This window comes from Phocaeicola sp. GP0067, assembly GCF_031119655.1.
GTDB lineage: Bacteria > Bacteroidota > Bacteroidia > Bacteroidales > Bacteroidaceae > Phocaeicola > Phocaeicola vulgatus.
Window position 1 is genome coordinate 1 of record NZ_JAVHZY010000003.1, and the last position, 115,343, is coordinate 115,343.

The 115,343-nt window shown below is 47.1% G+C and carries 96 protein-coding genes, 1 pseudogene and 1 riboswitch (1 of these 98 running past the window's edge); of the genes and pseudogenes, 27 read left to right on the forward strand and 70 right to left on the reverse strand.

Translation table 11 applies throughout. The features are described from left to right. The 11 genes from RE317_RS03165 to RE317_RS03215 form a co-directional block, all read right to left on the reverse strand. The coding region (locus RE317_RS03165; protein ID WP_303266139.1) for a DUF3575 domain-containing protein at positions 1 to 206 on the reverse strand (206 nt) is incomplete at its 3' end. A gap of 250 nt (positions 207 to 456) precedes the next feature. Then, positions 457 to 1,320, reverse strand: coding sequence for a glycine betaine ABC transporter substrate-binding protein (locus tag RE317_RS03170; protein WP_151849457.1), 864 nt, complete (start codon positions 1,318 to 1,320; stop codon positions 457 to 459). A gap of 34 nt (positions 1,321 to 1,354) precedes the next feature. Next, complete coding sequence (locus RE317_RS03175) at positions 1,355 to 2,170, reverse strand: proline/glycine betaine ABC transporter permease (RefSeq protein ID WP_151849456.1); 816 nt, start codon at positions 2,168 to 2,170, stop codon at positions 1,355 to 1,357. After that, positions 2,167 to 3,399 carry a glycine betaine/L-proline ABC transporter ATP-binding protein gene (locus RE317_RS03180; RefSeq protein ID WP_151849455.1) on the reverse strand — a complete coding sequence of 411 codons (1,233 nt, stop codon included), beginning with the start codon at positions 3,397 to 3,399 and terminating at the stop codon, positions 2,167 to 2,169. The genes RE317_RS03175 and RE317_RS03180 overlap by 4 nt, the downstream gene beginning before the upstream one ends. A gap of 6 nt (positions 3,400 to 3,405) precedes the next feature. After that, positions 3,406 to 4,536 carry a hypothetical protein gene (locus tag RE317_RS03185; protein WP_195588836.1) on the reverse strand — a complete coding sequence of 377 codons (1,131 nt, stop codon included), beginning with the start codon at positions 4,534 to 4,536 and terminating at the stop codon, positions 3,406 to 3,408. Positions 4,537 to 5,107: 571 nt separating this feature from the next. Further along, positions 5,108 to 8,047 carry a fimbrial protein gene (locus tag RE317_RS03190; RefSeq protein WP_303266140.1) on the reverse strand — a complete coding sequence of 980 codons (2,940 nt, stop codon included), beginning with the start codon at positions 8,045 to 8,047 and terminating at the stop codon, positions 5,108 to 5,110. A gap of 15 nt (positions 8,048 to 8,062) precedes the next feature. Further along, the gene (locus RE317_RS03195; RefSeq protein WP_303266141.1) at positions 8,063 to 9,454 is read right to left on the reverse strand and encodes a DUF5042 domain-containing protein; all 1,392 of its coding nucleotides are present in this window, start codon (positions 9,452 to 9,454) and stop codon (positions 8,063 to 8,065) included. Between the two features lie 5 nt (positions 9,455 to 9,459). Continuing rightward, a complete protein-coding gene (locus RE317_RS03200) occupies positions 9,460 to 10,377 on the reverse strand; it encodes a FimB/Mfa2 family fimbrial subunit (protein ID WP_149926491.1) in 918 nt (305 codons plus the stop codon). A gap of 182 nt (positions 10,378 to 10,559) precedes the next feature. Continuing rightward, positions 10,560 to 11,954, reverse strand: coding sequence for a hypothetical protein (locus RE317_RS03205; RefSeq protein ID WP_151849451.1), 1,395 nt, complete (start codon positions 11,952 to 11,954; stop codon positions 10,560 to 10,562). A gap of 55 nt (positions 11,955 to 12,009) precedes the next feature. Continuing rightward, positions 12,010 to 13,488: a DUF3868 domain-containing protein gene (locus RE317_RS03210; RefSeq protein WP_303266142.1), complete on the reverse strand. Its 1,479-nt coding sequence runs from the start codon at positions 13,486 to 13,488 to the stop codon at positions 12,010 to 12,012. Between the two features lie 52 nt (positions 13,489 to 13,540). Beyond that, the gene (locus RE317_RS03215) at positions 13,541 to 14,137 is read right to left on the reverse strand and encodes a DUF3575 domain-containing protein (RefSeq protein ID WP_151849449.1); all 597 of its coding nucleotides are present in this window, start codon (positions 14,135 to 14,137) and stop codon (positions 13,541 to 13,543) included. Between the two features lie 291 nt (positions 14,138 to 14,428). Between RE317_RS03215 and RE317_RS03220 the strand changes: the two genes are divergently transcribed. After that, complete coding sequence (locus RE317_RS03220) at positions 14,429 to 15,304, forward strand: AraC family transcriptional regulator (protein WP_151849448.1); 876 nt, start codon at positions 14,429 to 14,431, stop codon at positions 15,302 to 15,304. Between the two features lie 217 nt (positions 15,305 to 15,521). On the opposite strand, the gene RE317_RS03225 is transcribed toward RE317_RS03220, so the two are convergent. After that, entirely contained in the window at positions 15,522 to 16,724 is a 1,203-nt protein-coding gene (locus tag RE317_RS03225; protein ID WP_195588852.1) for a tyrosine-type recombinase/integrase, read from the reverse strand. A 752-nt stretch (positions 16,725 to 17,476) separates the two neighbouring features. Between RE317_RS03225 and RE317_RS03230 the strand changes: the two genes are divergently transcribed. The 5 genes from RE317_RS03230 to RE317_RS03250 are packed head-to-tail and all read left to right on the forward strand — an operon-like array spanning position 17,477 to position 25,850. Next, the gene (locus RE317_RS03230; RefSeq protein ID WP_151849446.1) at positions 17,477 to 20,815 is read left to right on the forward strand and encodes a SusC/RagA family TonB-linked outer membrane protein; all 3,339 of its coding nucleotides are present in this window, start codon (positions 17,477 to 17,479) and stop codon (positions 20,813 to 20,815) included. Positions 20,816 to 20,857: 42 nt separating this feature from the next. Next, positions 20,858 to 22,399 (forward strand): RagB/SusD family nutrient uptake outer membrane protein, encoded by a 1,542-nt coding sequence (locus tag RE317_RS03235; RefSeq protein ID WP_234168298.1) that lies wholly within the window; start codon positions 20,858 to 20,860, stop codon positions 22,397 to 22,399. Between the two features lie 36 nt (positions 22,400 to 22,435). Then, positions 22,436 to 23,485, forward strand: coding sequence for a putative zinc-binding metallopeptidase (locus RE317_RS03240; RefSeq protein ID WP_151849445.1), 1,050 nt, complete (start codon positions 22,436 to 22,438; stop codon positions 23,483 to 23,485). A gap of 4 nt (positions 23,486 to 23,489) precedes the next feature. Then, positions 23,490 to 24,761, forward strand: coding sequence for a DUF4302 domain-containing protein (locus tag RE317_RS03245; protein ID WP_303266144.1), 1,272 nt, complete (start codon positions 23,490 to 23,492; stop codon positions 24,759 to 24,761). Positions 24,762 to 24,773: 12 nt separating this feature from the next. Beyond that, complete coding sequence (locus RE317_RS03250; protein WP_303266145.1) at positions 24,774 to 25,850, forward strand: BACON domain-containing protein; 1,077 nt, start codon at positions 24,774 to 24,776, stop codon at positions 25,848 to 25,850. A 1,271-nt stretch (positions 25,851 to 27,121) separates the two neighbouring features. Here the strand turns inward: RE317_RS03250 and RE317_RS03255 are convergent. From RE317_RS03255 to RE317_RS03285, 7 genes are all read right to left on the reverse strand, one after another. Next, positions 27,122 to 27,574 (reverse strand): copper resistance protein NlpE, encoded by a 453-nt coding sequence (locus RE317_RS03255; protein ID WP_151849442.1) that lies wholly within the window; start codon positions 27,572 to 27,574, stop codon positions 27,122 to 27,124. Positions 27,575 to 27,650: 76 nt separating this feature from the next. After that, on the reverse strand, positions 27,651 to 28,667 hold the full coding sequence (locus RE317_RS03260; protein ID WP_008781907.1) for a hypothetical protein: 1,017 nt from the start codon (positions 28,665 to 28,667) through the stop codon (positions 27,651 to 27,653). A 45-nt stretch (positions 28,668 to 28,712) separates the two neighbouring features. Continuing rightward, on the reverse strand, positions 28,713 to 31,049 hold the full coding sequence (locus RE317_RS03265) for a TonB-dependent receptor domain-containing protein (RefSeq protein ID WP_303266146.1): 2,337 nt from the start codon (positions 31,047 to 31,049) through the stop codon (positions 28,713 to 28,715). A 92-nt stretch (positions 31,050 to 31,141) separates the two neighbouring features. Continuing rightward, positions 31,142 to 31,450 (reverse strand): hypothetical protein, encoded by a 309-nt coding sequence (locus tag RE317_RS03270; RefSeq protein WP_195399624.1) that lies wholly within the window; start codon positions 31,448 to 31,450, stop codon positions 31,142 to 31,144. Positions 31,451 to 31,635: 185 nt separating this feature from the next. After that, complete coding sequence (locus RE317_RS03275) at positions 31,636 to 32,499, reverse strand: pirin family protein (RefSeq protein ID WP_060386379.1); 864 nt, start codon at positions 32,497 to 32,499, stop codon at positions 31,636 to 31,638. Positions 32,500 to 32,645: 146 nt separating this feature from the next. Continuing rightward, entirely contained in the window at positions 32,646 to 33,236 is a 591-nt protein-coding gene (locus RE317_RS03280; RefSeq protein WP_060386378.1) for a YceI family protein, read from the reverse strand. A 98-nt stretch (positions 33,237 to 33,334) separates the two neighbouring features. Continuing rightward, positions 33,335 to 33,970 (reverse strand): hydrolase, encoded by a 636-nt coding sequence (locus RE317_RS03285; RefSeq protein ID WP_060386377.1) that lies wholly within the window; start codon positions 33,968 to 33,970, stop codon positions 33,335 to 33,337. Between the two features lie 352 nt (positions 33,971 to 34,322). Between RE317_RS03285 and RE317_RS03290 the strand changes: the two genes are divergently transcribed. The 6 genes from RE317_RS03290 (at position 34,323) to RE317_RS03315 (ending at position 41,110) form a co-directional block, all read left to right on the forward strand. Continuing rightward, positions 34,323 to 35,210, forward strand: coding sequence for an AraC family transcriptional regulator (locus RE317_RS03290; protein ID WP_151849439.1), 888 nt, complete (start codon positions 34,323 to 34,325; stop codon positions 35,208 to 35,210). Between the two features lie 537 nt (positions 35,211 to 35,747). Then, complete coding sequence (locus tag RE317_RS03295) at positions 35,748 to 36,665, forward strand: DMT family transporter (RefSeq protein ID WP_303266200.1); 918 nt, start codon at positions 35,748 to 35,750, stop codon at positions 36,663 to 36,665. Positions 36,666 to 37,018: 353 nt separating this feature from the next. Next, the gene (locus RE317_RS03300; RefSeq protein ID WP_151849437.1) at positions 37,019 to 37,582 is read left to right on the forward strand and encodes a 6-carboxytetrahydropterin synthase; all 564 of its coding nucleotides are present in this window, start codon (positions 37,019 to 37,021) and stop codon (positions 37,580 to 37,582) included. 244 nt (positions 37,583 to 37,826) lie between these two features. After that, positions 37,827 to 38,561 carry a YitT family protein gene (locus tag RE317_RS03305; protein ID WP_151849436.1) on the forward strand — a complete coding sequence of 245 codons (735 nt, stop codon included), beginning with the start codon at positions 37,827 to 37,829 and terminating at the stop codon, positions 38,559 to 38,561. A 516-nt stretch (positions 38,562 to 39,077) separates the two neighbouring features. Then, a complete protein-coding gene (locus RE317_RS03310) occupies positions 39,078 to 39,371 on the forward strand; it encodes a hypothetical protein (protein WP_151849435.1) in 294 nt (97 codons plus the stop codon). 899 nt (positions 39,372 to 40,270) lie between these two features. Continuing rightward, the gene (locus RE317_RS03315) at positions 40,271 to 41,110 is read left to right on the forward strand and encodes a hypothetical protein (protein WP_151849434.1); all 840 of its coding nucleotides are present in this window, start codon (positions 40,271 to 40,273) and stop codon (positions 41,108 to 41,110) included. Positions 41,111 to 41,232: 122 nt separating this feature from the next. On the opposite strand, the gene RE317_RS03320 is transcribed toward RE317_RS03315, so the two are convergent. Then, the gene (locus RE317_RS03320) at positions 41,233 to 41,466 is read right to left on the reverse strand and encodes a hypothetical protein (protein ID WP_303266147.1); all 234 of its coding nucleotides are present in this window, start codon (positions 41,464 to 41,466) and stop codon (positions 41,233 to 41,235) included. Between the two features lie 232 nt (positions 41,467 to 41,698). Between RE317_RS03320 and RE317_RS03325 the strand changes: the two genes are divergently transcribed. After that, positions 41,699 to 42,478 (forward strand): hypothetical protein, encoded by a 780-nt coding sequence (locus RE317_RS03325; RefSeq protein ID WP_303266148.1) that lies wholly within the window; start codon positions 41,699 to 41,701, stop codon positions 42,476 to 42,478. Positions 42,479 to 42,715: 237 nt separating this feature from the next. Next, positions 42,716 to 42,979 (forward strand): DUF4848 domain-containing protein, encoded by a 264-nt coding sequence (locus RE317_RS03330; protein ID WP_303266149.1) that lies wholly within the window; start codon positions 42,716 to 42,718, stop codon positions 42,977 to 42,979. Here RE317_RS03330 and RE317_RS03335 read toward each other — a convergent pair. The 14 genes and pseudogenes from RE317_RS03335 to RE317_RS03400 all read right to left on the reverse strand — a co-directional run bounded on the left by RE317_RS03335 (position 42,976) and on the right by RE317_RS03400 (position 54,282). Beyond that, positions 42,976 to 43,943 (reverse strand): annotated as a pseudogene (locus RE317_RS03335) (IS982 family transposase). The gene RE317_RS03330 and the pseudogene RE317_RS03335 overlap by 4 nt on opposite strands. A 57-nt stretch (positions 43,944 to 44,000) precedes the next feature. Continuing rightward, positions 44,001 to 44,858 carry an AraC family transcriptional regulator gene (locus RE317_RS03340; protein ID WP_303266150.1) on the reverse strand — a complete coding sequence of 286 codons (858 nt, stop codon included), beginning with the start codon at positions 44,856 to 44,858 and terminating at the stop codon, positions 44,001 to 44,003. 312 nt (positions 44,859 to 45,170) lie between these two features. Then, positions 45,171 to 45,770, reverse strand: a complete 600-nt coding sequence (locus RE317_RS03345; RefSeq protein WP_303266151.1) for a DUF6549 family protein — start codon at positions 45,768 to 45,770, stop codon at positions 45,171 to 45,173. Beyond that, complete coding sequence (locus tag RE317_RS03350; RefSeq protein WP_195588897.1) at positions 45,763 to 45,969, reverse strand: hypothetical protein; 207 nt, start codon at positions 45,967 to 45,969, stop codon at positions 45,763 to 45,765. The genes RE317_RS03345 and RE317_RS03350 overlap by 8 nt, the downstream gene beginning before the upstream one ends. Before the next feature lie 22 nt (positions 45,970 to 45,991). After that, a complete protein-coding gene (locus tag RE317_RS03355) occupies positions 45,992 to 46,291 on the reverse strand; it encodes a hypothetical protein (RefSeq protein WP_151849367.1) in 300 nt (99 codons plus the stop codon). Between the two features lie 4 nt (positions 46,292 to 46,295). After that, entirely contained in the window at positions 46,296 to 46,454 is a 159-nt protein-coding gene (locus tag RE317_RS03360) for a hypothetical protein (RefSeq protein WP_195588899.1), read from the reverse strand. Beyond that, positions 46,435 to 46,959, reverse strand: coding sequence for a hypothetical protein (locus tag RE317_RS03365; RefSeq protein WP_195588903.1), 525 nt, complete (start codon positions 46,957 to 46,959; stop codon positions 46,435 to 46,437). Before RE317_RS03365 ends, RE317_RS03360 begins: the two co-directional genes overlap by 20 nt. After that, a complete protein-coding gene (locus RE317_RS03370; RefSeq protein ID WP_229101754.1) occupies positions 46,925 to 47,284 on the reverse strand; it encodes a hypothetical protein in 360 nt (119 codons plus the stop codon). Before RE317_RS03370 ends, RE317_RS03365 begins: the two co-directional genes overlap by 35 nt. After that, on the reverse strand, positions 47,281 to 48,048 hold the full coding sequence (locus RE317_RS03375; protein WP_195588906.1) for a PolC-type DNA polymerase III: 768 nt from the start codon (positions 48,046 to 48,048) through the stop codon (positions 47,281 to 47,283). Before RE317_RS03375 ends, RE317_RS03370 begins: the two co-directional genes overlap by 4 nt. Positions 48,049 to 48,051: 3 nt before the next feature. After that, positions 48,052 to 50,229 carry a DNA polymerase III subunit alpha gene (locus RE317_RS03380; protein ID WP_234168280.1) on the reverse strand — a complete coding sequence of 726 codons (2,178 nt, stop codon included), beginning with the start codon at positions 50,227 to 50,229 and terminating at the stop codon, positions 48,052 to 48,054. Then, positions 50,226 to 50,768: an NUMOD4 domain-containing protein gene (locus RE317_RS03385; protein ID WP_234168279.1), complete on the reverse strand. Its 543-nt coding sequence runs from the start codon at positions 50,766 to 50,768 to the stop codon at positions 50,226 to 50,228. The genes RE317_RS03380 and RE317_RS03385 overlap by 4 nt, the downstream gene beginning before the upstream one ends. Next, positions 50,761 to 51,459, reverse strand: a complete 699-nt coding sequence (locus RE317_RS03390) for a site-specific DNA-methyltransferase (protein WP_303266152.1) — start codon at positions 51,457 to 51,459, stop codon at positions 50,761 to 50,763. The genes RE317_RS03385 and RE317_RS03390 overlap by 8 nt, the downstream gene beginning before the upstream one ends. Positions 51,460 to 51,493: 34 nt before the next feature. Further along, complete coding sequence (locus RE317_RS03395; RefSeq protein WP_303266153.1) at positions 51,494 to 53,245, reverse strand: PHP domain-containing protein; 1,752 nt, start codon at positions 53,243 to 53,245, stop codon at positions 51,494 to 51,496. Next, the gene (locus tag RE317_RS03400; RefSeq protein ID WP_303266154.1) at positions 53,242 to 54,282 is read right to left on the reverse strand and encodes a toprim domain-containing protein; all 1,041 of its coding nucleotides are present in this window, start codon (positions 54,280 to 54,282) and stop codon (positions 53,242 to 53,244) included. The genes RE317_RS03395 and RE317_RS03400 overlap by 4 nt, the downstream gene beginning before the upstream one ends. A gap of 684 nt (positions 54,283 to 54,966) precedes the next feature. On the opposite strand from RE317_RS03400, the gene RE317_RS03405 reads away from it, so the two are divergent. Beyond that, positions 54,967 to 55,494, forward strand: coding sequence for a hypothetical protein (locus RE317_RS03405; protein ID WP_303266155.1), 528 nt, complete (start codon positions 54,967 to 54,969; stop codon positions 55,492 to 55,494). A 196-nt stretch (positions 55,495 to 55,690) separates the two neighbouring features. Here RE317_RS03405 and RE317_RS03410 read toward each other — a convergent pair whose 3' ends face one another. From RE317_RS03410 to RE317_RS03505, 20 genes are all read right to left on the reverse strand, one after another. Further along, positions 55,691 to 57,046: a DnaB-like helicase C-terminal domain-containing protein gene (locus tag RE317_RS03410; protein WP_048698842.1), complete on the reverse strand. Its 1,356-nt coding sequence runs from the start codon at positions 57,044 to 57,046 to the stop codon at positions 55,691 to 55,693. After that, the gene (locus RE317_RS03415) at positions 57,043 to 57,660 is read right to left on the reverse strand and encodes a hypothetical protein (protein ID WP_217723405.1); all 618 of its coding nucleotides are present in this window, start codon (positions 57,658 to 57,660) and stop codon (positions 57,043 to 57,045) included. Before RE317_RS03415 ends, RE317_RS03410 begins: the two co-directional genes overlap by 4 nt. Then, on the reverse strand, positions 57,638 to 58,294 hold the full coding sequence (locus RE317_RS03420) for an RNA polymerase sigma factor (protein ID WP_230297049.1): 657 nt from the start codon (positions 58,292 to 58,294) through the stop codon (positions 57,638 to 57,640). The genes RE317_RS03415 and RE317_RS03420 overlap by 23 nt, the downstream gene beginning before the upstream one ends. Before the next feature lie 142 nt (positions 58,295 to 58,436). Continuing rightward, positions 58,437 to 58,577 carry a hypothetical protein gene (locus RE317_RS03425; protein WP_303266156.1) on the reverse strand — a complete coding sequence of 47 codons (141 nt, stop codon included), beginning with the start codon at positions 58,575 to 58,577 and terminating at the stop codon, positions 58,437 to 58,439. Positions 58,578 to 58,838: 261 nt separating this feature from the next. After that, complete coding sequence (locus RE317_RS03430; protein ID WP_303266157.1) at positions 58,839 to 61,163, reverse strand: AAA family ATPase; 2,325 nt, start codon at positions 61,161 to 61,163, stop codon at positions 58,839 to 58,841. Continuing rightward, a complete protein-coding gene (locus RE317_RS03435) occupies positions 61,151 to 62,218 on the reverse strand; it encodes a metallophosphoesterase (RefSeq protein WP_303266158.1) in 1,068 nt (355 codons plus the stop codon). The genes RE317_RS03430 and RE317_RS03435 overlap by 13 nt, the downstream gene beginning before the upstream one ends. Positions 62,219 to 62,290: 72 nt before the next feature. Beyond that, on the reverse strand, positions 62,291 to 63,550 hold the full coding sequence (locus tag RE317_RS03440) for a hypothetical protein (protein WP_303266159.1): 1,260 nt from the start codon (positions 63,548 to 63,550) through the stop codon (positions 62,291 to 62,293). Between the two features lie 278 nt (positions 63,551 to 63,828). Next, on the reverse strand, positions 63,829 to 64,323 hold the full coding sequence (locus RE317_RS03445) for a hypothetical protein (RefSeq protein WP_303266160.1): 495 nt from the start codon (positions 64,321 to 64,323) through the stop codon (positions 63,829 to 63,831). 114 nt (positions 64,324 to 64,437) lie between these two features. Next, positions 64,438 to 67,020, reverse strand: coding sequence for a hypothetical protein (locus tag RE317_RS03450; protein ID WP_303266161.1), 2,583 nt, complete (start codon positions 67,018 to 67,020; stop codon positions 64,438 to 64,440). Further along, positions 67,017 to 67,583 carry a hypothetical protein gene (locus RE317_RS03455; protein WP_101602752.1) on the reverse strand — a complete coding sequence of 189 codons (567 nt, stop codon included), beginning with the start codon at positions 67,581 to 67,583 and terminating at the stop codon, positions 67,017 to 67,019. Before RE317_RS03455 ends, RE317_RS03450 begins: the two co-directional genes overlap by 4 nt. Further along, on the reverse strand, positions 67,573 to 68,466 hold the full coding sequence (locus RE317_RS03460; RefSeq protein WP_303266162.1) for a hypothetical protein: 894 nt from the start codon (positions 68,464 to 68,466) through the stop codon (positions 67,573 to 67,575). The genes RE317_RS03455 and RE317_RS03460 overlap by 11 nt, the downstream gene beginning before the upstream one ends. After that, entirely contained in the window at positions 68,466 to 69,395 is a 930-nt protein-coding gene (locus RE317_RS03465) for a hypothetical protein (protein WP_303266163.1), read from the reverse strand. Before RE317_RS03465 ends, RE317_RS03460 begins: the two co-directional genes overlap by 1 nt. Further along, complete coding sequence (locus tag RE317_RS03470; protein WP_254887638.1) at positions 69,388 to 70,089, reverse strand: hypothetical protein; 702 nt, start codon at positions 70,087 to 70,089, stop codon at positions 69,388 to 69,390. Before RE317_RS03470 ends, RE317_RS03465 begins: the two co-directional genes overlap by 8 nt. An 87-nt stretch (positions 70,090 to 70,176) precedes the next feature. After that, on the reverse strand, positions 70,177 to 70,503 hold the full coding sequence (locus RE317_RS03475) for an RNA-binding protein (protein ID WP_303266164.1): 327 nt from the start codon (positions 70,501 to 70,503) through the stop codon (positions 70,177 to 70,179). A gap of 9 nt (positions 70,504 to 70,512) precedes the next feature. Next, complete coding sequence (locus RE317_RS03480; protein ID WP_303266165.1) at positions 70,513 to 70,797, reverse strand: hypothetical protein; 285 nt, start codon at positions 70,795 to 70,797, stop codon at positions 70,513 to 70,515. Positions 70,798 to 70,846: 49 nt separating this feature from the next. Further along, positions 70,847 to 75,613, reverse strand: a complete 4,767-nt coding sequence (locus RE317_RS03485; RefSeq protein WP_303266166.1) for a hypothetical protein — start codon at positions 75,611 to 75,613, stop codon at positions 70,847 to 70,849. 137 nt (positions 75,614 to 75,750) lie between these two features. Further along, a complete protein-coding gene (locus tag RE317_RS03490) occupies positions 75,751 to 77,061 on the reverse strand; it encodes a hypothetical protein (RefSeq protein WP_303266167.1) in 1,311 nt (436 codons plus the stop codon). A gap of 4 nt (positions 77,062 to 77,065) precedes the next feature. Beyond that, positions 77,066 to 79,336 (reverse strand): hypothetical protein, encoded by a 2,271-nt coding sequence (locus RE317_RS03495; RefSeq protein ID WP_303266168.1) that lies wholly within the window; start codon positions 79,334 to 79,336, stop codon positions 77,066 to 77,068. Positions 79,337 to 79,339: 3 nt separating this feature from the next. Continuing rightward, positions 79,340 to 81,028 carry a hypothetical protein gene (locus RE317_RS03500; protein WP_303266169.1) on the reverse strand — a complete coding sequence of 563 codons (1,689 nt, stop codon included), beginning with the start codon at positions 81,026 to 81,028 and terminating at the stop codon, positions 79,340 to 79,342. After that, positions 81,025 to 81,915: a hypothetical protein gene (locus RE317_RS03505; RefSeq protein WP_303266170.1), complete on the reverse strand. Its 891-nt coding sequence runs from the start codon at positions 81,913 to 81,915 to the stop codon at positions 81,025 to 81,027. Before RE317_RS03505 ends, RE317_RS03500 begins: the two co-directional genes overlap by 4 nt. 120 nt (positions 81,916 to 82,035) lie before the next feature. Between RE317_RS03505 and RE317_RS03510 the strand changes: the two genes are divergently transcribed. Beyond that, complete coding sequence (locus tag RE317_RS03510; protein WP_032534340.1) at positions 82,036 to 83,778, forward strand: DUF262 domain-containing protein; 1,743 nt, start codon at positions 82,036 to 82,038, stop codon at positions 83,776 to 83,778. Positions 83,779 to 83,985: 207 nt separating this feature from the next. On the opposite strand, the gene RE317_RS03515 is transcribed toward RE317_RS03510, so the two are convergent. The 5 genes from RE317_RS03515 to RE317_RS03535 all read right to left on the reverse strand — a co-directional run bounded on the left by RE317_RS03515 (position 83,986) and on the right by RE317_RS03535 (position 90,784). Then, positions 83,986 to 85,311 carry a hypothetical protein gene (locus RE317_RS03515; protein ID WP_303266171.1) on the reverse strand — a complete coding sequence of 442 codons (1,326 nt, stop codon included), beginning with the start codon at positions 85,309 to 85,311 and terminating at the stop codon, positions 83,986 to 83,988. After that, positions 85,302 to 86,279, reverse strand: coding sequence for a DUF6046 domain-containing protein (locus RE317_RS03520; RefSeq protein ID WP_151849369.1), 978 nt, complete (start codon positions 86,277 to 86,279; stop codon positions 85,302 to 85,304). The genes RE317_RS03515 and RE317_RS03520 overlap by 10 nt, the downstream gene beginning before the upstream one ends. Before the next feature lie 14 nt (positions 86,280 to 86,293). After that, on the reverse strand, positions 86,294 to 90,136 hold the full coding sequence (locus tag RE317_RS03525; protein ID WP_303266172.1) for a phage tail tape measure protein: 3,843 nt from the start codon (positions 90,134 to 90,136) through the stop codon (positions 86,294 to 86,296). Between the two features lie 94 nt (positions 90,137 to 90,230). Beyond that, the gene (locus RE317_RS03530; RefSeq protein WP_151849371.1) at positions 90,231 to 90,416 is read right to left on the reverse strand and encodes a hypothetical protein; all 186 of its coding nucleotides are present in this window, start codon (positions 90,414 to 90,416) and stop codon (positions 90,231 to 90,233) included. 11 nt (positions 90,417 to 90,427) lie between these two features. Next, entirely contained in the window at positions 90,428 to 90,784 is a 357-nt protein-coding gene (locus tag RE317_RS03535; protein ID WP_032534345.1) for a hypothetical protein, read from the reverse strand. Positions 90,785 to 91,130: 346 nt separating this feature from the next. Then, positions 91,131 to 91,327: riboswitch (cobalamin riboswitch) on the forward strand. A 167-nt stretch (positions 91,328 to 91,494) separates the two neighbouring features. Between RE317_RS03535 and RE317_RS03540 the strand changes: the two genes are divergently transcribed. The 7 genes from RE317_RS03540 (at position 91,495) to RE317_RS03570 (ending at position 103,801) form a co-directional block, all read left to right on the forward strand. Beyond that, the gene (locus tag RE317_RS03540; RefSeq protein WP_151849372.1) at positions 91,495 to 92,412 is read left to right on the forward strand and encodes a DUF4465 domain-containing protein; all 918 of its coding nucleotides are present in this window, start codon (positions 91,495 to 91,497) and stop codon (positions 92,410 to 92,412) included. Positions 92,413 to 92,468: 56 nt separating this feature from the next. After that, positions 92,469 to 94,256, forward strand: a complete 1,788-nt coding sequence (locus RE317_RS03545) for a PKD-like domain-containing protein (RefSeq protein ID WP_217723691.1) — start codon at positions 92,469 to 92,471, stop codon at positions 94,254 to 94,256. Positions 94,257 to 94,261: 5 nt separating this feature from the next. Then, the gene (locus tag RE317_RS03550) at positions 94,262 to 96,361 is read left to right on the forward strand and encodes an epidermal growth-factor receptor (EGFR) L domain protein (RefSeq protein WP_303266173.1); all 2,100 of its coding nucleotides are present in this window, start codon (positions 94,262 to 94,264) and stop codon (positions 96,359 to 96,361) included. Positions 96,362 to 96,422: 61 nt separating this feature from the next. After that, positions 96,423 to 97,493, forward strand: coding sequence for a YncE family protein (locus RE317_RS03555; RefSeq protein ID WP_151849375.1), 1,071 nt, complete (start codon positions 96,423 to 96,425; stop codon positions 97,491 to 97,493). 21 nt (positions 97,494 to 97,514) lie between these two features. Further along, on the forward strand, positions 97,515 to 99,572 hold the full coding sequence (locus tag RE317_RS03560) for a TonB-dependent receptor (RefSeq protein ID WP_151849376.1): 2,058 nt from the start codon (positions 97,515 to 97,517) through the stop codon (positions 99,570 to 99,572). A gap of 790 nt (positions 99,573 to 100,362) precedes the next feature. Beyond that, positions 100,363 to 101,457: an AAA family ATPase gene (locus tag RE317_RS03565; RefSeq protein ID WP_151849377.1), complete on the forward strand. Its 1,095-nt coding sequence runs from the start codon at positions 100,363 to 100,365 to the stop codon at positions 101,455 to 101,457. Positions 101,458 to 101,467: 10 nt separating this feature from the next. Then, complete coding sequence (locus RE317_RS03570; protein WP_303266174.1) at positions 101,468 to 103,801, forward strand: S8 family peptidase; 2,334 nt, start codon at positions 101,468 to 101,470, stop codon at positions 103,799 to 103,801. Positions 103,802 to 104,142: 341 nt separating this feature from the next. On the opposite strand, the gene RE317_RS03575 is transcribed toward RE317_RS03570, so the two are convergent. The 11 genes from RE317_RS03575 to RE317_RS03625 all read right to left on the reverse strand — a co-directional run bounded on the left by RE317_RS03575 (position 104,143) and on the right by RE317_RS03625 (position 112,995). After that, positions 104,143 to 104,634, reverse strand: a complete 492-nt coding sequence (locus tag RE317_RS03575; protein ID WP_303266175.1) for a DNA N-6-adenine-methyltransferase — start codon at positions 104,632 to 104,634, stop codon at positions 104,143 to 104,145. A 6-nt stretch (positions 104,635 to 104,640) separates the two neighbouring features. Continuing rightward, the gene (locus RE317_RS03580; RefSeq protein WP_032534349.1) at positions 104,641 to 105,096 is read right to left on the reverse strand and encodes a hypothetical protein; all 456 of its coding nucleotides are present in this window, start codon (positions 105,094 to 105,096) and stop codon (positions 104,641 to 104,643) included. A gap of 3 nt (positions 105,097 to 105,099) precedes the next feature. Next, the gene (locus tag RE317_RS03585; protein WP_151849379.1) at positions 105,100 to 106,452 is read right to left on the reverse strand and encodes a DUF2586 family protein; all 1,353 of its coding nucleotides are present in this window, start codon (positions 106,450 to 106,452) and stop codon (positions 105,100 to 105,102) included. Beyond that, entirely contained in the window at positions 106,452 to 106,787 is a 336-nt protein-coding gene (locus tag RE317_RS03590) for a hypothetical protein (protein ID WP_151849380.1), read from the reverse strand. Before RE317_RS03590 ends, RE317_RS03585 begins: the two co-directional genes overlap by 1 nt. A gap of 77 nt (positions 106,788 to 106,864) precedes the next feature. After that, positions 106,865 to 107,914, reverse strand: coding sequence for a hypothetical protein (locus RE317_RS03595; RefSeq protein WP_151849381.1), 1,050 nt, complete (start codon positions 107,912 to 107,914; stop codon positions 106,865 to 106,867). A 115-nt stretch (positions 107,915 to 108,029) separates the two neighbouring features. Further along, on the reverse strand, positions 108,030 to 109,268 hold the full coding sequence (locus RE317_RS03600) for an ATP-dependent Clp protease proteolytic subunit (RefSeq protein WP_151849382.1): 1,239 nt from the start codon (positions 109,266 to 109,268) through the stop codon (positions 108,030 to 108,032). Positions 109,269 to 109,305: 37 nt separating this feature from the next. After that, positions 109,306 to 109,533, reverse strand: a complete 228-nt coding sequence (locus RE317_RS03605; RefSeq protein WP_151849383.1) for a hypothetical protein — start codon at positions 109,531 to 109,533, stop codon at positions 109,306 to 109,308. Further along, on the reverse strand, positions 109,514 to 110,254 hold the full coding sequence (locus RE317_RS03610) for a hypothetical protein (protein ID WP_151849384.1): 741 nt from the start codon (positions 110,252 to 110,254) through the stop codon (positions 109,514 to 109,516). Before RE317_RS03610 ends, RE317_RS03605 begins: the two co-directional genes overlap by 20 nt. Then, on the reverse strand, positions 110,251 to 110,835 hold the full coding sequence (locus tag RE317_RS03615) for a hypothetical protein (RefSeq protein WP_303266176.1): 585 nt from the start codon (positions 110,833 to 110,835) through the stop codon (positions 110,251 to 110,253). Before RE317_RS03615 ends, RE317_RS03610 begins: the two co-directional genes overlap by 4 nt. After that, positions 110,813 to 111,448: a hypothetical protein gene (locus tag RE317_RS03620; protein WP_308821639.1), complete on the reverse strand. Its 636-nt coding sequence runs from the start codon at positions 111,446 to 111,448 to the stop codon at positions 110,813 to 110,815. The genes RE317_RS03615 and RE317_RS03620 overlap by 23 nt, the downstream gene beginning before the upstream one ends. A gap of 224 nt (positions 111,449 to 111,672) precedes the next feature. Then, a complete protein-coding gene (locus RE317_RS03625; protein ID WP_303266178.1) occupies positions 111,673 to 112,995 on the reverse strand; it encodes a DUF935 family protein in 1,323 nt (440 codons plus the stop codon). Positions 112,996 to 113,280: 285 nt separating this feature from the next. Here RE317_RS03625 and RE317_RS03630 point away from each other — a divergent pair, with 285 nt between their 5' ends. The 4 genes in view from RE317_RS03630 to RE317_RS03645 are tightly spaced (at most 19 nt apart) and all read left to right on the forward strand, a layout consistent with a single transcriptional unit that may run on beyond the window. Next, positions 113,281 to 113,724, forward strand: a complete 444-nt coding sequence (locus tag RE317_RS03630; protein ID WP_178285200.1) for a hypothetical protein — start codon at positions 113,281 to 113,283, stop codon at positions 113,722 to 113,724. Positions 113,725 to 113,743: 19 nt separating this feature from the next. Continuing rightward, positions 113,744 to 114,082, forward strand: coding sequence for a hypothetical protein (locus RE317_RS03635; protein ID WP_258897418.1), 339 nt, complete (start codon positions 113,744 to 113,746; stop codon positions 114,080 to 114,082). Next, on the forward strand, positions 114,069 to 115,205 hold the full coding sequence (locus tag RE317_RS03640; protein ID WP_374990601.1) for a phage antirepressor KilAC domain-containing protein: 1,137 nt from the start codon (positions 114,069 to 114,071) through the stop codon (positions 115,203 to 115,205). The genes RE317_RS03635 and RE317_RS03640 overlap by 14 nt, the downstream gene beginning before the upstream one ends. A 2-nt stretch (positions 115,206 to 115,207) precedes the next feature. Next, positions 115,208 to 115,343: the 5' portion of a hypothetical protein gene (locus RE317_RS03645; protein WP_303266180.1), read on the forward strand. It continues 302 nt past the right edge of the window; 136 of the gene's 438 nt are visible here — the first part of the coding sequence; it begins with the start codon at positions 115,208 to 115,210; its stop codon lies off the right edge, out of view.

Below are 115,343 nucleotides of genomic sequence, written 5' to 3' on the forward strand. Positions count from 1 at the left end.
TAACCGCCTGCGGTAGCATCACTTTCATAAAAGAAGAAATTCATACCCACTTGGGTATCCAAAGTCCATTTCTTCCCCAGGGAAAACTCTACAGAAAGATTGGGTGTCAGCAGGGCGTCATAGACAAGGTTGTTTTTTAGCACAACCTTCTGTGAGAAAGACTGCAAGCTGAACAGCAGAAAGAAAAAAAAGCATATTTTTTTCATATTGTCGCTGATTGTTTTTATTAAAGAAAATACTTATTTTATGATGTTAACTATAATAGTACAAAGTTAAAAATATGTATTTGTATTTTTATTACGTGTATTGGACAGAGAATTACGTAAAACAGTCTTTTTGTTTATACAAGATAGCCAGGCAGATGTTCCTTTTTAATATTATCATCAATTCGAAAGGAAGTTGTCATTCCACCTTGCGAAGAAAGAAACTTGAGAGTCATCCATTCCAGCGTGATGTTCATCGGCTGTATTTCTCCTTGTCCGGAATCCAGCTGTCTATCAAATCCCTATGCCCATCCATCCACTGGCGTACAGCTCTTGTCTCGGTTCCACGGGTTTCCTCTATGCCCCGCATCAGGGAGCTGATCTCGCTGTCGGAAAGATGGATGTTTCCCAAAAGGGCGGCAGCGAACGGATGTTCCTTACTGAACCCCTTCCTGGCAATAGAATGGATTTGCTCGGCCTCTCCATAAACGTTTTTCGAATCTTCCAGCACCCTCAGGCGAAAGCGGTCAAACATCCAGTGCGGGGTCCATCCGGTCACCACGATCCATTCCTTCTTGTCGATAGCCTTCTTCAGCAATGCCGTCATGGCGGGACCACTGGAGATCATGAGCCTGTAGTCCAGACCGTATTCAGGGATGGCTTTCTCCGTGCATTTCATGATACCGGTACCCGCATCAATTCCCACGATCTCTCCGGAAAACCGTCCGGTATGACCGTCCAGTTCCTCTATTGTATGGACTGGGACATATTCGGGCACCACAAGCCCGATACGGGCACTGTCGTATATCTGCCCGAGGATTTCCAGTTCATCATTGTATTTCCGGAAATAATCGGCATGGGTCACCGGCAGCCAGCTGTCCATGAACACGTCTGTCTTGCCTCTTGCCAACGAAGTGAATATGGGAGCTATGTCCGCATTCAAAAGTTCTATTCTGTATCCTTGCTCCGAGAGAATCTCCTTGGCCAGATAGGTGACCGCTATCCCTTCGGCCCAGTTCGCATAGGCTATACGGATTTTCTTGTCAGAAATGTTTCCGCATGAGAAGAATATCGTGACAGCCAATAAGACTGTAAAAAAAATCGTTCTGTTTCTCATAATCATTCTGTCTTTTATATGTTTTTTACTCCTTTTATTTTCTTCGTGCTATTCCCTGCGTGATCCGGTCAAGCACGATAGCCAGTATCACGACAGCGATCCCCCCTTCGAATCCCATGCCAATCTTCATTTGGGTAATGCCTTTCAATACTATTTCCCCCAAACCTCCGGCTGATATCATGGCGGCTACCACTACCATGGAGAGCGACATCATGATGGTCTGGTTGACACCGGCAAGAATAGTTGGCAACGCCAGCGGTAATTGTACCTTGTAGAGCAGCTGCCAAGAAGTGGCTCCAAAAGACCGGGCGGCCTCCACCACATTTTTCGGCACCTGACGGATACCCAATGCGGTGAGCCTTGCTACCGGAGGCATGGCGAAAATGATCGTGGCAAAGGCTCCCGGCACTGTCCCCAGCCCGAAAAAGAGCACTGCCGGTATCAGATAGACAAAGGCCGGCATAGTCTGCATACAATCAAGTACCGGCAGCATGACTTTGTTGCAACGTCTGCTGCCCGCCATCCAGATCCCCAGAGGGATTCCCAGCAGCAGCGCCATGCCGGTGGAGGAAAGTACCAGAGCCAGGGTCTGCATGGTCTCCTCCCAGAGTCCCATCCCGTAAACGAGTGACAGACCCAAGAGGGTAAACAGGCCTGTACCCCGGCCACTTTTATACCATGCCATAAAGGAGAGGATTGCAATGGGTATATAAAAGGGCATTCCAAGCAGGACATGCAGGATCCAGTCAATGATTCCTTCCACTGCCAGACCCAGCAAGTCAAAAAAAGCCGCTCCGTGTTCAGTCAGCCATTCCACGGCCGATTCGATATATTTTCCTATTTCTATCATAATTCTATTGCATTTTGAATGATTTCATTAATTTCTTTTCTGTCTTTGCCCGTCACCTCAATAATGAGTGACGCGAGCGGTACCATCCCTTCGAACTCCCGTTTCTCATTGACCACCCAAATGGGTGAGTTGGTCTTCGTCATCAGGGGAAGTATGTCCTCCACCACAGTGTCACTTAATACGGAATGTACCTCTTTCTTGATCACAGGGTCTATATGCAGGATATGCTCCTTGCGCAGTCTGAGAAGATCTTCCAGGCGGACCTCGCCTACCAGTATACCATCCGGGTCCACTACAGGCAACACAGTTGTCTTCCGTTCTCTCATCTTCCGGGTCAACACCTCCGGTCCTTCTTTTCCCAACCTTGCCACCATAGGCTTGTCCACCATGATGGCGGCGGCAGTGACAATCCTGCTGCGGTCCACATTTTCCACAAAACACCTCACATACTCATTGGCGGGGGCGGTCAGTATCTCCTCGGAGGTGCCGGTTTGCTGTATCTCCCCATCGCGCATGATAGCGATACGGTCACCCAGCTTGACAGCCTCCTCCAGGTCGTGTGTGATAAATACGATGGTTTTTTTCATTTTTGACTGCAAGGCCAGCAGCTCGTCCTGCATCTGTACCCGTATCAGCGGGTCCAGAGCGGAGAAGGCCTCGTCCATCAGCAGGACTTCCGGATCGTTGGCCAGGGCACGTGCCAATCCTACCCGTTGTTGCATGCCCCCGGACAGTTCGCTGACCTTCAAGTCAGCGTATCCGTCCAGCCCGACCAGACGCATGCTTTCCGCCGCCTTTAGTTCACGTTCCCTCTTCTCCACTCCCTGCAGTTCAAGCCCGAAAGCGATATTCTGCAATACGGTATAATGGGGCAGCAGCCCGAAATGCTGGAATACCATCGCCAGTTCCTTCCGACGCAGGGACCGCAACCGTTCCACTGGCATTCCGGCGATATCCTCACCGTTGATCAGAATCTCACCGGAGGTAGGCCTGTTCAGCCGGTTGATGCATCTGAGCAGGCTTGACTTTCCGCTTCCCGAGAGTCCCATGATCACAAATATCTCACCCTCCCGGACAGAGAGGCTGGCATTGTTCACGGCAATCGTGCATCCGGTTTCCTTCAATATCTCATTTTTACTCTTTCCTTTTTTCAGCATTCTGAAAGCCTTGCTTCTTTCAGAGCCGAAAATCAAATACAAATCCCTGATTTCAATTTTGTTCTTATCCATAATCCTTTAAAAATAATATCCTATATTTATATTGAATCTGACATTCCAGTTGTCTTCCGTCCCTCGGGCGAAAGCTTCATCCCATATATCCCCCAGCCATGCGTGGTTCCTTCCCACGGCATAGTCGATGTAGGCGAAGACCTTTCCCATCGCCAAAGAACACCCCGTCACGTTCTCCAGGCTGTCATTAAACCCGGCAACGCGTTTGTTGAGTAGGCTGAAATCATTGTACAGGCAGATATCGTCCAGAAACAACCTGTTCACGGGAATCCGGTAGGACAATGACACCGTATATATATCCGCCCTGGAAGCGATTCGGTAAGACGATCCGTAAGCCGCCATTGTCACCACATGTCTGTCTTCCCCTGGAGCCCGTACGGGTCTGAGATTATAGTTGGTATACTGCATTTTAAGGTTCCACCGTCGATAGTCGGCTACATAGTGCAGGGCAAAAGCGGTACGGAGTCCCGTCTTCCGTGTGTCCATATTATATAGCCCACCCACCAGTACCGAACCTCCGAGCCGCTGTCTCCACAAGTTTCCGAAATGATATACCACCCGGAAATTGCCCTGATGCGCCTCCTTGTCACGTCCGGCGATGTCATAGGCATAACGGCTGGCGGACAGTTCTGAGTCGCCGCCAGTCCCGGAAAGATCGGCATTCTGGAAATAGGCGAACGACAATTCCCAGCGATCTTTATAGAAGAGGTATTTTATCCCCATGTCCGCATCGTCCTCGAGACCGGCATAATAGTTCAGATTGAAGAAATAATTGTTACCCGTATAAGGCAGGATACCGAAAGGGACCGTTGTCAGGCCTATTTGTAACCGATGTGAATCACTGAAACGATAGCCTATCCAGCCCTCTCTGAGCATCCCGCCTCCCGAGGAGGAAGGATAGAAACGGTAATCCGCCGCTAAATCAAATTTCTTGTAAGAAGCGTTCACGTTCAGACGGAACACGTCGAAGTCGAATTCTCCGCCACGATTCCGGTTTTCAGGTTTCCAGTCCGAGTAATTGTAGTTGAAACGGAGTGCGCCTCCTATCTTCAACATTGGTTTTTCCTGCGCCGCCAAAGGTGAAACGGCGATTATTGCCCCAAAGAATGGCAACAGCAAACTTTCTTTATATCGCATAAAGTCACGTTTTGACAGGGGTATTTGTCCAACACCCCACAATGGTTTATAAAATGATTTTTCTTTAAGCAGGACCTGTGTGATTTTTAAGAGGAGGATGAAAAATATCCGATGCGCAAAAAAGAATTTATGTGCTAAAAAACAGTAAATTAGAGCCTGCTATTTTTGCAAATATATGAAAAACAAATGGATATACCAAATTTTATTCAAATGGAAATTTGGAAAGTTTGTGATAACATAAGCGGAACAGCTGCATTTTTGTTAATATCATTTTACACGAAACAGCTTTAGATATTATATTCTACAGCATTACGGATATTGCTCTGCCTAATAAATGCAGCATATCCTAAAATTTTATTCAAATTAAAAAGTCTTTCTCTAAAATATCTCCTATTTAGATAAATAACCACTAGATTGTTCCTTCAGAGAGAACTATTATAATATGAAGGTATGTCAAATTAAACTGCCCCCCAAAAGTTTTATGTCTAACTTTTGGAGGGCAGCTCATCCATTGTGACACACCTTCATATTAAAAGATAGCGATTCTACAAAAGTATGTAATTCTACCATATCATTCTTTGTCTTTCACGCACCTTATGTATCCTGTGGCATTGTCATCACTTTCATTGTAAACATGAAATTTTCGGACTCCACCTATTTTCTCAAAAGCTTTCAAATACTTTCCATCTTCCGTCCATGTCGAGACAAAGAACCTATTGACACCATCCGCCAAAGTTTTTGTATCGTAAGTGTCAGCTATCAATTGCATTTCCCGCACTGTAGGCATCCTCCAATGTTTTACTCCTTTCTCTGTATAATTCTCACACGGACTTGTACCTTGCTGCAGCATCTTTTTAAGTTCACCCATCGTGTAGGGGCCCAGGTTCTTTTCTGAGACATAAAAACTCCAGTAGGGTAATGAAACATCATCCTTAAAATAATGCTTTGGGATTTCTCCATGCTCGACAAATTGTCCCGGCAAACGCATGGTCTTATTGTTCAGATTATTGTTGTATACATATGCAGGTGAGGAAGCTGTGGCTGGTATATTATTGGAAATTGTGTGCATCCCCTGATCATCGTAATGCGCACCGGGAATCTGTCCCAACGAGCGTACGCACCGCAAATTATAGCCATTTTTCTTATCTCCTCCTGAAGCAGGATTCCAGTCAGCCCCGATACTGAACCCTTCCTCGCTCCATAAGAAATAGGGAAACCTCCCATTGTTTATGTTTCCCGGTGAGGAACTGACATACCACCGGTGCTGCCTTATTCCCGAATGATCATCTTCCTGATACAGACGGACGCTTTCCGGCAGCCCCTTGTCCCCCAAGGCAAGGTCTATCAACTGTATGGCACTGGGAACATACCAGCGCACCTCATCCAGGTCGATTTTGCCATTACGGTTTAGATCCCTGTTGCGATAAAGGCAGGCATAGAAAGGGTTCCTTTTTTTATCATTGGGGGCATACAGCTGGTCGTTCCAGTTTCCCCCGTGTAGGTCTGCCCAATTGCCAAAATTTCCGTTATTATGATAACTGAAACAGTTGCTCCATCCGGCAAAGTATCTCCATTCTTCATTGGAAATATTGAATTCCGGTAAAAGAGCATTTCCTGTCTCGTTGACAGATTCCGTACCGAATGCGTAATAGGGCTCGGCCTCTCTGGAATCATAGACGGTATATATGGGATTCTGCCGAACCGAGAATAATGGTTGGTCATAATAGACAGACTGGCCGTCAACACTTGTTCTTTTCTGAAGAGCGATTGTCAGTTCTCGGGGGAATGTGTTAACGAATTTGCTCCAATGAACAGGTGAACCAGTCAAAGGGTCAGTTTCATAAAAATATTCATCAAAATATACCGTAATATATGCTTCGTGCCTGTCGTATGAGAATATTGTCTCGGATTCACTGTAACGGTTTGGGTAGTTTTGTAGAAGCCATAACCAGTTCTTTTGCAGGATATCCAATATTTCTTTCAGGGACTTTATCGGATTTCCGACACCATTCGCCGGATACCTGTTCAGTTGGTCTTGTGTTCCCGCATAATAATATTTCTTTCCAAACCAGGTGGCCATAGAATTGCACCTGAATGTAACCCAGGAACACAATTTTTCATATTTAGGGTTTTGTTTCAAATCCTCCAATGAAAACCTCTCAGTCCCGAACGGTGTCTTCACTATGCAAGTGATACCTTGGAGATTCATTTCTCCGAATTCCTGCTCAGTCAATTTCAGCAGACGTTGCTCATAGTGTGCATCGATCTCCCATTGGTTCTGCACTTCCGTAACAGCACCCTCCGTTCCCGGATGCCTTTCCGAGTCCGGATTACCTTCAGGATCCTTCCTTACTGCTTCCACATAGATGTCATTCACCCCTCTCACCCTGATATTATAGATATAGTGCGTGTTGCGTTCTATCTTATAATCATTGACGGGATCTGTATTGTCAGTATATCCCAATGGGATAGTATATTTGACATTTCCTGCAACCATCGTTGGCTCTCCCTCTTTTCGAGGCCCGTTGTATTCCCCCTCAATGACCACATAGGTTACCTGTTCCGGAGCATTCATGAATTCCCCGTTAGTCTTTTGGTAATCATTTCCAGTTTTCTTATGTAATGCACGCTTCCTGTATCCACGGTCCCCCGATTCCGTTATTTTAGATTGGGGCTCCAAAAGGCTTTCCAGTTGATAGAAAGTAAACCTGTCACCATATCCGGTACCTGCGAATTTCTGATCTTTTTCCATAAAGTAATCCCTTTGCTCCAAAGAAGACGTACTTGCCGGTCTGAGTAGATAGGTTTTGGATGGTATATTGATCACGTGCCAGACAGTGGGAATAAAACCGGGACTGTCAATTATTCTAAACTCCACTTTTGCCATCAGCCTGTGCAGGGGAATGGTGACGGCATTGGCTCCACCTGTGTTGTTCAATGTGATATCCGTCACATCTGTACACATGAGAAAAAGCTCGTCTTCCGATAATGTTCCGGTCTCTTTGTCCGATGCCAGAAATGCGGTCCACTGCTGCAAGTCCTCTAGAGTATTGATGGCATCAAGCTCTTCCTTGGTAATTCTTATTCGCTGTTTTACATCTGAGACATCAGCCCTTATATTGGCGAGAGCCACCACTTTCTTATTTCCGGCCGTCATGTCTGACAACCTTACCTTATATCCTTCATCAGTCTTAACCAATTGGTCTCCGGTACAATATACGCTTGCCTCTTTATTGCCATTTTCCGCATTAAAGAGAAACATGTACAAGTTCTCCACTTTCTGTTCCTGAGCTGGAGTCGCCCCTGAACGTGTCTGAATGACAGTATGTCCAGATACTGAAAAGGTCAGATATCCGGTATCTCCCTTCACAAAATCACCCGTATTTTCGTCCTCACAACCGGAAAGGACGGAAACCACCCCGAGCATCCCCGGAATTGAGAGACATATGATGAAAATATGCAGGAGTGAGAACTTATATTGCTTGATAGATTTCATTGTCATCGTTTTCATAAGCCATAAATAACTTTATTGAAAGTCGGGAATATTCGTTTCTCTCGTCTTCCAAGGTTCGATTCTATAAATAAGATCCTGCTCAATGCTTGCAGGAAGGATGAGGAAAACGCGGTAATCCCTATTAGGGTAGATGGCACCGTCATATTTCAGGCCATTGCCTTTCTCTCCTATGTCAATGAGATACTCCCGAATTTTTACTGGTTGCGCTTCCCCCTCGTAATAACCTATTTTAAGAAGCAGTTTTGGATGGGGCAGTTTCGCCTGCCATGCGTTCTCCCGTGGCAGATAAGGAGCAAGGTACTGTGGAAATACCAGTTCATAACCTTCCTGCCTTAAAATGGCATCATAATCAATACCGCCTGAAGGACCGCTTTTCACAGGTGCCTGCCGGATGGCTCTTTCAGAGGAAGGATAAGCATAGTTATACCCGTAAGAATACGAGCCCGCCTTTTCTGCCAAAACACCTTTTAAAGCACTTTGTCCCAAGCCTGCTTCTGCATCGTCCTCACGGAAGGAAGGTGATGTAACAACGGGAAAATACAGGAATGCGACCGCCTCCAGGCAGGCTTTCCCCTTGTGGTCGGAAGTGGACGCGATGAAAAACTTGAATCTTGGAAAGTCCCTGTATAATGGAATGGCAAGCGATTGGGACGGAATATCTTTAGAGACGGGAATCACCGTAGCGGTCAGTTTCCCTGAGACTGTAAACAGGGGGGCCTTGTTACCGATACCCAAAATAGGATTGGTCCACGGGTTGCTGTTCAGGTTATACCAGAACACATCCTTTCCGGAGTTTCCGGTACCGGAAGCGCCGTTGTAGTATGCTTCTGAAGGGATTGTATAAGTATCGCCTGATTTTTCAAAGAAAACCGGAAAACCGGCATTCCGGAAATCATCCATTTGTACATCCTGCTGGAAAATAGAGTGAAAGTCCCACGGCATTCGGGGGTGCAAGGTGCCGGCAGAGGTATAATAAGGAATCTCGGGAGAGCCGGGAAACTGGTTGGAGACATACAGGGCATAAAAGTCTGTTTCACCTGCCGGAATGCGGACTTTGGTCCTGTAAGTTCCGTTTCCTTCCGGAATGAACGGAGTCAGCTTGCTGTAAACATATCTTTGCTGCTCCCGACTGTATATCATCAGCGCCACGCTCGGAGTAGATCCTTCTTGCGGGAACAACTCGCCGTTGATAAACCACTTGTCCGAACTGTCATGCAAGAATCCCCCGGCAGAAATAGCACGTGTATCCAGACTCAAGCTGACGGTTGCCATGCCGTCATCAGACATGACCGGATTCTCAGCAGACCGTTCGCATGAACAAAACAAAGACAGGATAAGAACCGGTACAACCGCACGGCGGTACGTCTGTCTTGTTAATTTCTTATATAAGTTATACATTTTCATTCTATTCAATAGGTTATCGGAACAACATCGACAGACTCCCAAGGTTTCACGCTTATGCTTAGAGAATACGGATTTTGTCGGAAAAACAACGGCAGCACAGCCTCCTGTCGTCCTGTTATGCATATCCGGTCATGATACTGCGCGATATATTGCGCCACGTCCACGGTACAAAGAGTGTCTTCTCCTTTCATTAACCGGATTGCTATCGGATCACCATCATCGAAACGCAAGGTATTGAAGTCCAGAATAAAACAGCCTTTCTCTTTCACAGCAATAAAGGGAATGTCAAAAGAAGTGATACCACTCCTTTTCCCGGAAAAAGAAAGGCGGGAAGTCAGAGGTTCCATAACCAGATGAAAGCCTTTCCCGTTGTTCTGTCCAAACCAAAGTCCGGCATCCTCCTCTGTATCAGGAAGTACCACCGCATGAATTTGTACATGCTGAGAATAAAGTTTTAACACATCGTGGGAATCATGCATGGCTTTCGAGGTTATGATGGTCTCACCCAGGTACAGTTTGTCGAATGTTCCTACAGCATGCCCGTCCTTTTCTGACAGTTCGGGACGGGATATGGACGCTGTCTGATAATTGCTGTCTTTATTTATGAGAGTTTCCTCCAAAGCATTGCCCACAGCCACCACCTTGTAACTCCCCTCGGGAAGCCTGACTTCTAAATTGGAAAATATCCGTTCTCTCTCCAAATGATGCTTTTCTACAAGTGCTCCACTTCCAGCATCAAAAATAAAGACCTCGATACCATCCACATATTCCTGTAGATGTTCCCTGTTGTCATCTGCCTGATAGGAGAAAGTTACTGTATTGCCAAAGCACCCGTCCAAATTATCATAGACTCTGTTGCAGGCCATCAGAAGATATAACGTGCCCATCAGCCCCAACCACGTGGATATGTATCTTATGTTCATAATTTATGGTAATGGTTATAAAACGAAACAACAACCTTCCACATGTGGAGATCATATGCTTCCTGTATTCTGATAAAAAATGGAGGGGACAGGCTACCCCCTCCCGAAAAATGCCGGGGATTCCGCTTTTATTAGAAAAGACAAAAATCCTGTCTGGCAAACTGTCTGCAAATATCTACCTGTTAGTCAAGGATAGGGAAAACATTTACTGCTGTCCACGGTTCAACCTCTACACGTACGATAACATTCACATTTTCATCAACAAAATCATCTCCACCTTGAGGATCAGGAGCTACACCTTCAGGGATGGTGGGATCTACATCTACCAGAATACCATTATTATTATTCACTTTGGACAAATCAATATTCAATAATTTTCCAGCCTTGTTCTTAGTGGCGTCCAATGCGGTTGCCTGGCCTTCAGTGCCCGTATAGGCATTGATGTTAAGGAAACGACGATTAGCGCTTACTTTCCCGCCTTCTTTAAAGATAAAGTGCAAAGTCGGTGCATTCCCATTTTTACCATAATCGGTTACCTTGTCTGTAAAAAAGTTGAAAGCGGCTGCTTTTTGCCCTTTAAAATCAAAACCGTTTGTATTGTAATAGGATGCAGCTGAAGACAAATCTGTTTTTCCATCCGGCATGAATGTTCCATCTGCAAATTTATATCTATTACCGGCATAAGTTTTGGCGTACATTAACGTATTTGAGGTTTGATCCAAAACATGAAATTTGTCATAGAAGCGGTTCATCACTATACCGGTGTTCTCTGCGGTAACGTCTACAACTTGAAAATATTTGTCCCACTCTGTCTTTTGGGGAGATTTTCCGGTTTTCTGATCGTATTTGCCAACAGCTGCTACAAAAGCTGCCAATGCGTCACCGGGTTGCTTTCCGGTGTTTTTTTGCAACCAATCCTTTTGCCATTGTTCTGCTGCCTGCTGGCCATCCTGCTTCCATTCAATTTTACTAAATTTCGTACCGAGTACCTGAAAACGGTTCATGTTACCTTTTAAAATAAACTCGGCGACTTTAACCGTTCTTTGATCATCCTGAGGATCTACCCCATACGGTTCTTGACCTGCCGGAGACAGAGGTTTTGTTTCTGCATAAATGACGTCACCAATTAGTGATTTAAGCTCATAATCTGCAACTTGAGCAACCGGTGTCTTTTCAGTTGCGATGTGACCTTGTGGGTTGCAGATAACCAAAGCTCTCTGTGTCTTTTTATCTACATTTTTAAATTTGTATCCACCCGGATTTGCTTGAGAAGAAACAGCTGTTGTATTAACCAGCTTGGACCAGTTTGCGTCATTCTTTACAAACTCTTCAGCTACGGTTATATTTCCCTCATGGTCTATCAGATAGACATGTACCTTTTCCAAACTGGCGGCAGCCTGGTCCTCCACTTTATCCTGCAAATCCCCCATGGCTGCACGGGTGCCCACCTGAATGGTGTTAAGTGACACTATTACATCTACGGGTTGGTTGCCCGTCTCCAATGTGGGATTGTCTTCATTGTTACATGCTGCAAACAACATCAGGGAGGCTGCAGCGAAATACTTCATTACTTTCATAATTGCATTTAATTTTAATTAATACTAATTTTAAGTTATGACTAAAATCGTCCTTTCATTTTTGTATTGAACCAGACAGACGTTTTGCATGGATATTGCCCTTTTCAAGGGCTTCCTTAAGGATTTGTTCCGCTTGCTGCCAGTCACCCTTCATGTTATGGGCTATTGCCATAGGAAAGAGAGCACGGCTGTCATATCTTATCGGTTCAAGTACCCGTAATGCCCCATCCGCGTCCCTGTTATATTTCAGTAGCGCATTGGCATAGTTCAAAGCTGCCACGACATCCCCGGGAAACTGCTCATATGCTTTTTTATACACAGGGACAGGGACCTTTCCCTTGGAAGCGTACATTTCAGCAAGCAGGAACATTTCATGCAGACTCATACAGTCTGGTTTCATTTCAAAGATATCGGGAAGTTCCTCCATAGTATAGGGCCTTATATCAAAGCTCAGGCTGAAAGTGGTCCGTCTCAGTCCGGGGTAGAAATCCTTTAACAGTGTATCGTAAATTTTTCCATCATCCAATTTTCGGATAGCAGACTCACGTTCGACATCGTTCCGATAGCGGTCAATAATGGACAGTAGTTCTTCCTTATAAGGCAAGGAAGAGGACATTATGATATTTCTCAGTCCTTCCCAATCTTCCCCGACACCCTCCGGGATATAAACCGGCACTTTCTTCAGTGAAGGATACCTGCAGTAAACATACTCTGAGAGGGTCCGGGTCCGTCTTTGTGCCAAGGCTCTATTATAGTCGAATTCTCCTTCAGGAGATGCATAACCTTTTATGTGCACTGTTTTCAGGATCGCACCTTTGATGTTCAGGTTTTCCGAGATGAATTTTTCCAGCCTGATGAGTTCCTGACTATTATCTGCAAACTGTTTTTGCAGGTCATGGCGTGCCACGGGGAAAGTCACCTTACAGTCGAAGGAATCCTCGTAGCACTTAACCAATACTTTTTCCGGTTCTATAAAATTGTAGACATAGTCTTTCTCTGTAAAAAGTGGAATGTTGGCTCTCAATGCCAAAACCTCATGCTTTCTGACACCACACTCGGCACACCCATATGACCGCTCCCTTACAACGAGCCGTCCGTCTGCCATCCATCTCTCAAAAGGAATGTTCTTTTTGAATAATAAGGGGATTTCTCCCAGTTTTTCGAAAGAGATCACTTTCCCACAAGCTGCCTCGTCCCCGGTCAGGTTATGCAATGCCTTTCGGCGATTGATTACCTTGTATCTTTTCTTTCCGGCTATACAGATAGGATCCAAAAGTACACTGTCTTTGCCATCCGCAGACACATAAACCGGAGAGATGCAAATGATTTCCTGCTTTTTCTGTTTAACCAAAGGAACAATGCTGAGAATTATATCTATCTTATTTCCGCTTGTGCTACGCTCTACACGACTTTTGGAGTAATCCCAGCCCGACCTATTAACAGCCGGAAAGGCCTCCTGTGCCTGATTCAAGGCAGGGAACCAAATCAGGCACCCCATAATAAATTGTTTTTTATAATATTGTAATAATTTCATTGATATAGTTTTTATATTTTGAAATACAGGAAAGGGAACGATATGTGAACAGCTACTTTAACAGGTAGATAATGGAAATAGCAGCCTTGGTGGGGCCAATGTAATCCGAGCTACCCATGCCCAGCTTCTTACCACAGGTGGTACACTTGTACTTGTCATAGCGGGCGTGTATATAACCGACACCTAACGAGGCCTCCATATTGAAACGGCTGGAGATTATCCATTGGTAGCCAGCACTCAACCCGCCCCCCAGAAAATATCCCTCGTAACGATGCTTGCTCATCTTTCCATCCCCATTCTGCAGGACAAATGGGATATTAACACCTCCAACGTTCATTTGCCCCCCATGCATGTGAACTCCGAAGAACCAGCCGTTGAAGACATCGCATGTCCAGTAGCGAAGCTCGGGCTGAACCAGCCAATGACTGATTTTTTTCGTCCTGTAATGGGAGGAGGTAGCATCCTGAGTGTAGAAAAAGAAGTTCATCCCGACCTGGGTGTCCAATGTCCATTTCCGGCCTATTGAGAGCTCAAGGGAGAGATTGGGAGTTTTCAAGGCGTCATAAGCCAAATTGTTCTTAAGGGCCACTTTCTGAGAAAAGCCCTCCACTGAACAACATAAAAAAACAAGAAGAAAAAAATACTTCATAATACCATTACTTTTACTTTATTAGTCAACATTATCCGGCATAAAAATGAATGCGGGAACCCTCCCGTCCGCAATTGTCTTTTTCATGACCTCAACTTTATCTCTTTAATTATACATTCTCACTATTTCCACTCTCTCCCATAGAGAGTGGAAAATATGAAGCAACAAGCAAACGGGATACGTATATAGGTACCTAAGGGTGTCCGGAGTGAAAGCGAAAATGATTATTTACTATATAACTATTTGAATGTTAATGCATAGTCTTTACATTCGAGTTTAAAAGCAGAAACAATGAAGCTATTTTACTTGACGGAACACACATCGTGTTATAATTACTTCAAATTTATAGAGGAAGGATTCCGGTACTATAAATTTGACACAGGGTTGAATCATGAGGAAAAACTGACAAAAGATTGTATCCTGTTTGTTGTGAAAGGAAGTTTATGTATTTCGTATAGAGGACACGAAATGCTTGTCCGAGAAGGAAAAATGATCTTTTTTTGTCGTGACAGTCTCTTTAACACATATTCATTGGAACCGTGTGAAGTCGTGGCGGCTATATTTGAGGGCGGGATATGGCCATGCCAAAAGGCTTCTTTCTCTGAGTTGTATCACCTGAAAGATATAGTTGAATATAGCATGGAACCTCTTGAAATAAGAGACCGGCTACATAAATTTCTTGGACTTCTGATATGCTATTTGGAAGACGGAGCGAACTGTATTCATTTCCATGAAACTAAACTCAGGGAACTTTTTTGGAATATTCGTTTTTATTATTCCAGGCAGGAACTGGCTCTTTTTTTCTATACTATTATAGGCCGGTCGCAGGATTTCAAGAATAAAGTTTTAAACAGTTGTGGAAAATGTAGGACAGTGAAAGATATGGCGTCAACCTGCAGTATGTCTTTGTCCGCCTTTAAAAGACAGTTCATGTTGGAATTTGGGGAAGCCCCGACTGCATGGATGCAGAAACAGCTGTTGGGGGAAATAAAGTACAAACTTTCAGTTACAGATCTACCGTTGGGGACCATCGCCAATGAACTGGAGTTCTCCTCCCTTGCGTATTTCTCCAAATATTGTAAAAGATGTCTCGGATATTCTCCCACAGAGTTAAGACAGAGGATGAAAAGCGGACAAAAAAACGCTAGAAAAGAACGGGAAGAATGAATTTGCAAAATATAGAGCCAAAAAGGAAACAACAGTCTGAAGCTACTTACCTAACTTTGCAACGCTTTCATGAAAGGTAAAAAATGCACCATTTTTATGTATGCCATAAGTGTTGCTTCATATTTTCCACTCTCTATGGGAGAGAGTGAAGATGTGAAAGCAAATATATGGATTTTTTCATAAATAATGCATCATAAATAAAATAAATATAAACTTGTCATACAATAATCTCAGCTATTTGATTATTGACCTCATCAAGTACGGAACGGTCCAGATCCTTCAGATAGATACGGGTCGTCTCCTCCGACATATGCCCCAGGCATTCTCCTATAATATGGACTGGAATACCGTGTTCTTTGGCTATAGTGGCCCATGAGTGGCGCGCGGCATGGAGTCGTAATGGAGTTGACAGTCCAAGAGAGCAGGAGATTTTCTTTAAGGCATAACGGATCTTGTGATAGGCATTTTTATATCCTGCATATGGCTCTTGCTCTTCTGTAAATAAAGGAAAGACATATTCTCCCACGACATGTTCGTATCTGGTCAGAATCCGAATGATTTGCCGGTTCATCCCAACTCGCATCAACTGTCCGGTTTTATGGCGTCGATAACAAATTTCGTCTGGAAAAAGATCTGCTTTTTTCAGTAGTGCAATATCAACGAATGACATTCCGCGAGTATAAAAACTGAACATGAAGATATCCCGTGCAAGAGATGCCGTACTTCCCTCCTCCAGTTCCAGTCTGGATACTTTTTTAATTACCTCCGTTTCCAGACACCGTTTGATGGTTTTCTCAGTTTTAAAATGTACCTCACGAAACGGGGAAGGCAGTTCCAACCCCATCTCCCGGCAACCTTTCCGGTAGAGAGCCTTGATGTTATGCAGGTAAAAACAGATCGTATTCTCACATACTCCCGAAGCGAGCAATTGTTTGTGATACCTGGTGATCACCTGGGATGAGAGTTTGTTGAATGGAAAATCTCTGCTGCCTAAAATTTTTTTCATCGAGCTCAGGCTGGAATTGTATGCGCGTGCCGTTCCCTCATGCCCACTTTGGCGAAGCTCCCTTATTTTATCGGAAGTATAGGAATAAAAGCCAGTGTCATGTGTCAGCAAGCCATAAGTCTTGAATACATCCTCTATCTCGTAAATACGTAATTTCTTTTCTGTCATAGAAACAGACTTTAACAATGTTCTTGAGATCCCCTCACATTTACTATTGATTCTTCTGATAAGTTCCGGGTCGCTTTTTCCATCGTTAATGACGCGTCCCATGGTCGGGTCAAACAGGCTTTCCGCAATGCTGAAGCCTGTATAAACAACTTTTTTCTTTCTTTTGTGAAGCACCTGTACGACCAACGGGAATCTGCCGTTTTGAGTTCTTCTTCCTTTTACTAACACTGTTTTAACTGTTGCCATAAGTCTTAAAATATTAAATGTTATCTTCTTGTCTCACCTGTTTTCAGCAAGGAGGCTACAAATTTATATACATCAATGATATTAAACTAGGAAAGTTTATTCATCCTGTCGGAATCATTGGAAAGATGACAAGTTACAGTCTGTGAAAGGTTCTGTTGTCTTCTCCTGAAAAGAGGCATATGCTGAACAGTACCCCATAACTTACCAATCAGACATGACATATCCGAATCCACATTTTGGGGTGTTCAGAAACAGTTTCTGTTTCCTCTGCGGGGAAACTCTTGCTTGACTTTGCAAATATGGTTTATATCTTCTATACTTTAATGGATAATGCTCCGAATATCATATAGAATGCCGAAACGTTTTCAGGTATACCGGGGAATAGCCATTGGTGGATATTATGGACAATAAACTTACGGTTAAAGATTCCCGATAATCAATAGCACCATGTATGCCATTTTACCGAGATAATTATCAAAAGAATATACCGTCTATATATGATAACAGACAATATGTTTTATATTTAAGACAAAATACATATAATCTTGTTTTTACTATATGTTTTTTAGAATTATTTAATTATGTTCGTACCAGTTATTAAATTTTAAAGCAACAGTCCTTAAAAATATGAAAACTCTCGATTTTTATTAAAAGCCGGTTTGTATGCCGGGCTGTATCACTAATCCTCTGTTGACATTTACAGTTCCGATACATTTATCTGTATCACAGTACTCACTTAAATATTAATACTTATGAAACAAAAACTAATCTTGTTTGTTTCCTTCCTTTTTTGGGGAATAGGAGTGGCATTCTCCCAAATAAAGGTGACGGGAATTGTTGTTGACGAACAGGATGAGCCCGTTATCGGTGCGACCATCCAAATCAAGGGAGACAAATCAAAAGGGACCATTACTGACATTGATGGGAAGTTTAAAATCTCGGCACCACAAAATGCACAGCTGGTAGTTTCTTTTGTCGGCATGCAAAGTGAGGAGGTAAAGGTTGCCCCAACAATGAAGATTACCTTGCATGCCAGTTCCGAGATGCTTGAGGAAGTGGTGGTCACCGGTATGGTTGCTACAGACAAACGGTTATTTACCGGTGCGGCAGATAAACTCTCCGCTTCAGATGTCAAAATCGACGGCATGGCCGACATTAGCAGGGGGCTGGAGGGGCGTTCTGCCGGTGTGTCCATCCAGAATATTTCGGGCACCTTTGGTACAGCACCCAAAATCCGTGTGCGTGGAGCTACTTCCATTTATGGGAATTCCAAACCGTTATGGGTGGTAGATGGTGTCATTCAGGATAATGTGGTTGATGTCGGTGCGGATGATCTTTCTTCCGGTGATGCCGTTACCCTGATCAGTTCGGCCATAGCAGGGCTGAATCCCGACGACATAGAAAGCTTCCAGATTCTGAAAGACGGATCCGCCACATCCATTTATGGGGCTAAAGCCATGGCTGGAGTAATTGTGATCACAACCAAGAAAGGCAGGCAGGGAAACAGTAGCTTTTCCTACACCGGAGAATTCACGACCCGGTTGAAACCCAATTACCGGACTTTCAATATCATGAACTCTCAGGACCAGATGGGCATCTATCAGGAACTTCAGGAGAAAGGATGGCTGAATTTTGCATCCGTATACAGGGCCAGCAGCAGCGGTGTCTATGGAAAGATGTACCAGCTTACCCACTTTTACAATCCTGTGACGGGACAGTTCGGGCTTTCCAATACTCCGGAAGCGAGAGCTGCCTATTTGCGGCAGGCTGAGTTCAGAAATACGGACTGGTTTGATCTGCTTTTCAGCAATTCACTGATGATGAACCATTCCGTCAGCATGGCCACAGGAAGTGAGAAGTCCTCATCCTACATCTCATTGAGTGTGATGAATGATCCGGGCTGGATGAAACAGAGCAAGGTGTCACGGTATACAGCAAATTTGAACAATACATATAACATAACAAAGCAACTCTCATTCACGGGAATCGCCAATGCCTCTTACCGCAGGCAGCAGGCCCCGGGAACATTGGGGCAAAGCAGTGATGCCGTTTCTGGTGAGGTGTCCCGTTCTTTTGACATCAATCCTTATTCATATGCCCTGAATACTTCCCGCACGCTGGATCCAAAACTTAATTATATGCGCAATTATGCGGACTTTAATATCTTTAATGAACTGGAAAATAATAATATTTCCTTGAATATCGTTGATTTAAAATTCCAGGGAGAATTCAAATGGAAGCACAAGACAGGAATCCAAGTCAGTTTTCTCGGTGCATTGAAGTATTCCTCCGTATCGCAGAACCACCAGATAAAGGATATGTCCAATCAGGCTCTTGCATACCGTGCCATGGGGGATGCCACTATTATAAATGCCAACTCATGGCTTTACAAAGATCCGGAGAAACCGAATACTTTGCCACAGAGTGTTCTTCCCAAGGGAGGCTTTTACAATAAGAACGAGTATAAAATGCTCAGTTATGACTTCCGTCTGGCGGCTACCTATAACCGGGAGTTTAATGAAACCCATATTCTGAATTCCTATGCGGGAGCTGAAGTGAATTCTCAGGAACGCAGCAGTGACTGGTCCGAAGGCTGGGGAATGCAGTATGACAACGGTGAACTTCCATTTTTTGATTATCTGGCCTTCAAAAGAATGCGGGAACGTAACACGAATTATTATGGTGTGAGCAATACGGTCAACCGTCAGATCGCATTTTTTGCTACAGGAACCTATTCATACAAGAGAAGATACACGTTGACCGGTACGTTGCGTTATGAAGGCAGCAACCGTCTGGGTAAGGCCCGTTCCGCACGCTGGTTGCCTACATGGAATGTGGCGGCAGCCTGGAACATGCACGAGGAAGAGTTTTTTAAGAAACTGCAACCTGCTTTCTCGTACCTGACCCTGAAAGCCTCTTATTCGCTTACTGCCGATGCCGGTCCTACTTGGGTGACAAACTCACGCGTTGTCATCAACAGTTACAATCCATGGCGTCCTTCTGCCGGTGTGGCAGAGTCCGGCTTGAGAATATCCGATTTGGAAAACTCATCCCTTACCTATGAGAAAAAACACGAATTGAATATAGGCGTGGATATGGGATTCTTGGATAACCGTATAAATCTGGCAGCCGACTGGTATAAGAGAAACAATTTTGACCTTATAGGGTGGACCAGTACACAAGGCGCAGGAGGACAGGTCAACCGTATGGGGAATGTGGCTTCCATGAAATCACACGGTTTTGAATTTACCCTTTCTACCAAGAATATAAAAAACAAGGGGTTCGAGTGGAGTACCGATCTGATTTTCGGCTTGAGCAAGACGGAGGTGACGGAACTCAACACCCGCTCCTTCATGTTTGCTCTCATCTCAGGAAGCGGGTTCACACGGGAAGGGTATCCGCACAGGGGGCTGTTTTCCATTCCGTTTGTAGGGCTGGATGAACAAGGCTTCCCTATATTTGAAATTTCCGATAAGAACAATCGGAAGGTGTTGGTGGATAAGAACAATTATGGCACGTTGAATTTCCAGGAGATGGAACATTTGGATTTCCTCAAGTATGAAGGCCCCACCGATCCTACTATTACGGGAAGCTTTGGAAATATATTTTCAATTAAAAATTGGAAATTGAATGTGTTCGTTACTTACTCTGCAGGAAACAAAGTGAGGTTGGATCCTGTCTTTAGGAGTACATACAATGATCTTGATGCGACTCCAAAGGATTTTAAAAACCGTTGGAGGGTTCCAGGTGATGAGAAGAGGACAAATGTTCCTGTCATCTCTGCCCGCAGGCATCACCAGTTGTACTCCAACCTGAACTTAGGGTACAATGCCTACAACTACTCGACAGTCCGTGTTGCCGACGGTGGATTTGTCAGAATGAAGGAAATCTCTCTGACCTACTCCCTGCCGGGTTCTCTGCTTGAAGGAAAATTGTTGAAGTCCGCTTCCATAAAGGTTCAGGCTACCAATCTGTTCCTGATTTATTCTGACAAGAAGCTTAACGGCCAGGATCCTGAATTTTTCCGTTCGGGAGGAGTGTCGGCTCCCGTTCCCAAGCAGTTTACCTGTACGCTGCGTTTGGGATTCTAAAACATAAGAAAAACAAGTATTGATTTAAAAATCGATTTTCAAATGAGAAAAGTATATTATATGGTTTGTATGCTCGCCGCATTGTCTGTCATAATTTCCTGTGACGATTTTTTGGACAAGATGCCTGATAAGCGGGCCGAGATCAACAGCAATCAGAAGATCAGTGAACTTTTGGTATCGGCCTATCCCAATGTCGATCCGATGATGATTTATGAACATCGTACAGATAATGTGATGGATAACGGCCGCAGGTTTGGAGAACCGGAACGTATGATTGTCGAGAATTATTTTTGGGAAGACATCAGTGAGACGGATTGGGATGCCCCCGAAGCGTTGTGGAACAGTTGTTACGGTGCGATTGCAGCAGCCAACCAGGCCTTGGATGCTATCAGGAAACTCGGACCTGACCTAGGGAATGGCCCGCAAAGGGGAGAGGCTCTTTTATGCAGGGCTTATGCTCACTTCTTGTTGGTCAACACATTCTGTCAGCCGTATTGTAAAAGTTCTGCAAGTTCTGATATGGGAATTCCTTATGTGGAAGAGCCTGAGACAGTTATCGGAAAACAGTATGACAGAGGAACGGTCGCTTCCGTATATGAAAAGATTGCCCGTGATATAGAAGAAGGCTTTCCTTTGATTAATGACAACTCTTATGCGGTTCCTCTCTATCATTTCAACAAAAGGGCCGCAGCGGCTTTTGCATGTCGTTTTTATCTGTTTTATGGCAAACATGAACAGGCTTTGTCATATGCTGGAGCTGCTATTGATGAGGATCCTTCCTCTTCTCTGCGAAACTTGAAAAGTTATACAATACTGACACAATCGGGTGAATGGCGCGACAGGTTTATCAGCAAGGATGAGCCGGCCAACCTGCTTTTGGTAGCATTGCGGTCCAGATGGGGACGAAACTATACAACCCAACGGTACGGAAACTCCGACAATATAGTGAATCTGTTGATTTACCGTTCGAGTGGTCCGTGGGGAAAAGCCTTGGCGGATTTTGACTTGCTTTTCCACATTTCGGGATATCCTGTCAAGTCACAACCGAAATACAATGAGATATTCGAGGTGACGAACGAGACCGCACAGACCGGACAGCCCCACGTAGTGCAGATGGCGTTTACAACAGATGAAACGCTGTTATGCCGAGCCGAGGCCAATGTCATGTTGAAGCAGTACGATGATGCGGCAAGGGACCTCTCTTTCTGGTATGTCAAGAAAGGGGGGAAAGAGGCTTCAGTTTCTGACATTGTTGATTATTATACGACCAGAGAAACGGCCGACAAGCAGGCTCTTGCCAAAGGGGAACTGAGTCCGTGGCTCTTGCTGGTAAAACCATTCAATGCAACATTCCCCGTTGAAGATGGAGTGCAAGAAAAAATGCTCCAAGCTGTATTGCACGCACGGCGTATTGAAACAGTATTCAGCGGTTTGAGATGGTTGGACGTACGACGCTTCGGCATAGAAGTGGTACATAATGTGGAGGAGAAAGAGCCGGTTGTATTACCTGCCGGAGATCTTAGGAGAGTGATACAGTTACCACAAGCGGTAACTGCGGCGGGACTGCCTGCGAATCCCCGATGATTTTCTATTAATAACCTAAAAAAGAATAAATAAATAATGAATAAATTGATATACATTTTAATGGGCATCGCAGTTGCGATTCTGTTCTCTTCATGCGGTCAGGAGGAACTGGACCATTCAAAGAGTATTTTTGACACCTCCTCAGAAGTTAAGAGTGAGTTTGACAAGTGGTTGAACAACAATTATGTGGAAACATATAACATTGACTATAAATATCGCCTGGAGGATATTGAGTCTGATTTCTCCAAGAATTTGACGCCCGCAGATCTTCTGCAAAGCATGCGTCTTGCAAAAATCATAAAGCATGTCTGGCTGGAATCCTATGTGGAGGTGGCGGGTATAGACTTTATGAGAAAACATGCCCCGGCCATCCTGCACATAGTAGGATCGGCCGCATGGAATGGAGATGGAACAATCACGCTCGGCACGGCCGAAGGTGGACTCAAAATCACTCTCTATATGACAAACTGGTTGAATCCCAAGGATATTGCTAATATGAACAAATGGTTCTTCAAGACCATGCATCATGAATTCACCCATATATTACAACAGGATATCAATTATCCGCAGGAATACAATCTGATCAGTGCCGAGGACTACCGTCCTTCAGGATGGCACAACAGGCATGAACTTGCAGACTATGCCAGTCTTGGATTCATTACGGATTATGCCGGCAGCATGCCCGTAGAGGATATAACCGAAGTCACATGTTGTTATGTGACCTTTACAGATGAGGAGTGGAATGCCGTATTCGAAGCGGCCGGTGAACAGGGACGTGCCAAACTGAACCAGAAAGTAGGCATAATGAAGCAGTATATGCTTGAGGTTTGGAAAATTGATATGGACCGGCTGAAAGCGGTAGTGCGCCGCAGGATGAATGAAGTGATACAGATGGAACTGTTGGAGCCCGAATGGCTCCCGGTTCCTGCAAACAGCCGAGCTACAACCAAGGCTGCATTCCAACTGCTGGAAGAACAGTTGCGCGGACAATGGGCACATGCCTTGGAGGAGATGGACCAGCATCCGGACCGCTGTCATATCCATAATGCTAATTTGATTAATATTTTACAACATGACAATAAGTAAGACCATGAAAAATAGATTGTATATGCAGCTTTTTCTGCTGTTGGGTATATGCGCTCTCGTGTCTTGTAAAACTGAAATTGATGACTATTTCGACAGTTCTGCATCACAGCGTATAGAAAATGAGATCTTGAAATATAGAGAATTGCTCTCTTCCCCTCAATACGGCTGGGCTATGGAATATTTTCCCGGAGGCACCAATCAGGCTTTTGGCGGTTATGCCCTGGCCGTCTCTTTCTCACAGGACGGGTATGCCACTTTTCTTTCCAGTTTGTCGGATGATGTGGGCAAGTCGGTGACAAGTCTTTATTCCTTGAAGAAGGATATGGGGGCAACCTTGAATTTTGATACCTATAATGAGCTCTTCCATTATTTCTCTGACTCAGATATCAGTGACGGTGACGGGCAGGGAAAAGGACTTCTGGGAGACTATGAGTTTATTTTACATTCGGCCACAGAATCCGAAATTTTAATGTATGGGAAAAAGCATGGTTCTGCCATACATATGTATGCCTTGAAGGAACCGGCAGAGGTATATCTGCAGAAAGCCAAGGAGAATCGGATGAGTTACCAGAATATTGCCGCAGTCAGCGGATTGAAAGGCACCTTTGCAGGTAAGCCTGTCACGGGTGATGTGATAACTTCCCAATATTTCATGCTTACCCAAGGAGACAAGCAGACAAAATTTTCCTTTATGTTTACCGACAAGGGAGTCAGACTGTATGCGCCAATAGAACTTGACGGACAGAGAGTGGAGAAACTTGTATGGAATGCTGATGAAAAGACATTTTCCAGTCTTGATGGAACCACGCGACTGGAATTGATTGCCGATCCTTTGGGCTTGAGGGAAGAACAGCTCCTGGGTGAATATGCATTGTCTTATACCGGTAAGAAAACGGATGTTTCTATCAGCAAACAGCCCAATGGAGGTATTCTGATGAAAGGGCTTCCTTTTGATGTAAGGCTTACTTATAATTCCAAGAAGGGAGCGCTGGAACTGAACAGCCAGCAGTTGAAAACCTCTCCGGATATACGGCTGGCCATATGGTGCTCGCAGTTGGGGAATCTGACGTGGGGCACTGGTTATGGTCTCACTACCCGCTGGAACGGGGATGATGAAAACTTTGTCCTTGAGCTGGTGGATAATGGATATGAATGGTTTGTCGGGGGCAAAAGGATCTATGCCGATGCTTTTATACTGTGGAATACGGCAGGTGGAGAATACAAGGGGTATGGTGATTCCCGTTTTCAGAATTTAAAACTGACTAAGAAGAAATAGGAGGGAAATGTTATGAAAGAAAAAAAATATAGTTTGTCTTTATTCAGCTTGTTCATGACCGGATTGTTTTTTCTTTTTTCATGCTCGGATAAAGGAACTGAAACAGAAGACAATCAGTACTTTCAGGTCGTACGGACCGATACAGATATAGATTATACAGGGGGGAGTGTTGTGATACAGACCAATGTGGATGGAGTGGAGGCACATTCCAAAGATGCCTGGCTGACGTCCGAGGTGTCGGGTTCCCAGGTGCGCCTGACAGCTTCAGCCAATCCCGGTTATGAGTCAAGGACGACAATGGTTCTGCTGACTTATGGAGATGAAACTCAGCAGGTTCCGATAACACAGCTGGGTATCATATCCATTGTAGATGTTTATTCATATGATTTTCAAGAGCATGGGGGAAGCAAGGGCTTTTTATGGAAAACAGATCAGGAATATAAAATAACGGGTGTTGACCCTTCATGGCTCTCTTATGAAATCAAGGATGATTCTATTTATTTTAAATCAGCCGCATTAGGAATATACGATGATACACGTTCCTGTACGGTAAATATCACAGCCGGCACTTATTATAATAAAGAAGTGGTGTTCAGACAGGTGGCACCACCTCTTTCTTACGAATTGATTCCCGGAAACTATACATTGGAATATACCAGATGGGTTGGTTCTGAGAAACTCAGAACAGATGTGAAATTGGTTGAAAAGGAGGCAGGAAGAACCTTTGTTCTTAAAGGGCTGGCTTTTGACATTACTGTCCTGTTTGATTCCGGACAACCGGGAATAGCCATCAAATCACAGTTCCTTCAAAAAGCAGACGGTCAGGATGTATGGTTGGCTGCGTGGGAAGGACAAGGTAGAGGACAGCTGTGGCCTGATAGCAGATTCGGTGTGATGAGCCGGTGGAATGGTGACAAAAAAAATATTGAATTCACAATGATTCCTGATGGGGTAATTGATGAAACTTGGCAAGATGATGCTGGTAGTCCTGTCATAACCAGAGGGTTTATTCTATGGGGGAAGAGCGAATATACATCCGGTGGGGAAAGCCGGCTGATCAATATGAAGTTCATTAAGAAGAACCAATAAAGTCTTGTTTATTGGGGTGGAACAGTCTTTCTCACAAGGCATGTTCCACCAATTTTATTAAATTTGATACGTGCGGTGTATTTAACCTGAAACTCCAGTCCGGAGGGTTCTATTTGTAATATTTCATAGCATATCTGGTCTCTTTACATGAAAATAATATGGATCGGCATCAAATAGGAAACAGGACTGTGGATAAATGTATTCTGATAGGAGGCTTTTATCCTCAACATCACCTTTTGTCCGTCTTTAGAATAGGCTTGACAATGAGTGATTCACAAGCGGCAGTGAGAAATAAAATTATGTGCATATTTTGCAACCGTTATCAGAGTCTCTTTGAATGTTTTCCAAAATTTTATGAGCCTGTTGATAATCGATGGAAATCATAACGTATTCTTGATGTGCATTTATATTTGCAATACTATACCAGATGTTATGATAAATAATGTAAGAGAGCTAAAAAACTCATCATGACATGAAGTATATAATCCCGACGCCGTGTTCCTTATTGTTTATTATAAATAACAGACAATATGTTGTTATTCTCGGATAAGGACAATAAAAATCAATACCAATTACTTTTATTTGTATTATCTTTGTACAGATCAAATAGTTAAACAGTCATTTAAATCTCAAGACAGAACGGGATTATCAAGAACTTTGTTGTGAAACAAAATTTCCCAACCTGTTTTTTGGCAGTGTTTACATGTTGTAGTAATTCCAGGAAAGTCCTGTATGTATCCCCTATGCATGGACTTTCCTTTAGTCGGTTTAAGATTTAACATGTAGTGACCTGATGTTCATCGGATATTTAATTTTTGACTGATTGCGAATGTTTTTGTCGTGAGACAAAACATGCTCCGTTCATTTGTATGCTAACACTACAAACGAGTCCTTTGGGACTCGTTTGTTTTTAGAAAAGAACATGAAATCGTTTATTCTCTTCCTCTAAACATACTAAAGACCATATAATAAAACAGAAATAGGCAATGATAGCCCCTAATTAAGATATTGTATTCTGATACTCGGTGTCTGCTGAAATCTGACTGCCAATACTGTTTCCTAAGGATATATTACAGCATATTCCACCACATTCGTTTTCAATCCGATATCCTTGAGTGTTTAATGACATGCAGCCGTTCGTGCGGACTGTTCTTTCTTTAGGGTATGTCCCATCTTGATTTATAAAAACAGAAAAAAGATGAAGAACTGATTGGGCAGGATATGCGGTCAATTCTTCATCATTAGCTCCGGATGCAATTATGCAGTATCCTTTATTGTCTTTTCAAAATATAATGTTCAGCCAATTCACTGCCGTTGAGCGCTCCCAGACTGTCGGACAACGCGACTGAACCATCGAGAATTTTATAGAATGTCTTCTTCCCGGAAGAGGGAGTTACCAGTTCTATGATGTTTTCACCCACAATGTTATAAATGCCACTTTCTTCAAAGACGCCATCCTTCCTTCCCAAATATTCACTCCGCAGTTCGTAGGTTGTATCACTGTTGATTTTCAGTGTTGTCCTGATACCACTGCAATCGGCGCAGGGTAATGTGCCCTCATAAGTCCCATAAAAATTCTTATTTTTGGTATTGACTGTAGTGGTGGCCATAGTAGCGCTTTCTTTTTCCTGTTGTGTAGTTCTCTTCTGTGATCCGGTACAGCCTGACATTGACGTTATTATGGCTGTTGCTACCAATAAAAGATTGAATCTGTTAAATCTCATAATTCCGAATGTTTAATAAATTAAATATTATAAATCTTTAAATCAATCTGTTGTGGTTATACTCCTTACAAGAGACCTATAGCCAGATAGCCCCTCCTTCAGTATCTCCCGCCTTATAGGTATAAGTTATGAATTCCTCAAGCGCTTCTTTCCATGTAAGGTTGAAGGTTTTCATAATGGAATGCACGGTACGGTTGCTTTCTTCATCAAGACTATCTTCTTCGATTTGGTTAACATCTGCATCCGGTTCTATGTCAAGATATTCATCACGACTCCAGAATACCACTATAGGAATACTTAAGTTGATATCCCATGTGCCACGCTGGATCAATATTCCGGAAGGCTTGTAGAACGGATCAAAAGTACCAGTTTCCGGATTGGTCTTGGATTTGTAACCGTGATAAAGACGAATTTTCAAGTCAAATTCCTTACGATCTTTCAAAAAACGGATGACACCTTTCAACCCGACAGGATTGCTTCCTCCTGTTATTTCAGCCTCCTTGTCATGTCTGGTCTTGTCCCAAGGGGTAGTATCTACATAAAGATAGTCCACTAATTTTTGCGGATCATTGTCATCAGCTTCCGGCTGCCCGTCAAAGGTGGGTTTTACATTTTCTGGTGTAAAGAAATGTTGATGTATTTTATCCTGTCCATTTTCTATAAACTGGTTATTCATCAACTCTCCCTTACTATTGTAGTAATAAATAAACATCAGATAAATAGGGGCTGGAGTAAAGTTGTCTCCATTTTTATATTCTCCGTTTTTCTGTACGTAGAACTTGTTTTGACTGCCTTCGGCAAGTGTCCAGCCCTGACCGGTCTTCAGTTCGTAGGTTATTTCTTGAATACGTTTCATGTGTCTGGCTGGAGATTCCGGATTCTGATGAGGACCACCGACTTTCTGTATTTCATTCCAATCTGCATGCAAGTGGCATTCCACAAGACGGATTGTCATTTTGGAAGGATCTTCATGCAATTTGTTTTTTGTCTCATTTTCAGGAATCACAGGATCTTTGCTGCATGAATTAAATAATAAGGTAAAAGATGCCCCCATCAGGAGCATTAATGCGATTTTACATACATTTGTTTTCATTTTACTTGTAATTAAATAGGTTTGTTGATTATGTCTCGTTATAAGTCAAAAGCTCCAACTCACTCCGCAACGCACATCGCGCCCCATGTCGTGCGCATAGTAACGCGAACGGTTGGTGTATTCTTTATATTCTTTGTTCAGAATGTTGTCTACCGATATCATGAACCGTAATATGTGTCCACATCTTACGGGACATTCCAGATCCACATCGGCTCCAAAAAGATGGTATGCCGGAGGAGTGTACGGGATAAGATCCGTATCCGGGTCAAACCGGGTCTGTTTTGCCACGAAACGGTGCCGGACACCCAGACGCAACCGGAAATGCGACCGGGTTCTGTGGTTCCATGAAAGCTCATGGTTGAGACGGAAAGGGGGGATATAGGGAAGATAATTTCCTGTTGTCCGTTCGTTTGCCCGTATAAAGGAGGCGGTCAGATGGTAATCCCATGAATCTGCAGGCATGAAGTGAAAGTCAAAATCCATTCCGCGGAAGAAAGCCGGGGTCTGCCTGTATTGGAATATAGGATATGCCCCTGAAATGACAGTAATGTTCTCTTTTTGGGGCTCATCATAGATATAACCGCTTATCCATTGCAGATAACCGTCCGCATGGACGCTGAACACCTTGCCACTGTAACTGATAGAGGATATCCATTTATAGCTTCTTTCGGAATTCATGACCGAATCCCCTCTGACAAACATTCCTGATCCGAGTTCATTCCCATTGCTGTACAGCTCATACACGTGGGGGGCCCTCCAGGCCATCCCGAAATTGGTGGTAAGTTTCCAGTGTCCGGAAAAAAGGTGATGGGCTCCCAGACTGTATGATATGTTATTGAACTTTCTTGTTCCCCCATAGGGATTTCCAGTCCAGTCATAGCCGCTGGCACGGGTTTCCTGCCCGTCAAAGCGAACACCCGCTTCAACTCCTCCCTTGCTGTAATTATACTTTCCAATGCCATATATTCCTGCCTGTGTCTCCGTGTAATTGGGAATAACAGGAACAACACCTGTCCCTGCCCGGCTGTGATTGTCTATGAACATGATTTGTCCCCCAATCTCCGTTTGCCATGAATTATAATTCCACTTCCACCGGAGGGAGTTTTGAAATGAATACAAGTGCAGGGAAACAGCCGGGATGTCGGATCCCAGGCGGCGGATACGTTTTTCCTGCCGGTCATCCTTCTGCCAGGAACCCTGCCAGTAAAGATTTCCAACATCACACATGCTGAATCTTATTTTGCCAACGGCTGTCTGATGGGTGACCTCCTGATATGGATATGTGATACTTCGGGCGAAAGGGTCCGTATGCAGGGGACGTCCCAGCCGGATACGTTCCGCCAGCAGATCCTCACTTCCCATCTGGGCACTGAGCATTACCCCCATGCGGTTGTAAAAGCGGCTGTAGAACCCTTCTATTCTTAAACGGCCATGATCATAGCCGAGTGAAGCGGAGGTATGCAATTCCCTGGTTCCGGTATTGTTAAGAAGATAGTTCGCGGTAGAACGGTCTCCTGAATTCGAGCAGGTTCCCTGTACACGCCAGGCAATGTCACGGAGAAAAGGGAAGGTTCCCTCCATCTGTCCGGTAAGGACAAAACGGCGTCCGTTACTGCCATAAAGCATGGATCCCTTTCCTTTTAAGGACTTTGTCCGGAAAGGCAGGGCGGCCTGTTCCATGATAATAATCCCCCCCAAAGCCTCTGAACCGTACCGTACCGCATCGGATCCTTTCACCACCTGGATGGAATTGCTACCGTTCATGTCCACTTCCGGAGCATGATCGGCCCCCCATTGCTGCCCTGTCTGGCGGGTGCCATTGTTGATGATCAATATCCGGTTGCCATACATCCCCTGGATGACGGGTTTGGCTATTGCCGTCCCCGTACTGATGGAGCTTACACCACTGACCTGTTCGAGCAGGGCACCCAGGGAGGTCCCCAACGCATGATTGATTGCAGGGGATGGGATTTGCCCGCTCACTGCATTCCGGGTTATTCCGGAACGTTCACCGATAATGATGACTTCCCCCAATGTCGTCATTTCCGGAGAAAGACGTATCGTATAGGTGTTCTTTCTTTTAAACACATCCTTCAAGGATATATATTGAGATTTATACCCCAGACTCTGTACAAGGACTGTATCTGCGGAATTCCTTGAAGGAATAGTTACCGTTCCTTCGGATAAGCTGACAAGCACCTGCCCGCCGGCTAATACACCGGCTCCTTCAATAGGGTTTCCGTTTTCCCCGTCTATAATCAGCAGGGTCCTGGTTGTGTCTGATCGTTGCCGGTATTCCTGTGCATGCATATGTGCAGAAAATGCCATATACAGACAGGTAAGGAACAGACACACATATCGGAAATATGCATGAAATGTCATATTTTATAAAAGCGTTATAAATTGTTCAGGATAGTCAATAGGCATAAGAGCCCTTTACATGTCATCACATAGTGCATGTAATCCATAGAGAATTATGACATTCGGACAGGAGGAGCGCGAAGAGACAAAAGGAGAATTGTAGCAGTGACGCCCTGCTCCTCCAAAATAAGATATTTAACAGGCTTTACAGTCAAGGTATGGGTGTACTCCAAACTTTCCGCTTCGGTAAATAAGGATAAAGTGAAAAGACAGATAGCACATTTATCTGCTGAATCGTGATGAGGGAACTGTTGCCCGTCATGAATACATGCACGCTCCTTATGAACATGAAAGGCTTTCACAAAAAAGAAAGGCATCATGCTCAGTAACAGCAGGTATGCTACGGCTGTTCTATTTTTCATTATTCCATCCATATTACAAAGATAGTGGATTATATAGCTTCACACAATACCTACAAATAGGTATTTTTCGTTTTTTTTATATGGTCGGCAACGGCATGGAATATAACCACAGCCGTCATAAGCCTACCATACATTTTATATCCGTTCATCCGGGGGAGACGGTTGCCTCAGTAAAATAATGCCGTTTATTTGATGAATGTTCCATTTCTTAATTCTCTAAAAGCTTCCTCCAGTTCCTCCCGGCTATTCATCACTATGGGACCTCCCCAGACAATAGGTTCTTTCAGGGGAGGAGCCGACAACAAAAGGAAACGTGCGCCTTCCGGTCCGGCTTTCACCTCTACCGGTTCGTCCGTATCTTCTCCAGGAACGGGAACAGAATATAATATGGCACAACCCTTACTTTCCGCAGATTGCTGTCTCACTTCGGGGAAAAGCGAGCCTTCCAGCAAATAGAGAAATAGGTTTTCATCATCGCGTGCTTCGTTGTACTTCCATGAGGCGTCAGCGGGCAAAGTTACATCCAAATATGTTATCTGAACATACGAATTGTCCAGAGTCCCCCGTATCCCCCGGTGGCTGCCTGATAAGATCCGGACGGTTGCCTTGTCGGACATCACCACCGGGATGTCATCCGGAGCAATGTCCCTATATGCTGGTGGAACCATTTTTTTTGCAGCAGGTAAATTGACCCACAGTTGGCATCCGAGCATCCTTTCTGATGGCTGCGGCATCTCCTTGTGGAGTATTCCTGAACCGGCTGTCATCCATTGGCATCCCATGGACTGGATCACCCCTTTGTTTCCCAGGCTGTCCTCATGCTCCATTGTTCCGCTGACAAGATAGGTTATGGTCTCTATTCCGCGATGTGGATGCCAGGGAAATCCCTTTATATAATCCTGCGGATTGGTGGAGTCAAAACCGTCAAGCATCAGAAACGGGTCAAAGTCCACCACCGTCTGCTCTCCCAATATCCGGCGCAGATGTACACCTGCCCCGTCAACAGTCTTTCTTCCTCTCACAATCCGTGTCACTTTTCTTTTTTTCATATTGTTGTCATTTTAATATTAATTGTTTTTCAATCCATGAAAGAATGGTTTGTAGAATATAATTATCCCGAAGCGGATTTTCTCCGGAATATATAATTAAGTTGGTATCGCCAAATATTTCTGATACAGATGCCGTCTGCTTTTGACTATATATCCAATTCACCCTGCCTTGGTGAGAATTCACAGTCGACGACAACATGTACGTTATCCGAGATCATAGTCGGAATATATTTGGAACCTAGTTGGAAGTCCGAGCATCTGATCACACCCTGGAGCCGAAAACCTGCCGTCTCTTTACCGGACACCGGACTTTCCTTTCTGCCAATTAACATCACGTCAAACCGCACCTTTTTAGTAATTCCGTGGAGAGTGAGCTCTCCATATATCTCCCCTTTATCTGTACCGAGCATCTTCATTTCCGTACTTTTAAACACCATCATGGGGAATCTCTCCACATCAAAGAAATCGGATGAGCGCAGATGTTTATTTCTGGCTTCCACTCCTGTGCTCACACTTGCCGTCCGGACTTCCACCCGGATATCCGTATTCGTGCAATCACCATTCTTCTGCCTTACGGTAATGTCAAAGTCTGAGAAATATCCGCTGACAAAGGAGAGCCCCGCATGCTTCACTTCAAAACCGATACGGGTATGTTCGGGATCGTCAGTCCACATGACTGTCTGCGCATTGATACTAGCGGCTGTCATAAACAATAGGAACAATAAAATATTTTTCATAAACTGGATATTTCAGGAAGGCGGATGTTATTCTTTTATACAAAGGATAACATCCGTTTTCATTCTTTTATAACTGGATGCTTTTTTTGTCTGTTATACTATTTTTCTTTGAGTGTTTCCACAAAAAAAGATCCGTTATCCAACAGCCCTTGGAAGAAAACAGGAACGGTTTCTTTGCGGTTCCAGTCCCTTTGCAGTTCACAGATATACTGGGTTACGGAAGTCAGCCGAACTCCGGCCTGCTCCATCCGTCTGAGGGCCGTTTCATGAGCCAGCCTGGATGTTCCGCCGACAGCGTCAACAATAGTATATACTTCATAGCCCTCTTTCAAAAGATCCAAGGCTGGAAAACAGAGACAGACCTCTGTCCATAGCGCACAAACCACAAGTTTCTTTCTGCCCAGTGCCTTGACTGCTTCCTGGAACTCCTTGTCTTCCCATGAATTGACAGAAGTCCTGTCAATCTCAGGCTGCCCCGGAAGGGCCTTCTTTATCTGGGGGATAGTAGGCTGGTTAAGACCGGTGGCAACATTCACAGTAGTCAAAATAACAGGGACATTGAACCCTTTGGCCACACGGCAGACATTGGATATATTTTCCACCAGTTCCCGTCTGTCCATGGAAGCTATGGAATGAACCTGTATGGGCTGATAATCGATGACTAACAATGCGGAGTTTTCCGGTGTCAGCAAATGATCCGTCTTAGGATCTCTGATAGGTTTAATACTACTCATTACTTTATATTTTTATAGTTAAACAAATTGAGATAGCGGCATGCACAGACCTCCATCTCGGTTTACTGATTGCAAAGGTAGTAAGCTTATGCTAGACCTTCTTGTTCTTAAAAGAACAAAACCTGGTTAATTACAACACTTTTTGCAGCCCGACATCTTTCTGATGGTGCCGGTGCCATCATTTTCCAACACTTACACATATTGCTTCATGTATAGTTCGGTTTTTTGTATATCTGCTCTTTTCTTTGTATCTTGCTGCCCTTTTCCATATCCGCTCATTGGATGTCAGGCTTTTATCCGAGTTTACAGATGAAATGGTCATTTAAAAAATATATAGAAATAGTTAGTGTTTATGGAACATACGAAAGAAAAATTGTCGGCTCTGGTGCGGGAAATGCAGACAGCCACCACATACAATAAAGGAGTTTATATCCTGAACATTGAGTTTTTTTTAGACAAGTACAATAATGAGATGTTCCGTGCCGGTGCTTTCTTTTATATACTGGTGGAAACCGGAACGGCAGAATTTGTAGTTGACTGTCATTCCTATATTGTAGGAAAGGGGGACATGCTTCTTGTCGCTCCAAGAATGTCTATAGAGTTAATGAAAAAAAGTTCCGACTTCGGTACATGTGGTCTATGCATGGAGCCTTTCTTTTTTGACTCCCTGTCCATAGGAAACTATGTATACAAACAGCTTTATAACAGCAGCCATACGACATATGTTTTACGGCTGGAGGACAGCGATACCGGACATATACGCAAAACGCTGGACCTGATGTCCCACTACCTTACCTCCGACCATCCTGCGGAAATGGCTGGCTCGCTGGTCAATTTCCTGTTACTGCAAATAACGGAAATCTTCCACAGCCAAAATGTACATCCTGCCGGACGAGTCAGGCGTTCCGATGCTTTGTTCCGTCTTTTTAGAAAGTTGTTGGCTGAGAATTACAGGAAAGAACATGAACTTCAGTTCTATGCCGACTCCCTTCACGTATCCCAGACCTACCTGTCAAGAGTGATACGTCAGGTTTCTGGAAAAACAGTGAATAATTATATAGCGGAAGCACTTTATACGGATGCCAGACGCCTGCTGGTCTTTACGGATCTGACTGTAAAGGAGATTTCTGAACAATTAGGCTTTTCAGACCAGTCATCCTTCGGGAAATTCTTCAAAAAGAAATCAGAGACATCTCCTGCAAACTTTCGTGACGAATATAAAAAACTCCACAACTTGTAAAAGTGGATGCCGTATAATACACGTACAAGTTGGGGAGTGAAACAGGAAGGCCTTTCCACGCGAAGGACCCCCTCTGGAATATGGATACGGAGCGGAACATGTTGACAAGGAGGGATAACCTCATAATTACCGATAATTTTTCTTTTAGGGATACAATCAGACTTCCCATTCTAAGTTTCGATAGGTTATGTATTTCTCAAGTCTATTAAAGCAGACAATATCTACTATATTTGAGACATATTTTGAAAACACCTGATCTCATCCGTATTTGCCTTTCATTATTTTATTATTTTCACGCCGCTTTAATGTGAATATGTTAAAGTCTGTTCCCTATTCTTTACATCCGGCAAACTGTATGGAAGTATAAATAATATTCTTCCGGGCCTTATGTTTTGAACAGGTGTGGATTGAAAAGCCCGTTGTCATACAGATTGGTATGGATGGAAGTCCGTTCCAAGGAGCCGGGATATCCAGCTGGATATGTATCAATTTGACTGTAAGCAAAAAAGCATGTACATCAGAATTAAAAATATTTTAATTGTAATGAAACATATATTTTATCATCTGACCGCTGTTATGGTCGTCGTGGTATGGGGAATGACTTTTATTTCCACCAAGGTTCTAATAGTTCATGGTCTGTCTCCTCAGGAGATTTTCCTATTCCGTTTTTTGCTGGCTTATGCTGCAGTGTGTCCTATCTCCTTCCATCGTTTTTTTGCCCGTAATCTGAAAGATGAGCTATGTCTGGTGGGTGGCGGAGTATTGGGTGGTTCCCTGTTTTTCTTTTTACAGAACATGGCTCTGGGGCTGACACAGGCTTCAAATGTTTCTTTCATCATATGTACGGCCCCATTATTGACAGCTGTTCTGACCGTATTGTCCGTTCGGACGGAAAAGGTCTCAAGAGGCTTCATATACGGATCTATTATCGCTCTGTTGGGTGTAGGCTTGCTGATATTCAACGGAAGTTTCATTCTTCGGATATCACCTTTGGGAGATTTACTGACTCTTCTGGCTTCCCTGTCGTGGGCGTTTTACAGTCTTGTTATTCGGAGTCTCACCCGGAAATATTCTCCGGCTTTCATCACCAGAAAAATATTTTTCTATGGCATAATAACAATTCTTCCCACTTTCCTTTTTCTGCCCTCATTGACAGATCCTGCTGTATTGCTGGACAGTGAAGTGTGGAGCAATCTCCTTTTTTTAGGTGTCATAGCTTCGTCTGCCTGTTATCTGTTGTGGAATATTGTCGTAAAACAACTGGGGACGATACAGGCATCCAACTATCTTTATCTGAATCCTCTTGCCACAACGGTCGGGGCGACTATATTCCTGCATGAGGAAGTGACCCCAGTTGCGATAGTCGGAATCGTCTTGGTTCTCTCGGGCGTATATCTGGCTACCAGAAACTCCCGTCCTCAAAACTGTACTGCTATAAAAAAGCAAGCGGACTAAATTCTGTTTATTTTATTATTACTATAATCATATGCAGATCACACTTGGTGATAATTTTGAGTTTCCAACAATGTATTGTTTGTGTTGTAATTAACCAAACACGGTTCCATTTGGAACATGGAGTAATAGTCACGATTTCCGAACTTTGCATATGACAATTAATATAGATAACGAAGATTATTTCAGGAAGATATTAATTTAATATTATTAGCCTCTAAAAGCTTATAGATCAAATGCTGATGGGAGCTGGTTCTTTCCGTTGGGGATAATCTGATATAGAAGTTCATTATAATAATATTCATAGCTTTTGTCGCTGTGAAAATAATAACCAATAACCAATAACCAATATTAATATGAGAAGTATAACAAGATTTGATTTACAGTATGCACACAGATTTTATGGCTTTCGAGGAGAAGCCCAGTATCTTCATGGGCATACCGGTGTTCTGACTATTGAAGTGGAGGATACTATAAATACGGGAGTAAATATGGTATATCCTTGTAATGAAATCCAGAAAATAGCATGGAATGTGCTGAAAAACTTTGACCATGCTTTAATTCTCAGGGAGGACGATCCGCTTTTACCCGCAATTCTTGGGGTATATGAAAAACAAGGTATCAAGAATGGAAATCCTCAAAACACAATGAAGGGTGAGGCTTTCAAGACCGAGTTGGCCACGGCATACCCTGACGCGCGTCTTGTGGTGACAAAAGAAACCATGACTGTGGAGGGCATGATAAAGATCGTATACGCTCTTCTTAAAGACAAACTGAATATAGCGAAAATTACATTCACAAGCGGAGTAAATGCAGCTTCTGCTGAATTTGTTACAAAAAATAAGATTCAACGCTGTCCTCTTTGTGGTGTTGCACTGAATGAGGAAGGTATATGTCCTAAATGCGGATACAGGAAATAAATCATATCCGGTAACACAGTCCAATGATGTTGGACTGTGTTACTTGTTTTTTCTTGCCATATTCATGAACATAAAATAAAGACATGGTGAGATTATAAAATAGAGCAGGGAGGAATATAGTAATAGTAATAGATAATGGATGTCAGAAGGTTTTATAGTTGTTAATATTTTGTCATCTCCAAATTGAGGACTTTAATAAATCTCCTATAATCTGCGATATTATGCAGCCAATTTTTATTTTTTCATGAAAGAAAGAATCATCTCGTTTTTATGGCAACATTTATTGCTCATTGTGTCATTGTTCATAATGGCATGTGGAGTAGCCCTCTGTGTACGGTCAAATTTAGGCAGTAGTGTGATTGCCGCCATCCCGTTTGTTATGACACTCGCAGGAGAAGCCGGCATGGCTCCCCAATTTACGATTGGAGAATATACTTACATGATGAACATCCTTTTTATCGGGCTTCAGATTCTCATCCTCCGCCGAGGTTTCCCACGGATGCAACTTTTCCAATTTATTATTGGTTTTGTTTTCGGTTTCCTATTAGATGTTAATATGTGGCTTACATCAATTATAGTATGTAATACCATATTATGGAAAGTGGTGGTACAACTAATCGGTTGCGTGCTGCTTGCCGTAGGCATCTCTTTAGAGATACGATGCGGCTCAGTCACTATGCCAGGTGAAGGTATTGTAGTAGCAATTGGCAAAGCTACCGATATTCCATTTGCCAAAGCTAAAATCATGGTTGATATCACTCTGGTTGTTATAGCGGTAGCTTGGGGGTATTTCTACTTTGGTACATGGCAATGGAAGGTAGTGGGTGTTGGTACTCTTATATCCATGATTATTGTAGGAATTATGGTGAAATTATTCGACAAGCATCTTGAATGGTTCAGTCAATTACTCTACTATCGTCCCGGATTCCGCCGATATATTTATGGTTTGGCCCGGTACATTTACGAGAAAATTCGGTAATATTTTGATCAGATGTCAGATATTTTAGTAGAAAACTACTCTTTGTGACCAAGCGAGTTATTTGACGGCACAGCATTGTGGACTGCTGAAAATTGCGCGGGGGTCTTCGTCAAATTCCGTGCTGTTTTATTTTTAAATATGCCTTGTCTTTATTTTATTATTTAGTTATAAATGAATATATTATATAGTAATAAAAATAGCATATATGCTTGTATTTTAGTAACTTTATAGCTAACCAAAGCATCTAGTTAGTATGTGTCCAAACATATCCGTTTTCGGCAAAAATAAAGAAAAAGAATCATTAAACAATCTTCAACCTAATAAAAGTTTTAGCCTTGTCTCCATCCGTCTTGTCGCGCTTGGCTTCAAACAGAACCATCTGACGATACATGGAAATCACATGTCAGTTCATTTATCCAGTATTCGCAAGACTTCCGTTTGCCCTTATTGCGGCCGGAGAACCCAACACGTACATAGTTATTATTCCTTCATATCCAGGCACCTGAAAGCTTTAACATGAGTACTGTTCTTCTTGTAAAAGCCCGTAGATTTCGTTGTAAACACTGTGTACGCACTTTCAGCGAGTCCTTAGCCGGTATAGCTCCCCATTATGGACGAAAAAAACAGAAAGTTTTAGACAGAATAAGTTCTGTATCTTTAAAAACGACTTCCCATACTACAGCCATAGGAATCGATGACGCAGCTAAAAAGGAAGGGCACACTTATATGAGTGTGGTTGTGAATCAACATAGTCATCAGATCATTGCACTGCTGGACTGCTGTTCGGGTGAAGAGTTGGATAGCTATTGATTAGAAAAGCAATAAATACAGTTTGTTACCAGAGGCAAGTCCGCCACTTATGCCGATGCCATAAGCCGTTGCCTTCCGGGTGCAATTCAGAAAAGAGACAAGTTTCATCTGATCAAAAAAATACTTGATATGCTGGCTAATGAGTTTTCCGAGCTACTACGCAGCTTTTGGGAAGTGAAGAAAACATATAGCTTCCCAACTGTACAGGAATGTACTCCATAATAAATACTGATAATAAGAAGTTTGCAAGAGTGACATCCAATTTTAAACCCTAAAAAGTAAAATTGGGTATTTTTTTTCTTTATTTAACGTATTATTCTTTTGTTACTTGTTTGATTTTGCACAGTCTTTGGTTTCTTAACTATTGTTTATTGTATAATTTACAAATTGGATATTGTGTCGTTGATGACATTATTATACTAATATTTATTTAAATCATTTTCTTTCTTTAACTTTTTTAGAGTAGGGAATCTCCCGAATAATTCTGTCTTTTATAATAGTAATACATTCCTTTAAAGGCTGATTTTGTGTTATTCTGTTTGTTTCTTGGTGCTAAACGCATTATTTATATTGGATAGGCATTTAGGTAATGAATTGAATATAACTTTTGGCTTTTAAAGTACATTTCATTTTGTCAATGAAATACTAATTAATGGGTATTTTACTGATAAGTAAATTTGTATGATTTTGCATAAATGCATATCGCAAAGATGCAAAAACGATTTATTTTATTGTGTTGATCGTGGATTTGTTTAAAACTCTTGTATGTTATACTTTTATTTTCATGCTTTGGGCATAATAATGAAATTGAATGGTTATTTGTAATAAAATACCAATCAATAGGTATTTTATTGTACAGGAAAAATCCTTTAATTTGTAAAAAACTAAATTGTATTAACATGAAAAAAATATTCATTCTTCTGTTCGTTTCCTTGGCATTATTTTCCTGTGAAAAAGAAGAAAATAATAAAATTTTTGAATATCAGTTGCTGCCAAGTGAGAACGTATCTAAACCATTTAGTTGTTTGGGGGAGAAACGTACTATTACTTTTACAATTATTCAAAAAACATTGATAGATGATATTTTAGATTCAGAGGTTCCGATTATTCCCAAGGATGTTTCGATAGAATTTGATAAAACTCTTTTTTCTGATATAGAGACAAAAATAAATGGTAATCAAGTTGTGTTAAATATAACCTCAAATATTAATAAGGAAGATAAAATTTTGAATGGTGATCTACAGATTTCTTACTCTACTATTAATGGTATAAAAGTAGACAAAATTCCCCTAATTATAGATAAAGGGAAGTTGACATTTGTGTATAAAATCCATTCGGAACAGAATCCTTTTGTTCTACCAGCTGAAGGTGGAAAATTTGAATTGCCTTTTACTTGCAAAAAACAACTCTATTTGAATGAATGTTTTATAGAGGAGGGATATTCATCATTAAATGGATTGAGATTTAAAACGATAAGTACTGGTAATGTCCGGTATCTTACGGTCAGAAAAGACGGGGAAAAGATCGGTTTCTACAAATTTACTTTTGTGGGAGAAGGACCATATAACCAAAAAACAGATCCAGAGTGTTATTTTAACATATACACCCATGATGCAAATTTAATTACAGATAATCCTACAGAAGTATTCAGACAGGATTTCATACAACCCCAGACCCCGGGTGAGGATTATTATAAACCTTCTCGCTCCTCTTATAAACATGGTACTTTTGATTTTTAACATATTCAGTATTAACCTTAATTATATTAATTATGAAACAGTATGTATATTATTGATTTTGCCAATTATGTTTTTAATTTCATGTTCATGTTCCGATGACACAGTTGAAGAAATGTGTGGCTCTAATCATGTTCTTTTTGCGAGATACCTTCAAGAAGTGATAAATATTTCAATGGATAATCCGGAAAGGGTGCGGTTGGTGGTGCAGGAGTTGGTACTGTCACACTACCTGTTATCGGTACAGTATCGGGAACTGCTTTAGATGGGTGGAGCGGTGCCTTAGTAGGAGTTGCTATTTTTTGCCAAAACATGAAAAAAAGCACTCTGATAATGATCTTTTGTCTATCAACATTCATTATAATCCCACTGCTTATTGATTTATTCGAACAGGAATATTATACAAAATGCTTTGTAATAGTTTTTTCGTTTATGCTATCTGTTAAAGGATTATGTAAAAAGATCGTACAAAAATCCTAATTGTTCATTTAAATAAATATCGCAGAAATGTAAATTGACAGTGGATTTATTTACAGCCCTTGTGTGTGATGCTTTTATTTTCATGCTTTGGGCACAATGATGAAAATCAATATGTATAGAAAGGTGACTACATTAATTCGTTTTGCAGTATTTGTTTTGTTTTGGATCATCATGTGTCCTCTTGGGATGTATTGTCAAGAATCGAAGTGGGTTGATATGAATCCTGTGAGAAAACGGTATTTGCGTTTTCACAAAGATTTTGCAGTTGATTCGGTTAAATATCCTATTTGGGAATATCAAAATTCTGTTATTTTTGCAAATTCCGGTGTTACTCTTCAATTCAAGAAGGGTGGGCCGTTTTTTTACACAGACCAAAGTCCTTTACATAAAGGGGAATATAATGTGTCGGGGGTAATAGCCCCATTGTGGAATGGTCACGTTTACGGCATGGGACGCCAAATGAATTTAATTGGTATTGGTGTTTTTAACTATGCTGCTATTGGATATAACAAATCATTGTCAGATAATTTATTTGCTGATGTTGCATTGCATGCAATGAAGTTGAGTACTCCTCGCCATGTGGATGAAACATTTGGTATATCGGGTAAACTTTCTTATTCCTTTAATTCCCGAATGAGTTTGCATGTATTTGGCGGTTTTTTATTTACTCCTGTTACTTCATTCAGCCGTAATGACTACGGAGGCAGTGTTGCTTTCGATATAACGGATTCTTTTGGAACGGAATTAGGTATAAGGGGTTATCGTGAATATCCTTTTGAACGTGGGGGAGTTACTCCTATCTTAAAGCCTTACTATAAATTTAAAAAGCATAAAGTGGAAATGGATTTTGGTGGATTGTTACAAGAAATAATATATGGATTGTTTAAATAAAAAGTATCATTTATGAAGAAAATAGTATTTGTATTGTTCGGATGTTTGATCATCTTTCAAAGTTGTAGTAATGTGTTTTATAACCATGCTAATAAAACGGAAAAGGTTACTGTTAAAGTAAAGCCTTTTAAATAAAATAATTGTTTAATACAAAATCATACACTGTGAAAATGGAATAGCGAAAATGAATTTATCGGTTCTGCACAAGAAACCATACCAGATGTTGAGGTTTCAACAATGGATATGTGGGTAAAAGAAACGGGAAGTGCTAGTGAGTACTTGAATATGCCAGTTCTTCATTTTAGAGATGAAGCGTATAGCGAGACGCTCCGGCAGCTTAAAAACATGACAGAAAATGAAAGATTTACTTATTTTCAGCAGTTGGGTTTTGAAGGAGCGTATACTTTATGGGAGCAAGCAGATAGGGGGCTCGATAAAATATTTGATATGGAAAGTGATGATTCTCACTTAATACAAGAGATGACCCGTTGGCGGAATTAAAATAGCGCATATTTAACTCTGCCAATAGTTTTTTCATTTTTGTAGTTAATATATTGGAGGATTGTAAGTGCGCTAATCTTCCCGACAATCCGGGTAAACAATCCGTCTGTATCTTTCGCATAATTCCTCATAATCATAAACTGGTCACACAATTGCGAGAATAGGGTTTCGATTCTTTTTCTCGCTTTGGCAAAAGCTGGAAATGTCGGCTTCCATTCTTTCTAGTTGCACCTGTATGGTACCTCCAATCTGATATTGGTTGTTTCAAACAAATCCAATTGTACTTGGGCACTTATATATCCTTTGCTCCCTATGACTGTACAATTACTATAGTTCACCTTCACATTCTTCAAATAATGAATGTCATGCACACTTGCCTTGGTAAGGTCAAAAGAATGGATGACTCCACTTAACCCACAGATCGCATGGAGTTTATATCCGTAATAATACATGCCTTGTGATGCGCAGTATCCGATTAAAGGTGCTTTCTCAAAATCCTTCTTTCCCATACTGCAACGCTTGGAACGAGCAAAACGACATACTTCTATCGGCTTCGAATCAATGCAAAAATAACCCTCACCTCTATCCATTTCTGAAGCCATTCTTTTTCGGATTTCATTGCATAGGGGATAAGTATTTTTACGTCTGTCATTGTATTGTCTGCGGGAGATTGGGAATTTCAACCCTATACTTTTGTAGCTTTGCAAACAACAGTGACTCACTGTCAATACCAACAGCCTCTGATGTCATGTTCAATGCCACTATTTCAAGGTCTGAGAATTAGGGAACAACTCCTCGTCTTGGTACATTTCTTGATTCATACTAAATTTCCGGCTATTTGCTTACATATGTTCAGGATTTTTGCGAATATTGTATATAGGTTGTGCATACGATATTTGTCCATTAAAAGTTTTCCCATCTTTAATCTGCTAAATATCAATAATATATATAACTTTTTATATATAAATCTTTTATCAATTTAATTCCACCAACAGGTTTTAATGTATAATCGAATAGACAATCATTTGTCAGTTCGGTTATTTTTCCTCCTCAACTGGCTGGGAGACACTCCCAATACTCTTTTGCAATATGTCGTGAAATAGGCGAGCGAACTGAACCCGAATTGTTTGGCTATTATTTTTAAGGAGAATTCTGAATCTCTGATTATTTCCCTTATTTGTTCCGCCTTCTTTTTTTGTATCCATTTATAGGGACTTTCTCCGAAACAAGAATGAAACTTCCGGCTGAAAGTTCGTTCTGAAACATAATATAAACCAGCAAACTCCTTGACAGAGTTCACTTTCCTATAGTTCTCCAGAACAAACCTCTCAAACCGTTGTCTGGCCTCAGCTGATGCAGCAAAAAAAGCCGTCAATTCTTTCTTGGTATAAAAGCCTCTTAATACAACAAACAGTTCCTGCTGTTTCAGCAAGTGCATATGCCTGCACAATAATCCTGTTTCCTGATATGTTCTGACAGATCCCAACACTTCCAGAAGAGGTCTTTTAATCGGAATAATCATATCATCCGTATCTGTTGTTGCATCCAGGATGGACAATGATCTTAAAAATAATTTGTCACAAATACTCATATTCTTGTTCCAGAACAAGAGAATGCATTCTGAACAGGTCGTAGCCCTTATCCGGATTCTCATGTTTTGGGGAATGAACATCATCCGGCCCTGTACAATCCGTAGTCCTTGGCTTTCGCCCAAATCGCAATTTACATCACCCTCAATCATGAAAAGAGTGCATGATGATTTATTGTTATCAACCCGGTATATGTCATCCTTGTCAAGCCGGTAACAACCAAATCCAAAGTCAGAATCCATTTGTTCATTTAAATCGGATGAATGCCCGTTCATACATAATAGTCTCATATTCTTTTCCTGAGTATAATCAAAGTTACTTTATAGCAATTATTTTGCAAATGTAATTGTCTGATAATCCATATCTATTGCCTTTTCAGTCCTATTATTTGTTTTTTTACCCCATATCTTTATTCGTTTTAATAATATCAATTTTATATTAGAAAATCGAAGACGAATACAGAGACGTTCCTTATACGGAAGTCAGTTCTGACAGTATCCTTAAGCCGATTGTATTCAGATTTGTTATATTTTTATCATCAGTAGATTAGTATATAACGAGATTTTTATAGATAATGTACAAATGCCAAATTTTATACACATTTATGAAGAAGAAAATTTTATATATTCTGAATATTTAATCTCCACATGCGGGTTGTCGCTTGATATGGTTTGTCGTATTGCTTTAATCCGTTTCCAAAGCCACCAGCCTTTGTATTCCACCCACACAGCCTGATGGATAGTCACTGGCACTTTTATATCCCCTCTGAGATGTCTGTCCTCAATCAAACCAGTCAGTTGTATATGTGGCGTTACCATTTCCACTTTTTGTCTGACCCGGAAAATGGAATCACGGATAATGAGTGTATCCCGGATACTGGCATCAACCGGTACCCTTACCTCTATTTTATGCCGTGCGGCTGCTTCGAGTTTCTTGATTTTGATTCCAAACCTCCTGATGGTTTCAGCGTCTTCGGCCCGGTACTCTTTGTATTCATCCACAGTAAGTCGCAATACTTTTGTTTCAAGGGCCATCGTTGCAGAATCGATCTGCATCCTTTTCATACAGGAAAGCAGCGCAGTATTGTTCATTTGGAAACGGTCGCGTTCCTCAGTGAGATATACCGCATGTCTGTGTTGCAGCCAGACAATCCCTCCGAGGAGAAGAAGGGCTGTTGATAATATTCCATTTAATTTATTCATAAGATATGGATTCTTCGGGGATGAACCACAGGAATTCATCCATATAAGTTTCTTCCAACAGTACAAGACCGCCATAATTCGTCTCTCTGTTTTGTGAGAGGTCCTCTACGACCATACCACGGCGACCAATCAGCTCGTCCAATCTCATTTGCGAGAGTTCGGGCGAGAAGATGATGGTGACATATGCATTCTTTATCATAACAGGTCTTTCCTAAATGTTTCTATTTGTGCGGTCCCTGGCATTTGAGCAGTTCACGGATATCCGCGCGAATTTCATGCAGATCATTTTGTAAAGTATTGAGCTGCATCATGGTGGCCTCAAAAACAGACTTGTCCAGTTTCATGGCGTTAATACGGTCATACTGGTTTTTGATTTCGGTCTCCATACCGGCACATTTCGTTTCCAACCTGGCAATCTGCGCCGTGTTGTTGATATGTTGTATGTACAGCGTCAGTGAAAACGATAGTACCACTACAATAACCTTGAAGTACTTTATTACAAATTCCTTGAATTGTTCCATATAATTATTCCATTAAAAGAGTGTATGCGTCCTTGATAGCCCTGAGCAGGAGTTCTGCCGCCGTGCTATCCCAAAATCCATAGACAATCAATGCGACCATGATTGCCAGATAAGTCCACCAGGCTATCTCCTGTTTGTCAATCTTATGCTTCCCTCTGGTCATCTTCTGTCGTTTTTTGGGGTACAATTACATTAAAAATCACATTGCCGTCATTACCCTCTATGCGCAAGCGGCTCTCTTCCTTGTGCCTGATGGGGAAAATTTCCATCAGCGCCTTGGCGGCATTGACCGACACGGCCCTAAGTGCCGCAGGAGAGAGGGGGACTCCGAAACGGTCCGTATAGTCCGAAGTGGCCGCCTCGTCCATGACGGCTTTGAGGGTTTCGGTCACTTGCAGTTTCACGGCCATTGTTTCCATTTCAAAGCGTTCCGAAGACAGCAATGTCCTGATGTGTGCCAATACATGGGGCTTGTTCATCAGGTAGTTGGCGGAAGCATTAGGATTCTTTACCGCATTCTCCCCAAACACTTCCACGAAACATTTCTTCGGTCGTCCCGCATATTCCAGGCCGCCATTCACATAGAGGTTGCAAAATTGCAGTTCCTGTTCTGTAAGTGGCTTTCCTTCCGGTTTATCCGGCATGTCCATTATCTTGTCTGATTTCATTTCCTTCTTTTTCTGAAAGAGTAGCGGGTTTCCAGTGATGAGGTTTTACAAAATCCGCTTTCTCATTAATTAATTGTTCCATCAGTGCTTCATAAAACACTTGTGCCAGCGCGTCGGCACACGCCTCGGCATCCGCCAGTGAATTTATAATCCGCAAATTGAACTTAATTTCAAGGTCATAGCCCGATATAAACGCCATAAGCTCATTGCCGTCATAACCTAATGCCCCATATGTCATACGGTCTGCAGTATGAAACGTGATGGTTTCCGGAATCGGGCCCTGCTGAATGTCTTTCGCATCTTTTTTATTGATATCCGTCATCATATTTTAAAGTGTTTACGGGTTTTCTCTTTTGTCTGTATTGTGATTGCTCCCCTTTCCACATGACGTAACCGGGAGGTATAGATACCAAGTATGTCAAGTGTGGCCGTTACATCGGCAGCCGCATCATGTGCATCATTCAATTCCACTCCCAATCGGGAGGCGATCAGCTCCAATTTGTAAGAAGTCACTTCCGGATCGGCTGCAAATGCCAGCCTCCCTACTGTAAGCGTATCGATATAGTGGGGCTGGAAATTACCGTAATAGTCCTTCGTTCCGGCAAAAGTTTTTTCAAACTCGGCAACCAGCCCGGCATAGTTCATCAATTGTTGTAAGAAACCGATATCAAAAGTGACATTCTGTCCGATCAGTATAGGTTTACACTGGTTGCCTTTCGACAAGGCGCTACGTTTGGCGAAGGCGATGATTTCTCCGGCCGCCGTCTTCATATCCACCCCTTGTGTACGTAACATTTCCATTGTGATGGCGGAATAGTCCAATGCTGTCTGCTCATATTTCATGGGGACAACCCCGGCTTCCTTCACCTGTTCGTGGCGGGTTCGTAACACTTTGCGACGGGGCAGTCCGGCATCCGCCTTGCCATAGGGGGCGATATATGCCTGGCAATGGTCGAACACCTGCCAGGTGTCGAAACGGACGGCTTGCAGGGCGATCTGGGTACAGGCGCATTCACGGCAGTCCAGACCGCCGGTTTCAAAATCCATCCCGATTCCCACATATACTTTCTGTTCTGTTTTTGGTGTCATGTCTTAGGATTGAATGAATAACATTGAGTTCTTATAGGTTTGGAGTGTATTGCATCCGTTATAATCACTGTAACGGACGACAGCCGTGAGAATGACCACCCGGCCCTTGAGAGTCTGTATTTCGGCGCGGTGTTCCATGTAGTAGTCGTTCCAGCAGACACATTCGGTAATGCGGTTGTTCTGTGAGAGTGTGAGCTTGGCGAAACGTTTCCGGCTTCCCGTTTCCCTGTCCTTATAAGTATGCTCCGTGACCTCCACGACCGTGGCGCAGACCGTTACCTTCCGGCCGTCGTTTTCATCCAGCGCCATCTCGTCCAGTGTCAGGTAAGAGGCTTTTCCCCTGACCTGTTTACGGGCTTCCGAGTTGTCGAAGATGCGTCGGTAATCAATACTGCCGATGCCCGATACGGCAATCTGCTGTTGCGACCAGAAGAAATGCCTCTCACGCATATCCGGGGGGAAGTCTTTTTCGGAAAGAGAAAATCCCAGTTCCCTGGCGGCACGTTCGAGCAGGGCGCATCGTTCGGTAACCGCCCCGACATTTTCCACGCGGTCAAAACATCCGGCAAGGACCATGTGCTTGACATGACGGGCATTTACGGGCACTTTCACCGCCTCCTCCGGGTTGTCCGGGTCATCCCAATAGCTGTACTTTTTGAGCTTGTAACGGAAAATGCGGTGTATGAAGTTCTCAATGCCGGTATACGCCCCGCTCCGGTCACGTTCCGTAACGATGTGTTCCACCGTCTTGACACCCATCTGTTTGATACGGGTAAGCGACCAGAATATTTCATCGGTAGCGTAGTCGGTGAAGAACTCCGTTCCCGAGCGGTTGATGTCCGGCGGCACGATCTTGGCTGACGAGCAACGTTCCATCTCCGCCATCAGCGGGGGAATTTCCTTGTCATCCGCCCATTGCAATGCTACGGTATAGAATGCCGACGGGTAATTGGCCTTGAGCCAAGCCCCGCAGTAGGCAGTCAGGGCATAGGCTGCGGCATGGGAACGGTTGAACGAATATTTTCCGGCCACCTCTATCTTGTGCCAGATTTCTTCCGCTTCATAGTCCGGGCAGCCATTGCGGACAGCCCCCGTAATGAAATCGACCTTGAGCGTAGCCATCAGATCCGCCTTCTTCTTGCCGATGGCTTTTCTCAACAGGTCGGTTTTGCCGAGGTCGAAGCCGCCGAGCGTGTGGGCTATGGACATGAACTGCTCCTGATAGCACATTATTCCGAACGTGTTCTTCGTCGCCTCGTAACAGCCGTAGTCATAGACCGGCGCCACTTCTCCCCGCCGGAAACGGATATAATCCTCCGTGGCCCCGATGTCGAGCGTGGCGGGACGGTACAGGGCGTTGATGGCAATCAGGTCCTCTATGCACTTTGGCCGCACATCCTGAATGAAGCGGGTGATGCCGGGTGAAGAGAACTGGAAAACATTCTGTGTGTTGCCTTCAGCGAGCAGCCGGTACGTCTTGCCATCTTCCAGCATCTCCTGTGTGATACGTCCTATGGACAGTTCCTGTCCGAAATGACTGTTGGCCAATGCGATGACGGCGCTGAGCTTGGCGAGCTCCTTTGTCGCCAGCACATCCTCCTTCAGCAGCCCGATCTCATCGACCGAGTAGCCGTCGAATTCCGACACCAATGCACCGTCCATCTTTCGGACAGGCAGGTAATCGAAACACTCGGCCGGTCTGCCGTCCCGGGCATCAGGTGTCACTATAATTGCGGAAGCATGTATGGATGCGGCCTTGGGCTGTCCGAGCAACCCGCGCACATCTTCAATGACTTCCGGATAGGTCTGGATAAACTCACGTAGTTTCCTGTTTGTCGTCGCCTGTATGAACAGCCCCGTCCAGTCCGTACCGTCATCTATCATGGCTGTGATATAGTTCACGATGGCATGCGGCACGCGGTGCACACGCGCCACATCCTTCAATGCTGCCTTGAGCTTCATGGTCGTAAAGGTTCCAGCCGAGAACACACGCTGGCGGCCATTCACATTGTAACGTTCTTCCAGATAGTCCTTGATCTCCTGCCGCCGGTCGGAAGCGTAATCGACATCGATATCGGGCAAGGACGCGTGTCCGCCTTCCGTCAGCCCTCTGTCAACGAACGAATCCATGACAGTCAAAGGGGTATCCGCTTTCCTGATTTTAATGTGAGTCACTTTCATCTTATATACTTCTTATATCGAACAATGGCGCTTACCGTCTGGCGGCTGACGCCGTACTGTTTTGCCAGGGTATTCTGTGAGGCTTTGCCGGAGAAATACTTCACCCGTATCTCTTCCGCCTGTGCGTTCGTCAGTTTGGCGTTCACACTTTTCTCTCCATAATCCTGTTTGAACCCGCCCGCAATGGCGTGTTCCATATTCCGTTGGTGCGTACACATTTCCAGATTGTTCGCGGTGTTGTTGTATCGGTCACCGTCAATATGGTTCACTTCCAACTTTGGATTCCATTCCGGAAGGAAGTGTTGTGCCACGAGACGGTGTACGGAGAATTTTGTCCCGACGCCCTCCTTATAAAGCCGCACACAGTCGTAATATGAGGTGGTCCCGCACCAATGGCTCATGATCCGTTCAGGCTGTGTCCGGGTGATACCGCCATGCGATACCTGCCGTTCCAGGCTCTTGATGCGCCCCTTGTTGCTGATTCTATACTTCCCTTCATAATTTTTGATATCCACCCAGATTTCCCGGGTGTCAGTCATTGGCTATTCTGTTATATGCTGTTTGAAAAATATCCCGGTCTATCTCCACGCCTATGAAGCGCCGTCCCATGTTCCTGCAGGCGACAGCAGTACTGCCGCTGCCCATCGCAAAATCAAGGACGAGGTCCTCCTCGTCGGTATAGGTGCGTATCAGATATTCCAGCAAGGCAACCGGTTTCTGTGTCGCGTGCAGGCAGGACTTCTGCTTGTCCGTCTTGAATCTCAATACACTGCGCGGATAGCGTTCCGTGGAGATGTAGTCCCGGTAATTGTCATGCTTCCGATATATCTCCCCGCTGTCACACTTGCGCCGGTGGTCGGCCATTACGATCTTGCACCGGTGCCCGTCCGTTTTGACGGGGTTGTATTTGGGCAGCCTGTCATAGAACACGAGAATGTCCTCGTGCGCTTTCATCGGCATACGCCCGGCATTGAGAAAACCTGTCGCCTGTGTCTTCTCCCAGATCCATTCATAACGCAGCTTTTCAAGATTGGAACAGCCCAATATGCTGGTAAAAGGATGCTGGCAGAACAGCAGTATGGGAGTTCCGGGGGCAGATACGCTTTGTATGGCATTCCACATCCCCCGAATATCTATCACGGCATCCCAGCGGCAGTGTGTCGTACCATATGGCGGGTCTGACAATACCATGTCGGCAACGATGCCCTGCCCTGCCAGTAGGGGCAGCACCTCGAGGGCGTCACCCTGGTAAAGGTCGCAGCCGTCATAGGGACGGCGGTGTTCGTAAGTCGGATTCATGGGTTTCGAGTTCCTTTAAGTTCCACAAACAATCTCGGCGGTCAAAAAGAATTTCGTCACCGCAAATCAATTCACCGGCATATATTGTTTTTTCTTCCCCGCCGCGGAGAATCCTCAAACGGGCATCCGCACAGAGACGATAAATTTTATTTTCAGATTGTATCTCCACATATTGTTCGCCTTTGTTAAGCGTAATGTCCGGAGCCAGTACCGTTATCTCGTCTTTCCAAACCAGTCCGCAGCGTTCCGGAACAAGAAAACGTGAGAAAATCAGGTCGTATTTCAGCGGGTCGATGGAGGTAATACCCAACAGGTAGGAGACCAACGATCCGCCGGCGGAGCCACGCCCGATACCGGTTGCAATACCCCGGCGGTGCGCCTCACGCACCATGTCCCACTGTACAAGAAAATAATCCACGTTGTCGGTTGACTCGATGATATAGACTTCCTCGTCCAGCCGTTTCCGGTAGCGTTCCATATCCGGAACTTTTCGTTTCAACCCTTCATCAAGCAGCCGGAGAAACATCGTGCGGCGATTGCCGTACCGTTCCACTTCTTCGGGACGCATACGGTATTCGGGCATGAACATCCGTCCGGTCTCGAACACGGCTTCCGCCCGTTCTGCAATCTCCACCGTAGGGCGGCACATACGCCCGAACAGGGCATCGAAGTCCCATTTCTCGGAGAAAAGCGGACGGAGCGTGTCATATAGTTCATCCGCCGTTTTGAAATATTGTTCCCCGCTTTGTTCATGTGCGGCTCCTGCAGCAATTTTGTTCACTATAATTTTGGAAGCGGCATCATCTTTATCCATGTAATAGCAATCCGGAAGGAGGATCGGTTCTACTGTAAACAGATCCCTCCCGGTATCATAGCAATTACAGAAATAATATTTAAGGGCTTCCAGCTGCTCCCGGTCAATACGGTCCGCCTTATATTCGTTGGCGTCTATCTGGTAATAAACCGCTTCGGACCCTTTCCGGATCCGTTCCACCTGCTTAGGGTGTCCGGCCATCCAATAGACAGATCGGGTGGCAAAGACCGGTACACACCCTGCGGCATACATCAGCAGCTGTTCATAACGGATTGTATTGTTTTCCGAAACCACCATCACGGCGGACTGGATGCGCAGCAGGTTGTGGAGCCCCTCATTGTTCAGGGCATACATTTTCAGGTTTACGGCTTCTTCTTCATGAATCATTGTCAGCGAGTAGCCGAAGATGTGTTTCAGCCCGTTTTTGGCACATTCTTTTTGGAAATTGAGTGTGGCGGCCATTGTATTACGGTCACAAATGCCGACCGCCGTATGTCCTGACCATTTTGCCTTGCGGCATAAATCCTCCAGGGAACCACAGGCGTTCAGCAGTTCGTAAGAAGTATGGACACCAAGATTCACAAACGGAATGTCATGTGCCGGAGGCCCGGGACGGCCGATGTATTTCAACAGATTGAAACGGAATTCTTCCCGAAGGTCGTAATAGTACCAGTTATATCCGAACGGAAAAGCCACATGGTAGATTCCCTCCTCCATCAATACTGCCGGATTCTCCATCAGATTGAAGACAAGTTTATCGCCGTCACTGCGGAAAATGGATTCCACACCTGACAGGTCAGCCGTGAACAGCCGTCCGAACCCGGGTATGTCCACCACCTCCGTGTCAACCGGTATATAAGAAATCCGTTGTGTATCAAGCCATGCGAGCAGTTCCTGTATCATCTTTCCTGTACTTTTTTGAGTTTGTATTCAAGGACAGACAGCAAACGGTAGGCAAAGATGCCGTAGACCTCCGTTTCCGCCAGTTCTTCCCAGTCTTTATCGGCATCCGCTATGTCTGCGATGAACACCTCGAAGTAGGGCCTCAGCCGTTCCGCAGCCCGTTTGACCGCCTCGACGGCATCACCGTCATATCCAATAACCACAGTCCTCACGCCCTTCGATTGCAGCTTGTAAATCTGCACATCGGAAATTTTCTTTCCGAAAGTCGCTACGGCGGCAATATGCGGGTTGTCGTAAAGTTCAAGTTTTCGCGTCAGCGCGATGACGTCAAAAACGCCCTCTGCAACGATGACCGTATCGGTACCGTCCTTACGGACGACATCATAGTTGTAAAGAAGTTTGGAAAAATCGTTTTCTGTGGAATTCCGATAACGAAGTATCTTGTATTCACCTTTGTATTTCGTTTTGCGGTTGTAGGTGTCTATCGCCTCTTTTGGCCAGATATGGCGTGAAACATATCCGACAACCATACCGCAGTCGATGACCGGGAAAGTTACATAGTCGGCATACCGCGGATTGAGCCTGCCGGTTATCCCGACCGGGAAATACTCGTAATCGTCGAAACAGAAACCGCGCCGCTGCAAATACGGATGCCGGAAAGTGCGCTTGTAAAAGTCCGGCAATTCGACCGGCACCAGTTCGTCGTCTATCTCTTCCGCCTCGTCCTCCTCCAGCAGGTGCAGGTTCAGCGGTGCCGAGATGTCTGTTGTTTCGGAAACCATCAGGTCCATGCGTCCGATAGCCGCCAATAACTGTGCAAGTGTACGGGTGGACGCCCCGCAGGAGAAACAGTGTGCCATGAACGGTCTGTGTCGGACGTTTTCCTTACCGATATAGATACCGAACTTACCACCCTGCTTGCCGCAGAACGGACAGCGCGGAACGATAAGGTTCTTGCCGCTCCCGTCCCGCTTGGCTCCCGTCTCACGGGTTATCTCCGAAACCAGATATTGATATTCCTGTACAGACAGTTCCATATAAAAGGTATAGCTGGAGTACAAGGGCTAAAGTTTAAAAACGCCTCATAAATTTCATACTGTCTTGATACGCTTTCTCAAGACGGAAATGGGTATCGCACACTACCGCAACAGGAGAGGGAGCCTCCATGCCTTAAAAGGCAGGACAAAAACCTGCCCGCATGTCGTGGCGGGTGCTGGTGCGGATAACAAGGGGGGCAGTGGGAACAGGCCTTCTCCCGAGCAGAGGTTCATGGCAGGATACCGCGAACTTATCCGACGAAAGGGGATATAATAGAGGAAATCCCCATGTATTATCAAAAAAAATCCGTACAATAAGAACCTGCCGGCAGACTCCGCACGAAAGGACGGACAAAAGCCCGGCAAGATTTCACGTCTGCCCCAAGGACATACAGACTGTACCGAAATCCGGAAAGACCTCAGGGAGATTCCATGAGTGGCTCTTTCCATGATTTTTTAGGGAATTTATTTAACCGGTCGGAATAAAATCGCTATATTTCAATTACAAAACGACTGTATTTAATGAAATTTGTTAACAAATAGTATATGAAGACAAACGAGGACTGGTCCGAAATCGTGGATACGCTTCGTCCGTATCTTAATGGGAATTCAGCAAGAGAAAGGCATCTGAGGGATATAGAGAACTGTCTGCGGTTTCTCGGATGGAAAAAGACCAACGGAACGATGAGGTCACACTCCACATCAGACGGGGAGTCCGGTAAACCGGCAATAACCTTGTTGAAACGGGAAGGGGACTCCGGATGGCAGGCGTTTCCCGTCATGACGGAATCCCCGGATGGCATGACATACGCCACGGGGCTGTATATAAGGGAAAACATCCGGCTTTATTACAGACCCGATAGCGGGACAGGCATACCGGTCTGCGTGCTGACGGCGGAATTCAGGGAGGATGACACCAATGGGCCGCTTCTCTGCGCCCTGCTGTCCTATAAGGAGTTCGATTTGAAAAGTGTGGAGAATTTCTGTCTTAGACGCTACAACCTGATGCGTACGGGTGGCAGTTTCCGCCAGTGGGTGGAGGATTTTCTTTCCGGAAGTAGCGGAACGAAGAATATCACCGGCCTGCTCAGGGAAAGATTCATGTCCGAAGGGTTCGAGGAGTCCCTTATCAGGGAGGAACTGGAGAAGCTCGGACTTAGGGTACGCTATGAAAAAGGGCATGCCGTAATCACCCTCCGTTACCCGGAATGAAGCGGTTTCCGGCGGCAGTCCCGTACCGCTATTACCAGCCGGTTACAGAACTCTGTACAGCATGCCTGGCGGGCTGACCGACCGGAAGAACTGGGAGCATAGCCTTCTCTATATGGGGGAGATTGGTCTGCCTTTTGCAGTTCATTTTCACAGGAATAAAACTATCTGCTATTGAACTTTCATTTTGAACGCCTTTTTATTCCCTGTTCAGATTCAGCGTCCTCTGCCCGTCATAGAACACCTCGTTGTCATAGTCCGTCGCTATTTTGATGGTATCGCCCTTTTTGAAAAAGCGGCTCTTGGCCACATGCAGGCGCATCATGTTCTCCTTGCGTTCGGCTGATGACTGGTTGAGCGAAATAAGGTGCGTGCATGGGCGTGCCAGCCCCTTGGCCTCCGAACAGTTGTACTCTGTCAGTACATTCCTTTCGTCATTCAGCCACTCACGGTCTTCAATGGTCGATTGATATGTCACGACCATCCATACCTTTTCGTCCGCCGCCAGGTCCTTGAGGTCATTGGCCACGGCGATACGCTTTGCGCGTTCATGGTCGGCACCCCATGAACGGCGGTTGGCGTCTGTCAGCAGATCCATCGAATCGACGATGACGATGTCCGGATTGTGACCTTTGAGTTTGCGGTATTCCGAGATTCCGTTCTTGATGTCAAGCGTCGATACCTGGGCGTTGAAACGCGGATAACTGCGTACCGTGATGCTGCCGGCATACGATGCCACCAGCTTTTCCAGATGGCGCATCTCCGTATCCGAGATCTTTCCCCGTTCGTAATAATAGGCGTTCTTGGAAACCAGCCCTCCCGAATAGGCGTTCAACGCTTCCTCCTCGGACCCCTCCAGCTGGAAGTGCAGCACATGCAGCCCGTCGTCGATGTCCGCCCTGACACCTATCCATTTGGCGATATGGGATTTCCCCACACCGGTACTGGCAAGAAAGCAGGTCAGTTGCCCCCGCAGGTTGCGCCCGGCATTGAGCGCGTCCAGAAACGGGATATAGAACCGGGACACACGTGGTGATGCCGAGCGTTCCTCTTCCTCCTCACGGCGGCGGTTCCGCTGGAAGCGCTCCGTAAAGGTCTCCGCCACATCAATGAACGAGGTACTCTTCAGTGTAAAGCCCGCCAGCCATTCGGCATACCCGCGCAATGCCTTTTCCGCCTTGTCCTGCTTGTTCTCGTTATACAGTTTTCCCACTTCCGCATAGACCGACTGTAACCGGACACCCTTGATGTAGGACTCCAGCATGTCGATCATCACTTCGGAACTCTGGCCCTCGTCATACTCCCGGAAGGTATCTATCAACTCAATGGCATCGTAATCCTCATGGAAAGTCTGTGCCAGTACGGCATATGACGGCGGTGTCTTGTAGGTTCTGAAATGTGCGGCAATAGCCTCCTGCACCCGTTGGAATGAGCGGTCCGGAAGGTATTCCTTGCGCATGTGGCGGGAAAGGACAGCGCACAGCTGCTCCTGGCACAGCGCCGTGGCATAGAGCTCATACAGGAACTCGGCACTGAGCGGATTGACGGAACTCATGGCTTCACCTCCTCTTTCCACCATGCCTCACAACGAATCCGGTAAAGTTCCGGATAACGCGCCTCTGTTCTACGGCGGCACGGATCCGCTTTCGTACATTTGGAACATGACGGCGAGAAGGGTGTCCACATCAATGTGGAGAGCGCACAGACGAGATAGCCGGCCTCGCTGGAGAGCAGACGCCGTTTGGTAATCTCCTCATATTCCGGGTAAATGAAACGTCCGAAAGGATGCCCGCGGCGGTTCTCCACTGCCTGTGTCAGACTGTCACGTGACAGTCCGAAACCTTTCAGCCACCGGTCTTCCCAATAACGGCGTTCCTTTCCGGAATGAAGATACCGGTCAGCTGCCTTCCGGCCAAACGAATGGGAAATGTTCCACTTTCCACGATAAGAGGGGGCATATCCGGAAAGGGCATACACCTGGCATATGCAGAAATCGGACAGGCGTTCCGGACTGACAGATCCGGCTTCCCGGCACAACAGGTCGAAACATGCCGAAAGCTGTCTGTCCGCCTTTCCTCCGGACGGAAACTGGAAATCCGGCCACACTGCCGCACGGAGCAAGCGTGTAAAAAGCCTCCGGCATCCGTCAATCCACTCTTTTTTCTCCATCACGTGTCAAAAGTTTGCGCAGTTGTGTCTTGGCCAGAAAGAGACGGCTCTTGACCGTCTCCACATTTCTGGTCTGCAATGTTCCGTTGCGGTAAGTTATCTCCATGATTTCTCCGATCTTATAGCCGGCCTGCTGTAAAAGCAGGGCCTCTTTGTAAATCGGCTTGAGCCTGTCCAATGCCCAAAGGATATCATCATTGTAATACTTGTGATAATTATCCATTCCCATGCAGTTCTCTGACGGTTCGTCCTCGCCCGGCAGGGAGGAGGATATTTCCGAGATGTCGATATTGTCATCCGGGGGCATGCGGCTTTTGTTGCGGTTGTTGAGGTCCGCCACAAGCCGCTTGGTCACGGCATAGATCCATGTTTTCACCGGACGCGCCGGATCATAACTGTCCATGTACTTGAAGAAATTAACCAGCGCTTCAAGATAGTTATCCTCTATGTCCTCCTGGTTATAGGTATATTTGATACAAATGCTGTATATCAGATTCTTGTGCGGCATCACATACTTTCTGAGAAGTTCCGCCCTCCGTCTTGCGGATTCATCGTCAGAGGGGACAACCGCAATAAACACATCTTTCTTTTCCACGTTTTCACTGACCGAAAAAAGGTTGATAATGAATCTCATGTCCTAACCTGTCAGCTGCCATTGAGCATCAATTAAAAAAAACGGGCGGAGAGAAGGCTGCCCGGAATCCTGGCAAGTGCCGTTCTACAACCTGTGCCTGCGGATGTAATAATGGAAGAGATGGCAGGCGTCCGCCGCATTGTCATCCACCGGAATGATGCCGTATCTTTCCTTGCATGCCGCCACCATCTGTGCCTTGGTGGCGTGCCTGTCCCCCGTCGCTCATTTCTTGAGCACCGCCGGATTCACAAACTCCGGTTCGGGAAGTCCCAGGCTGTCGCATACTTCGAGCAGGATCCCCCGAAGTTCCGAGAGCCGGTGCATGTCATAGAAATAACGGTTCGCACTTACATCCTCCGCTACGACCCGCCGGATACCATACGCGCGGATAAACGAGACAAGGACGGTACGGAATGCGCCGTGCATCTTGTTGCCGTTACGCTGTCTGCTTTCGGTAAAGTTCTATGTTCCGGCCTCATGCACGGAAAAATACCCGGTATGCGTAGCTATATCCAATACAAGCACCTCTTTCCTGTCCGGGGTACTATTCTCCAATCCTTGATTCGCTATTCTCTTTCACAATTACCAGTTTATGGGGGTAACCTTCCGCAACATTACCGTGGGAGACAACCAGTACGGTACCTCCGAGCGAGTTCAATGCCTCGAACATGGAAGCCAGTCCCGCCTCGTCAACCGCCTCGAGTATCTCATCCAGAACCAGAAGGTCCAGTCCCTTGCCATCATCACAGTTACTGTTCACGAGTTTTTGCATGGCAAGGATGGTTGCGAGGTTCACCCGTGCCGCTTCGCCTGCCGAGAACTTGCCGAACGATCCGCAGTCCATGCCGTCACGCAACAGCGAAATGGAAATCTTCTCCCGGACCTTACCGCTTTTGAGGACGGTATAACCGTCAAAACGGATGCGTATGTCACTGCCGATATTCTGCAGGAACTCGTTTGTTATACGGCTGAGTGCCTCGATTTTTGTATTGGCCAGATAGGTCTTGAACTGTATGAACCGTTCTCTTTGCATCTCCAATGTTCGGAGTTCCGCATCTACGGCGGTCTTCCGTCCCGCCGCTTCGCGGGATTTTTCCCTCACCTCCCGGAGCGTGCTCCGGAGCGTGGATATCAGATTGGATGGCACCGCCTCGTTCAATTCCCTGATAGTGCCTTGCAAAGTGTCAATGGCACAGGCTGCTGCCTGTATATCCTCCTTTTCCGTCCGTATGCTGCGGCTCAGTGAGGCATTACGCTCGACTACAAATCCGAATGTTTCATCGAATACCTTACGGCGTATGCTCTCAATTTCATTTTGCAGTGCGGTAATCCCGGCTGCAATACGCCGGTGTTTGTTTTCCGTCTCTTCCACGTTCCGGGTAGCGTTCCTGACGGAACGTTCATGTCCGGCCAGCTGCTGTTCCCATTCGGTACGTCTGGCCTCCAAGGTACGGCGGCCGTGGTTCAGGCGGCTCTGCTGCAGCTCCACAGAACCGGTCTCCTCCTGTTTGTCTTCGATACGGCCATTAATTTCCGTGAGTTGCCGCTGTCGTAGTTTCAGTTCCCTCATTCCCGCCTCAATGTCAAACTGCGGCTCCGCTATTAGGAAATTATGTCCGCAGGCAGGGCAGGTGACGGAACCGGCCAGTTTGTTTGAGAGCTCGTCAATACCGGCCGAGACTATACGCCGTTTGTGACGCAACTCTTCGATGCATCCTGCAAGATTGCGCAGGCGGATGTCTGTTTCCCTCAGTTTGTCCGCTGCCGTACCGGACTGCTCGTTGTATTCCTCACAGAAGGCGGCATACTTATTTTTGAACTGTTCCCAGTTTTCATTCTCCTCTTCCAGTTCCCGTTCCGCCTGTTTCAAGGAGGTGTCACAATCCGACAGCCCGGAAACGGCCGTCTGCAGCTTCTCTTTTGTCCCGGTGATAATCCCGTTCCAGTCCGTCTGTCTCGCATCGGGGAAGAGGGGCATTATCTCCCGTATCTTTTCCAGACACTCGTCCAGTGCCGTATCCCCCGATTCCAGCGACTGCAGTGCCTCATCCGCCTGCTGAACCGCCACAAGCCGTGTCTCATATCCGGCCACCGTCTCGTGTCCGATGCGTATCTGTTCCCTTTTGGCTGCGATGGTCGCTTCCAGGGAGGCGATGCGCTCCGCGCGGGTACGTCCCCGTTCCGCTCCGGTTTCCTCTTCCTTACGGATCTGCTCCTGTAACATCTCGACACGCCCGTCCAGTCCTGCAAGTTCCAATGCCGCCTGTTGCTTCTTTTCTGAGAGCGGCACGATATCCTCTTCAAGTATGGCAATGGCCTCGTCCACCAGGATACCGTTGGAAAAGCGGTTGATTATCTCCTTTTTTTCCTTGTCCGATGACGAAAGAAAATCCTCATACCGGTATTTGGAGAGAATGAAGTTGTTGAGCAGCTCCTCGCGCGTGATCCCTAACTTTTCAAGGATATAGCGGTTATAGGCATCGACCGAAGGCTGGACAGCCTCGTCTGTCGTCACCTGCGCACCGTTACGGAAAAGTGTGCAACTGACCGTGGATGCCCCTCTGCGTGGAATGCACCGGTTGACAACCAGTTCCTCCGCTGAGTTGCCGTTGCTGAAATGTAATCCGATACGGCACTCCCCGGACGCATCATTTATAATTTCTTCCGACCTTATCTTACGGAGCGGGCTGCCTGTGATACCGACAGCGATACACTCCAGCAGGGCGGATTTGCCCGCACCGTTCGATCTTTGGGACTCATTGTCCCGGTTGTCGCCGAATATCAGTGTCGTAACCCCTTGCCGTAACGTGTATGACAGCGAGCGGAAGGCACAGAGATTCTCAGCTTCTATTTTATTTAATTTCCACATGTCCTGTTATCTATTTTGGATAAATACTCTAATCCGATTGAGACATCTTCAATCTGTTTTTCCCGGCAGAAATCCTCGTAAGTTTCCCGGATACGGCAGCTGTCATACTTTTCAAAGAGCGAAGAGGATGCGACCCCTAACAGTTCCTCGTCATCAGCTATCAGCTCCACCTTCGCCGCCCCGGCTTCCAGCAGCGCGGCCTTGTCAACCGACTTCATCGCAGCTGCCGGCGCGTGGACACGTACCTTGACCTTGTAGCGGCCGTCAGCCTCCGTCTCGCGCAACTCGTCCATAAGGTGCAGTCCGGCACGTTCCACCGGCACATCCACCACACGGTAGCGCATGTTCACCCGGTTTTTGATAAACTCGTGTGTGCCGTCGGTATAAAGCACCGTATATCCTTTTTCCTCATCCTCGCCGAAGTTGTGCTGACGGGAGGCCCCGATGTATTCGATACGGGTTTGTGGAATGACGGTCCGGTTATGGTAATGGCCGACAAAAACTTTATCAAACGGGAGAAAAATCCTGGCGGGCAATTCTTTCTCCGATGGTTGCGCCAATGCCCCGTTTATACCTTCGTGTATATAAAGAAAATGTTTCTTTTCCTCTGAAAGCGCTTTCTCTTCCAACTGTTCGAGCCTTTCGATAAACGATCCGTCCTCCGGAAAATAACTCATCAGATGAAGCGCGAACTCCCAGCCGGGACGCGACAGGGTCAGGAAGTCATCCACTACCGTCACATCCGGATGGCAGTCAAAGACATGGCAGTAACCTCTAACGGATTCCTGGTTCACGAGATCATGATTCCCCTCGGCGAGCGTGACATGGATGCCCGCACGTGAGGTTTCCAGCAGGGCGTCATGTACTGCCAGCAGCACGTCAAGTGTCTGTGCCGCACGTGAAAAGAACAGGTCGCCTCCGACGGCGATTTCGCTGATACCCCATTTCCTGCAGAGCTCCACGGCCTCCTGCCAGTTGGCCTGAAATGCAGGGATGTTGTCTTTTGAGACATGGATATCATTCAACAACAATATGCAAGGTTTGCTCTCTTCCATGAATGTGTGTGATTAAGACGGGAGGCATGGACGCCTCCCGCTGGGTTAAAACTCAAAGACTTATAAAAGGGGTTATCTGCGACGGCGGGGACGCTCGGCACGCTCCTCCGTTTCCGCAAGCCGGTGTTCCTCCTCCCTGGGAGCGTCCTCCGGTGTGTCTGTGGGTTTCGGACCTTCCATCTCACTCTCAATCAGTTCGAGCAGTTCCCGGTTGCTTGTCGAGCGGGTGACACGGACGGACAACGCTTCCTGTTCAATGTAGCTGCGTATCATTGCACGCAGCTCCTGTCCCTCCTCGGTCTTGTCACCGAGGTCCTGCCGCCTGAGCTCGTCATAATATTCAAGAAGATCGTCCAGGGAAATTCCTGTCCCGTCCTGGACATTGTCCTTGTTGTCCTTCGTACGGCGGTCGAACGAGAAGGAGGAGGTATCTTCTTTCGGCAGTTCGTCGGATAACTGCTGTATGACCTCTTTCATCTCGTCCGTTTCCATAAGCCGCATGCCGTAAATGCCGTCGCACTGTTTAAGGAATTCAACGGTGGCACCCAGATGATAACGGGTATAGCGGTAAATGATTTCCGGAATACGGGGTGCTCCCAGCAAGGCGGTCAGCTCCTCCCTGGTCAGAGGTTCAGGGTCGGATTCATTGTCGATGGAAAACAGGTATTCGGTCTTGGCCCCGTTACGCCGTTTTTCTATTTCCACGGGATAGGCGTCGTACACCGATGAAACCGGACACGGATAAGACGGGTTCTTGGCCAGCTTCTTACTCCAGAGTTTGAACTTCCGCTCGTCCAGATCCTTGAACTGGGCGTGCGAGAGGGTCATCATCTGTACTCCCTTGGCACGCTCGCCCAGGTCAAAGATATAGAGGCAGTGCCCGTAGTTGTACTTCAAGCCGCCACCGAACGAACCGCCGGCGATTTTTTCTGCCAGTTTCTCATCCCCGGCCTCTTTTGCGGCTTCTACGGCCAGACGCCGGTAAGTTTCGATGGGATCGACACTGTATCCGGCATCGGTGGCGCGGGTGACGGTGACATACATCTTCTGGGGCTTGTTTCCGGTTGTGGGCTTTTCCAGTTCCAGCAGCAACTGGTGAACCGGATACTCATAACCGGGCCGGGCCGGTGAACCGTCCGGATTGGGGGCGATGGGAAGGACACGCAGACGGTAGGTCCCGAATTTGTCCATGCGGAAGAATTCCGTGCGGGCGAACGCCCTGTTCTCTTCCTGGGCACGCTGCTGTGCCTCCTGATACGATTCCTGGACACCGAGGAACATCTCCTCGACAGACATGCCTTCCATGCCGTTGTTCTTTTCTTCTTCTTGCATAAACGCTTGGTTTTATGGATTAAAAATGCCCGAAGAGTGCGACACGGCAGGCCCGTATCGCAAAGAAACTGGTTACAGGACAGACGGGTTCGGTTGCACCGTCCGTATTCACTTGACAATATAGGGAGAGGATATCCCGCCGGCCGTATCCTGGCCGGATACTCATTTTACAATATGGAAAGGTCTTGCAGCGACTGTGGAATACAAAGTTAGACAAATGCTCCCGAACAGCCATACATGCATATGAATGTTTGCGCCAGCCATTGTCCGTCAATGCATTACCGTTTCATTTTAAGTATGTTTTTAATCTCCCTGGGCAGTTTGTCACTGCCCGGCCCATTCCGTCTTTCAAAGAGCAGCTTCCTGCGGTTTTGACGGATATACTCTTCCGTCTTGCGACGGCGTATGCCCTCGTAATAGGTTTTACGTCCGGGCGTAAGCCGTTTGCCCCGCCGGCAGTAAACCCCGTTCCGGCGGTATTCATCCAGATAGCGGCTGAATTTCGCCTTTCTGAACGAAGGGTCTTTCGACGCCTCCGCAACCAGTTCGATGACATGCCAGTTCGGCTCGAAAGGCTGTTGCCGGTCATACAGCCTGCGGAGCAGATGGTAAACCACCGGCATCTCATAACGGAGCATGAACCCTATCCGGGTCTGGTCGAAGGGGAAACGTTTAAACGTCCCCTGCGGTCTTCCGTCTTCTCGCTTTCGGGGATTCGTTCCCCGGAAAGACGGTTTCTTCTGTGGCTGCCGCCGGATCCTTTTCTGTTTCATGATACTGTTGGCTGTTGTCGGGTGAAATATTCTCTCGGGCGGGAACGGACCTGCGTTCCGCAATTCTGCGGCGACTTTCGATGTCACCGTTTACATTCATCTTCTGTTTCATGGCTATACGAAATATGTAAAGTTGAGTTCCACATTGGCATTGTACATACCGCGCTCATAAAGCTGTATCCTTCGCGAGCCGCCGTAAATGGTGAACGATACCCCACGGTTGTACTTATGGTCATCATTCCAGTCAGTGGCGGTGCAGCGCACACTGTACCGGGGTGGTTGTATTTTGTTGGGGATGACCGCCACGATACCTCCCCAGTTGTTTCCGTCCCTGTTGGCCGTATTGACGGCACCCTGTATGGAAACGATGTTCCCGATTTGGCGGACGAAGAGCGACTGTGTGTTGGTACCCGATCCGCTGTTCTCCATCTGTACCCATCCTGTATCCGCAAGCAACGGCTGATACTCCTCGGCATAAGCAGCTCCGAGAGCACGGCAGGCCTGCCGTCTGGCCTCCGCCGTTGGCAGCAGAAGGTCGGACAGCTTGCTGTCCCGGCGCAGGTAATCCCTGACAATCTCATTCTTGGAGAGTACGTTCAACTTGCCCTGCAGGAACTGTTGTGCCTCCGAGGTGCTCTTTCCCTGCCGGACTAAAAAATTGATATAATCCTGGAACAGATTCTCAAGGGTGGCGAAACGGGCGTCGGCACCCGCCTTTGTATAGAGGTCCAGGTTCGTGGCGACGGTCTCCTTTTCGGAAGCGCTGTAGCCTCCCAACAGCCGGTCAGCCTTCTTTTTGAGTTCCCCCACTACCTGTGAGGTCATCACATACCCCTCGACCTGTGCGTGTGAGGTGCCGTTACTGTCGGTATATGCAAAAGAACCGGTGGTAATGGCCTGTAATTTATCCCGAAGCCCGGCCGTGAAGACAATGCCTTGATAGGCAGAGTCCGTACCGAGCTTGCCGGCCATCATCGTGTCTATATCTGTCTTGGAATAGACTTCAAGATTTTTCCGGGCCTTGTTCTTGTCAGAAAGGTCTGAAAGATTCGACAGCTTGGCAAGTTTCAACTCTCCGGTACCTTTCCTTTCGGCATCAAGGGTGTCCCTCACGGCTGCCTGCTTTTCCGCTTTCAAAGCGGCGGCCTCTTCTGCCGGAAGCCTGTTGATCTCTTCAGCGGTCAGACGTACCAGTTCTTTCAACCCTTCGGAGGTCTTCAGGAAGACTTCGCCGGCTTCCGTTTTGGAATAGACGTCGAGATTCTTCCGGGCGGCGGATTTGTCCATGATATCGGATAGGTTCTCATCGGCTGAAAGCTTCATTTTCAGTGCGGCACGGACAGCCCCCGCCGTAACATAGCCGTCACCGCCTCCCGTAAGCTCCCCGGTGGTGATGGCCGCAAGTTTCTTTTTGTATTCGGTGGTGAAATCCTCGGTGGAAAGCTGCTTTCCCTTGACGGCATCCACTTTCTTCGACATCTCCCCGGCAAAGGCCGTGACGCTCACATAGGTGTCCGATACGGATTTCCCGTTGATCTTAAGCGTGCCGAGCACATCCACCGAGCCGGAAGGGGCAAGCACAATATCTCCCAATGTGTTCCGCAGGATAAAGCGGTAATCGTCCGTGGTATCAAAACCTGCCATTGCGAGCACGGAGGCGGCACTGTCCCGCCAGGTGACCAGATTGGTGAGCCTGGCGTTGTCTTTCGTATAGGAGGTATTCTGAAGGTCGATCCCACGTCCGGCATTCTGCACGACGAATAGCCCGCCCGTACGTACGGTGGCGGTACGGCCGGCTACTTCCAGGACCGGGCTGCTTCCGGATTTCCCGTCATGTACGGCAAAGTTGCGGTATCTTGTTCCGCCTCCCTGCGCACCGTAATAATTGATACGGACACAGCCCTCATCTGTCGTATCCGAAGTGTTATAGATATCGGAACCTTTGATACGGATTGCCCCGATACGGGCGCTATCGCCCAGTGAGGTACCGTAAGAGATCCCGTCTTCCGTTATACGTACCAGTTCCTTGCCCTGCTTCATGAAACTGAAGCCGCCGTCTGTACGGATGATAATTTCATTGACCGGCAATCCGTTCAGATAAGCGCCAAGCGAGATGCCGCCGTCAGTTTTGACGACACCTTTGAGCATATAGCCGTTTTCCCCGCTGACAGAAACGGCGGTTCTGGAATTGATTTCTTTCTGTCCGGTAAGGGTGCCGGCCAGTACCAGGTCCTTCTTGACGGTCTGCCGAGTGAAAGGCGTGTCCAGCAGTACGGCATAACGCCCGAAGAATCTATCAATAAAACGGGGGGCATAACTTTCTGTAACTTCAATGCTTACAGGTAATTTACCCGTAACAGGATCGGTCGTTTCAGGTATGGCCTTCGCTCCGGCACACAGGTAGCAAGTACGTCCGCGTTTGTTGACATCATTGGCATAGACCACCGACTCATGCCTGTTGGCCTCGTAAATATAATAAGGATAGACGGCATCAGCGGCTCCCTCAAAACGGCGGACCTTACCGCCGAGCCACACATATCCCGGTGAGATACGGGGACCGTCCGGTTCGCAGCCCGAGATGATGAAATCCGAACAGTTGTCAAAAACGGCGCTCATGCTGAGGGCAAGTTCCTGCAGGTTCAGGATGTCGTCGGAATAAGTGTACCGTCCGCCGGTCTCTGCGATATATTCTTTCATTGTCCTGTATTCTTGTTAGGTGTATATTCTTCTTCGTCAATCCTGATCAGATAGGTCTTGCCGGCCGTCTTGTAAGTATTCACCACATAGGAGAGCATATAGACCAGCTCGTGCGGTGATATGGTGACGGGCGGGACACAGACCACAAAGCTGACCTTGTTGATAAGTTTCTCCTCTATCAGCAGGTAGAACGGACGGGGCCGCTCCGCATCATTATCTGATATGATCTGTTCCCCATTGTACCAGATGGTACAGGGACGCTGGTATTCCGCACCCTCATGGTAGAGGTCCACACCGACACTCTCACTGTCCCTGATAAGGATACGGTCCTTGCCGTCCCTGATGTATTTGCCGAACTTGTAGTTCAGAAACCATTCGAAGTAGATTACCTGGGAAGTCATCCGTGCCCGGATATGCATCTCTTTCGTGAAATCACGGAACCGCTCATTGGTGCATTGCAACGGATAAAGGCAGCTCTGCACGAACAGGATGAACCTGCGTCCCGACAGGTAATGCGGAACCAGGCGGTTCACGGTACGGTCTATGGACAGCTTATATCTCATGGTTTTCTATTTTTAAAATGATGGCTTCACGGAAATTTGGCAGCCCGTCCTCCTCATCCTTCCCGGAGGACTCCTTCAGATATCCTGATGCGGTATAAGCCATACGGGCAATGCGTTGTGGCGGCTGTATATGGCCGTCGGTGTCATGGCTGGCGATGAAAACCCCTTGTTCGGGAACGGCATGCCCGTCGATATGGACATCGGTCACATGCTTTGCCCGCCGTATGGCATCCGTCAGGCGGGAAACGTAGACGGCGGCATCGAAATCGATATCCATCATGTAGGCATTCAACTGCTCTTCAATGGAGTCGTACACTTCTGATTCGGGTATGGCCCCGTCATGAAAGACCGTAAGGCGGGGAATCAGCACGTCGCCCTTGGTTGAGATGACCTCCACGCGTGTACCGGCGAATTTCAATTTGTTGATATAGGCGTTGATGGGCGCCAGTTCTTTCGGGGGTATGGCGGAAAGGCTGCCTTTTGCACCGGTAGCCACTTTCAGGATAAGTTTACTGTCCAGGTTCTGGTCGTCTGTGCTCTCCATATAGGAAACTTGCGTGACGATGCGTTTGGTCTCGTCGATATTGGCATAGCCGAAGGCCAGACCGTCTTCCCGTACCGTCAGCTCATCTCCCTGCTGATACTGCAACAGGGAGTTGGCATAATAGGCGGGAGTACCGTTGATGCGTCCGTTAATGGCTTCGGAAATATCCACGGCAAAGACATCCAGCAGGGATTCGAAACTGTATATGACAGCGGCCACTACCCACAGGATTCCGTTCATGACGGACATTTTGGAATCACTGGCGAACTCTGTCAGTTCCAGCCGCCGGTTCCGTTCCGCTATGGCCTCGTTGTATATTTCCTTTATTGTACGGCTCATTACACTGTATAGATTTTATTGTTGATGATAAATTCCCACGCTCCACCTTCGTTCCAGCTTTCCTCATGCAGAATGACCCATACCGCCTCCATGCCCGATGTGATACGGTAACGTCCGGTCGTTTCATCCCGCCCGGGTTCCTTATAAGTTCCCGTCGGGGCTGTCGGCAATGTCATGCGGCAATTACGTCTGTTTCCGTAATGCTCCACAATGCTTGTCAGGTATTTGTCTATGACGGCCGGCTTTATCCGCGCTCCGGACAGGTCGAGCTCCATCAGGTTATGGCACCCGGCAAGCGGAACGAGGTTGTCCGTCATTATCCCCGAGAGATCGATCCGGTAAGTTCCGGACAAAATCCCGAAGCTGTCCAATGCGGGTGTGCAGTTCCGAAGGGTCAGCTCCTCCACGTGCAGCGGACGGAGTAAAACAACGGACGAAGGTTGCAGCCCGCTCCAATCCATATACCGGAATTCCGCATCGGTAAACCAGCGGATCTTGCGGCTCCGGCGCACCCGCCTGTCAAAAGTATGGCGCAGCGTGCATGGCGTATGGCCAAGAATGACGGTCTCCACAGCACTGTCGTCTCCCCAGTCAACTTCCAGCGTCCCCGTTCCTGACACCTTGCACTCTGCGGAGACCAATGTCGGCGGGAGCAGGAAGGCTGCCGTGAACGGACCGGTGAAATATTTGGGATAGACGTGCCGCTCCCCATTGGAGGGGACGATGCCGTGCATTTCGTTATAGGCGACCACGTCGGCATTGATGACAAAGCCGTCGGTATATGTCAGTTCCTGTCCGGAACAGAGTTCTGTTTCCAGCGAGAGGGCAGGATTGTTGACCAGCAGGTCCACGATTCCCTCGACACTTCCATACAGGTGCAGGGCTACATCATAGATGTTCTGTCCTGCAACGACGCGGTAACTACCCATGGCTGTCCTCCTTCTCCTCGGTTTCCAGGAACAGTTCTCCTGTCACCGAATCTATATAGGCATTCCTGATGATGATTTTGTCGGAAGTAAATTCAGTCTGCAGTTTGGCGGCGAGCCCGTTGTTCTCCATATTGGAATGCAGGAAGTCAATCAGCCCCACACCGGTGGTCGGATGCTGGTATAAGTTTCCGGCGGCGGCTTTCAAAAGGAAAGTTTCGTTCTGCACCTTAGAGGCGCCAATACCAAAATCCGTCTCTTCCCCGCTGTAAATGAGCAGGCAGTCCTCCTCGAGCAGCAGGTTATAGATCCCTTCATCGTTCAAGGCATAAAGCGAGGCGGGGGTGACCGTCTCCCTTGTCCCGTTTTCGTTCTCTCTCATGACGGGAAACCAATGCCTGCCGTCAACTGCACCACGTACATATCCGACACCCCCCGAACCGCTTTTCATGGCGATACGCACTTTCAGCAGGCGTATGTCTGCTACATAGGGAATACGGATATGGATACCCCTTGCATCACTGTATGATGCAAGGAAATCTACCGGTACGGCTATCTCCCCGTAACGGCAGGCCGCATTGTCGGCACCCTCCACACTGTCAAACAGGTGGAAGTCGTAGAAGGTTTTTCCGGCAATCTGTCCGGAAGTCTCCACTTCTCCATATTCGGCATCCATTATGATATCTTGTCTGGGCATGTGCTGATACAAAAAATCCCCGGCCATACCAAGAGTACGGCCGGGGCACTCTTTACATAAAGAGTAGCGGCAGATAGAAAAATCGGTTTATGCCTCCTTGGAGATTTCATTGTAAATCGCTTCCACAGTCCCCCACATATCGTCAGGCAACTGTTCGTCCGAGATTTTCTCACACGCGGCCTGCAAGTAGGCCATCTCATCGGAGGAAAACTCCACCGGCAACGGCTGTTCTTTTTCCACATCCCATTCGATACGCTTGTCCTCCGCATTTTCGCGAAGATTGATAACCTTGCGTTCCTCATCGCCAATTGCGATTTTGCGCAGAATCTCTTTTTTAAGGTTGAACTCCTTAAAATTGCCGCGTGCCGGCAGGAAAGTCGGCAGGTAAAGGCGGTCTTTGACACTCAGTTCCATTATGATTCTTTATTTAGGATTGATTTTTTCGCGAATATCCTGTTGCATCCTGTCGAAATCCTGGAATATGGGACCAAGCTCCCTCACCATCGGAAAGTTGCAGGAAAGGATCCCTTGTTCCATATAGATAATTCCGACAGGCTTTATGTTGCCTTCCTCATCGACTTCTTTTTCATTGACAGAAACATGCAGACGGCTCAGCTCGTCATTGACAACGGAATACTCCAGCATATAAAAGGCATTTTCCGTCTTCTCTTCTGCTGTCCTGGTAATAGTGACATTGGTGATATTCATATAATTTGAATTTTAAATAAGTATAGGGTAAAAGTTTCTGTTCTGGTTATTAACCATTATAATTTAATACCTGGTAATGAAAAGACGGGTAATTGCAACAAAGGAGCGTCAGCGAGTCCCCTCTTTCCATACCATAATTTGACGTGCCCCCATTCTGATTCCGCACATTCATGATATTGATATGCCCTCCCCAGTTGTAGCTGTAAAACAGGGTAAACATATAGGCAAAATCGGAGGGAAGGCTCGAATATCCGAACATGCTTGCAACCGACGACGCGCTCGGAAGATTGACATTGCAGGTGGAGTTGGCATAGACACAAAAGACATTACTGTCAGAAAAGTCAATGCTATAGCCGGAACCTGTGAAATAGATCTTTTTCATTTTGAGACCGATGGCGGCTGGTGCGACCAATGGGGCATTGGACCACACCCCATAGTTTCGGCGACCGTTCTTCACATCAATATACAACCCGTAGTTGTTCATATATGAATTTACCTTGTTGTTGACGATGCGCCCCGCCGCACAGGTCCCGCCTGAGGAGGCGGGAAAAGTGTTGGCCCCCAAGAGAACGTAGGAAATGGTGTTTCCCACGCGGAACAAATCGTTGTAGATGGCCAGACCGCCACCGGAACCACTTCCCGTGGCCGTAGATCCAATGCGTCCCTGGCCGATGGAAAAGCCGCCTATCGTGCCGGCATTGGCATTGATCGTGCCGGTCATCGTCACGTTGCCGCCGGTATCCCATTTGATATTCTGGTTCGCAAGATATCCGGAACCGTCCGCCGCAAACGAAATTTTCCCATATCCGAAAACAGCGGAACCGTCGGTTTTCAAAGCCCAATACTCTTTTCCTGTGGAAGGGTTGTCATGATAGATATATCCGGAGGCCGCCATTACAATCCTATGCCCGGAACTTGGCGCGGACGCCGCAAGCGAACTGGTGCCCAACGTCCATCCTCCGATCTTGCCGGCTACGGCAGTGATACCCGTCCTGTCGAGCGTCACTTTGACCGCGTTGCCCGCATCCTTGACTGAAATACTGCCGCTATAAGAGCTGCCTCCTACAACCAGGGCGCTGTCCACAATAATCTGGTTTGCCTTCACCGTACCGGTATAAATACCGTTGGCGTCGATGGTCGTGGTATACTTTTCTGTGGAAGTAAGGTCAAAAACCGTGGCATAAGCCACATACCAGACCAATGGTGCGGCAGATGTCCCCTGTGCCCCGTCAATATAGAAAAAATGGGTGCTGGAGAAGTTTGAGGTGCCGCATACGACCTTGTATACATACTCTTTCCAGTCTCCGGTTCCTGCCGTGGAGGTAAGCCAGCGGCTCGAACCGCCCGTACCAATGTTGTTGGAGGCCCAACAGATATTGCGTCCGGCGGGAATTTTGGCGATGATACGGGCGACCAGCACTTTGCGCGAACTGCAGGCCGTTCCGAAATAGAATCCTCCGTTGCCAGGACTGGCGGTTCCATTAGTCTGTATCTTCAGGACATACTTGCTGTCATTAGGCGCCGACGTATCCTGCTGGCGGGTGACCGTCACCATGCCGTTGCCGGAATTGTTATAGACACCGGTACTGTTGTTCCCCTTCCAGAAGGTCGGGTCCCTGTAGAGCATCTTGCCAAACGCCATGGCGGAGGCAAGTTCCTGGGCGGTCGTGATGCCGGTCGTCCATTGGGCTGACACGGAAGAGGCGAAAGTGACGGAACCGGAAGCGTTCCATGAAATATTGCCTCCGGCAATCTGCCCGCTGCCGTCATTGTTCAGTTTCCATTTGCTGCCGTTCGTTATCGACCCGTCCGAACCCAACGATATATTGTTCTTCCAGATATGGTTGTGGTCGAATGCCCACCCGGCAATGCGGTTATAGATCTCCTTTCCACCACTTTTGGTATAATTGGCCGACAGGCAGAAATATTCCAGATGGTCCCACGACATCATCTGTATGCCGATGAATCCGGTCTTGACCGTACTCCCACTTGCCGCAATCTGTCCGAAAACGATATGGCCGGCATTGCTGCTCTGATGCCAGGTCAGTGTAATGCCTAACGGCTTGTAGGCACCGGTATACCAGTAGCCGCTGCCGGTCGATGCCGAACGGATCTGCAAGGGTATGGCACCGGTTGCCCCGACGCTGCCGACGGTGACGTTGTCGCTCCCGATGGTAAAGCCACCGATTTTCCCTTTGGTAAAGGTGCAGCTCAGACCGTTGATATAGGTCGTATTGATGATGGAGGACTTGATGCTGGCCGCATCGAGTTTGGAGGCATTGATACTGCCCGCTGCAATACGGTCGGCGGAGAGCGTCCCGGTCTTGATGCTGGATGCGTTGATGCTGACGGCATTGACCTGTGCGGCCGTCAACGTACCGGTATAGATGCCTGTAGAGCCGATATAGGTCAGCGGGTGTGCGGCAAGAGTGCTGTCACTTCCCTGTGCCAGTGCAATAAAACGTTTACGGCGTATTTCTTCCTCGACCGAAGCTGTCAGCGTGCGGGGAGCCGGTGCATTCGCCTTGGTGGAACCGCTTTGAAAAATCAAATCCGAGTTGTAAGCGATCTGCGGTGCTGCCGGTATGGGGGACGGACTCATCGCGTTACTGACAATCGGCTGGTCGGAATAGATATGATAGACCGCTCCGGTCGTTCCGCCACCGCGTAAGAACACGGCGAACATACAGTTGTTCCCACATAGGGCCGCACCTGCGAACATGCGGCAATAGGATTCGGAGAGTTCATAAATGTCCCATGAATAGCTGATGCCGCCCCAGCCACCGAAATTGGCCTTCAGCAGCAGTACCAGGCCACCCTTATGCGTGGACGTGTTCCAACTTGCCGGAGCCTGCTCGCTGTAGGCACGACGCACAAGAATGTCCCGCTTGAAATTCTGTTCACCGCCCTTGAGGATGACAGGATAGTATTTATTCTCTTCCCCGTTGATGACAAGCCTGTAATAATACGGATAGCCGTAATTGGTTGTTTTTGCGGCCTCTATGTCATTTTTCCATAGCAGGGAAACGGCAGGGGAGAACGAGACTTTCCCCGCGGTATCCCATGATATGTTCCCCGAGGCAATCTGCCCGCTTCCGTCATTGTTCAATTTCCATTTCGTACCATTGGTTATTGAACCGTCACTCCCCAGTACAATGTTTCCCTTACGGATGGAGGAGGCATCCACCGTCCAGCCGGCAATATTGTTCTGGGACCCGAAACGTGCGACACATGTGCCTGTGCTGTTCGTGGCATACAACCCGAAATCACTGTCGCTGTTATAATACAATTGTACCCGTTGTCCGGTTGTCGCGCCGGAATTAAGTCCGTAAACCACCACACGCCTGTTTCCGCAGTCAAGCAGGATGTGGTTGCCGCTCAACACGGTTGCGCCGATTGACCAGCCACCGATTTTCCCTTTCGTGACATTCAGCGTCAGGGCCTCGATATTTCCGGCCGTAATGAGAGAAGCCTTTACATTGGCGATGTCCAGTTTGGAGGCGGTGATACTTCCGGCGGCAATACGGTCGGCAGAAATAGTGCCTGCCGTAATCTGTGAGGCGGTGACAGTGCCGGTATAAATACCGGCCGCAGTGATTTTTGTCAGCTTCGGAGAGCCGTTTCCGCCCAAAGCGGTAACGATGGTATTGATCGGATTTGTCCATTGCAAAGAGACGGAAGAGGCAAAGGTGACATTGCCCGAGGCATCCCAGGATATATTGCCTCCCGCAACAGCCCCCGCCCCCGAGGCATCCAGACACCATTTAAAACCGCGGATGCCGTTTGACCCCAAAGTCATGGAGCCGGAGGCGGCGGTCATCGCCCCGGAAGTGTTGTTCTTCGTTCCCCGGCAGATGCTGTCACCGTCGACGGACCAGCCGCCAATTTTCCCTTTCGTGACATTGAGTGTCAGCGCTTCGATATTCCCGGCAGTAATAAGAGAGGCTTTCAGGGAAGCCACATCGATACGTGAGGCGGAGACCGTACCTGAAGTTATCTGTGAGGCGTCAAGCTGCACCGCCTTTACCGTACCCGCTGAAAGTTTACCGGTAAAGACACCGTCTTTGTCAATAAAGGTTGCACCTATCCAGTTCAGGCTGACACCATTTCCGAACTCCACCTTGCCGGTAGCCGCATTGTATTTGACAACCTGGTCGCCATGACCGAACTGGACATTACCGCCGTTATCTACAAAAAAGGTCTTGTAACCGTTCTTGAAACCATAGATGCCGTTAACCGTTTCAGAGGTAATGGTACCGGAAGCTGTCCTGACAGAGAGGGGGAACTGCCCGATTGCCACACCGGTTATCGTGCCGTCACTGTTTTTGATCCCTGTAAAAATTTTTGGAGTGATGACCGTGCTGCTGCCGATAAGTGTCTTGTTGGTATTCCACTCCTTGACCCAGTCAAGCATCACTGTGTCGTTTCCATCCTTGCCGGGTGCCCCTGACTTGGCCTTTGACCAGACAAATGACAGGGTGTAGGTGATTCCGGATATAATGACGGGAATAACCACAGTGCCATGATCGGCCAGTGTGGTCGTTCCTGCTGCGACCGTATAAGTTATGGTCTTGTTGCTGTTGTTGACGGATATGGAGGAGAATCCTGCCGGTCTGGTAATGTTGCCGATGGAAAATCTGGTAAAACTGGAATCGCCAAGCGTGACCTTGACAGAGGAGGTGACGGATACGGCAGAAACTATCTTCCCGTCGGCATCCGCAGGGAAGATGTATTCACCGGGTGACTGGCTAAGCGTATAACCGTCCTTTTGTATGTTGATTGTCGCCTGACCGCGGGCGACCAGTATCTTTGCCATATGCTCTTTTAAGAAAAGTATAGGACAAAAAAAGGCGGCAGGTTGCCGCCAAATGGCAAGGCTCCCGTTTTGTCGCACGGATGGGATGAGACCGGTTCACACCGCTTGCCATCCGTAGAAGCCCCATTCCTTCATTACTATTTCGACACTTCACACATCAGTACGCCCTTGCCTGTCACATCGGCTTTCGATACGGTGATGGATTTGCCCGTATAAGTCTTTATGACGGATGTTCCGGCCGAGTTCCACAGTTTCCATGTGTAGGTATAGGCAGTCCCGTCATCGTCCAGTACCTCACCGTTACGATACAGCACCGCTTTGGCATCGACATCATTCCCGTTATTTTTGATGGTGAACCCTTTCTGGCTGACAAGGTCCACCGTAATGGGGTCGGACATATCCGTGAAAGAAATGATATCGCATACAACCTTGTTGGCCGAGGCGTTGCCGGCCGATGTGTCCGTGTCCTTGATGGCACATTTGAAGGTCTCGAAATTCAGTACGGCGTCCGCAGTAATGGTTATTTCGTTCGTAGTCCATCCTGCCGTCACGCCACGCGGATTGGTGGAAGTCAGACAGGACCATCCGGCACCGAGCATGGAGTTGTAATACGGACAGGAAACCGAAGCCCCTGAATTGGCCGCCGCAGTGAGGGCCGATGTCAGCGTTATGACCTTGGTGGAGGTGTTCACCGCCGATATGGTGTACTGCACGGAATTTATTGTAATCTTTCCGCCGGCTTCCATGTTATTGGTGGAGGCCACTGTGACGGTGGTCGCACCGGCAGTAGCGGCGGCAACCAGTGTGGTATTGGCAAAAACGGAGGAATCCTTGATTCCCCAGGCATAGGTGACATTGGTGGTATCGATGGTGGCACCACGCCACAGGTCGCAATGCGCCTTGAGTGTGGGTACCTCGTCATTTTTGAAGACAACACCGTCGGGAGCATATGCCACGGCGGCTATCATCGCTCCGGCATTCAGATGCTGGGTAAACTGTATCTCGGAACGGAAAGGCACCTCCAGCCCGTTGGCATCGATATAAACCGCCTCGAAGGCATACCGTACCTGCGGCGTGGAAACGGTCATATGGTTGGCCTTGATGGTCAGAGCATACTTGGCGGACGCCGCACCGACAGTACAGCTGTCCTGGCCCGAAGTTATGGCCGAACCGTTCTTATACCACTTGGCGGAGCCGCTTTTAACGCCGGCTGTCAGCGTAGCCGCATTACCGACTGATGAAATCTGGTCGGTGGCGGCCTTACCGCTGACAAACAGCGAAGGAGTGAGCACCAAAAACGGCGATGCCGCCCATGAAGGTGCATAAACGCCCGTATCCTTGTTGAATACCTGGGTGAGCGGTTGCGAAGAACCGATGAACGCCTGTAAGGAAACAGCATCATTCTGGTCAATGATGGTTATCTGTCCGCGTGCTACTTTTATTGCCATATGCTTATTGTTCTGTTGTTGATATGTCCACTTCACAGTCAAAAACGGCCTTATGCCATACATCCCTGCCGGTTATCTCAATCTCCCTGCCATAATGCGGCAGGTCATTCCATATCCTGTCGCCATCGGTATCCCTGCTTGTCCGCAGCCAGCGGAAATTACCATCGGGAATGAGTGCGGTAATATCTTCACCGCCCCTGTACACTCTGGCCCGCAGAACCGTGGAAACAATGCCGTTACGGAATATCGTGCCATTTTTCGACTCCACATGAACAGTATAGGATGGCGCACCGTCATAAAGTTTGAAGAAAGTATGGGTGGCTCCAATATTTTCATTCCGGAATACGGCGGTGTAGCGGAGGGTTAATACGTCACGCCCTTCCCAGCCGTGAAACGCCGGTGTCATTTCAAACACGGCGGCATTGCAGCCTGTTTCTTTCCATATTCCGTCCGATGCAAGATATTCCCATAAGCGGCTTTCCGGATTAAAGTTATATTCGGTGGGGACAAGAGGGATGCTTTCCGGCTCACATATGCCGGAGAGCTCATCCGTGAAATGGAAGGCCGTACCGCCCGTCAGGGATACGGAACGGGGCTTGAGCTGTTCCTGTGCCTCCTCGTCAAAATCTTCCCAGCGGATGGTCACGTCCCGCAGTTCGATGGTGTCCTTGCTCCATTTGAAGCGCCCTGACGCGAAAAGCCCCGTACCGTCGGGATTAATGACGAAAGAACCGTCACGCGAGGTTATCGAACCGTCCTCACCCAACCTGAGCAGCGGATTCTGGATAGTTCCGCCAATACCTCCTTTCGAGAACCATGCCCCGTAATCTTCCGTGTAAGACAACACGCCATCCGTCGCCTGGTAGGGTGTCGCCGTCTTGCCCGGTTCCAATTGCGGGGCGGACAGAAGGACCGGTACCGGGGTTGCGATACCCAATGTCATTTCAGGAGCGCCGGATTCCCGGACAGGAAAGGATACCTTATGACGTGTCCATCCCCTGCCGGCATCCACAGCCTGTTCGCCGACAAGATGCTCGTCCTGATAAAAACGGACAACCGTTGTTTCTTCCGCCTTTATCCAGATGGAAAAACAATAATAGTTGCCGGCACGGGCTTTGCGCCAACCGGCATCCTGTAATGTAAGGCGGCTGTCTGACGTGACCCGTACACTCTTTCCGATACCGGTGGGAGTGGCGGTACCGGCTGCCATGGATCCGCTGAAAGCACAGGAAAGGCTGTCCTGAATGACATTTTTGTGAATTTTGCCTACATAGAAAGTTGAGGAAAAACCGTTTTCATCTCCGGCGGTCAATGTTCCGGCGATGTTGACATTCCGTGTTGCGTAGAGATTCTGAAAATAGGCCCCGTAACCGTCCAGTATGCCGAATACCGGATCGATAATGCCGCAGACCTTTCCCACACGGGCTTTGGCCGCATCGCCGAAAGCGGACACGGAAGAGAGCCGCAGGATATTCAGGTCCGCCAATTCACACCAGTCACCCTCTGCGGTCAGGCTTTCCGTCAGATCGAGAAACAGGCTCCGGCTATATTGCGCAGGATAGTCCACAGTGATAACCCACAATTTGTACTCCCATTCCTGCCCGGCGGACAATATATCCTCGGCATCTGATTTCTCCCGGTTGGTATAGCCGAATGAGAGGGGGACGGAGGACAAATCCCTGAAAGCCCTGATTTTGAAGGATACCAGCAGACGTTCCGGATGCCCGACCGACTCCTCCAGAGTCTGCATCAGTCCGAAAGAGGATTCTCCCGCCGGTTCCGCATTGCGGACTATCCGGACAATGCGTGTCGCCTCCGCATCGTTTTCCCTGTATTCGGATTGAAGCACATGGCCACATACGGCATACTTGGATTTGTCAGGCACCCCTGCCACCCCTCCGTTCATGACCGGATAGCAAAGGGAACGCTCCGTTGCCATGCCGTCGATGACATCCATATAGGGGGCTTCGCTGTCCGAAGCCGTCAGGTACAGTGCCCCGCTACGCGCCGTATCGAACAGGTTGGTACTCCGTACGAAGTCCAGAAGCTCCCCGCTCTGCGGTTCATCGCCGTCCAGCAAAGCCCCGATAAAATAAGGCGCCTCCTTGTCGCCGACAAGCTCCGTTCCGGTTTCCGTCACGCACATCAGGGAATAGACCGCCCGTTCCCGCCCGGCATATTGTCTGCGGACGATATCCCCGACATGCAGCCCCTGTGTTTTCTGCGAGTCGGGGTCGATACGGACCTTGTATTTTGAATAACGGAATACGGACATGGGCTATGATATTTTTTCAACGGAATCTCCCGAGCAGCTGTCGCTGATCCAGAAAGAGCCGTTGGTCGCGGAAACCTTCTTTACCTCGAATTCGTAGGCGCGTAACTTGCGCCGGGCGACAACCTCGTCGAATGTGGCGATGACATTTCCCGTGGTACGGTTCTTCCGGATGCCCCAGCCGCTTCCGGCAAAGCCCGAAGAAAAGAATTCCGAAGAGACGGAGCCGAGAAAACAGCTGTCACCGTAATGCCTGATACCGCCGGAAACAGCCTGTAACCTCAACGACTCTGTCAAGTATAGGATTTTGTCTGCCAACCGGGTTGACGACGCGCAGATTCCGACATGCCCGGCAGCCTCCACCGGAACTCCGGAGGAGATGAAATCGGCATCGGTTTGGATATGGAAAGACTCACTGTAACGGTTTTGAGGGGCATGGGCACTTATGGACGGACGGTGTCCCAATACTGTGGTATGGGGGACGGTTGTCCGCACGCCTTCTTTTTCGTATACAACCATGGAGGTCAGTGAAAGGGTTTCCTTATCTCCGGTAATCAAAAATCCGCCAGCCATACCCATACGCAGCCGCTTGTGAATAATTATGCCTTCATCCGAGTTGTCCACCCGGTACGAAGACAGCAGATCGGCACCATAGTTGTGACGGACAGTGAGCGAACCCGGAAAGCAGGCCCTGCCGTAGGACGAGAGCATCAGACAGTCACCGTCCACATCCGAAATGCCGGACAGCAGGCGTATTCTGGTGGTATGCCCGCTGCCCAGCAACAGATCGCTTCCGATACCGCCCAGTTGTATCTTGTCATTATCAGTCCTCTGGAGTACGGGCATATCACCAATACGAAGCCCGTAACCGTCCAGAAATGAAAGAAAGCCTCCGAGGGCGACTTCCTCACCGGAAAATGAAAGCAGGCACTTTCCCTTGTCACCCAGCCTTGCCCCATACAAGGCATCCAGAGCACCGCTCAGAGCCGTATTCCCGCAGACCACCAGATGACGCTGCACCGTTCCGTCCCGCATGGTCCAGTCCACTGCCGCCAGATTGGCGTTGCCCCGGTGGTATACGTCATGTCCCCCCACAGTCAGCCGTGACGGAGAAATGAACACTCCCGTTTCCCTGTTCCCGATAATCCATTCTCCGCCCGAGTGTATGGAGGCATCCTGAAAATCAATGCGGGAGGCATTGAGCGTCGCCGTGTTCCTGTCCGTATCGTAACCCAATAATTGTTGTCCGCCTATATGGAGGCTGCTGCCGCCTATTTTCAGACTGCCGGTAATTTTGACACCGTATTCAACGGCAGTCACCGCCCCGTCCGCATCGGTAATGTCCTGCGAACAGATCTCCAGAATACGGTTATTGGCGACACCCGCCTCGAAACCGTAATTTGCACGGAGTGCCCCGGTCATGTCACCGCCCGACTTCTTGAGGTATTCCAGCAACAACCCTCCATCACCCGGGACACCTTCACCGGCAACCGCCCCCGCAATGGCCGAAGCAAACCCGTAGGCCGTATTTTTTAACCTTATGCTGGTCTCGTCCCCTTCCTCGACACCGTAAGGATGGTCATCATCCTTTTTCTGCTGGGCATTGAAAAAGTTATGGTAGAGCTGCGAGTAGATGGAATAACACAGGCTCTCCTTATCAAGGCTGTCTATGTCCGGATACAGTTGTACGTTCATTTGGTATAGCTGGTTTTGGAGAGGAACCTTTGAATGCGCGAGATCAAAGAAATGAAATTAGGGAAATTGACAGGTGACATTGTACCCATCAAGGTGGGGGTCATCACCTTGCTGCACTCGGTCAGGAAGTCGAGCATAAGCCCGGCAAGTTCATTGCCTAATACCAACGGTTCGGTGGCATTCTCGTCACCGAGCGCCACTTTGTTGTCGGTAACCGTTACGGTCGTGGAGTTCACCTTTTGAATTATCTTGTCCGTTGTCTGCCTGACCTCCGACTTGTCTACAACGTGGGTAATGCTCTCCGCCTCAATCCCCGTAGAGGCTTCCTTACCCTTTTTGTTCCTGACAGTGGCGGTAACGGTTGTCGGCGTATAATGTGTGAAAGCCATATTTCCCGTAGCCTCCAGCTCGTCGTAGTCCGGAGCAGAGTCACTCTCCGGATCCAGTTCCTCCATTTCCGTTACACCGACAACGGTTTCCTTACGGGCATTCAGCCGCAGGATATCCACATGTGAGAAGTTCACCACATAGGCGTACCGGGTGGCGGCATCCATAAAAATCGTTACGTCGGAAAAAAGTGCAGGCACAATCAAAAAACCGCCCTCGCTGCTTGTTGCCGCTGAAAGCAATACGCCTTTGTGGATGACGGGTTCCGCAGAGGCTGTCTCGTCCGGGTACTCGCCGACATCAACGGTACCGCCATACTCGGAAAATTCCTCGTCCGACGGGTCATCATGTATTTTGGCGACATATCCATGTATCATACGGGCCGTGCCAATGCCCGACATACCTCCCGGAGCCAGACTGATACGTTCCATGCTACGGCCGAGAGCTATTTTACGGATAGCCTCACGAATAAGCAACTGATTCGACTTATCTGAAGACATTGATCTTTTTATAGAAGAATAGGTAGTTGGAATATATTCAGGTTTTCATTTTTCCTCCTCGAAAATAAAACATAAAAATAGAATTTTCTATCTTTGCGAAAAACACTTAATTATGTAATTATGGCAGGTTTCCAATCACCAATAACAATAGCGCAGGCAATAGAACGTATCCACCGGAATGAATACCTGTTGCCGGCTTTTCAGAGAGATTTTGTATGGTCGGCAGAACAGATAGAAAAGTTGTTCGATTCTCTGATGAAAGGCTACCCGATCAGTTCCATGCTGTTTTGGAAGGTAAAAGGAGGAACAAAGACTGATTTCCGGTTTTATAAGTTTCTGTCAGCTTTCATACAGTATCATCGGATATGCAACGATCCGATTCCTACAGACAATATCAACGATTTTTATGCGGTATTGGACGGACAACAGCGATTGACGTCATTGTATATCGGTCTGTGCGGCAGTTATGCGTACAAGGATTATAGGAAACGTTGGGATTATTCTGAATATAATTTCCCTACCCGGCATCTATATTTCAATATATCCCGTAAATACACACAGGAGGAAAGCGACAGGGAGTTTATCTTTTCCTTTGTTGACAAGAATATCTCCAAGGAAAATGATTTATTTATTGACAAGTCTAATGAAAAATGGTTCCGTGTAGGTAAGATTCTGGCTTTGCACCAGGATTACAATTATGGCATCGATGAATTTGCCGAGGACAATAACATAGACAAGGAATCCAAAAGACTGCTGAGACTGTTGGACAATGTCATCCACACCAAGCTCAATATAAATTTTTACGAGGAGGATGAACAGAAACCGGACAAAGCCGTGAATATTTTTATCCGGATCAATTCCGGGGGAACCGCATTAAGTTTTTCTGATATTCTGATGTCCATTGCCATTGCCAATTGCAAACAGATGGACGCGAAGACAGAAATCAAGAATCTGGTCGAGCATGTACGTTCAAAAGGATTTAATATATCTCACGATTTCATATTAAAATCGTTCCTGTACCTGTATCATAAAGATGTGCGTTCTCTTATAACAAGTTTCAATCTGGGCTTTATTGAACTGGTGGAAAATAATTGGACGAGGATTAGGGATGCCGTTTCAAACCTGTTCGACTTGCTGAGATCTTTCGGACTGACGGATTTCACAATGACCTCATATAATGCCGCCATGCCCATACTATATTATCTTTATCACAAGGGCATATATCAGGATTTTTACAAAAAGATAGGAAATAGGGAGGATTGTGAAATCATAAAAAAATGGTTGTTCTCAATTCTGCTCCGCAGGGCATTCGGAGCAAGCGCGGATTCCGTGCTTGCACAGTCAAGAAGGGCATACACAACAGACATCACCGGCAGCTATATAAAAGAAACCGTGACCTTGTTCCCGGCAACGGAAATAAACTCGGAAATCAGGAAACTGTCGGATGTAGGTGACGATTTTATAGAAGACCTGCTTTACAGCCAGAAAGATTCACGATACAGTTTTCCAATATTGGCCATGCTGTATCCGGATCTTGATTACAGAAACAATAACTTCCATCAGGACCACCTGCACCCAGCCTCTGCATACAATGATCTGGAAGAGAAAGACAAGGAAAAATACGGCTGGCAGGTCTACAATTCCATCCTGAACCTGCAGATGCTCGATGCCAATGAGAACGAGTCTAAAAACGCCAAACCATTGGAGAAGTGGGTCAGTGAACAGACCCGGAACAAGGATATGCGGAAATTCATGGAGGACCATCTTATCCCGGATACGGATCTTTCATTGTCCAATTTTTCTGATTTTATAGAAAAACGAAAAGCTATGCTGGTTCAGAGAATCAGAAAGATGATTAACTGATTGATATCAAAGGTATTTGCGGATATTGTTCTTCTTGCCGGAAACACTCCGGTTACGAAAATATTTTTTAAGGCAGAAATTTGTTGGAGGCAATGAATTTTGATTATGAATGAAAATAATGATGCTCCTTGGAGCGGAACGGAATGCGGTTTTACCCTTCCAGGAAATTTCCTGGAAGGGAAGGATGTACATTGGTGAACAATAGTGTTATTTGCGAATCCTGTACGGAATACTCAGCTGCTGCCTGTACCCTCCGATCCCGAACGTAGTCGTGACCTCCTCCACGAGATACACGCCGTTCTTGGACGGGTTACGGAAATCGATCAGTTCCACCTGTACGGCAGGAGACAGCCCGAAATCCCCGAATATGGTCACGTTGCCGGTGATTCCATTCAGGTTGTAATTCCGGAAGTATTCAGTTGTCTCTTCCACAAGCCGGTCTGAATTGATGCCTACGTGCGGTGACATATACGGTACGATGGTATAGGTGGATAAATCCACCTTTGTTTTGGTTTTTGCCCCCGAAGCCGTCGTGTTTCCGGTCACCTTATGTGTCTTTTTTGAAATTTGGGTGGCATTTACCGTTTGGAACTCCTTGCTGCCCGGTACTGCCGGATCATATTCCGGATTCATGCGTACCGTCACCTCAAAGAACTTCTCGTCTGTTCCAAGTGCCTTGCCCGTCACCGCCAGAAACTTCGGGTCGGTCTTGACCACTTTCAGGTTGCTCTGCGCCACATGTTCGTTAAAATATATCTTGAACGGTCCGGCCGGGCCGTCTTCCGGAAATACCGGCTGCGCCTTGCTGGACGAATAAGGACGTCCGACAGCAATGGAAGGCATGACGCCTTCGTCCTCAGCGTCGTATTTCAAAAAACAATAAATCTTATATTTCGACCATTCGGAAAGAATGTCCGCCACCGTAAAGTTATCCGTCACCTTGATCTTGCCGATATGGATATCAAACCGTTTTGTATCGGAATGTATCTTGAAACCGATATCTTTCAAGATATTGTATTTCCCATCCAGCACATCATTCACGGTTGTCCCCTTTGCCGGAGTTTCGAAATGGGGCGCCTGTTTCAATTTAAGTTTGTAGGCCATATTCTCACATTGTATTTCCAATGTACTGTCCGAGTTGTAGCCGGTAATGTAACCGTCAAACATATTTTTCAATACACCGTTATACCCCAGCTTGATATTGATGCGTTGCCCTACTTTAAAAGTCGTCTCATCAACCAGGCGTTGTGTGCTGCGCTTTTCGATAATCACACCATCCTGCATGACCTCTGTCGTTATCCGGGACACATCTTTCCCTTCCAGTGTCATATTGCCTATAATCGTCGAACGGCATACGGTACCTTTCGGGAACGTGACTTTGGCCGTCCCGATCAGCTTCTTGTAGCTCTCGTTAATCTCAAGCGTATGAACCTCCGTTATCTCCACTCCGCTGCGAATCTTCATCGGATTGGACGGATCGGCATCTCCAATGGTAATACGACAGCAGAGAACATCCATTGCGGCTACACCCATAGGCGTGTCAGTTTAAGCAATGAGGCGGGATCGATGATCTCCGTACCGAATTTGACATATTTGATCCATTTGTTCGTGTGCCTGATAGCCGTATCGGCCTTTTCCTGCCCGGTCAGTTTGAGCTCCACCGCTTCGGACGGCTCAACGGCGACACAATTGAGTGAATATGGTTGCATGTTCCTGCAGTCCGTCGGGTGAAGCGTATACCCCTGTATAATCAGCTGTGAGATATTGAACTGGCGCAATACCGTATTGTCACAATCGACAACCCCCTTGTATTGTACCAGTTTAATAAATTTGGAAACTTCCGCTTCCGGATACACATCCGGATATTTGGATGTGATTTTACCGTTGATGGTGATCTCAAGGTCACCGCCGGATATATATTCCTTACGGGTATAATCACGCCCCTGCACTTGTGTCAACAGGATATTGTTCCGGCTGCCGATTTGTATCTGTGGTCCCAGGTCCACGAATGTAACCAGGCCGTATTGGCTGTTGGGCAGCACCTTGCACTCACTGTTGTCGTAATATTTGCCCTCTTTGGATATGGAGAGTTCCAGGAAATCCGCTACCGTCCGTCCGACAATGGAATCGGTATGGCTTTTCTTCTGTGCCACGGCCTGCTGCTCGCTGATAAGACGGTAGTATTGTCCGGTCTTGTTGGCCAGGCTGGATTGTGATTGTGTCTGAAGGTATTTATCCCGTACCTGCTGTTCCCAATATTTAAGGTATCTGGGGTATGAACGCAACAATCCGTAGGCCGTTTGTGAGGTTATTTGTACCGCTGCCCGTTTGAGCATGTCATGATGTTTGGAGAAATAATGCACCTGCCCGTCCTGCAATTCGGCCAGCCCCATGCCCATGGCAAGACGGGCTGAGTTGCTGATATAGCTGCCAATCGAACCGTTTCCAAGTATCCCCCCGCTTAACAAGGTCGAGGATGCAATTTGTATCAGTCTTCCCATTTTTTATAGTTTTTTTATCCGTTCCATGATGCGTCAAAGTCGTGGACAACATCAATAAGCGCCTGTGCCAGTTGTTCCTTCAGGTTCTGTATCTCCTCCGTCTGTCCCTCCTTTGATTTCATCAGGTCGATAGTCCTTACACTCAGCAGGCTGTCGATATTTACGATAACTTGTTTGGGGGCTGCGGATGACAGTTTGCCCGTGCCCGAGTAGTTTCCGCCGGCACCTCCGTCATCCAGGTGTGAATTGGTGATCGGATTCGTGTCGAACGGACGGGTATCGTTGGAGTCCGGTTCGTTGCTGTACTGTCCGGGTGTAAATCCTGCTGTACGAAGGATATTTTCGGCCGCCTCCGCTGACCCGCCAAACGTTTGCCGGAGTGATGAAAAGAATTTGACAAGGACATTGTGCGCCAGTTTACGGTTGGCAATATTGTCTATACGCTGCTCGTCCGTGGCATCCTGTCCCAATGTCCGCTGTTTCCACCGGCCTTTCTCATCCTGTTCGAACCCCCAGCTCCTGAGCCGGTTAAAATCGAAACCGCCCTTACGCATAAACTCCTGCGCGTCTGTGGCGCTCGAGATGGCGTTACGGTAGGCTGTTGCGGCCCGTATAATCTCCGGTACGGTCTGCGTGTTCATGTACCGGGCGTAATCGTATGTCCGGGCGGCCACCGCTTCCGGCTTGTCACCAATATCATCCACATAGACGATTTTACCGTCCCTTACGTTCCATAGTGACTTGTCCAGATCCTTGTCCTGCTGACCGAAACGTTCCTGTACCGTTTTAAGGAAGGCATCGACGTCCAGTGCCGTACCCATCTTGCCGAATTCGGCGTAGGCAGCGTCAATGCGTGTCTGGCTGTCCCGCTTGGCGAGGGTCACAAGCGCCTCCCTTATGTCGTCCTGACGTGCCTTGTCCATATTGTATATATGCTCGCGCGACACCATGCCTTCTGAGGAGGCAATGGCAAACTCTCCCAGAAATCCCGTCCACCAGTTGGATGTGAACGCACCGATCTTACGTCCCGAAGCCTCTTCGATGCTCTTCCCCGCCACAACCTCGTCCACGGCACGTTTTGTCTTGAGCGCCATATTGTAGGTCTCACTCAAAGAGGAATGGAGGGCCTCTATGGACGGATAACGGTACTTGCGGTTCGAGGCGATTTCTTCCAGTACGGCATCCTTCGCCTCCTTTATCTTCCAGGTCTTATATGCCACCCAGCCCAGAGCACCGGCCAATGCGGCGATTCCCGCCGTGGCAACCACCGCTCCCGTGCCCATGGCACTCAGGGAGGCAGCCGCGCCTGTCAGGCTGCCACCTGTGGCCACCTGTGTTGCGAACAGCGACTGCAGCACACCCTTCGCCCCGACAACACCGCCTCCGGACATCAAGGTACGCGTCATAGCTCCCCGTCCTGTCACGCCTGCGGACTGCATGGCCGAGACAATGGCCCTCTTTTGTCCGAAAGACATCTTGCCGGGACTCCCCATATCCAACAATCCCTGTACAGAGCCGACGGCCGCCGTCGCCGCCGATTGTCTGCCGATAAAGCCCATGGCGATACCGATATTGGTCAGGGCACCGGCCACCTTGAACAGCCGGACAGCCACCGCTCCCGTAAAAGCAAGCGGTTCTATCCAATGAAAGTTGCGTGCCACCCAAGCCCCGATATTACCTATGACGGTAAATATGTCCAACAGGGCGTTCCCGACAGAAAGCAGTCCGCGGGTAAATTCCGGAGCCTTGAATTTATCCAAAAAGGAACGCAGAACGGCACGTACCGAGGGTTCCATCACCTCGAACGCGCGCATGAACCCCTCGCTCAGCTGGGAGGTAACCTGCGCCCACAATCCTTTAGTGGTATCCTGCTTTACAAGTGCCAGTTCAGCCGATATTCCCTGGGAACCTCTATTATGGGAGCTGAGTGCACGCAGCCGGTCGTAATTACGGACAAACATCATAGCTGCATTCCCTCCGATTTTTCCAAAAATCGCCTGCATGTCCGCCATTGAGGCGCCTTTCTTGTTCAGCTCCTCGAAGATGTCCGCTATGGGGCGCAACTTCTCCACCAGTACCCCCTCCACGTCCCGCTTTTCCGTGAATTTGACGCCCAGTCGGTCCAAAACCTCCCGGGCCTCTTTCGTAGGCTTGGCAAAACGGGTGGACATGGCCCGCAGCGAGGTACCCGCCAGTGTTCCTTTCAACCCCATGTTGCCCAGCAGGCCTATGGCGGCACTGGCTTCCGTGAACTCCACACCGGCCATACGCAGGTAACCGGCAGCCATTTTATAGGATTCCGCTATTTCGAGGATATTGACATTCGAGCGGGAGATGGTCGACGCAATAATGTCCGCCACACTATCCATACTGTCGTTATGGATATCATAGCCAGCCATGATGTTCGTGGCCAGGTCGGCAATATAGGACACGTTATTGTCCCCGATGAGCGCCAGGTTCGTGACCGGCCGGATGGATTTGTGGATTGTCTCGATATCCATGCCGGCCATGGAAAGGAACTTGACGGCGCCGGCTATCTCCACAGCAGTATATTTCGTATCGATTCCTATCTTGCGGACATGGCGGGCCATGTTGTCGAAGCGGGTCTCAAAAGATCCCAGATCCATGTCGGCCACGCGCAGGATGGATCTGGCCGATTTCATGATATTGGCATATTCGATAGCGTCGGACAGCTCCGAACGTACCAGGCTGTAGCCCATGTAGGCGTTCAGCATGGAAGCGAAAGGCAGATTCCTCAGCGAGGGCGCCTTCGAGTATTGGATACGGTTGATGGCCGCACGTCGCTTGCTACGGTAAAGTGTCCCGGCAGCGGTATGTTCCCGCTGCATCAGCCGTACGGACTGCATCGCGTTACGCTGTTCCTGTTTTCTTGCCGCCTGTTCCGCCTTGCGCTGTTCCATCTCGGCTTTCCGGCGTGCCTGTTCTGTCTGCCTGCGTAACTTCTCCGCTTCGCGGGCGGCATCCTTACGCTCCCGTTCCCTGGTACGGGCTTCGTCGGTACGCCGCTTCTCCTCCGCGGAGGCCCGGGCCGATTCCTCCTTGCGACGCTGGTCGGCAGCAAAAACATCTTCGGCATGTGCAAGTTTCTGGCGATGCAGCTGTTGCCGGGCATAAAGACGCTCCATCAGTTTCTGCTGTGCCTTTTCCGGCATGACGAATGCTCCCGGGGCATAAGGAACGGGAACGGAAGGGAACAAGCTCCCCACGGACATTCCACCCTGCATGCCCAGGCCCGGGCGGGATTCCCCCTTGATACGTTCCAGCAGGGAAAGCACACGTTGCAGCCGGTTTTCCGCCGTATCGGTCCTGATTTGCAGCTCCCTGCCGCGCTCCACGGAAACCAGGGCGGAATTGATTTTGCCGATGGCCTTGGTTATGCGCTTCTGGGCGTCGACCATCGTACCTACTGAAGAGGCCGCATTTTTCTCAATTTCGGCCTTGCGAATCTCCGCAGCTTTCTTCTCGTAAAGATTTTTAGCGGCGGTTTTGATTTTCTTGCTGTCAAGCACCTGTCCCGCATTAATGGTCAGGCTGATGCCTTTGGAAAGGGCCGTAATGTCCGTAAGCAGGTTCTTGACACGTTCCAGCTTCTCCTCACTGCTCCTCGTGTCAATGGTCAACCGATAGTCAAAACTACGCTTCTTCCCTTTTTTGGTACGGAAGACACGGTCAACTTCGTCCATCATTGTCTTGATGTTGTTTACCGCAGGGGACAGCGAGGCTTTCGCCTGCACCAGCTTGCCCACAGCCTCGCCGAAAGCTATGACCTGTTTGGTGCCTTGCGAGGCGTCGACGTTGATGGTATAATTGACCTGATAGTTTTGTTCTTGAGCCATGATTGAAGGGAATGTCGCATTAAAAGAGTAGTGTCACCGGAAAGGGGGGGGGTAAAGCGAAGCCGCCGTAACCCCGGAGGATTACAGCGGCCGTTCAGGGTATCCTCTCCGGTATGGAAACCGACAACGGCATGCGGCTGGCAAGCATCTGTTCGTGCAGCCACAGCGCTTCTTCGGAGAGCATGGCGAATTCCTCGTCAGAGATCGTGTCAAGGTTGACGCCGGGGAAGTAGTGGCGGATATAGACAGTCCGCTGGCGGATACGCTGATCGTCCGTCACCACCCACCGGCCTATAAGTTTACCAGGAGACTCTGCCGCGTGGTGATAAGTTCGGAGAGTTGCCCCATAAGTCCGAAAAGGAAGAGGGACTCGTCATCCACAAGTTCCTTGTCACCATCCACAAAACAGTCCCGGGCAAGTGTGCGCATGGCCATGACCTCGTCTTTTTTTGATGCGGCCATGAATTTGCTGAATTGTGGAAAGTTCGGTTCGGACATATAAGCCACATAAGTCTCTTTCTCGCCGTTGGACGTGTCTCCGAAGACCACCATCGGATAAATTTTACGGAGCTTCTTCTCTTCTTTCAATTTGAGAGCTTTTTCTTTAATTTTGGTTTCCTGTTCCAGTGAAAGCATTTTTTCGTCCATGTCGAATATTGTTTTGATTCATCGAAAGAGTAGGACAAGGAACTGTGGAAAGGTTATGTAGAGCTACATTTTATTGAGGATGAGACCGTAGGTTGGAGTTCAGATGTCATTATTTAACAATTGATTACCACAAAACAATAGTTATCGTCCCAAAGTATGCATTCAGGATACCCTCTTTTTAGAGATAAAAACTCTTATTGCTAATTATGAGGAAAAACTGCAAATAATTTGTCATTAACGAGTAGCCTGCCAAATTCCGGTTAAATTCAATAAAGTGCCATAATGTTTATTTTGCAGCGTTATTATAAATATTCTATGATTTTATTTGCATTTATAAAACAAATATATAATTTTGCAATATTGTAGTTTCCTAAATGATAAAAGTCATGAAGGAATTGAAAGGGAATCCGGTGAAAGTCCGGAACAGTACTCGCTGCTGTAATTTCCAATAAAAGTTGCCACAATCTGCCACTGGTCATTGAACCGGGAAGGCGTGGTTGACCGGAATAAGTCAGAAGACCTGCTACAAACTCCAAGAGATAACCGCCACGGGTATTTGGCGTTTGTTCAATTACAGCATGATTGGCTGTGGACTTCCGGCTTTAGGCTAAAATCCCTGAATTGATACAGGCACTGCATCCGTTTGATACGATTATCCCAACGTAACAAATGCTTTTTTGTATATATGTTTCACTAAAAAACAATTGATTATGAGAAACTTCTACAAAATTATGGCAGTTGCAACTGTAGCAGTCACAACTGCGGTGTTCACGGGATGTTCGTCCGATGATGACTTCATGGTGGAACCGATTGGTTCCGGAACCTCCCAGACCCGTGCTGTCACGAATCCGGACGGCACATTAACTATCACCTTCGATGATTTTGATTCCGGTATGTTGGCCGGACCTACTTCGGCAGGAGAAAACCTCTATTCGTATCAGGGATATCCTCAAGTAACTACTATTTATGATAATATTCCGGAAGAACATCTTTTCTTCTCAACGTTTAATACAGTCAGTGGAAGTACAGAGTATTCCAGCGGCGGTATTGCACTTTCCAACTGGAATATCCGTTCCAACCAAGCGGGGAAGACCGGGGACTGGTGGTATTCTTACCAGAACCAGTGCTCCGTTTACAACACAGCCGTAGTAGCTGAAGGACAGGATAAGGAAGCCGGACATAGCGGGTCCAATTTTGGTGTCGTCTACGGATATGTGGATGATTACAATCAGGCATGGATGGCCAAGCCGGAGTTTTCTTTCAGCACTCCCAGGAAGTTGGTCGGCCTGTGGATCTGCAACTCCTCATATACTTATGGCGTTATCACTTATGGCAACCAGTTCGGCTCTACAGGAGTAGCGACCCCTTTGAAAGAGATGAAAGGATATTTCCAGGTGAACCTGGAATGTTACGATGTGAATGGTAGCCTGCTTCACACTTACACACGCCTTCTGGCCGACTATCGTGACGGACACCAGCAGGTTGACCCCATTACGACGTGGAATTATTGGGAAATCAATGTCGAAGATGTACAAAGTGTGAAATTCAATTTTGAGGGTTCGGATTCAGGAACATACGGATTAAATACCCCGGCTTATATCTGTATTGATGACATAACTATACAATAAAAATAGAGGGATACCCTTGACTAAACCGGGTATCCCTGTTATCTCAACTATATATCATGAATCGTTTTTATTACTATTTTATTTTTGTGATTGGCATACTGTTGGCTTCTTGCAATAAGAATGAAGTCATTACTGAAGAGGTCGGTGGGCAGCCCATAATCGAACTGGACAGCGAAACCGGCATTTACACGGTCAAAGCGGGTCATGAACTGACTATCGTTCCGACATACCGTAATGTTGAAAATGCCCTTTTTGCATGGACGATAGACGGCACGTTGGTTTCTTCCGGACCGTCCTTTCAGCATACATGGAATGAATGCGGGGACTTTTATGTCAAACTGAGAGTGGACAACACAGAAGGGTATGCCGAAGAGGAGCTGAAAGTCGAAGTGAAAGAACTTACTCCTCCGGTTATCTCACTGGTTCTCCCTTCACAAGGGCTGAAAGTTGTCCGGAATACCGATTACACATTTACTCCCGATATCCAACATTCGGATGTGGAAGGCTTCAAAATTGAATGGATTCGAGAAGGTAAGATCGTTTCCACGGAAAAGACTTATACTTTCCACGAAAAAGCCCCCGGTACCTATACGGTGACAATCAATGCTTCCAATGTGGACGGAGCGACAACGAGGGAAATAGATGTGGAGGTTGTGGAAACGATGCCCTATATCGTCAAATTCCCAACCCCGTCTTACCGACAGACATCCACGGACAAGTACACTTTTGTCGGCCGTCCCGTTTTTCTGCGTCCCCTGCTGGAATATTTTGACCATCCCCGTTTTGAATGGAGCGTGGACGGTCAGGTCATGAAAAAAGAGACAAGCCACATGTTCAAATTTACGCCGTCCGCACCCGGAGAATATACCGTTGCCTGTACAGTATCGGAAGATGCACAGGCGGAAAAGGTTAGTAAAAATATCGACAAGGGACAGACTGCCGTTACTGCTATTGTAAAAATCATATGTGTGAACCAAAAAGAGCAGGATGGATTTCGGTCTTCGGGCAAACTTCAAATTTGGGACAAAGTCTATGAATACACTCCGGCTCCCGGCCAGTTCATCAACGAGACGAGCACAATAGGTGGCATGACCGGCAATGAAACATCTCCCGAAGCCGCTGTCACCTGGGCTACACGGCGTTTGAAAGACAAGCTGCATGTTTCTTTAGGTACTTTCGGCGGTTATATCATTGTCGGTTTCGACCACAGCATCCCCAATTCGGGTAACCGGTATGACTTTTCGATTCAAGGGAATGCCTTCAAAGGGAGTTCCGAACCGGGTATCGTGTGGGTCATGCAGGATATAAACGGAAACGGATTGCCGGACGACGAGTGGTACGAACTGAAAGGCTCTGAAACAGGTAAAAACGCAACGGTACAGAACCTGGCAGTGACTTATTATCGCCCGGAAGGCAAAAGGATGGATGTCCGGTGGGTCAGCTCTGACGGTAGAAGCGGTTGGGTGGATTATTTGTCTGCTTACCATACGCAGGACTACTATTACCCGGCATGGATAGCGGAAAACAGCTATACTTTGACCGGTACCTGCCTGGCTGCCCGAAACACCCAAGATTCACAAACCGGATACTGGGATAACCGGGCCTACGACTGGGGCTATGTGGATAATTTCGGAATCGACCGGATAGAAGGCGGCAGTACTGTGGATGGAAGCGGGCAAAGGAACGGATTCAAAATATCCAATGCCATCCATGCCGACGGAAGCGAAGCCAATCTGCAATATATTGACTTTATCAAGGTACAATGCGGTGTTTTGGCCAAAAGCGGCTGGTTGGGCGAAGTTTCAACGGAGGTATTTTCTTTTGAAGATTTAACCAAACAATAAAATATATGAAAACAAATTTCTTTCCATTTCTCCTGTTCATATTCTTGTTAGGAGCATGTGACAAAAATGATGAAATTATCCCTGAAGATGCGGATGAAAATTTCATCACATCAGTTGTGATAACCGTCGACGAAAAATCGTATACGGCCGACATTACAGACAATACGGTAACAATAACCGTTCCCTATACAGTGTCGCTGAATAATGCCAAAGTAGAGTTCAAGTACACATCTTCCGCGGCGATCATGCCTGATCCCGCAACGGTAACGGATTGGGACAACGAACGGATTTTCCGGGTGACTTCTTATAACGGGGATTCCCGTGAATACACCTATAAGGTGGTGAAAAGCGAAATAGAATCGGACGGGGATGTGGAGCTGAAGACAGGCAAGGAGGTGAAATCTTTTGCCCAAACAAAGACAACCGTGGTCAAAGGTAACTTGATCATAGGTTCTGATTCGGAAGAGGCAGAAAAAATTACCGATATCTCAGCTTTGGCTTCCTTGAAAGAGGTAACGGGCATCATCATCATCCGCAACAGTTACAACGGCCCGGACCTAACAGGGCTTGACAACGTCGTTTCGGCAGGAGGCTTACAGGTCGGTTCCGTTGAAACGCCCTCGAAAACGGCGGGACTTCATATGATTTCCATGAAAGCACTGGAAACACTCTCCGGAGACATATCCGTATATAACGGGCAAGTGACCTATGTCCGCTTTGAAAAACTGGCCACTGTCGGAGGAAGTGTGATGTTCAACACGCCATCGCTGCAAAGTTTTGAGTTTCCTATATTGGGCATTGTAGGCAGGGAGTTGGATGTACAAGGACTTAATGAAGAGAACAAAGCGGCCGGAACAATCGCTTCTTTGGAATTGCCGGAACTGACGAGTGTCGGCAAGGGCCTGGCCGTGAACAATCTTGCCAACTTGATTTCCATAAACTTTCCTAAATTGAAGGAAGCCGGCGGTATCGACTTCCATACTGTTCCGGTGATGTTGGAAAGTATCAATCTTCCTGAAATAGAAACCGTAAACGGTAATATCATCATAGAGGCCAATATGGAAGCTCCCCCTGCCGGCACTTTCGTTCCACAACGTAATGATGTGCTTTTGGAGTTCGGCGGAATGGAAAAGCTGAGAACAGTAAAGGGGCAGATAAAGATAAAGAATTTCACGGCGCTCAAACAACTTCCTGACTGGAGCAAAATCACTACGCTTGGAAGTATCACGTTGGATTATCTTGAAGATGTAGGGGGAACACTGGCGTTGCCGAATGCGAAATTTGAAACTTTTGAAGAAACAGCACCTCAGATTGAGATTATAAATAAAGTGCGACTCTCCAAAATAGAAACAGCCGAGGATCTGTCTAATGTAAACTTCCTCATCAATAGTTTTGCAGACGACAAGTTCCCTGAAATCGCATTCAGAAGCATCCATGATTTCATTTGTACTCCCAATACCAACAACTCCGATTATACCATATCGACAATCCGACATGTACACGGTAACCTGCGTATGAAACAGAATGCAAGACGAAACAACAGTGTAAACTTCCCGAATATGGAAGTTATAGATGGATATGGATATATCGAGATATTTCATCAGAAGGGAAACGTCACAATGCCTGCATTGAAAGAAGTGGGAGGTCAATTTTTTATATCAGGCTATCCAGCCGGTTGCAATCTGCCTTTGTTGTCCAAAGTCTGCTGTTCTACAGCCCCTGTTTATTATAGGGAAACTAACGGTTCATTGGCTATAATGTTGGCAGCAGGAAAAACGTTGGAACTTCCGGAATTGTTTCATGTGGGAGGTAAAGGACTATTTGTAACACAGGCAACAGGTATCACTTGTAACAAATTGCAAACCATAGATGGTACGTTACAAATAAAACGGGCAACCGGTCTTTCCCAAAAAACATTATCCATGCCGGAATTGAAAATTTTGCACGGGCTTGATTTCAACGGTCTGGCACAATTTACCGACTATACTTTCTTCGGTCAGTTCATAGACAACGGAATGATTACGGAAGAAAATTGGACCGTCAAGAAATGTGGATATAATCCGGATTTCCAGAATATGAAGGATAAGAAATATGTACAGGAGTAACCTTATTCCTTAACCGGGGTACCCGGTTTCCTATCGGGTACCCTTTTTTATGTAATTGACAATGAATAAAACGATACAACGAATTTGTCTTCTTCTTTTTAGTTTGCCGGTTCTTGGTGGCTGTATGAAATGGGACTACGGCGATTCCGTGGAGGATTTTAATGCTACCGGAGCCGGACTGTTCATCACCAACGAAGGCAATTTTCAGTATGGTAATGCCACGCTTTCATATTATGATCCGGCAACTAAAAGGATACAGAATGAAGTGTTCTTCCGTGCTAACGGCATGAAGCTGGGCGACGTGGCACAATCAATGACCATATATGACAACAAAGGCTGGGTCGTGGTAAATAATTCGCACGTGATTTTTGTCATCGACCTCAATACGTTCAAGGAGATAGGACGCATAGAGAACCTCACCTCACCGCGTTACATCCATTTCCTTAGTGATGAAAAAGCGTATGTAACCCAAATTTGGGATAACCGCATCTTCATCATCAATCCGAAAAAGTATGAAATCACAGGATACATCCAGGTACCGGACATGACGATGGAAAGCGGCTCTACGGAACAGATGGTGCAATATGGCAAATACGTTTACTGCAACTGTTGGAGTTACCAGAACCGCATCATCAAAATCGATACGGAGACCGACCAGGTTGTCGATGAACTGAAAGTGGGTATTCAGCCCACCTCACTTGTCATGGACAAGTATAATAAGATGTGGACTGTGACAGACGGAGGCTACGAGGGCAGTCCCTACGGTTACGAAGCCCCCTCCCTTTATAAAATTGACACCGAGACGTTCACGGTGGAGAAGCAGTTCAAGTTCAAATTGGGTGATTGGCCCTCGGAGGTACAGCTTAACGGTGAACGGGACAAACTTTACTGGATCAATAAAGACATCTGGAGCATGGATGTGACGGATAGTCGTGTACCGGTACGCCCGTTTCTCGAATACAGCGGTACGATTTATTACGGCCTGACTGTAAATCCCGTCAATGGAGAGGTGTATATAGCGGATGCCATAGACTATCAGCAACAAGGCATAATTTACCGCTACAGCCCGAATGGAAAACTTATTGATGAATTTTATGTCGGAATTATCCCCGGTGCATTCTGTTGGAAATAATATCATTAAAAACAGGAACGAATGACATATACAAAATATCTTCTCTTTTCGATTTTGCTTGTCTCTCCCTCCATGTTATTGTCACAGGGAATGACACGGCGCGTCTATCGGATAGGCGAAGTGGTTGTTTTTGGGAAACGGCCGATGAAAGAAATCGGCGTGCAGAAGACAAAGTTCGACTCGTTGGCGCTCAAAGAAAACATTGCACTCTCAATGGCGGACATACTGACGTTCAACTCGTCCGTGTTCGTCAAGAGTTATGGACGCGCCACACTCTCCACCGTTGCTTTTCGTGGTACATCACCCAGTCACACGCAGGTCATATGGAATGGCATGCGTATTAACAATCCCATGCTCGGCATGACCGACTTTTCCACCATACCGTCCTATTTCATCGACCAGGCGTCGTTGCTTCACGGCACATCATCGGTAAATGAAACGGGAGGCGGGCTTGGCGGGCTCGTCAAACTGGGCACCGTACCCCAGGTGGCAGACGGTTTCAATGCACAATATGTGCAGGGTATCGGCTCGTTCAAGACATTCGACGAGTTTGCCCGCTTTACTTACGGTAACGAGCAATGGCAGGTTTCTACACGGGCCGTTTACTCCTCATCACCCAATGACTACAAATATACTAACCATGACAAGAAGATAAATATATACGATGGTGACATGAATATTGTCGGACAGTATTACCCGAAAGAGCGCAACCAGTCCGGTTCGTTCAAAGACCTGCACCTGCTTCAGGAAGTGTATTACAATACACTGAAAGGCGACCGTTTCGGACTGAACGCATGGTATATCAATTCCAACCGGGAATTGCCCATGTTGACCACCGATTATGGAGATGCGACTGACTTCGAGAACCGCCAGCGGGAACAGACTTTCCGGAGTGTATTATCATGGGATCATATAAAGGAGAAGTGGAAACTCGGTGTAAAAGGAGGTTATATCCACACGTGGATGGCTTATGACTATCGTCGCGAAGTCGCACCGGATAATTGGGCATCCATGACCCGTTCCCGCAGCAAGGTAAACACGTTTTACGGACAAGCGGAAGGAGAATATGCCCCAGACAAGAAATGGTTCTTTACCTCGAATGTGTCCATGTACCAGCATCTTGTACGGAGCGAAGACAAGAATGTCATTCTTCAGGACGGAAGCAAAGCCATTGTAGGGTATGACAAGGGGCGTATCGAACTTTCTGGTTCGGTATCTGCCAAGTGGCAGCCGTTCGAACCGGTAGGCCTTTCCGTCGTGTTACGGGAAGAAATGTCAGGTGATAAATGGGCTTCTCTCATTCCTGCATTTTTCATAGACGGGCTGCTTTCTCGCAAGGGGAACATCATGGTAAAAGCATCAGTGTCACGTAACTATCGTTTCCCAACCTTGAACGATCTTTACTTCTTACCGGGTGGAAACCCCGACCTGAAAAACGAACAAGGCTTCAGTTATGACGCGGGTATAAGTTTTGATGTCGGTAAAGAAAAGGTATATAAACTGAGCGGTGGTATGAACTGGTTCGATTCCTATATCGAAGATTGGATCATTTGGTTGCCGACAACCAAAGGCTTTTTTTCTCCACGTAATGTAAAAAAGGTACATGCTTACGGCATTGAGGTAAAAGCCAATCTTGCCGTACTGCCGGCAAAGGACTGGCTTATTGATTTGAACAGCTCTTATTCGTGGACACCATCCATCAATGAAGGTGAAAAGATGTCGCCCGCCGACCAGTCGGTAGGAAAACAACTGCCATACGTTCCGGAGCATTCCGCATCACTGACCGGACGGTTGTCATGGCAGACATGGGCATTTCTTTACAAATGGGCATTTTACTCGGAACGTTTTACCATGTCAAGTAATGATTATACGCTGACCGGACATCTTCCCCGGTATTTTATGAGCAACATCTCACTTGAAAAAGGACTTTCGTTCAAGCCGGTGGATATACAGTTGAAGTTCGCCGTAAACAATCTTTTCAACGAGGATTACCTTTCAGTACTGTCCCGACCGATGCCCGGTATTAATTTCGAGTTATTCATCGGTATCACTCCGAAGTTCTTGAAAAAGAAGAAATAGTGTAATACAAATTCCGTAATTATATGGATACGTTAAAAAATATGGCGTTATGATTCGAAACTGTTGCAGAAAAATGGAATGGCAACAAGCTCTCCTTATTTTTTCATGAGGGATATGGAGGAAGAGCGGATTTCAATGGAGTTGGAAGCCCTGATAAATAATATAGCATAGTAAGAGGCATTTATAAATTCAAAGGTTTGTTGTGGAATACGAGGGCAATTATGTCATCATTTGGAAGTCCACCTGTGAAGTGCATGAAGAAATGTATGCACAAACTCCGAGAGCGGAAAGGATATAGACATTATCCTGATTGTAGAGGCTCTGTTCTCAGATTTTGCAGCCAGATTCTGGGAGTTTATAAAAAATGTCAGGTATGTGCAACGGAATAAAGGTTAGGCTGCATATTGCTAAGCATAAGAAAGGTGTCTTCAGACTGGCTGCAATGCTTACCCGGAGATACTTATATGACACCTGATACCCTCAAAAAAAGGTGCTGACAGCTTCTGTGAGGTTGTCAGGAGGAATTGTCCAATGCTGATTTCTTCAGAGCGGCAGGAGTTAAAGGTGTTATAGGCGAACGGTCATTGAAGCAACTCGAAAATAACTTTATATGATTGTCCGTAATGGCAGTATATTTGGAATACTTGATATTACGATAATTCCAGTTATTGTTACGGATATTGCATTATATATAACGCTTTGTGTTAATTATGGGTTAAATATTGAATTTTGCGTCGATGATAGAAAAAGTCATATTATATTTGTATCGAAATAAACGATAAGCAGCAAGATGTCAACAGATATATTGAGGATCATTGAAGGCGGATTGACAAATGACAAACGAAAAATCATCAATTACGCAATGCGTTTGGCTGAGAGGCTGAAGGCCGATGGAGATATTCGGCTGTCCAAGTGCATAGTTGAACAGATAGAATCGTCCACGCATAAGAATGTTGCTACAGCTGACGCTATGCGCATGGTTCCGCTGGACATGGACAGTAAATTACAAATAGTGGAAATTGTTCCGGAGAGCTCGAGCAGGACTGATATCGTATTATCAAATATGGTACAGAAGCAAGTGGAGGAGTTCATTAAACTGATAAAGAATGATACAGAATTGGAGTTGGCGGGCTTGAATATCAGGAAATCATTGCTGCTTTATGGCGCACCGGGATGTGGAAAGACTTCCATTGCCCATTACGTTAGTGAGAAGACAGGACTCCCATTGGTGGTAGCCCGTCTTGATGCCATTGTGTCTTCATTATTGGGCAGTACAGCGAAGAATTTAAGCAGGATATTCTCTTATGTCAACAGTATGCCGTGCATTCTTTTGCTTGATGAATTCGACGCTTTGGCTAAAGCCCGTGATGACAATCATGAATTGGGAGAACTTAAACGTGTGATAAACAGTCTTCTTCAGAATATTGATTCAATGTCACCATCCACTGTGTTGATAGCGGCCACCAATCATCCAGACCTGCTTGACAAGGCCGTATGGAGACGTTTCTACACAAGGCTTGAGGTGGCCCTACCTGATGAAGACAGTAGAAAACAGATTGTCAGAAATACATTGAAGGGCTTCAAAAGCATGATTCTTGAAGACGAAAACCGAATGAAGATTATATCTGAACTCATGGCCGATCTGTCCCCTTCGGACATTTGTACGATTTTAACCAAATTGAAAGTCAAGAGCATTATTGATGGCAGCAAGGAAATCAACTATGAACAGATTCTGGCATCTATTTACGAATTTGGAGGTAAAGATGAACCTATGGATAATTTTATAGTGTACCTTAATACCTATGGGGTTACACAGAATACAATCTCAAAAATGTTGAATATCAGCATACGTCAGGTACGTAATGCATTGTCGGACAAAAAATAATATAAAGAAGATGTCGAAAACATTACCTATTCAGCAAGTACAATTCCGTGGGGAACGAGACCGGTTCCTAACGGAAGGTGGCGGAGGCTCCAAGCTGCCTAAATGGGTCAACGAGGAAAATATAAGAGCCAATATTCTTAGGGTCAATGCTCACATAGCCGAATTGGAACATGTCTTTGAAAAACGAGATGAAACATCTTTGCCAATCCTGACTATAGTTGATATCAACAAGGAAGCTACAGCGAAATCGCATAGGTTCGCCATACATTCCATGGTGGATGTGAACAAAAAGCGCAATGTCTTGGGCACGACTGACGTTGGTAAACTGCTTGTTAAAATAGATACAAGAACCGATTTAAAGGCGATTGCTGAGAAATTTAATCCGGAAAACAAGAATCTCAGCAAGAATCTGCAAAAAGGATTGGCTGCTGTTGCGAACATCACTAAATATGTACCTATAATCGACACTTCCATTGAATCTGCAGAAGTCTTGAAAGTTCAATTAGCCGATTATTTAAATTCGGAGATGAATCTACGCTCCAAGAGGTTATTGCTTAATTTCTGCAGTAAGAATAATGTCGAAGTCGAAGAATTAAACTATGCGAGTGAACTGCGGTTATTCAAGTTGAAAAATATCTCCAGGGAGAATGCCGGTGAACTTGTTGGAATGGATGGCGTGCTGTCTGTCAGAAAAATGCCGACTATCGAATTTCAGGCGGCTCCGGAACCGGAAGATAGTGAAATAGAGATAATGCTCCCTCAGGATGGACAGGATTATCCCATAGTAGGTTTGCTTGATTCCGGTGTAACAGACATAGAATATATGCGTCCGTGGCTGTTGAAAGAAGAAAATGTAGCTGATCTACTACCTGATGAAATAGATAAAAGGCATGGTACGGCTGTAGCCAGTATCATTAATTATGGTGATTTCTTGGAAAAAAGAGACTTGACACAATGCGGACCTTGCAAGATACTTAGCTGTATCATCAATGGGCAGACCCGGATTTATGAGAATGAACTGGTGATGAACATACAGCAAGCGGTGGGACGCCATTCTGACGTTAAAGTATGGAACTTGTCACAAGGAATAAATGCCCAGATAGAAGACAATCGTTTTTCTGATCTGGCTGTAGCGCTGGACAGCCTTCAAAAGCAATACAATATATTGATATGCAAGTCTGCTGGAAATATTGACAATCCAGCCGATACCAGTCAATCATTCCGGCTGAACAAAGGGGCGGATTCTGTCATGAGCCTTGTGGTCGGTTCGATAGCTCATGCAAAAACGACGGAACGGGACGCAGAGGAAAATGACAGGAGCCCATTTTCTCGTATTGGTCCAGGGGTGGAGAATCATACCAAGCCTGATCTTGTCCATTATGGTGGAAACTGGGATACTCACATTTCTGCTTTTTCTATTTATGGCAGGCAGTTCTGTATGTGTAGTGGAACCAGCTTTTCCACACCACGGATCGCATCGTTGGCTGCAAATATTCAATATCGGTTAGGCGTTCCTTTTAATCCGCTACTGATTCGTGCCATTTTAATACATAATGCTTTTTATCCTTCAAATATAGCTAAATCAACGGACAATTTCAAATACGAGATGGGTTTTGGTCTCCCTGCCACCCTGGACAACATATTATTGAACGATTCTGACGAAAGCACGATGATATTCTGTCATACAATGGATAAGGGTATAGATGTCCAGTCGCTGGACTTTCCTTTTCCGAAGAGTATGGTTGACGATGAAGGATACTACTATGGGGATATTACTGTTACACTGGCTGTTGATCCTGTATTGATGGCAAGTCAGGGAAGCGAATATTGTCAAAGTCAGGTGGATGTTTATTTAGAGACGTTTACGGAAGTTGACCATGCAGATCTTTCACAATCATCAATGATGAGGAATGAAGAGAGGATGTCCAAGGATTCTGCCAATGTATTGAACGACTTGTATTATAAGAAAGCCGCCTTTAAGGCGGAAAAAGCTAATGAAAGGATTCTTATTGAGAAAGGAAACAAGTATCAACCGATTAAGAAGTATCATGTGTCATTGGGCGACATGACACCTTCCAATAAGAGGAATATATTGCAACAAGAGAAAAAGTGGGCACTGAAACTTGTAGGACTTTATAGGCAAGCAGCTGAGGTATCCAGAGAATTGGACGGAATAGACATATCGCAAAAGGTTGTTTTGATAGTGACTATAAAAGATCCTAAGAAAAGAGGGGTTATCTATAATGAATGTAAGAATTTGCTGGCAATCAGAGGTTATGCCCATAATGATATTGAGATTAGAAATACAATACAGATAGAAAACAGTGCTTCTGAAAATCTATAAATGAAGATTCTTTATCTTTATAGGCAATAAGAGTCACCTGCTTATTTAGCAGTGGCTCTCTGATAATGAAGCCTATGCATTGCCTATTCAGTCAGGTGATTTTATAGCAAACAGACCGATAGAATATTGGATTCGTGGATATTTCTACCATACTATAAACAAGGTTATTGGCCATACCCGATATTTTTGCAACCAGATGAGATATATTTCTAGCAATGAGGGGGACATAGCTTTCAGTATATATTAAAAAGAACAATCCTGTCATAAATACAACCGATTTATTTGCCGGAATTATACTTCCCACAAACAGATCGGTGCCCGAGTCGAGAACCGGTAACCGGTTACAAAAGCCTGGGGTATACCAGTTTTCCTTCGATACCGCAGGTTTCCAGAACGGCAGTATTTTCTTTGTTGAAGGAGATCAGGCAGGATGGCGCCCCGGCAGTGCCTCCCTGCTCTCCGGTGACATGATAGAACCTGAGCCGTCCCTTGATGAAAAGTATTGTGTCCGCATAAGGGAATATCAGTTCATGAAACAGCCGGGTGTCCGTGCGGGCAAAAGTGAGCGCAATAGCATTCCGGTGCTCCACACATTTACGGATAAAGCGGACAATCAGTGGCGTGTCATAGGGAGGATTACAAAACACCCGTCCGAACCATGGCTGCCGTAACCCGTCATCCTCGACGGTGTAGTGATGCCTCGCCGTATCCCATAGACGGTTTACCGGTGAACACGGGTCCAAATCGAATTCTCCCAACCTGTCAAGCAAACAAGGAGGTGTAAGCCATTCATTTTTTCCGGTGGAAGATTTTCCTTCAAAGGTCACATTCATGACAAGTCAGATTGTATCGCCGTTACCTATCTGGATATCAAACGGATTCAAGTCGAACTCATGCGTGATGTTGGTATCATCCTGCTGCGACTCAAGACAGTCCTCCGTAAAGATACATCCTTTGAGTGTCACCGTTGTGGTCGTCCAGTCATCACTGGCCATGGGGTTGGCAAAGCTGATGATCAGGTCGAACTCACCGATTTCGAGCAACGAGCCATAGACTGAACGCAACAATTGTTGCGTGGCATAGTCCATTGTGATACTCGCCGTATAGGTAATGTTTCCGAATCCGCGGCTGACAGGTTTTCCACCCATGCCATAGTTACTTTCCACCTTACGTTTTTTCGACCATTTGATAGCGGACACACCTTCAAGGGTCGTGGATCCCTCGTCAATTCCCAGGGCGGTCGATGACAGGGTTATCATAGACCATGAATATGCCACATTATTAATTATTGCCATTTTCTATGATTTGTTTGCGGTTAATGAAAGTCCTTCCTCTACATAAATCTCCACAGCCACCCCGACAGGCACAAGGACATAGGAGATGCGGAGCGTATCGTCCACCAGTACATTCTGGTTCGGATCGATAGTGACAGCATATCCTGAAATTTCCTGTGCCGCCTGCATCTTGGCCAATATATCCCCGATGAGTGTTTTGAATGCGGTGATCTTCGACGGGGCAAGGAACCCGGTTGAAGGATTGACCATCAGCGGGGAATTCACATACGGCAACAGTGCGGCACGCACGGCTCGGCGGCTCTTGTTGATAGTACGGTTCCTTGCGATAGTGCGGAAATCACCCGTTGAGCAGGTCTGGTCCTTTGAAATATAAATACCGTTCTCACGGCCGGCGTACTTGATGGGGAAAATATAGCCCTTGTCATCAAGTTCGTCAAGCAGTGACGGGGACAACGACTCATACCGGTTCAGGCTGATAAAATGTTCCTCCGCCTCGTCAAGGCTGATATCACCGAACCCCAGCTCTATCTCCTGAAAATCATCCGTGAAGAGGTTGAACTGTTTGACCCATGCTATGGATTCATGGACGTTCGCCTTGGCAATGGCACCCATGACCGCGCCCAAGAATCCTACCGGTGTGTGATTCTTGTTGCGCATCTGCATCGTGGAGATCTTTTCGTGATGCGCCTGGCCGAATATACAGCTGATACGACTTGATTCACAGATACATGACGGTATTCTATTCAAGTCAATCTGACGTCCCTCAGTCGTGTCCGCCCCTGTATTGGATGGATTGGCGGAGAGTATGAGTGACAGGGGCTGGTTCTGTCCGGCAAGCCCTACAGCCACATCATTAAGCCCCTTTACCAGGTTGAGATTGTACTCTCCGGAAGTCCCGTTCGCTTTCCACAGCGGTTGTTCCGTCCAAATTCCCATCTGGTTGATCATGCCTCCGGCGGCACGCTGCATGATTTCGAGTGCGTCCCAGTTTGCAGAACAGTCAGCAAACATCACATAGAGTTTTCCTGAACCGTTCAGATTGCCTGACATCCGGAAAAACTCACGGATATGGTAGGCAGGAATACCATGTAGAAAATTGACGTTCATCTCCTCCTCGTCGGTAGCCTCCACACGCTCAACAATACCGAAATCCTTAACGGCGGACTTGAATGAGGTGATGTAGCATACATCTCCCGGGTTAAGCTTCGTTTCATTGGTTTTGCCATACCCTTCCGTAAAGAGTGTGGGTTGGAGGGAAATATCAAACAATAATCCCGTCACCTTCTCGTTGGAAGAACCGGTCTCGTAAGGGATATTGCCGTCCACATCCTTGATAAAGACATTGCCGAGTGCCATTATGGTTTTGTTTTAAGTTCGTTATAAAAAGGGTTTTTGTAAAGTACAGCCCCGCCTCTGACAGTTGCCGCCGTGTCCGGAGTGTAGGTTCCACCATGCCTGTCGATATACAGGGACGGATATGCAGGGAATTTTTCCAAAAGGGCCAGTATATACGGGTCTGCCGCCTCGTCCTCCGTATTCCCTGTATTCTCAGCCGGGACGGGCCGTTTGTCTTCAACCGTAGCGGATATTTTCTCGGACGTTTCCGGTATTGCTTCCGCCGGAAGTTCCGGTGCGGCAACCTTGTTGCCTTCTTTTTGAGGTCCCTCCTCCGTATTTATTTTTTTTGCCATAACAGTGGAATAAAAATGGGGAACGGGGCTCTGACCTCCGCTCCCCGGGTGGATATTGAAAAATGAAGAAAGGTGTGTTATTCGCTCTTTTTGTAGGCGGTATGCACCACGATCTCCGCGGGACGGACAATGTTCACGTCCATTTTCATGCGCATCTGGAAAAAGAACAGTTCGGAGTTGGCCTGCAACCGGTCAATTTTCAGAATATCCGTATCGTTGGCATAATCCACCCCCATCCAAAGATTGGAGTCCATCCCGGTGGAAAACTCGCCGAGCACCATCGTATGTTCGGGAATTCCCACGATCGGGATAATCCTCTTGCCTTTAAAGCGATAGCGGTTGACCTCGGTATTTTCGGAGTATTTGACCTGTTTGTCCGAGATATACTGGTCATACGCGTCCCAAGCATCCCATCCTACCACAAAGGCCAAGGATGTCTTCTTGCGGATTTGTTTGGGACATTTTTTCCACATCGCATAAAGGGCCGCTTCCACCGCCGCACCGTCCGTCAACTCGGTCGTTCCCGAAACGATACACTGTCCGCCGGCAACTACCTGCGTGTCCGTAGAGCTTACATTGTCGAGGATGCGTTTGACAACACCGTCAAAAAACTTCTCCTTGTTGGCACCAATTTTCGTACAGCCTTCCGGTGCGGTAATTTTTGCTGCCGTATCTCCGCCACGTGCGGAGGTCCATATGGCATTACCGATGTATTCGTTTTTTTTGTCCATGAGCAAGCGAAGCATCGTGGCCTGGATTTTCGGGTCAAGTTCCCGGAATACAAGACTGCCCTCCGGTTGTGCGAAACGCCAGTACTTTTCATAGTCCCTGGGATTGAATTCAAGGTAAACCATAAAATCGGAGGGCTCAAGATACCGTTCGGTGAACTGGTACTCGTTCGAGCCGTCATCCCCTTTGGAACCGTGAATGGGCTGTGGGGTCGGCACATTGTCCTGAATGATATTGCCCAGCTTGATGGCAGGGAGTGTATAACGGTGCTGGATGCCCGTCTTGATATGGATCAGTCCTTCACGAACCGTATCATTACCCTGCACGGTATAGGTCAGCAGGTCCTCAAGAACCTCGCCGCTATATCCATTTTGAAGAAAATTTACTGTATCGGCCATTGTCGTTTTAAGTTTTTCCGTTGAAATGTGAAACTCGGCCGACTGGCGGATACTTGTGTTTCCGCGCGAGGCCCTGCGGCCTCCGGCATGTCAATTAAGATCGGATGTCTGCCTGTCAGAGTTTGCGGAACTTAAAATCCGCACCGACTACCTCGGCCACCTTCTCGGCCATCATCTGCTCGGCCGTCTTGGTCGCCTCCGCCGTGGCCTGGATGTTGGCCGGGTCATTGGCGATTTCTTTGGAGATGATCTCACGCGCGGGGATGGAAGCCAGTGTTTTTTCCGCCAACTCGAAGTTGGCCTCCGCCATCTCCACCCATTGCGCTTTTGCCTCACGGTCAATCTTGCCTTCGCCAATGGCGTTTTCCACCAGCGTTTCGATGCGGGATGTCCTCTCGTCCTTCTCCTTTTGTTCGTAAGTGGAAAGACGTGCCGTGGCAGCGGACAGATCCTTCTGCAAGTTCCGGATTGCAGCATCCTTACCGGCTATGACCGTTTGTGCGTCACTCAGGGCTTTCTGCACCTCTTTGTATTTAGGTTCCATCGCTGCCAGTTCGGAGATACGGGCCATCACGTCCTTGACTTCTCCGTCCTTCATGCCCAGCGAGGCGGCAATCGCCCCGTACTCAAAACCTTGTGTCTTGTTTTCGTTTGCCATATCGTTTTCTGTTTCTGTAAGAGTAGGAAAAATATCCTCAAAAGGTTTATTCCCCTCACTGACGCGGTCCATCAACTCCTGAATGGCCGCCGTGTCCGCCAGTCCGGCAATCTCGTCATGTACTTTGCGACAGAGCTGCTTCGATGTACGAATAATGTTCTCTGATGGAATGATGCCCGCTTTTACGGCAGCCTGCGCATCAAAATAAGTCCCGTCCTTGCCGGCCAGCCCGTCCATAATGGCGCGCACATGCTCCTTGGTCAAACCGAACCTTTTCCGATAAATCGTTTCTATCTGCCTGGTGAAAGCCAACAGCATGTCCGAAGGCTCTTCCCCGTCATTGTCCGGCAGTATAGGATTATGGATCATTAAAATGGCGTAGTCCCGCATAAGGGAACGTTTGCCCGCAGCCCAGATAATGGAAGCCATTGACGCCGCCACGCCCTCGATGACACATTCTGTGTCCACTTTGGCATTGGCGATGGTGGAATAAGTGGACATGCCGTAAAGGACACTGCCACCTTCCGAATTGATTAACACGCGGATACAGGATGGACGGATAATATTTTCAAGAAAGTCGAACTCGTCATTGAACCGGGAGGTGGTTTCTTCCGTTACGCGGCCGAAGAAACGGATAACGGCAGGTTCACCCGTTTTTGCTTCACCCACCACATATTGCAATTCTTCTGTACTCATGTTTTTCTTTTTATGGAAGAGTAGGCGTTAGACAAGATTATGGGTTAAAAACAGTTCCGGACGGGCTGTCCACCTGCACGCCACGCAACTTTAAGATCATTTTACAAGACATTTGGATATGGTAGCGGGACTTACTTCCCGGAATAATGACATTTAATCGAAAAATGACCATGCATTGTTTGAACGGACGAAGCGCCGGACCACCCCTTCGGATACCCATGCCGTGAATGTGCAAAGCCCCACCATCAAATGCCGGAAATCTCATCCTTGTTTCCGCCATGTACGCCTGTTTCCACCGCCTGACTGAATCCGGTCACCTTATCATAGCCCGGTTCAGGGTGATAGCCGTGTCCGCCGCCGTCATGCTGCGGCGCATCGCCATGCTGCGTGAAAGGCGGCATGACCAGATAGCGCTTTACCCAGTCCCTGTATTTCCATGCGGAAGACTCCCGGAACCATACCTCATAGTCCACCCAATACGCCTGGAGCATATTAGTGGTGGTCGGCATGTCAAAATAGGTCAGGTTACACCGTTCGTTAAGGGCGGGTTCCCTGTTCTTGGCGTCCTGAATAGCCACGTTCAGCCTCTGGAATACGATGAATGACTCGCACTCCCTATCCTCGTCCCCGTTGTTGAGCGTATTAAGAATGAAGCGTACACGCATGGTGGCGCGCCCCTCGCCGATTCTCTGCTGTTGCACCAGGTATCTCACGTTGACGAAATGGATAAAGACGGCCGGAAAAACGGTCTCATATTCCGTGTTTTCCCCGCGTACGATACGGGCGAACTGTCCGTTGTCAATGGCTATGGTCTTGAAAAAGGGAGGTGAGAGCGGATCGTCCGGGTCCTCTTTTATGGTCTGTATGGCCCGCTTCACGGCCTGATACATGTTCACAAACGGATTTTCGGACACTTCTTCCGGCAGGCTTTCCTGCACGGGAGCCGGTTGATGCGGTTGTCCTACGGAATGCTTGTCCTTTATCATACGCCCGGGAATCCTTTAAAAATCATATCCATAAAATTATCAGCGATGTAATCCTTTATCTTCGGGGAGAAACCTATGAACTGGCGGTGTACGGGACGCCGTGAAGAATGCTGGTTTACGGTGTACAGACCAAATTTCGGGTCGGTATTGTGTACGGCGGCATAGTGCCCGTAGCGGTTCTTGCTGCGTCCCCGTTTGCCCTTAATCGGAATGCTCTTCTCGGTAGTCCATATCGAGTAGCGGGCCCCTTTACGGAATATCCGGCTGCCGTCGCTGCGCCGCCCCCTGATATCGGTCCTGTCCGCTTCTCCCTTGATACCTGCGGCAAGAGTTCCCGTGTCATTCATGACCGGATGTGTAAACTTCCGCCCCCAACGGGAGGTACGTGGCGTCCATGTGCCGCCGCAGAAACCTCCCGAGGGAAAGGAGGCAAGAAACTGCCGCCGGCTGTACTGTCCGGCCTCGGTGGCAAAATCAAACGTGTTACCTGCCAGACGGCTGGGCAGGAACGGATCCCAGCCTCCCTTTCCTCTTTCCCTCACCCAATGGGCGCAAAATTCATCGAGTGTTATCTTTTGCATGAAATTTTTCTTTTATCCGTTTTACAATTTTGGTCATGTGCTCCGGCAGCGGCATGTCGAAATAGCGGTGTGCCCTGGAAAAAATGCGTCCACCCGTGGCCAGACTCTCCCGGAAGACAGGATCGATCCTCTTCCTGTAATTTTCCGGAACGGGCAGTGCAGCCCGTACCGCGGCGAACCCGTCCGCTACCAGAAAACAACGGCATCCCCACTCAATGGGCGGTATCAACTCCGGCGGGAATTCCGATTTGCGGTACGAGAGCCCCTCGAGGGACAGATGCCACGCCCGCACCCGTTCGTCTCCCTGCGTCATATAGGTCAGCACCGTGTCCGTATCCACCGTGAGCCACCATGCCGCCATCGAAGCGGCGAAAAGCACCTGGCTGTTCTCTCTCTCCGCATAAATAAAGTTATACCGGCGGCATATCTCCCCGTATGTCTCCATATCCCGTTCATCCACTGTCCCAGGTATATCCTTGAACATCGCATACTCTTCGGCCGCCGCAAAATCAACCAGGTTGTCTATGGCAGCGATGAGAATGTCACGCTGCAGCCGCTCTCTCTCCGTCGTAAAGTCATTATGGTTTCTCAGAATCTCCAATGCACGGTCCAGGTCAATACGTAAACCTGTCAACGCTTTGTCTATCAGGAAAGAAGCACGCAAAGTGATGATGTCCTCCATAATATCGAGGCGTTCGGCACTGTTTTCGTAGTGGAGAATGAACCTGCGGAATGCCTCAAATATGACACGGTACTCCTTTTCCGTACCGGATTCCTGAGAAGCGGACGCCCTGACGGCTCCATATGGAACACCGTTTGGGAACGGAAGCCGGGCCATCACTCCGTTCCCCGCAAAAAATTTTCAACCTTACTCCCCCGGGGATGCCCGTAACGTCGGAAATACTCTTCGTCTGACATGATACCGCGGTCGTTATGGCCGGGAATGTACCGGCCGCCATCCGCTTCAAGCCCCATAACCGGGATGGCATTAAGCTGCTTGCCCACATTGATTCCGAACTCCTTCTCGATTTCGTCAGCCGCAACCTCGTATTTTTCTGTAATGAGCGAATAGAGCCTGATACGGTCCTCGTTATTCATCTCTATCCGGTTTGAATACCTGAATTCCAGTCCTGCAGGAATATATCCGATGGCTACCAGCCGGGGGATTATCTCCTCATTCATGACATTCTCGATATATCTGCGGTAAACCTCGATACGGTCACGGAAAATGTCCTGATGCGCCTTTGTAGAACCCACATACGACTGCATCCCTCCAGCCATGGACTCGGAACCGAGCACAAGGTTGGCAACCTCCTTGTTGACAAAGTCAATCAGTCCGGTATATATCTTTTCCGAATTGGACATGGTGAAGGTCTTGATGTCCACCTCATCCTCGATGCCGGTGACCACGACCTTGTTCTGCGCCGCATTGGCTATTTCACCGGCCAGCCGTTTGCGGTCGGCATTGCTCTCACTGACCGTCTTTCCATGAATGATCGGTTGTCCGTAGGTGTGGGAGAAGTTAACATAATTGGCCACCGTGAACTTTTTGGCGAGTATCAATGGCGTTGTGGCAGAAAAAAGCCCAAGGTCACCCGAGGTTACCAGCACATAACAACGGTGGTAGGCCGGATTGCGCAAATCCCAATGAGGCTCCCATAGCCCCTGCCTTTTCAGTACAACTCTCTGGTCCGGTAGTACATTGCGCCGTTCGATGATGTTGACTTCCGCCAACCTGCCTGTTCCGGAATCAACATACGGCATGATTTCGAGTAAAGTATACCCGTAAAGCTTGGCTTCCACGATACCCTTGATTATCTTGTCAAATTGCGAGCCCTGTATCTTTTGCGAGTTCACCACGTCTTTGGTATATTTCCCTTTCCCGTTCACATGCGCAAGCATATAACGGTCGCCGAGTATCTGGCTCTCCAAAGTTTCAACCACCGACCGTATATGCGCATCCTGCTGCAGGCAGGCCTCGTACAAGTCAATGAGCCTGGCACGGTCATCAAGGATGTATCCTGAGCTTATATCCTGGCGGCATGAACGGTAGCGGTTGTTACGTTCGATTTCGCGGACATACTCCTGAATGGTTTTCTTGGAAGTCCTGAATATGCTCTCCAAAAGTTCCCCGTTGAATGAATTGTCCGATGTCACCATATTTTTTTGCTTTTTTACCTAAAGAGTAGAGAGCAGGCGGGAGAGAAGTTTTGTACAAAAAAAAGTATATGAAAAACAGGCTTCTTAATGCTTGATTTGCAAAACGAAATAACACAACCAAATATATAGATATTTCGATTTGAATTTTCTGTAAATTGCTTATTATCAACGATGATTAATTAAATAAAAACGAAAAACACTCTTATTTTTTGTGATATTTCACCATAAAAAGATATATATTTGCACAATGTTAAATACAAATTTGAAAACAATGGAAAAAAGAACATGAAAGAAGAAAAGATTCCCTGCCGGACAGTCCGGTACAGGGAATTCCCCGATTTGCTTTTTGGAACGTCACAGGAGGACGGACCGGTCTATTTCGACGCAACACATTTTATCCGGGCCCGAGGAGACGCACACCGGCACAACGTCCGTGACTTCCGCGCCTCTTTCCATCATTGGATAACAGCGCTGACGGATGTTTACGGAATAGACAAGGAAAACATGGTTATCCGTGACGAGGCGTCGGGACATCTGTTAATTGATGAATGTCTGGCTCTATTATTTGTCGTTTACATCGATCCTGCATTCGGTGCCTACCTTCTGGAGCGCATGTCCGAATTGCTGTCCGGTGGATTTACCGTTTCAGACACTTGGCTGGTACAGACTGCCGGCCTTAGATTTACAAAGGAGGAATTAACGCAAATATTAGGACAACATGAGACGTAGTACATTTAAACGGCCAAAAATGGTGCTCATTTTCAACGGGGCACAGGTTCTTGTCGCCATTACGCGCTCGCTACATAGTGCGGCGGAACTGACAAAAGGCAACTTGCAAGCCATTTCATTTTGTTGCACGGGCAAGTACGTATGCAGCGGCGGGCTCTATTTCAGACATCTGCATCCGGATGTCGAGATCGAACTGTCCGACCTTGGCACGCTGATGCTGAAGGATTATGATGCCCTTTGCGGTGAGAAACGTACATACTATCCGGTGCGCAAAATGGCCCACAAGCGGGCCTTGCTTGAGAATAAACGTAAATCTGACAACAAAAAGAAAGGAGGAAATGATTATGAGAGAGAATAGGAACATTCCGTTTCGGGACTGGAACATACGGGTTTCCCGAAACCACAGCGGCCATCTGCACATCTGTGCCATGGACGTATGTAACATACTTAAACGGAGCGAGTTGCTTGAAGACGGGGCCATCGCCCGTATCTGCCCGACGGCATTGAGGATCAGTTTCCGGAAGAACGGACGGGAGCAGTGGAGTTTCCGACCCATCGATATGCGTAGGCTTTTGCGGACGGTGCGCAAGGAGACTATTATACCCCGCGACATGCTCGACGAGCTGGAGGCATGGGGCAACCAACTTCTGGAACTGGAGTCTGATGATCTGCACTCCGCGGTCCAGAATGACATAATCCTTCATTTCATGGAAGGGTTTCCTGTCACATTCCGGCGCGTCGGTGACAAGTTGATGGTCAACGCCACACAGATCACGATGCATTTCGGGAAGATTCCATCCGAGTGGCTCCGCATTGCCTCTACAGATATGCTCCGCAGGGAGATGGCGGGTAACGGACGTACCGGAAAGTATGAGTCGCAAATCTTCACCACGCGTGGACGTGGACATGGGGCGACCTGGCTGGAATCCCCCCTTATCATACCGTTGGCTCGGTGGGTCGCACCGGAAGACCTGTCCCTGGCGGAATGGTGTGGTGAAGCTATCGAAAAGCTGTCCATGAAACGCCCGACGACTGCCATTCGTGAATATCCGAAGTCGGCACCCCCCAATATGCCTTGCCTGGATTGTCCCATGCCGCAAGATATGGAGGCAGCAAAGGAACTGATCCGGGAACTACGGAAAGTGGTGCACGACTCCATGCCCAAAATTGTCTTCTACGAGGAGTTCATCGAGAACAGGGACTGGTTCAAGAGCACACGTATCGCCGACGAGCTCGGTATTTCCCCGCGACAGCTGCATCAGTTTCTTGCCGAGGAAGGAATCTGCAAGTACGAAAAACGGCAGTGGGTGGTCTTCCCCTCCTGCCGGGCATGGCAATGTGATGTCCCCTACACATGGGAGAACAGCCGGGGAAAGGTATATACCTTCGGTTCGACAAAACGTTGGACGCAGGCCGGCCGTGAATGTATCATAGAGTTATGGCGGAAAAAGAATCCGGAATACCATTTACCGGGCGCATAACGATGGAGACAGCATTACAGCGAATAATCCGCAAGACAGGAAGGCGTCTGGTGGAATGCCGCTGTCCGCTATGCAGGCAGCAATGCCACACCCTGTGCCTTGGTACGCCGGAAGATATCCTGCGGCTACTGAAAGCCG

Coding starts and splice junctions, on each gene's coding strand:
- RE317_RS03325 (WP_303266148.1), top strand. CDS start 41,699: ATGTATAGAAAGGTGACTACATTAATTCGTTTTGCAGTATTTGTTTTG.
- RE317_RS03560 (WP_151849376.1), top strand. CDS start 97,515: ATGACATATACAAAATATCTTCTCTTTTCGATTTTGCTTGTCTCTCCC.
- RE317_RS03215 (WP_151849449.1), bottom strand. CDS start 14,137: ATGAAGTATTTTTTTCTTCTTGTTTTTTTATGTTGTTCAGTGGAGGGC.
- RE317_RS03490 (WP_303266167.1), bottom strand. CDS start 77,061: ATGGCAATAAAAGTAGCACGCGGACAGATAACCATCATTGACCAGAAT.
- RE317_RS03440 (WP_303266159.1), bottom strand. CDS start 63,550: ATGCAAGAAGAAGAAAAGAACAACGGCATGGAAGGCATGTCTGTCGAG.
- RE317_RS03225 (WP_195588852.1), bottom strand. CDS start 16,724: ATGGCAACAGTTAAAACAGTGTTAGTAAAAGGAAGAAGAACTCAAAAC.
- RE317_RS03220 (WP_151849448.1), top strand. CDS start 14,429: ATGAAGCTATTTTACTTGACGGAACACACATCGTGTTATAATTACTTC.
- RE317_RS03590 (WP_151849380.1), bottom strand. CDS start 106,787: ATGGCAAAAAAAATAAATACGGAGGAGGGACCTCAAAAAGAAGGCAAC.
- RE317_RS03545 (WP_217723691.1), top strand. CDS start 92,469: ATGAATCGTTTTTATTACTATTTTATTTTTGTGATTGGCATACTGTTG.
- RE317_RS03265 (WP_303266146.1), bottom strand. CDS start 31,049: ATGACATTTCATGCATATTTCCGATATGTGTGTCTGTTCCTTACCTGT.
- RE317_RS03275 (WP_060386379.1), bottom strand. CDS start 32,499: ATGAAAAAAAGAAAAGTGACACGGATTGTGAGAGGAAGAAAGACTGTT.
- RE317_RS03400 (WP_303266154.1), bottom strand. CDS start 54,282: ATGGAACTGTCTGTACAGGAATATCAATATCTGGTTTCGGAGATAACC.
- RE317_RS03195 (WP_303266141.1), bottom strand. CDS start 9,454: ATGAAAATGTATAACTTATATAAGAAATTAACAAGACAGACGTACCGC.
- RE317_RS03600 (WP_151849382.1), bottom strand. CDS start 109,268: ATGAGTACAGAAGAATTGCAATATGTGGTGGGTGAAGCAAAAACGGGT.
- RE317_RS03635 (WP_258897418.1), top strand. CDS start 113,744: ATGGTGCTCATTTTCAACGGGGCACAGGTTCTTGTCGCCATTACGCGC.
- RE317_RS03520 (WP_151849369.1), bottom strand. CDS start 86,279: ATGGGAAGACTGATACAAATTGCATCCTCGACCTTGTTAAGCGGGGGG.
- RE317_RS03185 (WP_195588836.1), bottom strand. CDS start 4,536: ATGCGATATAAAGAAAGTTTGCTGTTGCCATTCTTTGGGGCAATAATC.
- RE317_RS03170 (WP_151849457.1), bottom strand. CDS start 1,320: ATGAGAAACAGAACGATTTTTTTTACAGTCTTATTGGCTGTCACGATA.
- RE317_RS03470 (WP_254887638.1), bottom strand. CDS start 70,089: ATGCCCAGACAAGATATCATAATGGATGCCGAATATGGAGAAGTGGAG.
- RE317_RS03540 (WP_151849372.1), top strand. CDS start 91,495: ATGAGAAACTTCTACAAAATTATGGCAGTTGCAACTGTAGCAGTCACA.
- RE317_RS03230 (WP_151849446.1), top strand. CDS start 17,477: ATGAAACAAAAACTAATCTTGTTTGTTTCCTTCCTTTTTTGGGGAATA.
- RE317_RS03190 (WP_303266140.1), bottom strand. CDS start 8,047: ATGAAAACGATGACAATGAAATCTATCAAGCAATATAAGTTCTCACTC.
- RE317_RS03355 (WP_151849367.1), bottom strand. CDS start 46,291: ATGGAACAATTCAAGGAATTTGTAATAAAGTACTTCAAGGTTATTGTA.
- RE317_RS03260 (WP_008781907.1), bottom strand. CDS start 28,667: ATGAAAACAAATGTATGTAAAATCGCATTAATGCTCCTGATGGGGGCA.
- RE317_RS03565 (WP_151849377.1), top strand. CDS start 100,363: ATGTCAACAGATATATTGAGGATCATTGAAGGCGGATTGACAAATGAC.
- RE317_RS03420 (WP_230297049.1), bottom strand. CDS start 58,294: ATGAGATTCATTATCAACCTTTTTTCGGTCAGTGAAAACGTGGAAAAG.
- RE317_RS03305 (WP_151849436.1), top strand. CDS start 37,827: ATGAAAGAAAGAATCATCTCGTTTTTATGGCAACATTTATTGCTCATT.
- RE317_RS03315 (WP_151849434.1), top strand. CDS start 40,271: ATGAAAAAAATATTCATTCTTCTGTTCGTTTCCTTGGCATTATTTTCC.
- RE317_RS03550 (WP_303266173.1), top strand. CDS start 94,262: ATGAAAACAAATTTCTTTCCATTTCTCCTGTTCATATTCTTGTTAGGA.
- RE317_RS03525 (WP_303266172.1), bottom strand. CDS start 90,136: ATGGCTCAAGAACAAAACTATCAGGTCAATTATACCATCAACGTCGAC.
- RE317_RS03250 (WP_303266145.1), top strand. CDS start 24,774: ATGAAAGAAAAAAAATATAGTTTGTCTTTATTCAGCTTGTTCATGACC.
- RE317_RS03205 (WP_151849451.1), bottom strand. CDS start 11,954: ATGAAAGTAATGAAGTATTTCGCTGCAGCCTCCCTGATGTTGTTTGCA.
- RE317_RS03445 (WP_303266160.1), bottom strand. CDS start 64,323: ATGAAACAGAAAAGGATCCGGCGGCAGCCACAGAAGAAACCGTCTTTC.
- RE317_RS03510 (WP_032534340.1), top strand. CDS start 82,036: ATGGCAGGTTTCCAATCACCAATAACAATAGCGCAGGCAATAGAACGT.
- RE317_RS03285 (WP_060386377.1), bottom strand. CDS start 33,970: ATGAGTAGTATTAAACCTATCAGAGATCCTAAGACGGATCATTTGCTG.
- RE317_RS03280 (WP_060386378.1), bottom strand. CDS start 33,236: ATGAAAAATATTTTATTGTTCCTATTGTTTATGACAGCCGCTAGTATC.
- RE317_RS03455 (WP_101602752.1), bottom strand. CDS start 67,583: ATGAGATATAAGCTGTCCATAGACCGTACCGTGAACCGCCTGGTTCCG.
- RE317_RS03625 (WP_303266178.1), bottom strand. CDS start 112,995: ATGGTGACATCGGACAATTCATTCAACGGGGAACTTTTGGAGAGCATA.
- RE317_RS03535 (WP_032534345.1), bottom strand. CDS start 90,784: ATGGACGAAAAAATGCTTTCACTGGAACAGGAAACCAAAATTAAAGAA.
- RE317_RS03175 (WP_151849456.1), bottom strand. CDS start 2,170: ATGATAGAAATAGGAAAATATATCGAATCGGCCGTGGAATGGCTGACT.
- RE317_RS03180 (WP_151849455.1), bottom strand. CDS start 3,399: ATGGATAAGAACAAAATTGAAATCAGGGATTTGTATTTGATTTTCGGC.
- RE317_RS03450 (WP_303266161.1), bottom strand. CDS start 67,020: ATGAAAGAATATATCGCAGAGACCGGCGGACGGTACACTTATTCCGAC.
- RE317_RS03485 (WP_303266166.1), bottom strand. CDS start 75,613: ATGGCAAAGATACTGGTCGCCCGCGGTCAGGCGACAATCAACATACAA.
- RE317_RS03575 (WP_303266175.1), bottom strand. CDS start 104,634: ATGAATGTGACCTTTGAAGGAAAATCTTCCACCGGAAAAAATGAATGG.
- RE317_RS03570 (WP_303266174.1), top strand. CDS start 101,468: ATGTCGAAAACATTACCTATTCAGCAAGTACAATTCCGTGGGGAACGA.
- RE317_RS03465 (WP_303266163.1), bottom strand. CDS start 69,395: ATGGGTAGTTACCGCGTCGTTGCAGGACAGAACATCTATGATGTAGCC.
- RE317_RS03235 (WP_234168298.1), top strand. CDS start 20,858: ATGAGAAAAGTATATTATATGGTTTGTATGCTCGCCGCATTGTCTGTC.
- RE317_RS03255 (WP_151849442.1), bottom strand. CDS start 27,574: ATGAGATTTAACAGATTCAATCTTTTATTGGTAGCAACAGCCATAATA.
- RE317_RS03210 (WP_303266142.1), bottom strand. CDS start 13,488: ATGAAATTATTACAATATTATAAAAAACAATTTATTATGGGGTGCCTG.
- RE317_RS03430 (WP_303266157.1), bottom strand. CDS start 61,163: ATGTGGAAATTAAATAAAATAGAAGCTGAGAATCTCTGTGCCTTCCGC.
- RE317_RS03290 (WP_151849439.1), top strand. CDS start 34,323: ATGGAACATACGAAAGAAAAATTGTCGGCTCTGGTGCGGGAAATGCAG.
- RE317_RS03605 (WP_151849383.1), bottom strand. CDS start 109,533: ATGAGATTTCCGGCATTTGATGGTGGGGCTTTGCACATTCACGGCATG.
- RE317_RS03410 (WP_048698842.1), bottom strand. CDS start 57,046: ATGAGTTCCGTCAATCCGCTCAGTGCCGAGTTCCTGTATGAGCTCTAT.
- RE317_RS03245 (WP_303266144.1), top strand. CDS start 23,490: ATGAAAAATAGATTGTATATGCAGCTTTTTCTGCTGTTGGGTATATGC.
- RE317_RS03480 (WP_303266165.1), bottom strand. CDS start 70,797: ATGAATATCACCAATGTCACTATTACCAGGACAGCAGAAGAGAAGACG.
- RE317_RS03555 (WP_151849375.1), top strand. CDS start 96,423: ATGAATAAAACGATACAACGAATTTGTCTTCTTCTTTTTAGTTTGCCG.
- RE317_RS03495 (WP_303266168.1), bottom strand. CDS start 79,336: ATGTCCGTATTCCGTTATTCAAAATACAAGGTCCGTATCGACCCCGAC.
- RE317_RS03415 (WP_217723405.1), bottom strand. CDS start 57,660: ATGGAGAAAAAAGAGTGGATTGACGGATGCCGGAGGCTTTTTACACGC.
- RE317_RS03270 (WP_195399624.1), bottom strand. CDS start 31,450: ATGAAAAATAGAACAGCCGTAGCATACCTGCTGTTACTGAGCATGATG.
- RE317_RS03475 (WP_303266164.1), bottom strand. CDS start 70,503: ATGGAACTGAGTGTCAAAGACCGCCTTTACCTGCCGACTTTCCTGCCG.
- RE317_RS03200 (WP_149926491.1), bottom strand. CDS start 10,377: ATGAACATAAGATACATATCCACGTGGTTGGGGCTGATGGGCACGTTA.
- RE317_RS03375 (WP_195588906.1), bottom strand. CDS start 48,048: ATGACACCAAAAACAGAACAGAAAGTATATGTGGGAATCGGGATGGAT.
- RE317_RS03460 (WP_303266162.1), bottom strand. CDS start 68,466: ATGAGCCGTACAATAAAGGAAATATACAACGAGGCCATAGCGGAACGG.
- RE317_RS03385 (WP_234168279.1), bottom strand. CDS start 50,768: ATGACTGACACCCGGGAAATCTGGGTGGATATCAAAAATTATGAAGGG.
- RE317_RS03610 (WP_151849384.1), bottom strand. CDS start 110,254: ATGATAAAGGACAAGCATTCCGTAGGACAACCGCATCAACCGGCTCCC.
- RE317_RS03630 (WP_178285200.1), top strand. CDS start 113,281: ATGAAAGAAGAAAAGATTCCCTGCCGGACAGTCCGGTACAGGGAATTC.
- RE317_RS03340 (WP_303266150.1), bottom strand. CDS start 44,858: ATGAGACTATTATGTATGAACGGGCATTCATCCGATTTAAATGAACAA.
- RE317_RS03345 (WP_303266151.1), bottom strand. CDS start 45,770: ATGAATAAATTAAATGGAATATTATCAACAGCCCTTCTTCTCCTCGGA.
- RE317_RS03380 (WP_234168280.1), bottom strand. CDS start 50,229: ATGAAAGTGACTCACATTAAAATCAGGAAAGCGGATACCCCTTTGACT.
- RE317_RS03365 (WP_195588903.1), bottom strand. CDS start 46,959: ATGAAATCAGACAAGATAATGGACATGCCGGATAAACCGGAAGGAAAG.
- RE317_RS03640 (WP_374990601.1), top strand. CDS start 114,069: ATGAGAGAGAATAGGAACATTCCGTTTCGGGACTGGAACATACGGGTT.
- RE317_RS03425 (WP_303266156.1), bottom strand. CDS start 58,577: ATGCGACAGCCTGGGACTTCCCGAACCGGAGTTTGTGAATCCGGCGGT.
- RE317_RS03405 (WP_303266155.1), top strand. CDS start 54,967: ATGAGGTCACACTCCACATCAGACGGGGAGTCCGGTAAACCGGCAATA.
- RE317_RS03585 (WP_151849379.1), bottom strand. CDS start 106,452: ATGGCACTCGGCAATGTCTTTATCAAGGATGTGGACGGCAATATCCCT.
- RE317_RS03370 (WP_229101754.1), bottom strand. CDS start 47,284: ATGATGACGGATATCAATAAAAAAGATGCGAAAGACATTCAGCAGGGC.
- RE317_RS03350 (WP_195588897.1), bottom strand. CDS start 45,969: ATGATAAAGAATGCATATGTCACCATCATCTTCTCGCCCGAACTCTCG.
- RE317_RS03435 (WP_303266158.1), bottom strand. CDS start 62,218: ATGGAAGAGAGCAAACCTTGCATATTGTTGTTGAATGATATCCATGTC.
- RE317_RS03360 (WP_195588899.1), bottom strand. CDS start 46,454: ATGACCAGAGGGAAGCATAAGATTGACAAACAGGAGATAGCCTGGTGG.
- RE317_RS03615 (WP_303266176.1), bottom strand. CDS start 110,835: ATGCAAAAGATAACACTCGATGAATTTTGCGCCCATTGGGTGAGGGAA.
- RE317_RS03595 (WP_151849381.1), bottom strand. CDS start 107,914: ATGGCCGATACAGTAAATTTTCTTCAAAATGGATATAGCGGCGAGGTT.
- RE317_RS03300 (WP_151849437.1), top strand. CDS start 37,019: ATGAGAAGTATAACAAGATTTGATTTACAGTATGCACACAGATTTTAT.
- RE317_RS03580 (WP_032534349.1), bottom strand. CDS start 105,096: ATGGCAATAATTAATAATGTGGCATATTCATGGTCTATGATAACCCTG.
- RE317_RS03515 (WP_303266171.1), bottom strand. CDS start 85,311: ATGGGTGTAGCCGCAATGGATGTTCTCTGCTGTCGTATTACCATTGGA.
- RE317_RS03500 (WP_303266169.1), bottom strand. CDS start 81,028: ATGAACGTACAACTGTATCCGGACATAGACAGCCTTGATAAGGAGAGC.
- RE317_RS03310 (WP_151849435.1), top strand. CDS start 39,078: ATGAGTACTGTTCTTCTTGTAAAAGCCCGTAGATTTCGTTGTAAACAC.
- RE317_RS03505 (WP_303266170.1), bottom strand. CDS start 81,915: ATGTCTTCAGATAAGTCGAATCAGTTGCTTATTCGTGAGGCTATCCGT.
- RE317_RS03320 (WP_303266147.1), bottom strand. CDS start 41,466: ATGAATGTTGATAGACAAAAGATCATTATCAGAGTGCTTTTTTTCATG.
- RE317_RS03240 (WP_151849445.1), top strand. CDS start 22,436: ATGAATAAATTGATATACATTTTAATGGGCATCGCAGTTGCGATTCTG.
- RE317_RS03330 (WP_303266149.1), top strand. CDS start 42,716: ATGGATATGTGGGTAAAAGAAACGGGAAGTGCTAGTGAGTACTTGAAT.
- RE317_RS03395 (WP_303266153.1), bottom strand. CDS start 53,245: ATGATACAGGAACTGCTCGCATGGCTTGATACACAACGGATTTCTTAT.